The sequence below is a fragment of the Legionella jordanis genome (assembly GCF_900637635.1).
GTDB lineage: Bacteria > Pseudomonadota > Gammaproteobacteria > Legionellales > Legionellaceae > Tatlockia > Tatlockia jordanis.
Genome location: NZ_LR134383.1, coordinates 738529 through 853871, shown reverse-complemented (window position 1 = coordinate 853871; position 115343 = coordinate 738529). Strand labels below are relative to the sequence as shown.

Below are 115343 nucleotides of genomic sequence, written 5' to 3'. Positions count from 1 at the left end.
TTCTTCCGCATGACAAAATGGACAATGCATGATTAACGATATACCGGAAATTCTTCGCAAAGCTTTAACACTTGAGCTTTGACGTGAGCAATAGTATTTTCATTGTGCAAGTCATCCAGAATATCAGCTATCCATTGACTTAATGTGCTTACCTCTTGTTCTTTAAACCCGCGAGTGGTTACCGCGGGTGTACCCAAACGCAGGCCACTGGTTACAAATGGTGATTTAGGATCATTCGGTACAGTGTTTTTATTCACCGTGATATTAGCTTGTCCCAAGGCTGCATCCGCCTCTTTACCCGTAATGTTTTTACTGATTAAATTAACCAGCAACAAGTGATTCTCAGTACCTCCCGAGACAATGGGGTAGCCACGACTTTTTAAAGTTTCCGCCATCACTTTTGCATTCAGCAGCACTTGCTTTTGATATTGTTTAAATTCAGGTTGCAACGCTTCGGCAAAAGCAACTGCTTTGGCGGCAATCACATGCATTAAAGGACCGCCCTGGAACCCCGGAAATACAGTTGAATTTAATTTTTTTTCAATCTCTTCATTCGCACGCGCCATAATCAATCCACCGCGCGGACCTCTCAAAGTTTTATGGGTAGTAGTGGTAACAACATCGGCATAGGAAATAGGCGAGGGATAAAGGTCAACAGCAATCAAACCTGCGACATGGGCAATGTCCGCCATAAGATAGGCGCCCACCCGATCAGCAATGGTCCTAAATCGTCCCCAATCAAGTATCTGTGAATACGCTGAGAAACCAGCAATAATCATTTTGGGCTGATGTTTTAATGCCAACGCTTCAAGAGCATCATAATCAATCAATCCGGTTTCAACATCCACTCCATACTCAATGGCCTGATACAATTTACCAGAAAAATTAACCTTTGAACCATGGGTCAAGTGACCGCCATGTGGCAATGACATGCCCAAAATGACGTCACCTGGCTGGAGCAAAGCCATCATAACTGCGGCATTTGCTTGCGAACCTGAATGAGGTTGAACATTGACATAATCGGCACCAAACAATTTCTTTGCCCGCTCAATTGCCAAGGTTTCTGCTACATCAACGTATTGGCAACCGCCATAATAGCGTTTACCAGGATAACCTTCGGCATATTTATTGGTGAGTACAGAACCTTGTGCTTCCAACACTCGAGGGCTCGCATAATTTTCAGAAGCAATTAATTCAATATGCTCTTCTTGACGCTTGCGTTCGTCTTGAATAGCTTGCCAAAGCTCTTCATCAAAACCCGCAATCCTGTAGCTTTCATCAAACATTGGCGATCCTTAAGTGATGGATAATGGCACTATTATAGTACTGCTCTTGAGAAGCTGTCATGCTAAGCTTCCCCCCAAAATCAATTACTTCCATTCCCAGGTTTGTACACATTCGTTTGGAAAAAAATACATTAAATACAAGCAATGGTTACTTGATAATAAGGTCATTTCGAATGCGTTTTACCCCTTCTACACGACTTGCAATAGCTGCCGCCCTTTGCCGGGTCAGAGCATTGTTCACAAAACCACTTAACTGCACTACCCCTTTGAAGGTATTAACCTTAATGGCAAATCCTTTGGCGCCCAATTTGTCGATTAATTCCGCCTTCACTTTGGCAGTTACCGCGGAGCTATCGAGGTATTGGCCAGTACTTTCACTAGTTGGTCCAGCCGCACAAGCAACGATTCCTGAAATCAAAACGAGAATGACTATGTTTTTAAATATCCTTAGCATAATGTCCCCCCAAATTTGAAATTGGAAAGATAGCACACTGTGGGTATCTAGTCATGACCATGGACATTAGGTGCATAATAGTCTTTGTGACCATGAACCGAAGAGTTTTGGCCTTGTTCGTGACCATGTACTTGAATTTCCGCGCGATTATCACCTCGTCTGTGTGTCCTTACATCTGGTTGATTTTGATGCCTGCGCTCATTACCCCTATTGTGGCCATGGTTGCGGTTTCTTGGCGCCGCTTTTTGTTTGCGTGCAACGGTTTGCCCATATGCCACCGTATCAGCTTGACTATAATGATGGTGCGTATTGGACTGAGAACCATAATAGGAATCGTCATAAGGAATGTCACCACGAGGATTGCCGCGATAACCATAACCATAAGGCGTTTCCACTTGCGCACGAGGAGCAGGACGATAATAGGGATCCCCATAGTAGCCATTTTCTACAGCACAAGACGCTAAAACTGGAAATAATAGGGACAGAACAAAAAGGCGTTTCATATAAACCTCAAAAACAATGCAGATAAAAGAAAGGCACGAATTGATCGTGCCTTGACAGAAACATGACTGAATTACTTCGAAGTGATTTCAACTTTGGTTTGTTTCAAATAGGGAACAATGCGTACAGTGCTGTTAGTGTAAGTGTAACCAGCGTATACACGGTAACCGCTGTAAGTATCAATCCAAAGATTCATACCGGCATGGCAGTATCCATAGTAGAATAAATCAATGTAATGAGGAGCTTCGTAACTGTAAATGCTAAATGGGTTAAGAGTAGTGCCGTCATCGAAAACACCATAAACTCTTACGTCATCAAAACTGCTATTAATAATTTCAATCTCGCAATAACCAGGCAGTTTCGCTTTATCAGTAGGTTTGGCTGCTGCAGCATTAGCCTCAGCCTTATTTGCTTGAGGATGAAAATGATGGTTATCAGCAAAGGCAGAAGTTAACAGGCCAAAACAACAAACGAAAAGCAATGACTTAAGTTTCATTTATGAACCCCTAAATAATAGTGGAGCCCAGATGGTAACAAAGGGTTGTATTTAGTCAATAGGTTTTTTTTGTGTCCATAAAAAATATTTACTCAAAGCAATCTGATTCTTGTTCATTCGTTAAATACAAAATCAATGTCCAAATTTCGGCGGCAAAGACGTTTTTGATTCACTACAATACTTAGAAAGTAGTCATAGAGGTCGATGATGTTAAGCGAAGCCTGTAAAAAGGAGTATTATCAAGCTATGCTGGCAAAGGATAGTAGCTATAATGGCATTTTCTACGTTGGCGTCATCACCACTCATGTTTTCTGTCTTCCCAGCTGTCCAGCCAGAAAGCCAAAGTTTGGACATTGCGAATTCTTTACCACGGCTCAACAAGCCCTACTCGCTTCTTTTCGACCTTGCAAACGCTGCCAGCCCCTGTCTTCGCCAAACCAAACCTCAAAACTGGTTCAAACACTGGTGCAAGCGGTTGAACAAAACCCGGAGAAGCGTTGGAAAAATAGCGATCTGGAAGCCTTATCATGCAATGCCGCCACAGCGCGGCGGCAATTTAAAAAACGATTTGGGATGACCTTCATTGAATATGCCCGCGCAAGGCGCATAGGTCTTGCTGTTAAAAAAATACGCGCGGGTGACAGCATCATCGAAACCCAAATTGCCACAGGATATGAGTCTGGAAGTGGCTTTCGCGACGCGTTCAGCCGAATTATGGGAGCCGCTCCAAGCAAACCTCATCAACTGCAACTACTGAAAGCGTCCTGGTTGGATAGTCCCTTAGGGCCGATGATTGCAATTGCCAGTGATGAAGCACTCTATTTGTTGGAATTTATCGATCGCAGAGGCTTGGAACTTGAAGTTGAGCGCTTAAGAAGGAAAACCCATTGCGCCATCGTTCCCGGCAAAAATTCAGTCATTGAAGCCATTGAAATGGAGCTTAAGGATTATTTTGCAGGCCATTTGAGCACGTTTCAAACCCCTTTAAAACTCACAGGAACAGTCTTCCAATGCCAGGTTTGGCAAACCTTAATGAAAATACCCCTCGGCGAAACCCGCTCCTACGCAGAGCTTGCGCAATTGCTTTGTAAGCCTACGGCTTACCGTGCTGTTGCCCAAGCCAACGGAGCCAATCAAATTGCCATTGTCATACCCTGCCATCGGGTGATAAACAGCAACAACTCCTTAGGCGGTTACGGAGGGGGGATTGCCAGAAAGAAATGGCTCCTGGAGCATGAAGGGAAATCCTGTTTACCCTCAATAAATATTCAGCCGTGAGTGCAGTCTCTCTATATGTGAAATTCAGCTGGCGTTTAGAGAATAACACAACGCGAAGCGGAAGCTGGTTCTACTTTAATGACCTCATCTTTCTCATCTCCTGGGCTATTTTCTTTTCTAGCCATGGGGTTACTGAAGGCTTCATTGCTCAAAACACTGCCTTCCTGGGGGTATTCTTCAGGGGCATGCAGATTCTGTAATTTTGTTTGCACATCGCCAGGTAGCTCTTGAGTGGGTAGTTTATGTTTTTTAACGGCAAAAAGAGATAAATTGAGTAGGGATGCAACCGAGAATTCTGTATGAAATGGACTGAACTGCTCTTTAGTCCAAGGCGCAAATGTTTCGCCATCGGGTAAACTGGGTGGCACAAAATGTACATCCTGGGCCTTTAAGTATTCAAAATACAAGGTTGTGGTATGGGGAACACAAGGACTTAGATATAAAGGACTCTGAGCGGCGCGTTTAATGACGGACATTGCTACTTTTAAGCCATCATCAAGGGGCAAAGGACTCATGGCTTTGAACATTTTATCATAGTCAGCAAACCAATAATTTCTTTCTTTCATAAATCGGTTATACAAAGTCTCGCCGATCTTATCCGGGGCAATATTTTTATACTCCATAATTTGTATGCTCGTTGCCATGTTGATGGCCCCTACCATAATTTCTGCAAGGCTAATATGCGGATATTTTTCAATTTCTTCTAATAGGGATATGGCCGCAGTCAAAGCTTGGGAATTCACTTCGCGGCCATGTTTGGCGGTTCTAATATCTTTGTAGAGAGCTCGAATCAACTGAACTTCAAATGAGTTTTCTGAATTGGATAAGTGCATGAAATATTATCTATTTACTGACTTCAGAATGATGTTATCTGCATTAAACCCTATAGTCAAAAGCAATGAATGAGCCTTAGCCACTCATTAGATGGCTTGCAACTACATTTGAGCTCCTGAGCAGTTTAACTGACCGATCTGTTCATTTGATTGGATTGCGTTTTTGCATATTTGCTTTGCTGGAAGTCTTCCGTCACTGTTTTATAAGCCATACCAGCAGAGGTTTTTTCCGCCAGCTTGGATTTTTCAGCTATTTTTTCCAGGTCACCTTGGGTCAGAAAAATTAAATTTTTATTCTTTCCTTGTGGAGTTTTCATTTGCCCTGGGAACGTATGGCTGGTGATTCCCTGTTCAGCCAGTTTCCTTGCAAACTCACTGGCTTCTCTTGCAGATTTAAATTCTATTTTTAACGCATGCGCATCATGTTTGATGGCTGCCGTGGATTTTCCGATGTTGTCAACGACAGACATTCTACTTTCAACGGCTAAATTACCCATAACGCTTTTGACTGCATAACCAGTTAGAAGATGTGCCGCCTCCATTTTGCTTTTATTATCGGATGAGGCGGAAAGGTAATAATCAATCAGGGAGTGCCCGTTATCTGCGACAGGAATTTGCTGTTTCTTCAAGGCGTCGCGCAAACCTTGAAATCCGGCAGTTGCAACAGAAACAGGAACCGTTTTGAAAGTGAGTGGATTGTTTGCACCAAAGCTTATTGGATTTGCGGACTGCCTCGTGCTGTGCATTTTTTGACTCAGTTGATCTATTCGGTTAGAGGGGGCCTGATTGAATCCTGTAGATGACGTCATGGGGGTCATTTGAACCGTACCGTTTAATGCTGCTCTTCTCACCAGCGATCCGCCCAAATCTGAGGTGTCAGTTCTTAGATAATAGGGATCAATCCCTCTGGCTTGCGCAGCCTTTGCCCGAGTGTTTATTAATGTATTCTGAAAGCCGTTTTGAAACTGCCTTTTGGCTTGGTCATAAGAAGACTGGCTCGATGGGTTACTGGTGATTGATTTGAGTGAGGGCGTTCGGTCTGCCGTGCTAATTTGCTTATTCGCAACCATATTAGCAAATGCAGTTTGTGTATTTCCTAGTATATTGGTCCCCTTACCGTCTGGCCCCGTACCCCAATTCGTTTCGACATGGTCTGCTGTACTGGTGTCTTCAATAATAACCGCAGCGCCCTTGCCGTCATTAAAACTTTTTCCTAACTCAATTGACTTATTGATGGAATCTCTAAAGGAGGAGGATTGGGCGTATTTGGTTGCATTAATTTGCATCTGCACCGCGACTTTGTCGCGATCCCATTCTGCCGATGGCTTGTTGTCCTTAAATGAATAGCGAAGATCACTCGGAGGAAGTTTTTTATTTTCTTTTAATATGTCGGAAGGTCGAGGAGTATTCTCCCATTTATCGCGGTATTTTACTTTGGCTTCAGGGGTGAGCTTTTGAAAATGGAGATAATGCTCCGAGGTCTGAAAATGCACATTACCTACATCGGGGTCATTAAAATCATAGCCATTGCCATTATTGTCATCGAAGTTGCTGAGTGCAAAATTTTCTTTCCCTCTCGAATAGCCTGACACGCAAGTATTCTCTCTATCCTGCTGGGGATTACCATTGTTTAAATGCAATTGACCACCCATCGTCGCACCTTATTGAACAGTCTGATTGGTTAATTATAATCCATATAGATTAAAATTAAATTATTTGAATCATTAGATTAATATTATTTAGCCATCCCTCTTAATCCCGCATCATTAATGATGACCAATGGAAGCTGCACCCTACTGGCATTATTCAAATGATGTTGGTTTTTTCCTGAGTTCTTTAATTCTTCCTTGCTTTGATTTTTCTGCCAGTATTTTTTGCTGGGCTCGTCTTGAACGCCTTTTCTTTTGCCGTTTTAATTTTTCGGCTCGTTGCTGTTCTCTGGTTTTTTCGTCAGTAAGGAGGGTTTGCAATTTTTCACACAATCTTCTTCTTGCAAAATACCGGTTTTCTTCTCGGCTACGCGAGTCCTGGCATTTGATTTCGATACCAGAAGGCACATGCTTTAAATATACGGTTGAAGCGGTCTTATGAAGGTTCTGCCCCCCTTTTCCACTTCCTAAAATGAATTTTTCAACGAGATTAGTTTCGCTGATGTGAAGCTTGGCCATCCACTCCAGCAATTTATCCATTTTTTCTTTATTAATCATAAGGCTGCCTGCGTATACATTCGTTAGAGGTTTTGAAAGCACAGCATAACAGCAACCAACCAATCAGTGACTATTTAGAATAGCCACTGTTGAATTATTGTGACCTTTAAAAGTGGAAAGTGTTCTTATCCAATTTTAAAATTGCTTTGTACTCTCTCTTCAACCAACTCCCTTGCTGCTGCCACTGAACCAGAGACACTGAGGTTAGACCAGGGCTCAATCGGTAAAATTCGATTGACCAGTTTTTTAAATGCATCACCGACTTTGGTCGCTGTGCTTGCGGTGAATTTATTGCCGCTTAGCCGGTGTTTAGCTATGTGTCTCAAGTCGCCCATAATTTCGCGCGCAAAGTTAAAATTTTCACAATCTTCTTTGCTGGCTTGGGCAATTTTGTCTTTTAAGGCATACAAATTTTTGGGGCTCTTTAGCTCTTTGGGATCACAACTCATCTGTGCGCTCCCTAAGGACTTCATGATTGCCTTTTGTTCTGCTGGACCGGCTTTTTGAGCCCGATCTTCAAGCATAAGAATAATATCATCTATCAATTGCGCAGCATTTTTAATGATCTGTGGCACTGCAGGAATTTGTAAAATTTCTTTGTCGTAAGTGGCCAGCATCTGAGCAAATTGGGCAGGCTTAAGTCTCTGGCTGGGACTCTGTTTAGTCATTTTTTGAATCATTTCAGTTAAAATTTTAACCTGCTTTGAGCTTAACTGCGGACATGATTGGGCTAAAGACTTCTCCAGGTTTTCATTGGGGCGCAACCGCACGATTTGAGTTTCCTGATTATCGACAATCAGTTGTTCTCTTTTTACCTGGTTTAATCCTTCAGCGACGGTAATCCCCACAGAATAAATGTCGGAAACCGGGTTAGTGGCTACCCCCGTAAAGAGCTCAATGGCTGAATAAAGTGGAGTTCCGCAACTTTCTTCCGCGTTGTCACCGTCCAGGCTTGCAAAACCATAATCAACTGCCCTTACAGTTAAATCTTTATTAATGATGAAGTTGGCAGGTTTGATGTCCCCATGAATGATACCGAGCTTATGTAAACGCTGCATTTCGCTAAAAATGCCTCGCATGATGATTAAAAATTCCTGTGAACTGTATTTTTTCTTTTGAATGAGTTTTTTCAAATCCTTGCCAGGATAGAATTCATTAACCATATAAGCCTTTTTCCGATCAGGATTTTTTTTGCTGTCTGCAAAAAAAAGAGCTTTGGTATAACCCGCATGGGCACCAACTTTAGCCTCTTTCTTAATGGAAGCTTCAATTTCTTTACTGTCGCTTGCCTTGGTATCAATTTTTTGAATTTTAATCGCCTTTAGTGTGCCTGTTTTGACATTCTTTGCTTTAACCACTTTACCCCAGGCACCCTTACCCAGCTTATGGAGAACTTCATAGGACTTTAATTCTTGTTGATCTTGAAAAGAGATTGTAGTTTTCGAAGAATGTTTGGCTTGTTTACTACTCTTCTTATCCAGTTGCTCTGTATTTGATGGTTTGCTGGCTGTGCCCATAACTACGTCTTTTTTTAATTCAATTAGTACTGGCCAACAATCATGCCAGCCAAACCTTAAAGTTTTATTAAGAAATTTTAAACTGATGAAATTTTCGCGCTTAACTCATTGTGATTAGTCCTAACTAACTAGGCTTTGCATTTCTCTGCTAATGTGATAATAAATTGATAGATATTAAGAATTTACAAGGACTGTTATGACGGATTTTTTTGACCGCGTCAAACAAGGATTGAAACGGTTTTCAACTTCAGGCTCTACATCTTGTCACCGCAAGACGGAGAGAAGCAATGCAGTCACTGAAATAGTTGGACAAAGCCTTGGAAACATCAATCCCACAGCCGTTATCCCGACAAAATTGGCGCAAGGCCTTATATCAGGTTATGGTTTATTTGCAAAAGACACAGGGGGCAAAGAAAAAATAATTCACTGCATGCAAGCCTCTTTATCATTCTCTTATTTAGGAGTGGCGATTGCATTATTTTTTCAAAGTGGAGAATGTGAGGACTTAAGCGATAATCTTTGCAAAAGCTTGTTCTTATTGGACCTCTTGTATAAAGGCACCTTATTGGTAGGCTGGATACCTAGCGAGTTCTTAAAAGCAAGCCCTGAAGAGCCCCAAGACAATCCCGTTCCAGTATAATCGATTAAAACAAATGCAGCTTCAGGGATTATGGCAACTCCCAAGGAACTCTCCTTAATGAAATGTCACAGGTTTAAACTTTTTGTAATTCTCTTTTCTAAGTTTTGCATTGCATCCTTATCCTTCTTAAGGGAAAATTCTTCCGCTTAAGGCTACAGGACTTAAGATTGGAATAATTAGACAATAGGGAGAGTAAATGCTTACATTAAGAAAAACTGCACTGGCTATACTGAATTTTCAATGCAGTTTAGCACTGGCTGGTGCAATGGGTGATGTCAATGTCATGCCCGCTCATCAGGTTTATCTGGGCTTGGAAGGAGGCTATTCCATCTCAACCCAAACCCATCTACAACCAGTATATACTTACCCACGATCTACCCGCTTAGTATTTATCTCTCCAGTAAATTCCGATTGGACTCGCGATATTGGCTCAACCGGTTTGGGAGGGGCTTTCCTGGGTTACCAATGGAACCCCAATGTCAGTTTCCAATTCAGCTATGATTATCGCAAGGGTTATGACTGGAATATTCCTGCTGCAGAAGAACCTTCAATAACCGATACTATTTATGACCGCTATGAAGGCGGCGACATTACTATCCAAACTTTTTTATTTGATTTAATACTAAAGCCAAATGTCGATTGGGGAGGGTTCATTCCTTATATTAAAGGAGGAATAGGGGCTGCTCATAACAAAATTACTGGGATACAAAACATTGGCATTCCGATTTTTGGCGCACCATTAACAGTGAATCTCCTGGTGGATGGCAATTCAAGCACCAACTTCGCATGGGATGCGGGAGTTGGAGCCAATTATACCTTCGATCATTTCGGTGTCGGCTTGGGTTATCGGTTTGTCGATGCTGGAAAATTAAAAACGTCCAGTACAGTTACTGACGCAATAACTGGACTTAGGACGACAATTAGCCCACTGGAAGCCAAACACATCTTCTTGCATGAGCTGACAGCATCCATTTTTTATTCCTTCGATTTCATTTAATTAATCCTTTTGATGAATTCACTTTAACTGGCAGCATGGAATATACCCATGCTGCTCAAAACAAAAAAATTTCACTAAATCCTTTAGCAATGACTGGTGCAAAAGCACAGGCCCATGCCCCCTCATTTAAATGATGTAAATCTGTACAAATAAAGCTAAGATCAGCTTCTTTTGGATCTGAATAAATCCAACCTTTTTATTATTTGCGCACATTGCAGTTTTGCTCGTATTAAGGAAATACCTATGAACAAAGAATTGATTCAAGCCTTGGTTTTTTCAAAACATGATGAAAAAAAAATTATTAAAAAACTTTGCAAATGGTTTAAATCAAAACCCTCATTAATCGATGAGACTTATGTGCTGGATAGAACGGTTTTTCATCTTTTGGTATTAAAAGGTAAATTTAAAGCATTAAAGGCGCTCTTGGACTATCCAGAATGGCAGCGAAAGGGGCTACAACTGGATAGAAATGGTTGTAGTTTATTGCATTATGCAGCCAGGTATAACCTTGAATCCTCATCAAGCCTTAGTGTTTTGATGGGCATTTTTCCTGAACTGGTGAACCTGCAAAATAAAGCAGGCAATACGGCATTGCACGAGGCGGTTCTTGCAAAAAATCTCTTGGCTATAAAAGCCTTATTGGCAGACAGCGAGGTAGACCGCTCTTTGCAAAATGAAGCTGGGTTTACCGCTTTTATGCTTACTGCAGATGACCTGGAGTTAAAACGACCCTTTTTATACATTGATCTGTCATTGCTAAAATCTTTAAATCTTCGCTCTCAGAAAAATACCGTGAATGTAGGGGAAGAATTTAAATATTTGTTTCCTTTAATGTCCTCCAGAAGCTCCAACTATTCTCCTTCGGCTTCTCTGGAAACGAGCCCTTCTACCTCGAGATTATCTGAGCCCACCTCATCGGTTTTGTCCTTTCATCCTGTGCAAAATGAACAAAATATTGGTCAAACCCCCATTAAGAATCAAACATTGTGGCAAGCAGTTATCGAAGCCTACAAAACAGACCGGAATTCCGAGCATTATTTTCATTTACAAAAAGAATTTAATGCGTTTTGCAGTCGGTTCCTCTTAGCGGATTCTTTTGATCTAGAGCACGAGCAAGATGAGGACACCCGCTTTGCAGCAAAACAAGTGATTCATAACGCCCTGAATGAGTTATACCCGCTGGTAGATGAACATTATTCCAAAAGCCAGAATGAAATCTATAGCCTGCTTAAATTATTCATCCAAATACTTATTAATCATGCGCCCACTGCTGAGGATGAAGCCAAGGCTTTTCCAGAGTGTTTACCGCAATCATCAACTGATTTGAAACTGATGACTGAACTTTGGGATTTAACGGTTTGCCAAGCGAATCTGGACTCAAGCCGCGAGTCACAGATAAAAACTTTAAATGAAATTACTTTGGGATTGTTAAGCGCTTATCCTTTGACTCGAATTTTAATTTGCATAAGGGTCATGTTTCCCCACTTTGATTTCTCCCAAAAATTAATGGGCAATTTTATTGCCCTTCAAGCTTTGATTTACTCCGGAATTAACTTGCCCCATCTTAAGCCGCTGGTGGCTACGCATTTGCGACTGTTATGCAAAAAAAACGTCGACCCTGAAATTGGGCTTGCTAATTTAGGCGAACAATTGAACCAACTGTTGCACAAAGCTCTGGAACTAAGTTCACTCTGTGACAGCAATCTGTTGTATCAAAATTATTGCCTTCTTAGTGAAAAAATTAATCAACCTTCTTTAAGGCAAACGAACCAATCATTTGATGAATTGGTAGCCTGCGCGCTTAAACGACCGAGACAAGAGCGAAGAACGGAAGTGTTAATCCTTGCTCATGAATTGCGCATGCTAACCCGTCAATTTTATCAGGATGTTACAATTCATGAATTTGATAATTGCAGTTGGCTAAAAGACAGTCGAAACGAACGCTCCCCCCATATTGTCCAATTTACTGCTTACTTTAATAAACTAAGTTCGTATTTTACAGAAAAGCTGCTGTCCCAAACTGCAGACAACATGCAAAATGCACTGCAATTTTTATTGGATCTGGCTCAAGCATTGTGCCCTTTAGGTGAAGAAACCTATCCCGATTTAAATCATTTAATGTTGATATATAGTGTTTTAAATAATATTAATATTTCCAGAATGACTCGATATTTTGAAGAATTGCCTACCAAAGATAAAAAAATCATTGCCGAAATTGATCAAATACTGAGCCAAGAAAAGAATAAAAAATATTTAAGATATGTATACAATAAACATCGCACAGCCCTGCCCTTTTTAGGCTCATTGCTCACCGACATCTCTTTTGCTCATGAAGGGAATGACAACTCTTTAATTCGAAAAGAAACAGTGGGCAGTATTTTAAAGAAAATTTTAGAACTAAAGGTTTTGCTTAACTTCGAAGTCATTCATTTTGAAAGCAATTTACCGGAGTATTTAGCTGCATACTTGGCACCTTCAGAGGAAGAGTTATATTATTGCTCATTACAACATCAACCCAAGATTTCAGACGTCATTGATTTCGATCAGTTAGCAGATAACCTGGAGTCTTTCCTTGAGCGACTCAATAATAATTATCTGTCTCACAATCTCCTGCCACCTTCTATTTTTGAAAAAAAATCTTATACCCCCGGCCATTTTCTGGATGCATTGATTAACTACCTGCACCATCAATCTAAAAAGAACCCTTCTAATTTTCCTGCAAGGCACCAAGAAGACTTGCAGAGGGTCATGCATAAAATTATTCAAGTTAATAATGAATTTTATTATCCGAAAAATCTTTCCAATAAGCTGAACCCTATATTTTATGAATTTAAATTAGGTCAACTTCATTCAGAAGATGCTTTCACAATTCCAACCGATGCAGAACCCTCTGCTAAAAAGGAAACGAAAAGACACCGCAGAAGTAAAAGCCTCTTAACGGCTAATTCTATATTTAAACCTGAACAGACTGATATTAGGGAGGGAGCTAAAGATTTAGCCCCCAATAACGCTGCAAAATAGCATTAAATGCCCGGTTTGAAATCCCTATTTGCAAGTTCAGGCGTGCACCCTTATTTGAACCAAACAAGGTAAAGGGCGGCACTGTTACTGCTTCGTGCTTCATATCAGGAGGAGTTAGCGAGGCAATCGCTTCAAGTAAATGATGCAAAATTTCAGGTGCAGGTTTGGCAATATCCATTGCTACACGAACATGACCTATTCCTTCCCCTGATCCACTGACCTCTTCTGTTTTTCCCGTTTGAAGATCTACCTTGATGTATTTTTCTTCAATTTTGGCAATCTGAGGCTCTAGAGCGACCATCGCTGCAAAAGGATCCCAAAGATAATACACATCAAAAAAATTAATTTCAGGATGTTCTTTCTCAAAAGCAATTTTTAAAGCCTTTATTAAATTGTAAGCGAGTGAAACTGCCGTTTTGCCATTTCTTTCGGCTAAATCGCCCAATTCATTGTAGAATTGTTCAGTCACCTGAATGTGCTTAGTAACATCCAGTGGCACCATGGTGAGAGGAACTCCAGAGGCAATTACGTTTTTAGCTGCTGCCGTATCGGCAAAAATATTCCATTCACCGAGTTTATTTGGAATGTGAGGATCGAGATCCTGTATATTTCCCAATGTATGAACCGCCCCCCCATCATAACAATTTCAATGTGTTTCTTGTCTTGTGGGTATTGCTCAAACAGCCTTGCCAAATCCGTTAAAGGCCCGGTTGAAATAATCAGAACCGGTTCTTCACTTTTAGAAATAATTTCATGAAAAGCTTCAACGGCATTGGCACAGCGATGAGTGTTTGTACTTTGGCCAAGACCAATTAGAGTGGGTAAATCATCAATGAATTCTCGAATGTAAGCTGGAAAATTTTGCCCATGCTCCGCTTGTATTCTTTTATCCTCCCCCTGTCCCAGAAGTAAATCACGGAGATTTAACGTTTGACAAATTGCAGCCACATTTCTAAGCCCGCATCGGGCATCAACTTCGCCCGTTCCTGCTGTAATGACGCCGGATAAATTGACATGGCCTTTGCGAAGCATGGCTGTAATGAAGCACAAGGCAATGTAATCATCTGAGGAACCATCTTGGTATAAAATGACGTTTTTCATTCCGATCCTATTGGGTTTATTGTTTCGGCTTTGGATATAATTGTCGTAAGCAAACGGAGGTTTTCTGTTTTCAAAGGCGAATTGCCAGCCACATTACTTAAATCTCCCGTCCCTTAAGAGGGTTGAACTATAAAAGATTGATTTAAGTTATTCAATCAATAAGGTGTTGATTCTAAACATCAGCCCCAAACAGTAAAAACCAACTCATCCATGTTTTTTAAGCAATACACAACATCGGGTTAAATCCACTTGTTAGTGCAAGCGGGATAAGGCTTCTAACACCTTCCCGCTGCAAGCATTTATTATTTACGGCCTTTTCCATGTCCCCCATGTTGCCCAATCCCCTGCTTGCCATGCTTACCAAATCCTTTTAAACCATCATGGCCCCAGCCAACCTTTTTTCCTTTTGACCAGCCATAAGGTACTTTGCCTTTTAGGCCCTTGGGCATTCCATGATTTTGTAAACCTGGAGGCATATTGTAAGCTAAGGATTGATGCTGCAGAGCAAACAAATGTCCTGCTGAGGCATGTGCTGAAAACGTGAAGACCAAATTGAAAACGGCTATTAATCAGCCTGCCTTATTTAAGTATAACTCAGCTATGACGCTGTTCCTGAAAACCGAGGAGTAGACCTGGTGACGATTGTTTAATTCAAAAACAAATTAGTTCATTGCTGTACTCCTGACACGAATAAATCTTTATAGCTGATGCATTTATGCTATAGTAATGCCGCCAAAGTAATCTGCTTATCGCTTTAGAGGACTGAACATGAAAAAACGCATGACTATCATGATAATTGCTCTGGTGGTTGTATTCGGAGGTATTATTGCGTTTAACCTGTTCAAAAGTTTCATGATTAAACGTTTTTTTGCCAGCTATGAGCCTCCTGCTGTCTCTGTTTCATCCGTAACCGCAATTAAGAAAAACTGGGAACCTCGCATCGCTGCTGTAGGAAATTTTGTAGCAATGAATGGTGTTGATGTTGGTTCTGAAGCTTCAGGCAAAGTGGTGAATATCCATTTTGAATCGGGCCAATACCTAGAAAAAGGCCAGCCACTAATCGATATCGATGACAGTGTTGATCAAGCAACGCTAAAATTTAACAAAGCCGACCTTACCCTACGTGAGCTCAATTACAAACGTCAAGCCGATTTGTTTAAACGTGGTGCCACTTCAAGTTCAAGCGTGGATGAAGCGACTGCGAATTTAGCGCAAGCTCAAGCCAATGTTGAGAAAACCGAGGCGGAAATACAGCATAAACACATTACCGCTCCCTTCTCAGGAAAAGTTGGAATTCGCCAAGTGAGTTTGGGGCAGTACATTACCCCAGGGCAAACTTCCATTGTGACTCTGCAGTCAATGGATCCGCTCTTTCTCGAGTTTTACTTACCCGAACAGATGCTGCAGCGCCTGCATATGAATCAGGAAATCCAATTTACAGTAGAAGAATTTCCTAATGCTACGTTTAAAGGGAAGATAACCGCTCTGAATGCCAAGGTTGATCCCAATACCCATAACATTTGGGTGCAAGCCACCGTACCGAATTGTCCGGCTCCAGCTAACAACCCCAAGACATTGAATTTTGTCTCCACCCAATCGCAAAGCGTAGAAAGAAAATTAATCGCTTGCGACAGCAACTCAAATCAAAAAAACCATGTAACGCAATTTGCGTTCATACCGGGAATGTTTGCCTCCATCTCCATTGAGCAACCTGCTATTCCGGATGTTATTGTGCTCCCTTCAACAGCCATTTCTTACAGCCTCTATGGCAATTCCGTTTTTGTCATCGAAAAAGATAAAAATGGTAAAAAAGATAAGGATGGCAAAGATATTTTAAGAGCCAGGCGCGTGTTCGTAAGCACAGGTGATCAGGAGGGGAATTATACTGTTGTCCTTAGCGGCATCAAGGAAGGTCAACAAGTTGCCAGCTCTGGTGAATTGAAGCTGCAAAACGGCACACGCGTCGTCATCAACAATAGTGTTGAACTTAAAGACATCGCTGATCCAGATAAACTCGGTCAATAGCATACTCATTGACAATTTGCAGAAGCATGGCTTCTCGTAGTTAGCAGCCCATGTCAACAGACATTGGCTGTGGTTTTTTAGTTTTACCAGGATAATCATGAAATTTACAGACATTTTCATCAAGCGTCCGGTTCTTGCCTCAGTAATCAGCCTATTGATTTTCCTGTTTGGGTTGAACTCGATTTTAACCATGCAAATCAGACAATATCCTAAAATGGATAATACCGTGATTACCATTACTACGGCTTATCCAGGCGCTGATGCCAATTTAATCGCCGGTTTTATTACCACACCACTTGAAGCTGCTGTTGCGAGCTCGGAGGGGATTGATTACATGACCTCAACGAGCAACCAGGGACTTAGTACAATTACCTTGACCATCAAACTCAATTTCGATCCTCAAGTCGCATTCACCGATGTCATGAGCAAAGTGCAGCAAACATTGAATCAATTGCCTCCGGAGGCTCAGCAACCCGTCATAGTCAAGAGTTCAGACACATCAACACCGCTCATGTACATTAGCCTTGACAGCTCTCAAATGAGCCCGCAACAAATTACCGATTATGCTATCCGCGTTGTACAACCCCAGCTGCAAACGGTTGATGGAGTGGCTAAGGCTGAAATTTTAGGCGGCGCCACCTATTCCATGCGTATCTTTCTTGATCCCATCAAAATGGCGGCAATGAATGTCTCACCGTCCGATGTATCAACAGTGTTGGCGCGCAACAACTTTTTAACTGCTGCGGGAAGTACAAAGGGTGAATACGTGGCTCTTAACATGACTGCGAAAACGGATTTAAACAATGTTGAGGAATTTAATAAATTAATTGTTCGCTCGAACAAAAGCGCAATCATCCGCTTACAAGACATTGCCAAAGTTGAATTAGGCTCACAAGATTACAACACTTCTGTCCGTTTCGATGGGAAGAAAGCAGTCTTTATTGCCATTACCCCTACACCCACCGCAAACCCATTAACAGTCATTAATGACGCCCGTAAAATCATGCCCTCCATTCAGCGGCAATTTCCACCTTCTTTGACAGGCACGATTGTTTATGATGCCACCGATTTCATTCGCGCCTCCATTCATGAAGTATTACAAACCATTCTAGAAGCGGCCCTGATTGTTATTGTGGTTATTTTCCTATTTTTAGGCTCCATTCGTTCCGTTTTAATCCCCGTGGTTACCATTCCCCTGTCATTAATTGGTGTTTGCACATTTATGCTCTTTTTGGGTTATTCCATTAACCTGCTCACTTTATTGGCATTTGTCTTGGCCATTGGTTTAGTCGTTGATGATGCCATCGTTGTCGTCGAAAACGTCCATAGGCATATTGAGGAAGGCAATACGCCATTGCAAGGGGCTCTCATTGGTGCCCGCGAAATTGCTACTCCCATTATTGCCATGACCATTACCCTGGCTGCAGTGTACGCACCAATTGGATTCATGGGGGGTTTAACAGGCGCTTTATTTAAGGAATTTGCTTTTACCCTAGCCAGTGCTGTCGTTATTTCAGGAATCATTGCCCTCACCTTAAGTCCAATGATGTGCTCAAAATTACTAACCGCTGACATCAGCAGTGGCCGTTTCGTCCATTATTTGGATCAAAAATTCAACGGTTTGAAATTGCGTTATCAACGCATGTTGCACAGTTTGCTGGATACCCGTCCTATCATTTTGCTCATGGCTATGGTGATCCTTTTAATACTCCCTTATTTGTATAGTACTACTCCTAAGGAAACGGCACCTGAGGAAGATCAGGGATTCTTCTTCGTTGTGGGAACAGCACCACAATATGCGACCATTAATTACATCGAAGCATTCACCAAGCCATTTGATGCCATTTATAAAAGTTTTCCGGAAACCGACCATTATTTTACTGTGAACATGGCAGCCCCTGTTTCAGGAATGGTATTAAAACCCTGGGATAAGCGCAGTAAGAGTCAATTTGCACTGAAAGAGCCTCTGCAGCAAAAGTTGGATGAAGTCGCCGGGCTTAAATCTTTCGCCGTGATTCCTCCTCCTTTACCAGGTGGCGGTAGTGGTACACCCATTCAATTTGTAATCAAAACCACGAATGATTTCCAAACTTTATTCGATGTGTCTAACAAGTTGTTGGATAAGGCTCAAAAAAGCGGATTATTCATCTACTTGGATAACAGCCTTAAGTTCAATCAACCTGAAGTGGATTTTTCCATCAATCGTTCAAAAGCTTCCGATATGGGGCTTGATATGCAAGCCATCGGTAGTAGCTTAACCAGCGCCTTATCCGGTAATTACATTAATTACTTCAATTTACAGGGTCGAAGCTATCAAGTTATCCCGCAATTAGACCGGCGATTTCGCTTAAATCCTTCTCAATTAGGAAGCATTTATTTGCGAACGGCAGAAGGCACAATGGTTCCTTTATCGACTGTAGTCAATGCAAAAGAAAAAGTTCAACCCAATGCCTTGAGCCACTTCCAACAATTGAACTCAGCCACGATTCAGGGGGTCATGATGCCTGGCACTACTTTAGGTCAGGGCTTGGATTTCCTTAAAGAACAGGCGCAGGATGTTTTGCCAAAAGGCTTCTCTATTGATTACGGCGGCCAATCCCGGCAATTTATTCAAGAGGGCAGTGCCCTAATTTTGGCTTTCTTTATGGCCATTATTGTTATTTTTCTAGTTCTTTCAGCTCAATATGAAAGCTTTAGGGATCCTTTAATTATCCTAATTAGTGTCCCTATGTCTATTTGTGGCGCTTTAATACCCTTAAATTTGGGTGCTGCAAGCATCAACATCTACACTCAGGTAGGATTAATTACACTGATAGGATTAATCAGCAAGCACGGTATCTTAATTGTGGACTTCGCCAATCAATTGCAGCGTGAAAAAAATTTAGACCGCAGAGCAGCGGTGGAAGAAGCAGCCGGCATTCGTTTACGCCCTATTCTGATGACTACCGCCGCCATGGTATTTGGGGTCATCCCTCTGCTGATAGCAAGCGGCGCCGGTGCCGTAAGTCGCTTTGATATCGGCCTTGTCATAGCCATGGGATTATTAATTGGTACAGGATTTACACTGTTTGTTGTACCAACCATGTATACTTACCTGGCCGCTGATCACCGACATGATGATGACATTGAACAGCAGGCGGTTATGAAGGAAATTACTCCGCAGCCAAAGATGTAGGCTGCTGAGTGGCCTGCGAGCAATGTTCCATGGCAAGCGGTGATTTCGTTCATCAGAATGTGATAAAATTCGCAAATTTATTTGTACAGGTTTAAACATGGAAAAGACTTACTCCCCGCATGCGATTGAGCAAGCATGTTATGAAAATTGGGAAAGCCACAATTACTTTGTACCACATGGCGATGGTAGAAGTTATTGCATCATGCTGCCACCTCCGAATGTTACCGGCAGTTTGCACATGGGACACGGATTTCAAAACACCCTGATGGATGCTTTAATCCGCTATCACCGAATGCGCGGCGACAAAACCCTTTGGCAGCCTGGCACTGACCACGCAGGGATATCCACCCAACTCGTTGTCGAACGACAGCTTGAAGCCGAAGGCATGTCCCGCCGAGAAATGTCTCGTGAGCAATTTCTGGAACGGGTTTGGCGCTGGAAAGAGGAATCAGGAAATCAAATCACCAAGCAAATGCGGCGCATTGGCTCCTCTGTGGACTGGTCACGTGAACGCTTTACCATGGATGAGGGTTTATCCGCCGCGGTACAAAAAGTATTTGTTCAGCTTTATGATGAAGGTCTAATCTATCGTGGTACCCGCTTAGTCAATTGGGATCCAAAATTGGGTACAGCCGTATCCGATTTAGAGGTTATTTCAGAGGAAGAAGATGGCTTCTTATGGCACATCCGCTATCCTTTGATGGACTCCGATGAATTCCTGGTGGTTGCCACTACCAGGCCTGAAACCATGTTAGGGGATACAGCCGTTGCCGTCCATCCCGAAGACGCCCGCTACAAACACCTTATCGGCAAGCAAATCCGTTTACCACTGACTGATCGCATCATTCCCATTATTGCTGATGAATACGTTGAACAAGAATTTGGAAGCGGTTGTGTCAAAATAACTCCGGCACATGATTTTAATGATCATGAAATCGGCAAAAGACATAAGCTGCCCTTGATCAACATCTTGACCAAAAAAGCCACGATTAACAAAAATGCACCGGTTAACTATCAAGGCATGGATCGGTTCGTTGCCCGCGAGCAGATCATTCAAGATTTGGAAAATGCCGGTTTGCTGGTAAAGACAGAACCCCATAAGTTAAAAGTTCCTCGTGGCGAGAAATCCGGCGTAATCATTGAACCTCTACTGACTGATCAGTGGTATGTCAAAATTAAATCTCTGGCGGAACCGGCCATTGAAGTGGTCAGAAAGGGAGAAATACGTTTTATCCCAGAAAATTGGACAAAAACCTATTACCAATGGATGGAGAATATTGAAGATTGGTGCATTAGCCGTCAACTCTGGTGGGGACATCGGATACCAGCCTGGTACGATAGCCATGGCCATGTCTATGTTGGCTACAGTGAAAATGATGTGCGGTTTAAATACAAGCTGGATGATTCTGTAACTCTAAAGCAAGATGAAGATGTCCTCGATACCTGGTTTTCTTCTTCATTATGGCCTTTTTCTACTCTGGGATGGCCAGAAAAAACGCCGGAATTTGAGCAATTCTACCCCACATCCGTTCTCGTAACTGGATTTGATATTATTTTCTTTTGGGTTGCCCGCATGATCATGATGGGCCTTAAGTTTACAGGTAAGGTTCCATTTAAGGATGTGTTTATCACAGGACTGATTCGCGATAGCGAAGGTCAAAAGATGTCTAAATCCAAAGGCAATGTGCTTGATCCCATCGACATCATTGATGGCATTGATCTTGAAAGCCTGGTTGCCAAACGAACGTCCAACCTGATGTTGAACTCAGTGCGCAACAAGATTGCAAAGGCAACGCGCAAGGAGTTTCCAGAAGGCATCGCTGCCTTTGGAAGTGATGCTCTACGATTTACCTTCTGCTCCCTGGCGTCAACGGGTAGAAATGTGCGTTTCGACATGGGCCGTGTTGAAGGCTATCGCAATTTTTGCAATAAATTGTGGAATGCCTCTCGTTATGTTTTGCAAAACACCGACGAAGAGCAAGTTGATTTTGGTGATGGTGCTTTTCAATACAGCCCAGCCGATCAATGGATACTATCTAAATTACAGCGAGCGATAGAACAAGTTCATCATTATTTTGAGACTTATCGTTTTGATTTATTGGCGAATACTCTCTATGAATTCGTATGGCATGAGTACTGCGATTGGTATCTGGAATTATCAAAATCTGTGCTCTACGATAATCAGGCATTAGGTTCAATGAAGAGAGGGACTCGCCGTACCTTAATTCATGTGCTGGATCAAATTCTAAAACTTCTACATCCAATTATACCTTTCATTACCGAAGAAATTTGGCAACGGACTAGTAAACTAACCAGCATGAATGGTGAAACCATTATGCTTAGTGCCTATCCTGAGGTAAATCGAGAGTTTATTAACCCTGAAGTTGAAGAAGAAATATCCTGGCTCAAAACCGTAATTCAATCCGTGCGCACCATCCGCAGTGAAATGACTATTTCTCCAGCCAAGCTTATTCCGCTTTACTTAAAGAACGCGAATGAAACCATCAAAGCCCGTGTCGAGAAATATCGCAGTACTTTGCTGTCTTTAAGCAAATTAACTCATATCCATTGCATGGAAGAAGCGGATACCACCCCCGTATCTGCCACTGCGGTGGTAGGTGATCTTGAACTGCTCATACCTATGGCAGGTTTAATCGACAAGGAAGCGGAATTATCGCGATTAAGCAAAGAGTTAGCCAAGCTGGATAAAGACATTTCTCTCGCAGAAAACAAGCTTGGTAATGCTAAGTTTATAGATAATGCTCCAGCGGAAATTATCGCCAAGGAACAAGACAAGCTTGCACAAGCCAAAATTGCTAAAGACAAGTTGCTGGAGCATAAAAAAACGGTTGAATCCCTCTAGTTTTCCTTAAGGAAGCAAGGCTTTAAACCTTGCTTTCGCTCAATCCAATCCTTTGTGAATAAATCTTTTAAGTAAGTTGGAAATTTCAATAATCCTCATTTCCTTCATTCAGCCTAGTCTTCTGCTTAGGCAGCCATCATCCTTTGATACACAGCGACGTGGGCCGCAATGCGGCCCTCAGCAATTAATTTAAGCTCTTTTGGCAAACGCGATTACCTATCCAGATAGCCAGGGATAGAGTGGAAATTACGGCAAGCAGGATGCCATAGGGGGTCCAACCTTGACCAACAAGGTTAAGTGCATCGGGAGTTTGCAAAATTGAAAATGGAATAGCCAGTATTACATCAATTAAAGCCGAGCCGGCAACTAAACCACAAGCGATGAGGACGCCACGTTGTTTGCGATGGATTTTTTCCTCTTCATCCAAACGACGTTTATTTAGTCGCCATTGCACAACTAAAGCAATCATTCCTCCCAAAAATAATGGGAATGAAGAAGCCAATGGCAAATACATCCCTATTGCAATGCCAAGAATTGATAGTTTAATCACGCGTTCTAACTGGAATAAGCGATTGCAGAGAATAATCAACAAAATGATTGCCGCACCAAAAAACATCATCATCCATGGCAGTGTATTGCGAAATACTGCCTCGGTGATTGCGGCCATCAAAGCGGCTGTAGGAGCAGGTAGTGATTGACTTGGATCCATTCCCTCATGAGGCATAACGCCTGCTATGCCGTAAACATCAAATAAAATCTGCATGACCGGAGGGATTACTAAAGAGGAAATGACCACTCCAAGTAAAAGCATGACTTGTTGTTTCCAGGGTGTTGCTCCAACGAGTTGTCCCACTTTCAAATCTTGAGTATTATCATTGGCAATAGCCGCAATACCAGTGACCACTGAACCAATAACGATGGTAATGGCTTCAGCTGCCCTAATTTGGCCATTGCTGAGGGGCAAAGGGAAAAAATGGTTCATCGCGGTCAACAACACCCAAGCCGCAAATAACATGCCTGCAATAACTACAGAACTTCCCGGGCTTGCAGTCACACCGACCATTCCCGAAAAATAAGCAGTAATCACAGAAAACAGAAAACCTATAATCAACACATATAAAACGCCACCGAAAACAACGCTGGGCGCAAAATCACCATCAAAACCCACTTCTTCCAAGGGGAAAATAAATTGGAAAAACAAGAAAAGAACTGCAGCCATGATTAAAACAGCGATCAGAATAAAAGGCATGGGTATGTCTTTATCTGTTCGCGGAAGTTGCTTTTCTGAATGGCTCTTTGCCATAAAGGCAGAAAAGGATAGGCTCATGCTTTTCAATAATGGTCTTACTAACTTAAGAAAAGTCCAGGTACCAGCAAACAGCATTGCCCCTATACCCAAATAACGCATTTCGCTGTTCCAAAGGAAGACAGATGCCTGATCGGGGCTGTATTGCTCAATAAATTGAGGATAAAACTGGCTGACAATGGGCATGGCAATCAACCAGGAAATGATGGCACCAAGGAAAATACTGATTGCCATCTCATGACCCACTAAATAGCCAGCTCCAATCATGGTCGCAGAAAAACCAATTCCAAAACCAAACAGCGATCGTTTAAATGTAAACCAATAGCTCCAACTGTTGGCAACGACCTTAAAACCAGTTTGCAAAAGCTCGAGAAAAGCCCCCACGGCTCCACCAAGAAAGATGTCGCGAATACCAGCTTTCTCGGCTGATGATTTTAAAACCTCGGCAATGGCTTTTCCTTCGGGGAATCTTAAAATCGGTTCATTGACCAAAACCCTCCTTAAAGGGATGGAAAATAAAACACCAAGAATTCCTCCAATTGCTGCAATAAAAAAATTAGTTAGGTAATCAAAGCCATCCCAATAGCGAATGATGACCAGCGCAGGGATGGTATAAACAATACCACCCGCAACCGCTTCACCCGCTGATGCGGCTGTTTGCACTGCATTGTTTTCAAGAATGGTAGCGTTTTTAAAAAAACGTAAAACCCCCATTGAAATAATGGCCGCAGGAATAGAAGCTGACGTCAAAATACCCAGTTTTAAAGCCAGATAGGCATTGGATAAAGCCAATAAAACAGTAAGAATGACGGCTAAAATGATACTGCGAACCGTTAATTCGGCGATTTTTTTATCCGCACTGATAAAAGGAGCGGTTTCGTTCATGCATTACCCCACACCAATTTGGCTATTTCGGGGCGTAAAAGATGTATCAACGTGGGTTTTGCAATTTCAATTTCTTGTGGGCCATATACGTAAGCAGCAACTTGATAGGTGTCAAAAACAATGGTTAAACCCTTTTCAGTGAAATACCAGTTTCGGTAGTTGTCTTCTTTGGGGCTGGTGCCACTGATGATCCAATTGTCATCCGATATTTTTTTCTTAATGAGCTCAGCCCGACTCAAAGTTGAGATTTTTTTCAAGTAGTTACTGTCTGACTTGAACAAGTCGGACAAACTGATTTCTTGGCCATTAAGGAAATTAAAAGTTTTAACGCTGTTATTTGGATGTGCCGCTCCGCGGTGATTGACTGAAACAGTAAACAACAAGCTCACTGCAGTTTTGGTTTGAAATTTAATTTTATAATCAACATAAAGACTGTTTTTCCCAGGAGCATTAACATCCTCGTTTGCATCGGGATTGGCGTCGGCCTGTTGTGTTTCATTGATGAATTTCTTCACCGTCTCATCGATTGTTTCATTCGCAAAACCTTGCGGGTACTTAAGATCGAGATCAAACGTGTTTGTTTCTTTTTTCACCGCAACAGTTTTGGGTTCGTTTGCCCAAACTGTAGAAAAGAAACAGCTAAAAATTACAATCGCAGCCAATATATTTTTTTGCATTCTGTTGCTCCTAATGTTTTATTGACTTAACCATTCACCAGCAATCATACTGCTGTGCTCAATTTGATGACCAAAATAATAACAAAGTGCAGAACTATCAGTGACTGACCAGCGAACCAAATCCGCCGCCTTCCCTACGGCAATTTCGCCAATTTGACCGGCCAATCCGAGAGCCCTGGCTGCTTGATAAGTAACAGCAGACCAGGCTTCAGCTATTCCAAGATTAAACAGTTGACAAGCCATATTCATCATTAGAGGTAAAGACGTCGTGGGCGATGAACCTGGGTTGGCATCCGTTGCAATGGCAATACCCACGGATTTTTCTCTTAGCAATTCAATCGGAGGCTTGCGATTTTCTTTTAAAAAATAAAAAGCCCCAGGTAGAAGAACTGCCACAGTACCACTTTGAGCCATTTCAGCAGCACCTTCGGCATCCAGGAACTCCAGGTGATCGCAAGACAATGCTGAATAGCGTGCCGCCAATTTGCTTGCACCCAAATTGGAGAGTTGCTCAGCATGACATTTGATGGCTAAAGAACAATCCTGGGCTTTTTGAAAAATTTGTTCCGTTTGCGACAGATTAAAGGCAATCGACTCACAAAACACATCCACTGCATCAGCCAGGCCTGAGTCAGCAATAGCAGGAATTAGTTCCGCGCATAAAAAATTGACATAGGATTGGGCATCAGTTTGAAACTCAGGTGGCACGCAATGGGCGCCGAGAAAAGTCGTACAAACACGAAGGCCACTTAAACTACCCAACTCCTTTGCCGCCCTAAGCATTTTGATTTCATTTTTTAAATCCAGACCATAGCCCGACTTAATTTCTACTGTCGTGACACCCTGAGCCCGCATGGCCAAAATCCTCGGCAAGGATTGCTCAATCAGTTCTCCTAAAGAAGCAGCGCGTGTTTGCTTGACTGTCGATAAGATTCCACCACCTGATTGCGCAATCTCAGCATAAGTTTTGCCTTCCAGGCGCAACCTGAATTCATGGGCGCGGTCGCCAGCATAGACTAAATGGGTATGACAATCGATAAGTCCAGGTGTAACCAGCTCATTCTCACATTCATGAATAGCCGTTGCATGTTGTATGTATTCCTGGGGCAAGTCCATCATAGGGCCACACCAGGCAATTAAACCATTAGCGATAGCAATGGCCTGTTGAGGGAGTTCTTCACCTTGGGCGCTTAAGGTTTTCGCATTCAATAAGAGACGGTCGCAAGCTTGCATCCTTACTCCAACTCTGGAACTTGATGAGGCTCAACAAGCCAAGAGTTATGGTGGCTTTTATCGTAAATGTCCCACTCTTGCGAGATGAATTGCTCTTTGCTCACATCAAGCAGCAGCCAGCTTAAAAATAAAGCCACTGTTTCGGTTGAGATGAGGCGCTTTTCTGATTTTAAGGTTAGAAAGAACTCCCGCTTTTCCTCATCCATAAAGCGGGCTTGACGAATGATCTCTTGCATGTCCGTGTCAATAATACCGGGCATAACACTCGCAAAGGCAGTTGTTCGGCTTTCCATTTGCCAACAACGGGTTAACATCGACAAAGCCGCTTTGGAAACGCAATATGCTGACCAGCCTGTAATAGGAAAGTAAGCTGCTCCTGAACCAATATGCAAGACGCGGCCATGCTTTAATTTATCAAGCAGTAATTGACTTAAAAATAACGGGGCATTGAGATTGGTATCCAGGGTGTGTTGCCATGAATGTTCATCAACGGTTGCCATAGGCGCAATGGGTTCAATAGTTGCAGCATTATGAATTAATCCCGCGAAAGAAATAATATTTTGTAACTCGGCTGCTACACTTGCTCTCCCTTCATGGGTAGCCACATCCGCACAGAGAAAGGCAATCAAGGGTGAGAAGGCCGCTGTTTCAATTAAAGGTTCTTTTCGACGGCCCACAATTAAAACCTTTTTTCCGCGCTCAGCCAAAGCCCTAGCCAGCGCACGACCAATTCCAGTTCCGCCACCAGTAATTACAAACACAGTATTCTCCTAGTTGTGAAAGAGTATACGAACCGACTTTCTCACTTTAGCCTGCGACTAATTGAGTGAATGCTCATGCAACAGACAAAGATAAGTGCGGCTCGATAATAGCAGACATTCCAATGAATTGGCAGAAATTTAGATAAAGAACTGTCGTTTTGACTGAAAATTAGCTATCGCTTAAGTGAACTTGTTTTTTGTTGTTATAAGTTCTGAATGCAGGCCTTCATTGTAATGTAGTCAGAGAATTGTGATGCCTCATGCAACTCCGTCTAAACAAGTATTAGACATCAAAATCTGCAAGTTAAATCATCAACAGCACAGAAGTAAAAACCAGTGCATGCCATGCAGAAGAAGAGTCTGAGCAAATAACAATTTTAATTTCAAAAAATTTTAGCTTTGCAAATTAATTTGCCTTAATTAACGTTCGAAATCTGAAATCATAAACCTCTGTTTTTTTTGCACTTATTTCTATAAACTTTCTTTTCTTAATTTTCTTGGATACTATCCAATAGGACAAAGCATGTTAAAGGATGTTCAAGGGTATCTTCCACCAGATGCTTCTCTTTGGCGAGGACGCAAAGACAGCTTGCCCGGAGAACGTTTTTTTCAAAGAGTCAACTTGATTAACCTTCAATCGCAATCATTAGCAACCAATCAGCAAGGTATTGCATTTCTCGGATTCTGCAGTGATGAAGGCATCAGGCGAAATGAAGGACGTCCTGGAGCCAAAGAGGGGCCGATGAGTATTCGAGAGCAGTTGGCCAAGTTGCCCTGCCACAAGAGTAAAAATCTGATTGATATAGGCAATATAGTTTGCCAGGGTGAAGAATTGGAGTTAGCCCAGAGTGAATTTGCACAGTTAATTCAATATGCAAAATCATCAGGATATAAAACGATTGCCTTCGGTGGTGGCCATGAAATAGCCTGGGCTCATTATTTAGGTTTAACAGCCAATTATCCCAAATTGGCGATCATCAATTTTGATGCCCATTTTGATTTAAGGCCACTGAAGGATAATCAAGCAACTTCAGGCACTCCTTTTCTGCAAATAGCACAATATTGCCGTCAAAATCAGTTGCCATTCAACTATTGTTGCCTGGGTATACAACCTGTGGGTAATACTGAGAGCCTATTTAAAATCGCCGATGAACTGGATGTCACTTACTTAACCGCTGAACAGATCAATACAAAAAGCTTAGCCTGGCAAATTGCATTTCTTGATGACTTTTTGCTAAGTCACGATTATATTTATTTGACGATTTGCATGGATGTATTTGCTGAATGCTTTGCCCCTGCTGTAAGTGCGCCACAAGCTTTAGGCATGACACCCTGGCAAGCATTAACTTTATTGAAATACATCTTACAAACTGGCAAAGTTGTAAGTTTTGATGTGGCTGAACTCTCACCTCCACTGGATCAGAATCATAAAACAGCACGATTGGCTGCAAATCTGGTGGCAGAATTATTGGATTACTACTAATGCAAGGAGTATTGCAATGAACAAATCCATGCTATATGCAGGATTACTAGTTTTTTCAAGCGCTAACACCAACGCTGCAATGGATACTGTGAATCTCAGCCATGAGATATTGGCTTCCTCTGCACAAGCAGGAAGTTTAAATTTAGCCAGCAATGATTTGCAGCCTAAACAAGTACTTGCAGCACAAGGCGCTGCACCAAACAATACTCAAGGCACTCAAACAACGGGCTCACAAACAGTGACTACCCAAACTCAAGCACCCGCGCAAGCGACTTCTACACAAACAGGCACACAGACCACCACGACCACTCAAGGCACTGCCATTCAAAACAGCTCAGCACCAGCAACCACAGTAACAACCACCCCGCAGGTTGTTCCCGCTCAAACGCAACAAACGACAACCATTACCACTCAACCTGCTACCACAACCATTACCACCCAGCCTGCAACAGTACCGGTACCCACGGCAAAAACCTCAATATCCATTCAGAAAATCAATGCTCCTAAAATGGATTGCAATTATCACATCCCTGCTGAAACGACTCATGTGGATAAATCCATCGTGCTGCAATGGGCAGGGAATGCTGCTGCGCAATCTTTTGACTTTGATAATACCACAATGGATTCCCAATTGGCTGCTTTAAAGCCTTGTTATACGGATTTGGGCTGGCAAGGTTTTAATGATGCTTTGCAAAAGTCAGGAAATTTGGATGCCATTAAAAATCAAAAGTTAATGGTAAGCAGTATGGTCAGTGGCCCTTTACAAATTACCGAGGTAAAAGAGAACCAGTGGAAGGTCAATGTTCCTTTGCAGGTTGTTTATCAAAATGACCAACAAAAACTAACCCAATCTCTCATGGTTAATTTATTAATTGGCAGAAAAGTTTCTGGAGATTTAGGTATCATGCAAATGATCGCCGTTCCACGAAAACCTCTTGAGCAAACAGTACCCGGGACATCCAGCACTACGGTTACCGTTCCTGCATCCACGACACAACCATAAATTCAAGTGCTGGCATTGATGTCGCCATGCCAGCATTTGTTTAACGACTGAATCATTATGCGTTATACATCTACTTTAGTTTTTAGTTTCATCAGTCTGACTGCGCAAGCCAACGTTTTGCAATATTTTGCTGGAATCAGCTATAGCAATCCGGCAGAATTATTTAAAGTTAAAAAAAATGAATTCTGGATCGGGGGAACTGGTTTTTATGCAGATATTCAGTTCTCAGGCAGTGTTTTAAACTTTAACAGTTTTCAGTACGACAGTGGCGTAAGTGCCTCTAGACGATTTAGCCTCTTACCCTATGGCCGCATTGCAAATCGCATTAATGACAAATTGGTTCTTGGCGTGGACGTCACCCAACCTTTTCATTCTAATTTGATTTGGGGAAGACATGAAGTTACTCGCTATGCATCAACCGAAACATTGATGACTGACACCGATGTTAGCCCACGCTTTGCTTACAGCATTATCCCACAACTGACTGTGGGTGCAGGATTAAACTTTAACTTTTTAAAAGATAATGAAACCAACTGGGCACTGCCTATCAATCAAACGCAGTATGATACGCTCATTAATCGCAGCTCAAGCATGGGCATTGGTTGGGACGCCGGAGCTTACTACATCATCAATAAAAGCAATTTTTTGGGTATAACACGTTACTCCTCCATCAAACAAAGAACAAGAGGAGAAAGCCTTTTCAATGGCAATGTGAATAATAACCTTAGTTTTACTTTTAATTTTCCTCCGACAACCGTGTTAAATTACGTGCATATGTTTAACCAAAAATGGCTGGCCAGCGGGCAAATATTTGCCACTGAGTGGGCCATTAATCAGTTTGCCAGAATAAACAACACAGCAGCTCCCCCACCATTTGGGCCAAATTTTGTTTTTACGATGCATTATGGTACTTCTTGGGCCTATTCAGCGGCAGTTCGGCATCAATACAGTGAACATTTAGGCTTGACTTTAATTGGTCTTATTGACGATGGTCCTGAGCGCGATCGCCTACGAACGATTAATTTTCCATCAGACACGCAGTATTTTTTGGCCTTGGCAGCCGATTATCATCTAAGTAAAATGACTACGGTGGAATTGTTGTATGGGCATGTGATTTCCAATACAAATATTAATAATTTCTTACCCCTTAATGGCCGAGACATGCCGTTTACCACGGGTAAAGTAAAAATTAATGCAGATGTATGGGATTTGAAATTTAAGCTGCAAATGTAAAAAATCACCCAACTTGTTACTGCTGTAATTTGAATGGAAGAATTTACCGTGAGTTAATGAACGGTATTTTGCCCTTTTTCGAGTAGGATTGGCGGCTTTTCACGAGTGTTAAGTTCTAATTTTTTCATCCAGCCATGAATATTGGCAATTAATATTTCTCGATTATAAGCGTAATCATGACCCGCGCCAGGTAATTGTCGAGCGAGATAGGCAATTTTTTTGCAATGTTTTTTACGATGCACGGCCTGATCCAGCACAGGATTGTAATCCCACTGCCCAGTGATATCGAATAAAGGGAAAGGTATTTTATTAATAAATTCTGCGTCTGTTGTTCTTTGCTCATCAAAAGCGGATAGGAGTATCATACCATTGGGTTGTTTGGATTGAGGCTTTGAGAAATAATCAACAGCATTTTGCAGCTTAGAACCGTAGTGTATGACTATAACCCTATCGTTGTTTTTCTGTAATGCGGAAAGTGTGGCAACTAATTGTTCAATCCAGGAAACAGTCTGTATTTGCAAACTGCTTTTTAGTACGGCTACTGACCACCCGAGAGTGGTTAAATTTTCGCCTAATTCGTCAATAAATTCCGAGCCTTGCGTTTTTTCCTCAGAATTGACAATAACGACGGCACCTCTTTGCCTCTTGCCTTTAAAAACCATATAAGGTACTGCGATTTTTTGCTGCTTGGCCAAAATGTCTAAACTGGCTGCAGCAACTTCGGCGAAATTCAAAAAAAATAACAAGCCAAAACCCAACAAAAAACGCATAGCAAACCTCCATACACATTATGAGGTTTGCTATATTAAGCAATTTCCCTGCCCAAAGTACTAGAAGCGCTTAGGATGAAAATTCGACGCCTTCTGCATCCAGGAAACTTCGTGCTCGGTCTGCCATAATTTGGTGAGCTGGTCCTGTTGGATGCACTGGATCAAAAAATAAATAACCTTGGCATACGTCTGAACCTTCTTTTGGACTAATTTGAGCAGCCATTCTTAACACCGTCTTGCTGGAAGGTTTATCAACCATGATCTCATAGCAAGTGTCTTTGATATTATTAAAACCAAACTGCTCGGGTGAACTGATGAGATCGTTCACTATGCCATTAACATCATAGTAAAGCCACTGGACTTCCGGATAGGCTTCTCGCAAGGACTTGATGCTTGCTTCCAGATACTGATTATGCTTTTGAGTTATGGATGTTAATATTTCTTCTGAATCAAACGCCGAGGCAATCGGAGTTTTGCCTAAATCAGGCATATTAACGATTAAGATATGCTTTGCACCGGCATCAGCCAAACGCTTCAGGCCGTGAGATATCCCTTCCTTCACCTGATTCAAAGCTTCTTCAGTATCATCTGGGATTCCCAGATAATTATTAGCACCAATCCAAATTATAAAGAGACTATTTTCATCTGCTTTATCGTTGTGGGCTAAGAAATAAGTATCAATTTCTTTTTTTAAAGTGAAGAGCGTATCATCTTCCGGATCTTCAGAAACGCCCGCTCCACCAAAAGCATAATCCGATAGATGCTCTTTAATAGCGCCAGGGAAATAAGCCTCGGTCAGCCGCTCTACCCAAACAGGCCCATTGGTAAATCGGCCTTCATAATATGGGGGTGACTGAGGCAATTTTTTATGCATATGCTCATAAAGATTGCCATTGTCTGATAAGCTATCGCCAAAAACAACGATTTGATTCAAGGGTTTAGCAACTGCAAATCCAGCAAAAAGCAGGATAAAGCAAGTTAATAGGGTTCTCATTTTTCACCTAATTGTTTGATTTTGAATAGAAAAATTCCCAAATTATATAGGGAAACAATTCAAGGATCAATTTTTTCCATACTCAGTGGGAATCTTAAAATCCAAATTAGGGTTATTGAACACTCTAATAGTCTGAAAAGACTTATAAAATTTTTTTACCAATGCCCAAATAATTTTTGAACAACATTTACTCTTAGCACAACTTACTCTGTGATAATCTCTGTGAAAAGCATTATACTTTAGTCTTTAACGTCGTGAGAGCTGTTTCAATGGAACTGAAAATTGAACATACCCCTTTTAAAGCTTTATTTAAACCGCTGGATTTAGGTTTTACGCAACTCAAAAATCGCCTGCTTATGGGCTCAATGCACACGGGATTGGAAGAAGACAAAAAGGATTTATCGCGTTTGGCTGCTTTTTACAAGGAGCGGGCTTTAGGTGGTGCCGGCCTAATTGTAACCGGGGGTTTTGCACCTAATCGTGCCGGACGACTAGCGCCTTTTGCAGCAAAATTGACCAACAGCAAAGAACAGCAGCGTCACGAATTAATCACCCAAACGGTTCATGATTCAGGTGGAAAAATAGCCTTGCAGATTCTGCATGCCGGACGTTATGGATATCATCCCTTTGTCGTGGCTCCCACTGCCCTGAAATCACCAATAAGCCCGTTTACACCGTGGACAATGTCGAAAGCACGAATAATCAAAACCATCAAACATTTCGCCCGCTGTGCTCGTTTGGCTCAAACTGCGGGTTATGATGGCGTAGAAATCATGGGAAGTGAGGGTTATCTGATTAACCAATTCATCGTTGCCCACACCAACCATCGACAAGATGAATGGGGAGGTAGTTTCAGCAACCGCATGCGCTTTCCTGTCGAAGTGGTCCGCAGTGTACGTGAAGCCGTAGGGTCCAAGTTCATCATTATTTACCGTCTTTCAATGCTGGATTTAATTGAAAAGGGAAGCAGCTGGGAAGAAGTGGTTCAATTGGCAAAAGCAATTGAGGAAGCGGGTGCAACTTTAATTAATACCGGGATAGGTTGGCATGAGGCAAGAATTCCTACCATAGCGACTATGGTGCCAACAGCAGCTTTCACTGCAATTACGAAAAAACTCAAACCGGAAATTTCAATTCCAGTGATTACCTCCAATCGCATTAATACCGTTGAGCTGGCCAATGCATTATTAGATGAAGGGGTTGCAGATATGGTTTCAATGGCCAGACCTTTTTTAGCCGATCCTTTTCTGCCGCAAAAAGCCGAGGCTGGAAACAGCAAAGGAATAAACGTTTGCATTGCTTGCAATCAAGCCTGTCTCGATCGGGTTTTTGTCAACAAGGCAGCATCCTGTCTTGTCAATCCTAGGGCTTGTAACGAGACCGAATTGGTTTATGAAGCGGTATTACATCCCAAAAACATTGCTGTCGTGGGTGCAGGCCCTGCTGGTTTGGCTTTTGCAGCGGTTGCAGCGGAACGTGGGCATAAAGTCACAATGTTTGAAAAAAACGAACAATTGGGTGGCCAATTCAATTTAGCAAAAAGTATTCCTGGTAAAGAAGATTTTCAACATACGATTGCATATTTTCATCACCAATTGACTCAATTCCAGGTGGACATTCGTTTGAATTGCCAAGCTAATCCAGAGCTTCTGAAAGATTATGATGAAATCATTTTGGCAACAGGAATTTTGCCTCGTGTTCCTGATATCGATGGCATTAATCACCCAAAAGTGATGAGTTATATTGATTTGATTCAGGGGAAAAAAGCTCCGGGGGATCGGGTTGCAGTAATTGGTGCGGGGGGAATTGGTTTTGATGTTGCAGAATGGCTCACTCACCCGCAAGACGGCCAAAATAATTCCTTTTATGAGGAGTGGGGAATTGATTTAAACATGGAACATCGAGGGGGTTTAAAGCCTGCAAAAATGTCACCCAGCAAACGCCAAGTTTATTTACTGCAGCGAAAGAATGAAAAACATGGCAAGAGGCTTGGAAAAACAACGGGCTGGATTCACCGCTTGAGTTTAAAACATAAAAATGTCCGAATGATTGGCGGTGTTCAATACGAGCGTATCGATGATGCCGGTTTACACATCCTGATAAATGATAAAAAAGAAACCATTCATGTGGACTCCGTCATTGTTTGTGCCGGCCAGATTGAATTGCGCGATCTCTATGATTCTTTAAAAGAAGCTGGAAAATCCGTACATTTAATTGGCGGGGCTTTCAAAGCCATGGAATTGGACGCACGCCACGCCATTGATCAAGCCTGCCGTCTGGCCGCATTGCTATGAGCTCAATTGCCGTAATCATTAATCCCATATCAGGAGGCGGCCGAGGAAAAAAAATTTGGAATATCTTACTCCCCGGTCTTCGTGCCCTGTTTGAACGCATCGATTATCGTATGTGCAATAAAGTCGATGATATGGTCCAGCTGACTCGAATTCTTTTGCAAAATAACCCAGATTATTTTTTAATCATTGGTGGTGACGGCAGTTTGAGTCAGGCAGTTAACGGTTTATACAGTCAAGATCAGTTGCTCAGTCCAAAGACCACTTATGCCTATTTTAATTCCGGTTGTGGTGGTGATTTTGCCAGCCAATTTCCTCCCCAGAAAGTTACGGAGTTTTTGGACCGCTTAGTGCATAAAAAGACTGTAGAGACCAACATTGGCAAAATTACATTCTCAAACAAGAGAATTCGCTACTTTATTAACATTGCCAGCTGCGGCTTGTCCGCTCATGTGGTTGAGCAATCATCCCACAGCAAATGGCTAAAAAAATTAGGCGGTCCAATTAACTATTTTGTTAACGCCTTACTAGGCCTTTTAACCTACAAACTCACTCCGGTAAAAATCCAGCTCGATGATAACGAGCCTTTTGAGAGCAACATCTTTTTAATCGCCATTTGCAACGGCCAATATTTTGGTGGTGGTATGCACGTCTCCCCCACAGCAAAATTCAATGATGATCTTTTAGACGTAGTCATTTTTCAAAATTTCACACGATTATCTGCCATGATTAAATTGCGAAAGGTTTACTCAGGCAGGCATTTATTGGAAAAGAAAGTTCACTACGTTCAAGCAAAAAAAATCAAGGTCACCGCTATGAACAACTTCAACCTGGCCGTTGAGGCCGATGGGGAATTGATTGGGCGTCTAACCGCATCATTTGCATTGCTTCCTGAAAAGCTAAAATTAGTTGTCTAAATTTTCTTATTGTTGTGGCATTTACTTTGGCCAACACCAATTCATCTGATGCTATTATTAGTTTAGATGCTTGCCATTGATAAGGCCTTGATGTCCTGGTCTGGAATGATAAATGAAAAAGATTCTGGCTGCCTTTTTATTATCTTGCGTTTCAATGTATATTTTTGCTGCTGCAGAAAATATATACAACGGTTTTAATGCGTCAGAAGCTAATGCACAACTGAACACAATTCAAACTCAACTGACGAAAAAAAAGCTCACTTATGAACAGTTATACAATTCCGTGCAATTGCTTCAGAGTTTACAAAAAGATGCTATTTCCTGCATACAAAATGGAAAGGAAAAATTACAGCAAATTGATGAGCTGGTTAATAATCGAGAAATTACCTCCATCCTATTAAAGGAACAAGACATTCGCTATCGGCATTTAATGGCAGACCGAGTTAAGTATGTCAAGGCTATGACTGAATGCATTCTCTTTAATTACCACGCTGCGCAAACTCTAAGTGATATCGATGCGACCATGGCAAAAACAAGAGTATCCACTTTACTGGCACGTTCTGCACCAGTGTGGCGTGAATTTAATCCAAAGATTTTTTTTAACTTGCACCTAAATAAGCAAACTCTTTTTCGTGTCAGCGGCATAGGGCATTTGCATGAGGTAGACCTTCTTCTCCTTGCCGGTATTTTATTAACCGGATTCCTATTGAATTTCGTATTTTGTTTTATAATTCTTCCAAAAATTAAACATAAAATTCCACAGTTATATCACTCTTTAAAAAACAGTGAACTGTCGCTGATCCTGGCTCTGGCCTTAGCTGATCTTTACCTGCATAAATTACTGGCAGCAATTCAACCCACACCCACACTGTTATTATTTTTTAATGCTTGTTTTGTCTATGCAGCAGTGGCTTCCCTTCTAAAATTCTTTTTATATCTCAAAATCCAATTTTCAAACTTCTCCACCTCATTCATCAATACCATCTACCTGCGTAGCATGCTTTTCGCAACCATTCTCTGGATAGGGTATTGCGGGACTCTTCTGATTCGGCAGCAGTGGGTTATTCCGCAGTTATTGAACATACGCTTTATTGTGTTCATTACCCTCATAAGTCTGTCCTTTGGTTGGCTAATGTGGCTTATTTTTAAATTTCCACTTTTTGAATCAAAAGCTCATTGGGTAAAACCAATTAAAACTCTGCTCATTTTTCTTTTCATGTTCATGATTGTCATGGCATGGTTGGGGTACAGTAATTTTGCCATGTACTTCATTCCTAATGTGATTTTAACTCTTTTGATTTTCTTTGTGCTATGGAAAATAACTTTGGCTCTTGGAAGATTGTTTCATTATTTGAATGATCCAGGGCGCCCTGCTTCTGAGAAATTCCACGCTTGGCTGGGACTTAAACCCACGCAAATGCTTTCCGAAGTTTTTGTTATCCGCCTTCTGTTAAACTTTGCTGTTTTCGTATTGTCGATTTTTTTCTTATTAAAGATTTGGGGGGTTTCTCAATACAACATCGATATACTCAGAAACTTTTATTTACATGGTGGCTCCGTCTATGGAATATACATTACTCCGGTAAATATTGTACGTGCAGCAATGTTGTTCTGCGTTTTTATCATGCTCGGTCGTGCTTTATCAACCTATGTGGCCGGGCGAAGTGCTTTTAAGAAGGAGAAATATCGACAAGACAATATTGCAACATTAATTAATTATGTTGTTTTTACCATTTCTCTTCTCATTGCGTTATTTATCGCAGGTGCGAATTTTACCAGCCTTACCGTCATCGCCGGAGCATTATCCATCGGAATTGGTTTTGGTTTGCAATACATTGCCAGTGATTTGGTAAGCGGCATCCTCTTATTGCTCCATAGACCCGTTGTGCCCGGCGATCGGGTTGAAATTGAAAACAACGAAGGGTATATCAAAAAGATTCGCTTATTATCCACCCAGATTAGGACTTTGCATCACGCCGATGTCATTATTCCAAACTCAAATTTGGTCAATAAATCAGTAACCAACTACACCTACCGCGAAAATAAAATTTCTCGTTTAAAAAGCCAAATTATTTTAGACAGCAATAGCGATTTAGAACTTGCGAAAACCATTCTCTTGAACGTGGTGAAAAATAATAAAAAAGTTATCCAGGAAGCCCCTTATGAACCACGGGTGCTTTTTGAACTTCGCCCCTCTCCTGATAGGCTTCATGTCTTAATTGACTTGCTGTACTACGTAAAAAATGTGGCTTACAAACAATCCGTCTCAAGCGAGATAAATTTCGAAATTTTAAAAGCTTTAAAAGAAAATAACCTTTGTCCTGGGCAGAATTCTCATTAATACTCGAGTGCCCAGCAACTCATCATTTGTGTTTCCATTGGATGGAGTAAAGATCATGACGCCTGTCTTTTAGATTTAAAACTGTTCCTTGGTTCCGAACGATCTCAAGATTGTGCATGCTTAAATCAGCGAAACACACCATCTCCACATTAGGCGTTGTATCGGCCGCAATGCCATCGCGAGAAAAAGGAAAATCACAAGGCGTAAAAATGCTGCTTTGAGCATATTGAATAGCCATGTTATCCACGCCGGGCAAGTTTCCGACGTTGCCAGCCATTACCACATAACATTGATTTTCAATGGCTCTTGCCTGAGCACAATAACGAACTCGCATGTAACTTTGTCGCTCATCGGTACAGAATGGCACAAATAAAATCTTAGCGCCCTGGTTTACTGCATGGCGGGCGAGTTCTGGAAATTCGCAGTCATAGCAAATTAAAACGGCAATGGGCCCGCAATCTGTCATAATGGTTGTAAGCTCGTTTCCACCATGGATGTTCCACCAGTAACGTTCATTAGGAGTGGGATGAATTTTATACTGTTCATGCACTTGTCCATCCCGCAAGAAAATATACCCTATGTTATAGATCAAACCATCCACTTTAGTAGGATGACTGCCTCCAATGATGTTGATGTTGTATTTTACTGAGAGACCGGACATGAGCTTTAGAAAGGGCTCAGTAAATTCAGTCAGTTGTAAAATGGATTGATCTGGGCTTACATGATTGCCTTCAATGGAAGACAGCAATTGCATAGTGAATAATTCCGGGAATAAAACAAAATCGGCGTAGTAATCAGCAACCACGTCAACAAAATACTCAACGTGCTGGGCAAACTCTTCGAAGGACTTCACCCGTCGTTGCATGTATTGCACGACGCTTAAACGCACTTTATCGACCGCTTGCTGCGGCGGTGTTTTCCCTGATTGTTCATTGATCATGGCAAGTGGGGTATACCAGACTAAATGTGCGGCATAACCCATCGATTCTTTATCAAAGGACAAATAATTAGGCAGGACCGCAATCACTTGAAAATCATTGCGCAACTGGAAAGACAATACAGGGTCCTTCACTTCCTTGTTGATGACCGCATTAACATAATCATTAACATTGGGGTATTTCTTATGTTGCTTATGGTAACGGGGAATTCGCCCGGCAAAAACAATACCCTTTAACCCTTCTGCCAGACATAGTTTTTTGCGGGCGCTGTACAATCGATTTCCAATGCGAAGGCCACGGTATTCCGGGTGGACACAGACTTCCATACCATAGAGAAAATCACCATCGGGATCGTGCCGGGAAGCATAGCCTCCTCCCGTAATTTCATTCCAGGTATGAGGTTTTAAGGCAATGTCACCACTGATTTTAAATGTGGCGCAATAACCTACGATTTCGTCTTCATATTCGACAACAAATTGACCTTGTGGGAAATGATAGATATGACCGCGAAGAGCATCCGGACTGTAGGTCTCCATGTTTGGATAAGCTCTCGCTACTAAAGCCCGAATTTTTGGAATATCAGTTATTTTGGCATTTCGAACGACAACGATAGGTTTTTTATTGACGTGCTTGGTCATGAGTTATCATCTAATCCCTGAACGATAAAATATATTTATAAATTAATTATATCCAAGCTATGAGATTTTTCATGGTTACATGAAATTCCCCCACTGTGCTTTGCTATCACACTCATCAGCACCTCTCCGCTGGAATGCTCGAAACAACATTTTTTGATTCACGTGAAGACCATTTTAAGAACGAAAGAAAGCCTATGAATCGATTGAACCTGTAGTATTTTTTATCTACGCTATAGTGATTGAAGATAACGCATTGCTTCGCCGGCTATTACAGAGGCAGACATTAAATCATCAATGTCCATGCTTGTTGCTAAGAGAACCCGGTGAAAAGCCTGGAGCCATTTAGATATTCAAAAAAACTATCTTCCCATTGAATGTCATTATATAATTTTCAGTTTTTTTGAATGCTTTGAAAATTTTGCTTAATCACAATGACCAACTAGATGTTTTTTCTTCAAAATTTTGCATTTTTTTTGTTTGGACTCTGACCCGTTCAACCTGTTTTTTAATGAACTAAAAATATAATTCGTGCATCAGGCTGCTTATTTTGTTATAATACTGTTCAATTTTTACATTAGTTAGCCCATCGGAATTTTAGGATTTATTGGATTTTATATGACACAAGAATTAACAAACTTTTCTGCCCTTAATTTATCGGATGCCTTGCTCAAGGCTCTTGAGGACATGAAGTTTAAAACACCATCGCCCGTGCAAGCACAAACCATTCCCCTTCTCCTGCAAGGGCGTGATGTTATTGCACAAGCTCAAACTGGCACAGGTAAAACAGCTGCCTTTGCTTTACCCATTTTGCAACGCTTGCAACCGAATTCTCAACATACCCAAGCTTTGATTCTCGCACCCACGCGTGAACTGGCGATCCAGGTGGCCGAACAATTCGAGCTGTTGAGTGCCCACCAAAAGGTTAGTGTTTCCGTTTTATGCGGAGGTCAAGAATATCGACGCCAGTTAAAACAATTGCGCGAAGGTGCCCAAATTGTAGTCGGTACACCAGGGCGAATCCTGGACCACATTGATAGAGGAACCCTGCAACTTGGACATCTCAAGACGTTCGTGCTCGATGAAGCCGATGAAATGTTGCGCATGGGCTTTATTGAAGACGTTGAAACGATTCTTTCAAAGCTGCCTAAAGAAAAACAGATTGCCTTATTTTCTGCAACGATGCCTTATCGCATACGTCAGATTGCAGAAAGTTATTTAAATAATCCTGCTTCCGTTGAAATCCGTATGGAAACGGCCACGGTGAAAGCCATTGAGCAACGTTTTCTATTCGCTTCTGCAGCACAAAAATCAGACGCTTTACTACGTGTCTTAGCCGTGGAAGATTATCAGGCAGTGATTGTGTTTGTTCGCACCAAAAGCAGTACTGAAGAAGTAGCCGCAGTCTTGCAACAGCAAGGACACCGGGCCATGGCCATCCATGGTGACATCAGTCAGGCTTTGCGTGAAAAAATTATTGCTCAATTCAGACAAGGAACAATGGACATATTAGTTGCTACGGATGTGGCTGCTCGCGGTCTTGATGTCGAACGAGTCACTCATGTGATTAATTATGATGTGCCTCATGACAATGAAACCTATGTCCATCGTATTGGCCGCACAGGCCGTGCTGGACGTAGCGGGGTGACGATATTGTTCGTGACGCCAAAGGAATCACGTGTTTTAAACAGCATTGAACGCCATACCCGTCAAAGAATTGAAAAAATTGCCGTACCGAATGATCATGCGATCCACACGGCAAGACAGCAGCGTTTCATGGCAAATATTAAAGCACGATTGCAGCATGAAAATTTGCCGAGCTATCAACACATCATCGAAGAGTTTCTTAAAGAAAATGAAGCCTCTCCAGTTGAAGTGGCTGCAGCTCTTGCTCTGTTGCTCAATCAAGATAAGCCCTGGAAACAGGAATTACCCAAGGCTCCCCGGGCACCCAAGGAATTCCGTGGTGAAGAAAAGAGCAGTAAAGCCTTTAGCCGCAGCAGTAATCGTGGAGAAAAAAGTAAAAGACAATTTCGCGATGACTACCCTCAAGAATTATTTCGCCTTGATGTAGGTCGCGTCCACGGGGTTAAACCCGGCAATATTGTGGGTGCAATCGCCAATGAGGCTGGACTGGAAAGTCGTTATATAACCGGTCTTAAGATCCATGAAGATCATTCCACTGTGCGTCTTCCTCAAAACATGCCCAAAGAAGTATTTAAAGATTTAAATCGTGCTTGGGTTTGTGGCCGGCAATTAAAGATCACCTCCCTTGGCACAGCCTGATTAAGGTGATTTTTTAGACAAAGACCATGCCACTGTCGTTATGACGGCAGTGGCAGCCAAGCCGCCAAATAAAACATAGGGATTGTTGAAATATGTCGCCTCATTCTTTAATGTTTCTAACTCCCTCCTGATTTTATCCTTCATTTCCCCCAGGGGCTTTATTACATCGATGCTGCTAATCAAGCCAGGTAGTAATTGATTTTTGATATTGTCCGTTATTTCCTGAATCAATCTAAGCTTTGATTCATCCGTTGTAAAAAACTCCAATGTGGTTTGTCGCAAAGCTTCAGCAATTGCTGCGCTCAACTGGGCTGCATCTTCGGCTTTCCAATTCTGTAAGCCAAACGTAAAACGGCAAAGATAGCGCTCATGATGTTCATCGTTCTGTTGAAACCCCTTCCGGGCCTGCTCCAATTCATTGTCATTATCCAGAAGTTTTAGTAAGTGATTCAAAAAAAAGCATTTGAATTGTTTGTGAAGAGACATGGCAAAAATCCTTTTTTTGAATGACGGTTAACAAACTATTTCCTCGCATTGAGCGTATCACTCACATAGCGGCCTACCAACTGTGCCATGATAATGGCCAAATAGGCTTGGCCGGTAAAAGATTCTATCCAGGCCAATGTCCTTGCAATTGGAGTTTTAGGGACAATGTCGCCAAAACCTGTGGTGGTTAATGTGGTAAATGAGTAATAAATAACCAAGTAGTCCTGCCCTGTTTCCAGCCCGGAAAAAGCAAAGGGATTTATAAAATTAAGGAGGGAATATAAATAGGCAAATGACAAGCCAATGAACAAATAGGCAGACAATGAACCAAATAAAGTGGTAATGTCGATGGTTTTATCAGAAAACGTGTACCGTAAGCAAACAGCAGCCATTAACAGGAAGTAAAATGTGGTAAAAAAAGCCTTAATCGGACCAGTCATGGGATGGGCTAATAAAATTGATAATAAGATAGACAGCAGCTCCGCAGTTGATAGGACAATCAAAAGAATCAGAAATCGCCTGGCACCTTTACCGATAAGCACTAAACTGAAAGCAATAAGAGCAAATAAAACTAAATCACCCAATCCCCAAAATCCAAATTGTGCATCCAGAGCTTTGGTAATGCAAAATAAGATGACCACCGCAAACAGGAATAAAAAACGTAATTGTTCAATTAATCGAAAAAGAGCGGCCATATCATTCTGCAATCTTTAGCATTTAATTAATATATCTGTTATTTGATAAAAAAGGCTAGAGCGGGACTTAGGGAATAATTTTTGGCGAGGATAAATAAAAAGACTCTCTCTCCCTACTTGAAAAAAAGCAGGAACAACAAGTTAAATTGGATGGTATTGTTTTTCTGGCATCATCAATAATTTGATTTAATTCTATTTTGGTGGAGGTTCCCCCCAATAAACCACGAATGAAACGAACAATCCACAACGTACTCCGCAATTGGCGAATGAATTGTAATTCGGGTCTTGGCGGCTGGGTTTTTGTACCATTCAATGCAATTTTGAGTTTCTCAAGATCCATCCTTAGTTGTTCGTCTGGTTCCCTTTTGGCCAAAAAAGCTCGCATGCAAAAGACGGATATCTCTTTTTGCATTTTGAGGCTGAAGCAATGGTCTTCCCCGAGAGATTGAAATACTTTAATCAGTTCTTCTGCGTCTTTGGCTTTGCTTGCACGATTTAAATAATCAGTTGGAAAACGATAGGACCCTAAATTAGCCTGCGGATAATCTCGTTTAAACTGACGGTATGTTGTTGTCTTATCTACCCCATGATTTAAAAGATCATTGATAATAAAAAAAGGATTTTTACGAGGATCTCGCTCGTGTTTGCCCTTATTTGCTAATGCCATGCGCGCAGCATGAAGGGCTAAATCAATGGGTTTCTCGCCTTCAGAATTAACTGCATTAGCGAATTCTTTAAAGTATGTCCAGGTTTGATCATAGCGATAATCGCCTAAACGAATGGCAGCATGTAAGGGAGTATCATCATTCTTAAATTCACTTTGACAAAGGTCACTGTATTGGTTCATCTGCTCAAGCAGCTCCTGGCCAATAATATCTCTTTCGGCTTCCTTGACCTCATGAAGGATTTCATCTATTAGTGTTTTTCGCTCAAATTGGGTCAATTGAGTAAGGTATTCTCTAAAAGAGGATATTGAAAAAAGCACGGCTTTTAAGCGAGAAACGCGAGCAATACTTGCTTGCGTCATAAGAGCAATCTGAGCTCTTTCAAGCGCATCTTCTCTATCCAGAACCTGTCCAAGTCGAGACTCAATGAGAGCAGACTGGATGAGCACATGTTTATACCACGCCCGCCACTTTGCTTTTTTAAATTCTTCATTGTTAGCGAGTTCGCAAAAAGCAATAATGTCATCCGTATTATTATATACCTTACTATCACTAGGATTAACCACATAGCGTTTGCTTGTAGGCCAGTAATGATTTTTGGAATCTTCAAGTTTGGGAAAGTGAACCAAATCCCTAGTGCTGATTTTAAAAGCGTTTTCACCATGGCGCCAATTCACAACTCTTGACTCATAATGAGACATGATGCTGTCAGACATGCTTAAATCATGATCGATTTTGAAAAAAACGACCGTTTTAATACCCTGTCGCTCAACAATATAAAATCCCAAATTCCCCTTATGCAAATCATCTTCTTCCAAGCTGTAAGAAGAGCATAAGACACTGGCCAACGGGTCCATATCAAACACCAATTCATTTTTTTCTTGCGCCATTTTATAGAGTTGGGCAAAAAAGCCAGGAGGAAATTGATTTAAGAAATAGATGGGGATGTCTTCAGCGGTCCTGCTGTAGTCAGAGTCAAACGTTAAATTTGAGTGTTCGTATTGAATAGAGCAGAAAGGATTGGTAAACCCTTCCTTTTCAGCAGCCGAGTAGCAAAAGGCTGTCGACAACAAACCAATGATATGCCCATTTTTTTTTACCAGGCTGTATTTAGGCGTTAGGTTAGGCATGATAAAAAGCCTTTGCAACTCGCTTAAACTGACCTCAAAAAGAGACAAATGCGCTTTGTTGTGTTTATTTAATTTAAAATAGACTACACGTCCCGATGAACGGAGTTTTGCCAGTAAAATAGTATGACCACTTCCATTTAGGGCATGATCAATAATTAGATCTGATTCTTTATAAAATTCAGTCATAATAATTAAAATACAAACTTAATGCGCATTATTTTAACTTATTGAGCGGGTTCGTCAACTTTGCTGAATTAAGGTTGTCATTTGGCCGTTCATGCAAATGCTTGGCTAATGGCTAATATCTTTAAAGAAGAATAGATGATTTTAGGCTAAAATTAAAACAACAACTCCTGCAAACTCTCAGGCTGCTGGATTGTAACGATGCAATAGGAGTACTGGTATGAGCCAAGAAGATCAAGCCCTCACCCTTTCAAACCCACGCTTACTATCTGCGGTTTATTTCCTTTTGCTATCAGTCATTCTGACCTGCATTATTGATGTGCTGTTTTACTTCCTTGGTGCGGAGCAATTTCTACCGCTTTTTAAAGCCATTGTATTGGCGGTGATTATTGCGGCTTGTTTTGGTGCCTTGTTTGGCGAAAAAATTGTCCATAGCCCCAAACCTTACGGACACAGAGTATTCTTGTGGGGATTCTTAATGGTCATAGCAGCCCTCCCTTTTTATGATTTAGGCTATCTGCTTTTAGCCAATGATGGAACCAGTCAAAGCTTCTGGCATGGCAAACCTCAGGAGAGTTTACAGATTTATCTGTTTGTTCTCGCCTATAGCTTCATCATTGCAGGATTTTGGTTGGCCATTGCGGCGGGTCTTGCTGCAATGTATTTGCGCGGGCGTTTGGTTTACGACATACTACGTTCAAAATACCGAAGGCATATAAAGTCGGCGGAAATGGGCACCCTGGATCAAAACCATCGTAAACGTCATCACAGGGTAAGAATAATTCATTAATTGAACTGATCATGACTGCGGAAACTCAAAAACAACGTCCCATTAGCCCCAGAACAGTGAGTGCTGTATTTTTTGCTATGTTTGCCTTACTGTTTTTATTATTTACCAAATACACTTTATTGTCCTTAAAAGACGCGGCTTTAATCCCGCTGTTGTCTTCGTTGCTGTTTTCTTTGATCCTCGGTCTGGTCTTGGGGGCTTTATTTGGAAAAGCATTATCGAAAAAAGGCAGCTGGCTTCGGTTTTTTTCCTGGGGCTTGCTGATGGCCTGTCTGGCTTTGATTATTTTAAGCTGCGTGGTTTTCGCGAATTTTCTGCTGACGCCTTCTTCCCAGCAATTTCATTTTCAGCATTGGCAGGATTATCTCATTTTTTGGGGAGCAATCCTTGTAACACTGGCCTTAACTATTGGAACCTGGCTTTTGCCATTGACCGGCCTTGCCGCACTCTACTTTAACAAACATTTTTGGCCTGGCTTAATTGCCGTTGAAGAACAAAACCAGCAAAAGGGCGATGGCGATACCTCCCATGAATAAAAAAGAGCTATTGGCTTTTATGCATCAAGGGGCCATTGTAATCACTCCAAACAATCGTTTAAGCAATGCTTTGCTGAATGATTACATCAGGCAATTCCCTAATCCTGTGCAAGCCAAGCCCATTTGTTTGCCCTACTCTGCATTTTTACAAAATCTGTATAAAGAGCAGGGTTACAACAGCCTTAGACCACAACCTGTGCTGTTAACACCCGGTCAATCTCGTTACCTCTGGCGCAAAATTCTTTCCAAGGATCGACCGGTCAATGAAGGGTTATTGAATGCTATTGAGGAAGCTTGGACGCGCTGTCATTATTGGCTGATTGATATAAACAATCCTGCCTTTTCCTATAACTCACAAACGCTGCAATTCCAACGCTGGGCGCAAGGATTTTCTGAAGAACTACACAGTATTGATGCCATTACTGCAGCTCAATTAGCTCATGCTCTTTGCTCCAACAACTTGTCTTTCTTTAAAGAAAATCTCTTCATTTGGGCGTGTTTTGACGATTACACGCCACAGCAGAGACAATTGCAGGAATATTTAAAAGACAGGCACAATTTAAACCACTTGCATTTTGATCTTACACAACAGGATGGTGAAACTTATCAATATGCAGCCAATAATGATGAGGATGAGCAGCAACAGCTTTTTTCTTGGCTAAAAACGCGATTGCAACAAGGGGATACTCGCATTGCAGTGGTTGTACCTGATTTGGAAAAACATTACTCAAATCTGCAAAGGGCACTCAAACAACATTTTTCAGCAGATCAATTTAACATTTCCTTGGGTAAACCCTTAGCATCTTACCCTTTAATTGCACACGCTTTAATTTGGCTTGAGCTCGATGGAAAACAACTTGATGTTCAACAAGCCAGAACTTTGCTTCACTCCCCCTATCTTTCAGCTTCCTGGTCTGAGCTATTAGAGCGTTCTCAGTTTCTAGAAACCGCTTTTATTATGACCGAAATGCGATTTAATCAGGAAACTTTCATACAAGAGCTTAGAAATCAAGCTCCGAAATTGGCAGGATTACTCAGCTCAATTAAGAATTATCCTGCCGAGGCGAGTATAGAGGGTTGGATTCAACTATTTCATGAGCGCTTACACACTTTGGGATTTCCTGGGGAAATCGAATTGAATTCTGAAGTGTACCAATGTTATCAACGTTTTTTAAAACTGTTTGACGATTTTAAAGAATTAGCACTGATCTCGCCGGTCTTAACGACAGAGGAAGCATTAGCGGCCATACGAGAATTGGCTGAGCTTAATATTTTTCAAACCAAGTCTGCTCCTGCGCCCATTCAAATCCTGGGGCTTCTTGAAGCGGCCGGCAGCAACTTTGACAGTCTATGGTTTATGGGGCTTACGGATCAATGTTTGCCAAAGAGCCTAAAGCCCTCAGCGTTTATTCCTGTCGCCTGGCAAAGAGAACGATGCATGCCACTCGCAAATCAGGCTAAAGAATTTGGCTTGGCAGAAAAAAGTATTGCTCGCTTTCAAAGTGCAAGCCCCTTTACGGTTTTTAGCTACGCAAAATTGAGCGGTGATACACCCAATATGGCAAGTCCATTAATTAGGGATTTGGCTTATTTTACCCCCTTGGCTCAGGATTCAAAGGCACCAATTGAGGACCATCTTGAAGCAGTTACAGAATCCTATTTATTGCCGTTTGAAGGACATTTAACAGGGGGAGCAAGCATTTTAGCCAATCAGGCCAAATGTCCCTTTCGCGCCTTTGCAGCTCATCGTCTCTACAGCAAAGGCGGCATGGAGCCTGCAATGGGACCAAACTCAATGGAGCGAGGGCAATTTATCCATAAGGTGATGGAAATTATATGGCAACAGTTGCGAAATCAAAACAATCTCCTAAGAATTAAGGAATCTGAATTAAATCAGCTAATCGAATCAGCCATAAGCAGAGCTTTGGAAACCATCGCTGAACAAAGGAATCTTTCTTTCCCGCCACTGATGCAGGATGTGGAAAGGGAACGACTTAGGCGTTTGGCGGCCTCCTGCCTCAACTGGGAAAAAATGCGGCCGCCTTTTGAAGTTGAAGCACTTGAGAAATCATTCGAAATCCAAATTGCTGGTTTGGATTTATCGCTACGGGTCGATCGATTGGATAAACTGGAAAATGGGAAAAAATGGATCATTGACTATAAAACCAGCATTCCTGTTAAATTACCCTGGCGGGAAGAGCGGCCTTGTGAACCACAATTGCTGCTATATGCCTTGTTGGATGAAGCCATTGAGAGTCTTTTATTTGCTCAGCTAAAATCAGGACAATTTGAGGTTAAAGGGATTGGTGATGAAGAAAATAAGGCGCTTGGTATTTCAAGTTCGGACGAAACCTGGGTTAATATTCGCGAACACTGGCAAAATCAATTGAATGAACTAGCTCAGGAATTTATCCGCGGCTATTGCCCACCACGACCAAGCCAAACCAGTATATGTCAACAATGTGATTATCAAAATTTATGCCGCATGACGGAAGAAGTTGAAGACATACAAGGATAGATAGAATGAAGATATTGATTGCCGGAGCCTCTGGTTTCATCGGTTCTGAATTGGTAAAACACTTAGTCGCAACACAACAAATTACAGTTATTGGTCGCTCAAAGGCAAAACTGCAAAAACAGTTTGGTAATACAGTGGAATCCGTCACCTGGCAAAATTTAACTACTTTAGATGCAAAAAGCTTTGATGCCGTTATTAATCTTAGTGGATATAACATTGGAGCTTCTCGCTGGGCAAAACCAATAAAACAACTCATCATTGATTCCCGTGTTGATACAACCCAGCAATTAATCGATTGGCTCATAAAACAGCAAGCTAAGCCCCGTTTCTTTTGCGCTAATGCATTATCTATTTATGGTGTGCAGGACAACAGCAATCCAATGATCCACGATGAAATCAGCCCTGTTAATTTAGATCATCCTGAGAATTTCCTGCACGAAGTTTCTGTAAAATGGCAACGTGCTTTAAACCCTGGCATTGAATACGGGATGAAAGTCATCATGCTTCGTTTTGCCGTGGTATTAAAACGCGATCAAGGTATGCTGAAAAAATTGCTTCCCAGTTTTAAACTGGGCTTGGGAAGTGTTTTAGGAGATGGGAAGCAAACCATTTCCTGGGTTCATTTTTCGGATCTCGTTTCTGCCATTGAATTTTTATTGCTTCGCCCTGAACTTACTGGCCCCTTTAATATCGTCGCCCCGCAATTGGTGAGCCAGAAAGAGTTTGCAAACAACCTGGCCAAATGCCTACATCGTCCTCGCTGGTTAAAAACCCCAAGCTTCCTTATACGGTTCCTTTTTGGTGAAATGGGAGAATTTCTGCTCTTAAAAGGTCAGCGGGCTCAGCCTAGGAGATTAACCGAAGCTGGTTTCTGCTTTCGTTATCCAGAGTTAAAAATGGCTTTGGAACAGGAGCTTTGCACGGATAAAGTTGAATGACTTTGCCAGTCATCCAACTTCATAAGGGTATTGTATTAGAGTTTATGAGTCTCAAAGTAGGATAAATCTATCTCTTCAATCTCTGACGAATGCAAACTCAAAGAGTTACCCGTAAATATTTCCTCAGGATTGAAGTTCGGATATTCAATTGATAATTTTGAGAGTATTTGCCGCCATTCTTCATCATTAACAATTGGATAATCATCTGAGTGTTCGTCCATTTGCTGTAAACTATCTTTAGCCCCACCAGGACTAGGCTGTTGAGAGTTCAGGTTTGACTTTAAGGAAAACATGGCATTATTAATGATTTCCTGCATGTCGGCCGCTTGAAATATATCAGCAAATTCTTGCAAGTCGGTGATTGCTTCTTCTTGTGTTTCTTTCAAGTACTGTAAAGCATTCTGTGGGTCTTTAAATGCATGCATGTGGGCAGAAATATGGTTGACTATTGAGAATACTGCTTCCACATATTGGCTGAGCAAATCCTTATTTAAACTCTTTGTTTCAAAAAATCCGGGTTTACTTTTAGCAATTAGTTTTTGATAAGCAGGAACTACATTTTCATCCCAGTAACAGTTGTATTTTGTCTTTACCTGTTCAAATTTCATATTCACCCCCATCATTGTGCTGCTTTGTGGACGAATTTTAAACAAAAATCATTAAGAGAACATTAATATGGCCTTTGTACTGGTAAATTCTTTAGGCTTTTGCTAAAACGAAGAATTATGCACGGCTAAAATCAAAGGCTAGAGTTTCGGAAATTCTGCTTAAGCCAAGAGCCAGGGTTATGAGTCGATCAAGGCCCAAAGCAACGCCGCTGCAAGCAGGTAGGCCTTGTTCCAATGCATTAAGCAAATAATTATCCACCTTGGGAAGTTCGAGGTTTTTAGCCGCACGAAGAGCGATATCCACGTTAAAGCGTTCAGCCTGGGCTTTTGCATCAGTCAATTCGTGAAAGCCGTTGGCCAGCTCTATGCCCTTATAATACACTTCAAACCGTTCGGCGTACCCTTGATTTACTTTTGCCAACGCAGACTGAGAGGGCGGAAAATTATATAACGCGACCGGTGCCTTTTCTTTTGCCAATGCCATTTCCACAACATGGCTCATTAGTAAAAATAAATACTGATCCCGATCTTCTTCGTAAGGATCAAGCACATTCTCCAAATGATAAGATTGAAGCGACGCCTTTAATTCAGCAATCGAAGCGCAAAAAGGGTCTAAATTACAAATTTGTAAAAAGGCTTCCCGATAAGTCATTTTCAACATGGGCGGGACTTGCAAAATTTCTTGCAATAACTCGTCGACTTCATTCATCAATACATGGTGGTCAATATCTAATTGATACCACTCCAACATGGTGAATTCAGGATTGTGCCATCTCCCCAGCTCGTCATCACGAAATACACGGGCCAGTTGGAAAATAGGGCCACTGCCAGCCGCCAAAAGACGTTTCATGTGATACTCAGGCGAAGTCTGTAGACAATAGGGTTCACCTCTGAAATGGGCCTTTATGTTTGAGAGATAGACATCGGTAATACCATAATGAGCCATTATGGGAGTCTCTACTTCCAAATAGTTTCGCTTCTGGAAAAAATGCCGGACTTGGGAAATCAGTGTTGCACGTTTTCTTAAAACCTGAAATGAGGCGGATGGTCGCCAATCCTGTTCTGTCATCAGTAGAAAATACCTAATTCAAGTCGCGCTGCTTCGGTCATTCGCTCTTGGGTCCAGGGTGGATCCCACACCAATTCTACGGTGCAGTCATTGACACCTTCTACTTGATTGACGGTTTGCTCAACGGTTCCCGGGAAAGTTTGAGCCACGGGACAGCCAGGGGTGGTCAGCGTCATTTGCAAATGGACATTATGCTCTTCATCAACAGCAATGTCGTAAATTAAACCCAAATCATAAATGTTAACTGGAATTTCCGGATCAAATACCGTCTTCAAAGCAGCGACTATTTTCTCCTTTAATGCTTCAGTATTGTCTTTCTTGCGAAAACCTAACATCCTTTACTCCGTACTAATCACAGCCTGGCTCTGATTGAGTGCAGCCTCTAAGGTATGCCAAGCCAATGTGGCACACTTCACGCGAGCTGGATAAGCTTTAACCCCGGCCAAGACAGACAATTTATCCAGGGAGGCTACCTCTTCTTCATGGGTGACCATGGCATGAAACCGCTGGAACAATTCATGGGCTTCTTCAATTGTTTTACCTTTCAGTGCTTCCGTCATCAAAGAGGCTGAAGCTTGAGAAATTGCACATCCTGAGCCAACAAAACTTACGTCACAAATTTCCTGGCCTTGCAATTTCAGGTACAGAGCAAGCTTATCGCCACATAAAGGATTAAAGCCTTGAGCCATGGCTGTCGCATCCGACATCGGATGGTGATTACGTGGATTGCGATTATGGTCAATGATGATTTCCTGATAAAGCTCACGCAAATCCATAGTCATGCAAATACCTCTTTAACTTTGTGTAAAGCCCGCACGCAACGGTCAATCTCTTCCTCTGTATTATAGAAAGATAAAGAGATGCGGGAGGTCGCCGCCACACCTAAAAAATCCATCAGCGGCATTGCGCAATGGTGGCCGCTGCGAATGGCAATCCCCGCACTGTCTAAAATGGTTCCGATATCATGGGCATGAATCTTCCCGTGCACAAAAGAGACAATAGGGACCTTATGTTTCGCCGTGCCAACGATGTTAAACCCCTTAACTGATTGCACAGCTGCTGTCGCATAATCTAATAGATGCGCTTCATACGCTGCAATCGCTTCCATGTCCAAAGACCATAGGTAATCGATGGCTGCCCCAAGTCCAATTGCTCCGGCAATGTTAGGGGTTCCAGCTTCAAATTTATAAGGCAGAGGAGCATACTCCGTGGCTTCCAAAGTGACGTAGTTGATCATTTCACCGCCGCCTTGATAAGGAGCCATATCATTTAATAATTGTTCTTTACCCCATAAAACGCCAATTCCTGTGGGCCCATACATTTTGTGGCCAGAGAACGCATAGAAATCACAACCCAGAGCCTGCACATCGATAGGTAAATGGGCAGTAGCTTGTGCCCCATCAAGCAAAACCAATGCCCCATGTGCATGAGCCATCTCAATCATTTTCTTGACAGGATTAATGGTCCCTAAGGCATTAGAAACATAATTTATCGCCACAAATTTTGTATTTTCATTGAGTTTGCGCTCAAATTCATCCAAAAGAACTTCGCCCTCAATGGAAATAGGCGCAACCTGCAAGCGGGCGCCGGTTTTTTTACAAACCATCTGCCAGGGAACAATATTGGCATGATGTTCCATGTGCGTGATTAGAATTTCTTCGCCCGGCAAAATCCTTGAGGCCACAAAACTTTGGGCTACGAGATTAATGCCTTCGGTGGTACCCCGCACAAAAATGCATTCACGTGCCGCAGGGGCATTAATGAAACGTTGAATCTTATTTCGAACACCTTCAAATTTTTGGGTGGCGCGGACGCTAAGAGCATGAACAGCCCGATGCACATTGGCATTGTCCTGCTCATAATAATTTTTAATAGCATCAATCACTGTCTGCGGTTTTTGCGTCGTTGCGGCATTATCCAGATAAGTTAATGGATATTCATTAACCGCCTGCGCAAGCACCGGAAAATCCTTGCGGATGTTTTTAATGTCCAATGTTTCAAATGCTGTTGCTAAACTCATACGGTTACCTCAGCTGCCTATGCAGCAGTGCTCTCATCCACTCGGCTAATTTTGGATGTGAAATCATTTGAATATTTTCTTCAGTAAAGGCCTGGATCAAATATTGGCTCGCCTCCTCGCGATTGATTCCACGAGTGGCAAGGTAAAATAAGGCTTCTTCATCAAGCTGTCCTACTGTAGCCCCATGCGTACACACCACATCATCCGCGAAAATTTCGAGCTGTGGTTTACTATCAATTTCCGCATGGTTTGACAGCAATAAGTTTTTATTCTGCTGTCTGGCTTCACTATGCTGTGCCTGTTTAGCCACTATCACTTTACCATTGAATACTGCGCGAGAGCGGCCGGTTAAAATACCCTTGTAATCTTGTTCACTGCGGCAATTGGGCACTAGATGATGCACCGCAGTGTGATGATCAATATGTTGGCCTTCTGAAGGTGCATAAATACCATTCATTAAGGCTTGAGCCTTTTCATCAGCCAAGTCGATGCGGATGTCACTGCGAACCAATTTGCCGCCAATGCTTAAGGAGTGACTGTGAAACTGACTGTTCTTCGCTTGAAATACAGAGGTTTGGCCTATGTGATAACTGCTTTTTGCTTCACGCTGGATCTTGTAATGCACTAATTTCGCATTGCTGCCAGTAAAAATCTCAGTCACAGTGTTGGTGAAATAGTTGCATCCTTCAATCCCGTGATAATCCTCAATGACAGTCGCCTCACTCCCTTCTTCAAGAACAATTAAATATCGGCAATGGCTTGCTTGTTCCTGATCCTGCCAATGGGATAGTACAATGGGTTCATCAATAATAATTCCACTTGGCACATACAGTACAACCCCGGTATTCAGCAAAGCAGTATTTAAGGCATGGAAACCGTGTTCATACTTTAATAATCGGTCAAAATAAGGTTGAAGCTTCTCGGAGTGTTCCTCCAAGGCCTGGAATAAGGGTTGAATAACCACACCCGCAGGCAGGTTGGTTTTAGCCTCTTCCAGGCCCAAAACCGTGCCATTTTGAATGCTGATGAAGTGGCCAACCGCTATATCTGATGCTACAGCGGATTCAGATGGCCTCTCTTGGGGTTTGTCATAGGTTTTCTTAAGGAGAGAATCAACAAGGGTATACTTCCAATCCTCATTATGACGATTTGGGAATCCCAGCCGACAGAGCTCTTGTAACCCCTTCTCCTGCAATGTTGCGACCCAAGGGATATGAGAGAAAGCAGCTTTGGCTTGTTTTTGGTAAAAATCAAGAACCTCACTCATGCTTGTATCGTCTCCTCAAGCCAACTGTAACCTTTTTCTTCCAGTTCATGCGCCAACGATTTATCGCCTGATTTAATAATGCGGCCATTGGCCAAAACGTGAATAAAATCAGGTTCGATGTAACTTAACAGCCGCTGATAATGCGTGACCAGAATAATGGCTCGCTCGGGTGAACGCATGGCATTAACTCCTTGAGAAATAATTCTCAAGGCATCTATATCCAATCCTGAATCAGTTTCATCCAGAATTGCCAACTTGGGTTCCAGGGCCATCAATTGCAAAATTTCGTTGCGTTTTTTCTCACCACCGGAAAAGCCCTCGTTAATGCTGCGGTACAAGAAGCTTTCATCCATATCCAATAAACGACATTTCTCGCGAATGAAGCTTAAAAATTCCATCGCATCCAGAGTGGGCTTTCCCTGTCCTTTGCGAATGGCATTAACTGAAGCCTTGAGGAAGTTAATGTTCGTCACTCCCGGTATTTCCACTGGATACTGGAAGGATAAAAACACTCCTGCCTGGGCCCGCTCTGCAGGTGACAAAGGGAGCAAGTTCTTATTGAAATACTGGACTTCACCGCCAGTTACTTCATAGCTAGGATGACCGGCAAGAACCTTAGACAGAGTACTTTTGCCAGAGCCATTAGGACCCATGATGGCATGGACTTCGCCAGCTTTAACGTTTAAATTAATGCCTTTTAAAATAGGCTGTGCATTGATAGCAACATTCAAATCTTTAATTGTTAACATAACTTAACCTACTGCCCCTTCAAGACTAATACCCAGTAACTTTGTGGCTTCCACGGCAAATTCCATGGGTAATTCTTTCAATACTTGTTTACAAAAGCCATTGACGATCATGGACACGGCGTCTTCCGTATCAATACCTCGTTGTTGACAATAAAATAACTGCTCTTCGCTAATTTTTGAGGTTGTAGCCTCATGTTCCACCTGTGCCGTTGGGTTTTTTACTTCAATATAGGGGAAGGTATGAGCTGAACACTCACTACCCATGAGCATGGAGTCGCACTGGGTATAGTTTCTGGCATTGGTGGCGGTAGGCGCAATTTTGACCAAACCCCGGTAAGCATTATGAGCACGACCTGCACTAATTCCTTTAGAAATAATGGTCGAGCGAGTATTCTTACCCAAATGAATCATTTTGGTCCCCGTGTCTGCCTGCTGTAAATTATTGGTTAAAGCCACGGAATAGAACTCACCTACTGAGTCATCACCTTGAAGAATCACGCTTGGATACTTCCAGGTTATGGCTGAACCGGTTTCGATTTGGGTCCAGGAAATTTTTGAACGTTTTCCTCGACAAGCCCCCCGCTTGGTCACGAAGTTATAAATCCCACCGCGTCCTTCCTTATCGCCGGGATACCAGTTTTGCACTGTAGAATACTTAATTTGTGCGCCATCCAGGGCAATTAACTCCACCACAGCTGCGTGCAATTGATTTTCATCCCGCATGGGTGCCGTGCAACCCTCGAGATAAGATACATAACTGTCCTGATCGGCAATAATCAAAGTTCTTTCAAATTGCCCAGTTGATGCCGCATTAATGCGGAAATAGGTGGACAGCTCCATTGGGCAGCGAACCCCTTTGGGAATATAGACGAAGGATCCATCACTAAAAACGGCGGAGTTAAGGGCTGCATAAAAATTATCGCGATAAGGCACCACAGAACCTAAGTATTGTCGCACCAAATCTGCATGTTTATGCACTGCCTCGGATAAAGGACAAAAAATAACACCGACCTCTGCCAATTTGGCTTTGAATGTGGTTGCCACAGAGACACTATCGAATACAGCATCAACCGCAACCCCTGCGAGCATTTCCTGTTCCCTTAAAGGAATTCCGAGTTTTTCATAAGTTCGCAGCAATTCAGGGTCTACTTCATCCAGACTTTTTGGTCCTTCTTTTTTGTTTTTAGGCGCTGAGTAATAGGAAATCGCCTGGAAATCAACGGCCGGGTAATGAACGCTAGACCATTCTGGCTCTGACATGGTTTGCCAATGTCGGAAGGCCTGTAAGCGCCACTCCAGTAGAAACTCAGGTTCCCCTTTGATTTTAGACAAACGCCTGATAATGTCCTCATTCAAACCAGGTTCAAAGGTGTCCACTTCGATGTCGGTTACAAAACCATGTTGATATTCCCTTTCAAGCAGGGAATTGATTTGTTCATTGCTTTTAGCCATGACTAACTCCACTTGCCAACTGTCGAATGCGATCGATTTCGACCGCTTGCAGAGTTGGCTTTGCTAGAACTTCCAGACTGACACTATCCAGTGCTGCTTCTATTGCCTGACTGATTAAACGCCAATTTCCCTTGACATGACACACGCCCTGCAAAGAGCACTCGCTATGCTGTAAGCTGCATTCGGTCAATCCACGCTGCTCCTCCAGAGCATAAATGATTTGAGACACTGAAATGTCGGCAGCTGAACGTTGCAAACGGTAACCACCGGTCACACCACGAACGGAATTGAGTAAACCTGCAGCGGTTAAACGTTTTAGAATTTTGCTGACGGTGGGCACAGACAAATGAGTATGTAAGGCAATATCGCGAGCATTGCACAATGTTTCTGAATGCTTCGCCAAATAAACCATAACAACTGTTCCATAATCAGCCAATTTGCTGATGCGCAGCATAGCACCCTCATCACAAATAATCTAGTACCAAATAAGTCTTATTTACTTTGTTAATATAGTACTAAATTGGTTCTATTTAAAGCAAAGGAAGGATAATACTCTATTTTGAAAAGATTAGGAAGAATAAGGCGATTGTTCACTTTATTGAATAAAGATTAGAAATCAGATTTGAATCTTTACCCTCTACTGCACGCATAGTCTATTTTTTAATCTTTTAGTATTTGCACGGGAGGAATGGCGCTGAACACCATTTAGGCTTAACTTGTTGATGGATGAACCTCCTCTATTTTTTTATTTGAACGTGTAATTGGCCATCAGGACCAATCCAAGCCCTTTTCATAACTTCCGTATTGAATGCAATACCCACATCCCCCTGGGGATTAAGGGCAATCACACCCATTTCTCCACCACAATCTTTGTTGCGCACATGAATGACATTCTGACAAGCTTCCTGAATACCCATATTATGCATTTCACACATCACAGAAATGCTATGGCCAATCACTCGGGTTATCAGGAATTCCCCCTCTCCAGTTCCTGACACCGCACAAGTATTATTATTTGCATAACAGCCAGCGCCAATATGGCAGCTATCACCGACACGCCCTGGGAGGCAATTGCTTGTCCCCCCCGTAGAGGTAGCAGCTGCCAGATTTCCAAAATGATCAAGAGCAACTGCCCCCACCGTGCCATAAATTTTTTTCAGCAGAATGTCTTCATAACTTTCATCACGAAGCTCTTCGAATTCGTCATATTTGTGTTCAGCTATGAAATAGGCAGGAGGCTTTAAGGTTAAGTTATGGCGTTTAGCGAATTCCAGGGCTCCATAACCCGACAATAGTACATGATTGGTTTTTTCCATGATGAGACGCGCTAAACTTATCGGATTTTTGACCAAGCGCACCATCGAAACTGCACCTGCATCAAACTTGCGACCATCCATTATGGAAGCATCCATTTCAACTTCCCCATCGCAATTGAGTGAAGAGCCTCGACCCGCATTAAACATCGGGTTATCTTCAAGAATTTTCACTGCTTCTTCCACTGCATCGACAGCGCTGCCATTGCTTTGCAAAACCCCATAACCGGCACGAGCTGCATCAGCCAAACCTTGCTCTGCTTCTTTCATATGAGCTTTTAAAAATGGCGTATTAGGTCCTGCCCCACCGTGTACTGCAATTGCAATTGTCATTTGTTTAATCCGTCAGTGATGCCAAAAATTATTTCGTCTTATAGCTGGAGGACATAGCAGGATTGGCCAGTTCTCGGGTAGCAATCGAAAAATGGCAGCCTTTAACCAGAAGATGAACCCTTAAATTTTCAACAAAAACAGCCTCTCCCTCTTTCACTTGCGTGATGTTGGTTTGTCCAATGTCTCTGCCATCTATGATGACCACCATGCCTGAGCCGCGACATTCTGCATCACTTCCATCTTTGATGATTAAAGCAGTGTCTTCACCCAAACCGATACCCAATTGTTCGGGATTCATAATAATTGCATGAGCCAAACGTCCAAACCGCCCGCGTTTAATGAAATGAGTATCAATGATGCATGTAGTTAAAAAACCCAATCCAGATGAAGTCGCTAAATTACGATAGAGCAAAGCTTCTGTTAATCCGCCACTGGTGATCATTACGGAGGACATTACCATGGCTCCAGCGCTGGTACCTGCTACAATAAATTCACTGTCGCAAAGATACCTCTCTTTGATGATTTCGACGACCGGAGTCCCGCCAAGAATGGTGGCAAGCCGAAATTGATCTCCTCCAGTCAGAAAGATAGCACCAGCCTCTTGAACGCGCGTTAAATAACTTTTCTGCCTGGCTTCTGAGCGCTCCTGGATATGAAGGAAACCAATGTGCGGATAACCAAGCTCAAGAAAAACTTTTTGATAAGTTTTTTTAACCTCCTCAGGGAATTCTGAGCCAGTGGTGATGAGTTCTATCTTTTTCTTTCTCGAGCTGGGGAGTAGCTCATTTAGAATTTCATAGCGAGAAAATTCTTTTTTCTGCTCCATAATATCGGGAGGCTGATCAACTTTATCTTCAGCCCCCCCAATAATCAGTAATTTTCCTTTAGGCTTTGCCATCGCAACTCTCATTACATTATAAACTCTTCCTCGAATTTCCGTTTTTCTTCCAATATAAATTCGGCTGCATCAAACACATCATCCACTGCATAAAAAATAAAACTGTCCGGAGAAGCGCTTGATATGGCGTGACGAACTGCTGAGAACTCTTCGGAGATGACCATTACTTTTCGCTTTAACTGGGCTGATTCAATTCCCTCCCGCAGCAATCTGGTTGTTTCTTCGTTGCTCCTGCCCCGATCGTCTTTATTATGGCGAATAATAATGTCATCAAAAATTTGAGCCGCCCAATAACCTAAACGCCTAATGTCTTCATCCCTTCTATCTCCAGATGCAGCAATGATGCCAATTTTATACTTGCTAGGGATGGAGGTTAAAAATTTACTTAGCTCAACATAAGCATCTTCATTATGAGCATAGTCAACCATGACTTGAAAATCACCAAAGTTAATGATGTTCATTCTTCCAGGCGTGTTTTCAAAACAGGGCTGAAATTCATACAAACTCTGCTGGATCAGCTTAGCAGAAAAGCCGCTAATTACTCCGGCAAGAACAGCAGGAAGGATGTTTTTAATCATCAAAACAGCGGTACCATTAAAACTCAGCGGAATCTCGTTTAATTGTGCCAATTCAAGTTTTTCTTGTTCACGTTGTACCACAATCACATTATCTGCCACATAGGCCGCCAGCCCACCCGATAAGCAATGATCCTTAATGCGCTGAGTTTCCTCCAGTGCAAATAACGCAACCTGGCAGTCTAAATCCTCTTTAAGCCCGTAAACGCGTTCATCATCCGCATTCAAAATGGCATAACCTTCTTTCTTTGTACTGTAAGCTACAACTGCCTTAACACGCGTTAGCTCCTCAAGGCTATGGATATCTTCCAACCCCAGATGATCGGCACTAATGTTTGTAATAATGCTGATATCGCACTGGTCAAACCCCAATCCAGATCTTAAGATGCCACCTCGTGCACATTCCAGGACAGCAAAATCTACGGAAGGATCCTGCAAGATTGCAGCAGCGCTCAATGGCCCGCTGCAATCGCCACGGTATACCAAGTTACCATTTAAATAAATTCCCTCAGTGGTGCTGAAACCAACAGAATGTTTGGCTTTTTGGGCCAGATAGGCAATCAAACGCACTACTGTGGTTTTGCCATTTGTTCCTGTTACTGCAGTAATTGGAATTCTGGCCGAGCTTCCTCGAGGGTAGAGCATATCAATAAAGGGAATGGCAACATTTCTTGCTAAACCTTCGCTGGGTGCCAAATGCATCCTTAAACCTGGCCCAGCATTTACTTCGATGATCGCACCGTTTCCATTTGCAAGAGGACGTCTTATGTTTTTACAAATGATATCAATGCCACAGACGTCAAGACCAATCAAACGAGCAACGCGTTGGGCCAGAGCCTTGTTATCAGGGTGAACTATATCAGTAACATCAGTCGCCGTACCACCCGAGCTTAAATTGGCGGTATGTTTAAGATATAAAATTTTCCCGCCGGGCAGCACAGTCTCAAGACTTAAATCATGTTCAGCCAAAATGGAGAGGGTATCTTCATCTACTTTTATGGCAGTTAACAAATTCTCATGAGCCTTGCCCCTTTTTGGATCACAATTTGCCTTATCTATTAGCTCTTGAATGCTGCATATGCCATCTCCCACAACGAATGCAGGCGTTCTCTTGGCAACAGCAACCACTTCGTTATTAATCACAAGAAACCGGTAATCATCTCCCTGAATAAATCTTTCTACGATGACTTCATCCGCTACTTCTTTCGCTAAATTAAAAGCGTGCAATGCCTTTTCTTTACTAAAAATATTAGTGGTGACGGCTCGTCCATGGTTGCCATTGATAGGTTTTATTGTGAGAGGGAAATGAAGTTTATCAACAGCCACATGCAATTCAGACAATGAGCGGACGGTTTGCCATTCTGGAACAGGAATAAAAGAGCGAAACAGTAAATTTTTGGTCATCTCTTTATTCGCAGCCAGGTCAACCCCAATTGCAGAGGTATTTTCAGAAACACTGGCCCAAATTCGTTTTTGCTTACATCCCTGGCCAAAAATAATTAACGAACTCTCCGGTAAGCGTGTGTATGGGATTTTTCTTTTTTTTGCTTCATCCAAAAGAGCTTGTGTACTTGGTCCTAGTTGCTCTTTTTCAAACAACCGTTTTAATTCAGCAAGGTCTTCTTCCAACAAATGGTAATCTTTTCCTTCAGCCAAACACCTTGCAATGTTAACTGCAGCATAACCTGCATAAACTCCAGCCTCTTCAATGTCATAACTAAAAATAACATGGTAGACGCCATGCTCATGAGCACCATAAGTCCTGCCAAAACCACAATCCATGCCGGCCAAATTCTGCAGCTCGAGGGCAATATGTTCAATCACATGCCCCAACCAGGTTCCCTCTTCAATCCTCTTAAACAAACCGCCTTCACAACCGATTGAACAGGTATGGCTGTAGAGACTGGGGATTAATTGACTAAGCTTTTCTTTAAATTCAGGTAAAAGGTTTGTAGGAAGATCCTCATACTTTTCCAAATCCAATTTAAGCACAATCAGTTTTTGGCGATAATTTGACCAATAATTAGGGCCTCTTAGGATTTTAATATTTAAAATATTCACTTAATCATTCCTTTGATTATCGTAATTTTTAGGAGCAAATATGAAGATAGCAACATAGCCCGTTTAAGTAAATAAAATCAGAGAGTTCCTCTAAGTCTGCTTCTCCAAATCCATTTCTTTTTTATTAAATGCCAAGGTAATCATAAGGAATACAAAATAGATAATGCCCACGAATGCACATAAAAGGCCAAAAAGAATATTATTGTGGGTGCCGTAAAGATAATTAGCGACTTCAATCCCCAATGCTTGAATGATCATCCCCATCATGGTCATAAATGCCGAAGTTGTGCCTTTACCTACCGTGGTTGAGAAAAGAATTAAGCGGTTCAGGGGAGCTGTTGCTACCCCTAAACCAAAGAAATAGACAATTAATCCTGGCATTAACCACAGATAACTTCCGCCTAACAGCAATGGCATTAAAGCCGTCAATAGGAGACTTAACAACGAAATTATTGAACCAGTTAAAAGGATTCTCTTCAGTGATCCGCGATAGGTTAGTCTTTGTAAAAACCAGTTGCCTGCAATGCTTGCGCCAAAAAGAGGCATTTGCCATAAGCCATATTCTATAACGGTCAAGTTGGCATCTTTAATTAGAATAACGGGAGCTAAAGCGATCCAGGCAATACAAGGAAGCCCCAAAAAGCCTACCCCTACCGAGCCAAAACATACCGAAGGATTTAAAAATAAGTGTCTGTAGTTTTTCGCTACAATTCGCGGAGAGAGCGAAATGGCTTTGATTTCCTCGCCATCCGTTTTAGTTTGCCCGACGGGTTCAGGCATAAAACGATACAGCCCCCATAAGGCTATAACAGCAAAAAAACCGATGATAATGAAAATAAACCGCCAGCTGTAATAATGGACGAAAACCGCTCCGAGCAATGGCCCGATTAAAGGAGCGAGGATGGCCGCATTAGCCATGATTGCAATCAATCGAACAGCATCCATTTCAGCAAAGATTTCCTGCAAAGTGGCGTAACCAATGACTGCAATGAAGCACAACCCCATTCCTTGAAAGAAACGAGCAACTAAAAATTGTTCAATAGAGGTGGAGCAAGCAATCAACAACGTGCAAACAAAGAAAAAAGTGGCACCAAAGATCATCACCGGGCGCCGTCCATAACGATCTGAAATGGGGCCCAGGAATAATTGTAAACTGGCACCCCCGAGGATATAGGCCGTTAACGAACTGGCAATGGCGGTCTCAGGACCGTGGAAGGAACTTACCACTTTCACCATGCCAGGCATGATCATGTCGTTGGCAATATAAGTTAAAAATTCATACATCACTAAGAAGCCAGCGTAAATTAAGGCTTGCCTGCGACTGATATTAATTAAGGGTTGTGGCATGATGATGTTCTCTTAAACGGCAAATTTACCGCAGATTATTTTTTCGTTCCAGACAGCTAATGCCCTATTAATAAACGATCTGTCGAGAGACATTGTCGTTTGCAGAAAACTCGTTTACTCACTCACTTAGTATAAATTTTTTCATTAACGATCAGTTCTTGTTTACTTTATTTATTTACCAGTTTATTTGCTCAAATGCAATACATGAACAAACTGAGCAATTGACTGTCAATAAATTTAAGTTATAATTCGGCCTTTCAGACGATTGGATTGACGATGAAAGGAACTATGAGATCTATAACTCGAACCTTAGTTGCTATTACCTGGTTAGCGTGTTTTGCCTTTCCTTCTTACTCCGAACCCGGTAATTTAAGTGTATTAAAATCAGAGATTAAGCAATATCATGATTCTGGTTCATACCAAAAAGAATTGGAGCGAGTTTTATACCAGGCGCAGGATTATATTCTCAAACAAGCAGAAATCAATCAAAAACAGAAAAATCCTAAAAAATTGGCCATCGTTCTCGATATTGATGAAACCAGCATCAGCAACTACAACAGCATCATTCACAGAGATTTCGGTGCTGATCTCAACCAAATACACAAAGACATATTAGAAGCCAATGCTCCGGTCATTGCACCTACTCTCGCCTTATATAAAGCAGCTATGGAACATAATGTAGCCATCTTTTTTGTCACCGGTCGCCACCTGTCTGAATTGAAAGCAACCCGTTTAAATTTATTGCGTGCAGGCTTTAAAAATTGGGCTGGTTTGTACTTAAGACCCGATACATACCGTGATTCATCCATCGTTCCCTTTAAAACAAAGGCTCGTGAATCCATCACGAAACAAGGCTATACCATTGTGGCCTCCATTGGTGATCAGCAAAGTGATCTAAAGGGTGGCTATATGCAAAAAGGCTTCAAATTACCAAATCCTTTCTACCATCTTCCTTAATGTCTCCTGCTGCTTAAGAACTGCTCTGAAGGGGCCTCCTGGCCCTCTCCCAAGCTTAATTTAATCCTGAATTAAATAAAAAAATACCTCTTAAAATAGACTGTTATTCATTACTCGCTATTTGAACATTAACCTTCTATAACTATCTTATGCAGGAGCGGTTGAAATTCAGCCAGTTATTGATTTTAGACTTCAATTAGACAATGTATGACTAAAAATGAGTTAATGGAAAAAGTAAAGCTAACGTTTAATCTACCGGTTAAAAGGGAGCTTCTTATCTTACATCACGAAGAACTTCAAAGGTTTTATGTGAAAGGGCATTTAACCAAGGACAGTTTTATTTCTTTAAATACCCTGATTGTAAGAGTGCTCCAGCAACATTTTACCATTGAGCAGATTGAATACGTCTATCAAAGCAAATTTTTGGATAAGTATTTTTTGGACTTAAGCGACCAAATGAGACTTTGGCTGCAATTTCCCGAAGACGATTTCTTCCTCTGTCATGGATGGTTAGCATTGCTTTGCAGTTTAAGGTTAAAAGCCAATTACAAATTACATTTTTCGGAAGAAATCAATTTCATTAGCCCCTGTTACAGCCTGCATACCCTGTCCTACTTTTTTGATTTTATTTCTCCCTATCTCGATGCGGGTCAAAATCAAATTTTGGGGGGGTTTGAATTTTCTGATCCACGTAAGAAGAGGGTTATTATGTTTAAGGATGGCTTAATCCATCACATAGACTGTACTTTGCAGAATATTTTGCTTACAAGGTAAGCACTATTGCTTGAGCGTAGACAAAATTAGGAAGGCAGAATAGCCATTGCAGGATCGAATGGCTATTCAATGATTCGTTAAATATTAATATTCAACTGATACAATTTCGTACTCAACGGTGCCACCAGGCGTTTGCACAACGACAGTCTCATCAACGTTCCTGCCGATTAATGCCCGACCAATCGGTGAGCTGTATGAAATCTTATTAAGTTTAATGTCCGCTTCGTCTTCGCCCACTATTTGATAGCGAATCTCCTGATCCGTTTCCAGATGACAAACGTGGACTACAGCACCGAAAACGACTTTTCCATTATTCGGTAACTTACTGATGTCAACAATTTGGGCATTTGAGAGTTTGGCCTCGATTTCTTTGATGCGCCCTTCGTTAAAACTCTGCTGTTCACGAGCGGCATGGTATTCAGCATTTTCCTTGAGATCACCGTGTTTGCGGGCAGTCGCTATCGCTTCGATGATTCGAGGTCTCTCAACAGTTTTTAATCGCTGTAATTCTTTTTGTAGTGCTTCTGCACCTTGAAGCGTCATTGGATGCTTTTGCATATCCACCTCTAATGTAAATCCTGTAATCGAGTCACGGTTTCCCGATCTTCATATTTCATAGCCAAACACGCAGCTTCAGCGCCAGATAACGTCGTAGTATAGCTAACCTTATGCTGCAATGCATTCCGTCTTATCGCAAACGAATCTGCGATGGCTTGTTTACCTTCGGTCGTATTAACAATGAAATCTATTTCATTATTTTTAATGAAATCTACCACATGCGGGCGCCCTTCAGCCACCTTAAATACACGTCGGCAATCAATGCCAGCCGCTTGCAACACCAAAGCCGTCCCTCTTGTTGCGATGATTTCAAAACCTAATTCAATAAGCCGCTTAGCAATTTCTCCGATGCGGGCTTTATCTGCATCACGCACAGACACGAAAGCTCGTCTGCGTTTAACAATATTGCTGCCCGCCCCAAGCTGGGCTTTAGCATAAGCTTGTCCAAAGCGTCTCGCAATACCCATCACTTCACCAGTCGATTTCATCTCAGGGCCCAAGATGGAATCCACGCCGGAAAATTTAATGAAGGGGAAAACGGGTAATTTAATGGAGTAAAAAGCAGGCATGGGATAATTTAAGGATAAACCTTGTTCTTTAAGGCTCTGACCTACTTTACAGCGGGCGGCTATCTTCGCTAGGGGAAGTCCTGTGGCCTTCGAAACGAAAGGAACTGTGCGTGAAGCTCGAGGGTTTACTTCAAGCACATAAATGTCATCAGCCTGAATGGCAAATTGGGCATTTATTAAACCCACTACCCCCAGTTTCAGTGACAGTTGACGAATTTGTTCTATAAGATCTTGCTGCACGACAACACTTAAACTAAAAGGTGGCAAAGTGCAGGCGGAATCCCCTGAATGAACACCAGCTTGCTCGATGTGCTCCATAATCCCGCCTATTAAAACCTCTTTGCCATCACAGACCGCATCAATATCCACTTCAATGGCATCATTAAGGAACTTATCCAATAAAACGGGTGAATCGTTTGAAACAGCAACGGCATGAGACAGGTAGTGGCGCAAATCTTCTTCTTGGTAAACCACTTCCATGGCTCGCCCACCCAATACATAAGAAGGGCGTACCACCAGCGGATAACCAATGCGTTTGGCCAATTCAATGGCTTCTTCCTCACTGCGGACGGTTCCATTCGCAGGCTGATGCAATTTCAATTCCGTCACGAGCTTTTGAAAACGCTCCCGGTCTTCGGCTTTATCAATGGCATCGGGTGAAGTTCCAATGATTTTTACCCCGTTTGCTTCCAGGGCACGTGCTAATTTTAATGGTGTTTGGCCACCATAATGCACAATAACCCCTTCGGGTTGTTCCACATCAACGATGGCTAAAACATCCTCAAGGGTAACCGATTCAAAATACAGGCGATCCGATGTATCAAAATCAGTTGAAACAGTTTCTGGATTGCAATTGACCATTATGGTTTGATAACCCGCTTCCCTGAGTGCCAGGGCTGCATGAACACAGCAATAATCAAACTCAATCCCCTGCCCTATCCGGTTAGGTCCCCCACCCAGGATCATAATTTTTTTCTTATCCTGGTCTGGATTCGCTTCACAAAAATCGGCGTAACAGGAATACATATAGGCAGTAGTGCTGGGAAATTCCCCAGCGCATGAATCAATTCGTTTATAAACCGGTTTGACATCTAATTCCTGGCGGTGAGCTCTCAATTGCTCCTCAGTGATGTAAAGAAGTCGTGCTAGATAGGCATCTGAAAAGCCACGGCGTTTCAATTGATGCATGAGCGTTTTATTTATTTCACTTAAAGATTTTCCAATAATGCTGTTTTCCAGGAGGACCAATTCTTGTATTTGCATGAGAAACCAGGGGTCTATCTTACTTTCCTGATGTATTTCCTGCAGGGATAAATCATGGCGGAATGCATCAGCGATATACCAAAGCCTATCGGGTGTGGGCTCTCTCAAATGGCCTCGTAAACTGGTAATATTCTCTCCTTTAAATAAAGGCTCCAAGCCACTTCGCCCAATTTCCAATCCTCGAATAGCTTTTTGCAAGGACTCCTGGAAATTGGAACCAATGGCCATCACTTCCCCTACGGATTTCATTTGCGTGGTTAACGTGTTTGGAGTTTGTGGGAATTTATCAAAGTTAAAACGAGGAATCTTGGTAACAACATAATCAATGCTGGGTTCAAAAGACGCGGGAGTTTTGCCGCCTGTAATTTCGTTTTTAAGTTCGTCTAGGGTATAGCCAACTGCCAATTTCGCTGCAATTTTAGCAATGGGAAAACCGGTTGCCTTGGAAGCCAGGGCAGAACTTCTTGAGACGCGGGGATTCATTTCAACAATGAGCATTCTGCCATCTTCAGGATTTACTGCGAATTGAACGTTGGAACCTCCGGTATCTACTCCTACTGCTCGCAACACTTTAATCGCGGCATCACGCATGCGCTGGAATTCCTTATCGGTTAATGTTTGGGCTGGAGCGACGGTAATGGAATCCCCTGTATGGACCCCCATGGGGTCAAAATTTTCAATGGTGCAGACGATAATGCAGTTATCGTTTTTGTCCCGCACAACCTCCATTTCATATTCTTTCCAGCCAAGAACCGATTTTTCAATGAGCAATTCATGAGTGGGCGACAATTGCAGACCACGTGTGCAAATTTCTTCGAATTCTTCCCGGTTATAAGCTATTCCACCGCCACTTCCCCCCATGGTGAAAGAAGGACGTATGATCGCTGGGAAACCCACCTGCGCTTGCACTTGAAACGCTTCTTCCAAACTATGGGCAATCGCTGAACGCGGCATCTCAAGACCAATGTTTTTCATTAGCTGACGAAATTTATCTCGGTCTTCGGCTTTATCAATGGCTTCCCGTGTTGCGCCAATCATTTCCACGGAATATTGGGCAAGGACTCCTTCTCGCACTAAATCCAAAGCACAATTTAATGCGGTTTGACCGCCCATGGTGGGGAGCAGCGCGTCTGGCCTTTCCTTCTCAATAATTTTGGCCACTTCCCGCCATTGAACAGGTTCAATGTAGGTCGCGTCTGCAAGCTCAGGGTCAGTCATGATGGTGGCAGGATTGGAATTCACCAAAATAACTCGATAGCCTTCTTCTTTAAGAGCTCTAACGGCCTGCGTTCCCGAGTAATCAAATTCACAAGCCTGGCCAATAACAATAGGGCCCGCACCGAGAATCAAAATGGATTGTATATCAGTTCGTTTTGGCATAGTGATTTCGAAAAAGAAAAAAGTGGCCTATTTTACCGAGTTTTGCCTAAAGATTATACCCACCAGATTTAAATTAATCTTAAATAAGCTTTTTGCAACAGAGTTAACAGATACTCAAGAGGTCTTTTTTTAAGTGTAGCTCGTGATAAACCATCCACAACCTCCTAAAACAAGGGCTATTCATCGTTTTGCAAACGATGATTCGAGGCGGACAACATACTGGAGCTCTTTCGGCATTGATGAAGACGACTTATGCAATCTGGATCATTGCCATTGACATGTGCGGGTGATGTAAACTGGACTTAGGAAGCCGTGCGATAATTATGATGCAATTTCATCCACAATTCGCCAAGCACTTCGTGCATCGCAATGCTCAAATAGTACAAATTATAGGGATTTGGCACTACCATTTTCGCCCAACGCTCATCATTCCAGAAAAAGCTGTAATCCGTGGGAGCAGGAATCGGGTTTAAACCCTGCGCTTGGCAAAGAGCCAATGAGCGCTTCATGTGGATGGCCGAAGTCACCAAATAAAACGGTTCATTCCTTACAATGGCTTTAATTTCTTTCGCTTCATCCGCCGTATTGATGGATTTAGTCTCAAGTCTAATATTCTGTGCTGGAATGGAAAACCAGGAAGCAATTTCAGCAAGGCGTCTGGATTCAGGAACATCAAAACCATAGCCCCCTCCGGATAACAACAGCTTAGCTTGTGGTAATTGCCGATACAAGCGAACGCCCTCCAAAAGTCGTTTGATGCTGGCGCAATTGAGCATGCTGTTGACCGGTTTGTTCTTTACTTCGGCTGACCCGCCACTAAAAACAACAACCCAATGAATACTTGGATTGGCTTGCACAATTGCCGGATAACGCTCCTCCAGTTGCAGGGTTAAAGCCCGTGGCAGCCAGCCTGTGCTGAATATTAAAAACAGCAGCAGCACCCCGGTAAACCCCCATCGAATCCTTCGCTTATTACCACAATGCCAAAGCAAGAGCAGGCATAATGCAAACAACAACAAACAAAGGAAATAAGGATTTAAAAGCGTCTCTAACACATGGCGAATAACAGCCATCAACGTACCCTTCTCATTAAATACAAACCTAACAAAGCAAATATGCAGGTGGGACCTATGGCACCCACTTCCGCAGGCCATTGCAACACTTGACTAATCGGACCAAAAAAACGATTGACAATATGAAATCCAAAGCCGACCGTAGCACCTATCAAGATTTTTGATCCCATGGTGGATGAGCGCAGCGGCCCGAAAATAAAGGGTATGGCGAGCATCATCATAACCGCTGTTGTGATTGGCTGGATCAGTCGCTGCCAATAGGCCAATTGATAGTTTAGAGCACTTTGATGATTCTCTTTTTGAGCGCGAAGATATTGACGCAGGTCATGTAAATTCATCTCATCCGGCTCATTGCTGCTTCCACGAAGAACCCCGGGCTTTACTGAAACATCCCAAACCATCTCAGGAAGTTTGCGTGTGATTGTTTTATCATCATCAAGAGCCGTTTCGGCAACATCAAACGCTTTCCAATGATCTTCAGCGAAAACAATTCGGCCAATTTCTCGCGTCAATCGCATGCGGTGATTGGAATCAAAACGGAACTGATGAACATTTTGCAGCACCCCATTGGGCAATACGGTATCGATGGCTACGAAATCATTATTATTACGCAGCCAAACCCCATAGGCCGTTCGCAAGGTTTGACCACCATTAATGGCTTGCATTTTTTCATCATTGCCCCAGCGCGCCAGTTTGGGAACAATGGTTTCACCGACTATGGTTACCAATACGATCAGCAAAAAAGCAATTTTTAATACGGCCAGGGTAACTTGACTAATCGACATTCCTGCGGCACGCATTACAATCAACTCTCGATTATTAGCAAGCACCCCAAGACCAATCAAACAACCCAGTAAACTGGCCAACGGGAAAAAGAGATAGACTTGATAGGGCATCTGCAATAGCACATAAAAAGCCGTTTGCAAAATGCCAAAATCGCCCTTACCCATATCATCCAATTCATTTATAAAAAGAATAAAAATTTGCAGCCCTATCAGCAGCAGACTGACGAGGGCAATGGATGCAAGAACGGTTTTGGCAATGTAGCGATCCAAAAGCTTCATGATAATTTTACCCGATTGCGCCAAATCAAAAACAGTCCAAGAAGAACGACTGACAAATGAAGCCACCAAACTCCAACCCATAACGGTATTTTGCCGGCAATAATCCAGTCGCGAGTCACAAACATGAAATTGGCATAAATGATGTAAATCACAATTGCTGGCAAAAGTTTGGCAAATTTGCCCGAGCGGGGATTCACACGACTTAAGGGAACTGCAAGCAAGGTTAGGACAAACACCATAATGGGCACGGACAAACGCCATTGCAGCTCGGCTGCCTTGCGCAAATTTGGATTAGCAAAGGGCAGAAGTTTGGCCGTGGGTGAGGTACGGATATCTCTATCTCTTAAGGTCAACGTGGGATGGGGAAGCCGAACTTTATATTGTTCAAACTGCGCCACCTGGAAATTGGCTTGTCCCGGCAATCCTTCGTATTCATTGCCTTGTTGTAGAACCACATAATCTTCTAAGGTCTTATGATCCGTTTCAGCAAAGGCATGATCAGACCACAAAATACTCCATTGCAGTTTGTTGTCCTTAATTTGCTTGCGTGCCAAAAAGATATTTTGCGCTTTCTTATGGTTGCGTGACATTGACTCAACATAGAACACTTGTTTGTCAGAAACTTGGCGAAACCGTCCTGGAATAATGGTTTGAATCAAGGTCTTCACTCCCGAAGTACGCAATAATTTAGCTCGTTCTGTGGCTATTAGGGGGTTGACCCACAATACAATCACCATCACCACAATGCTCACCATTGCAGCCATAATGAAGCTGTGCCGGTATAATTGGGATGGGCCATAACCGCAAGCCTGCAACACAGTCATTTCACTTTCAGCATACAAGCGACCGTAAGCAATAAGTAAAGCCACATAAAAACCAAGCGGCAACAAAAAACCCATAAGATTCGGCAACTCAAGCATCATCAATTTCATAATGATCATGCCAGGAATATGACCCGCTGCCGCACGATTGATGTATTGCACAAATTGGTTGCTCATAAATATGAGCAATAAAATAGCCGTTAACGCGATTAACGTTGTGAAAACTTCTTTGGCTAAGTAACGAAAAATTAACACGGCTTATCTCAATGGCTGGTTGGAGCTTTTAGCATGCATCAAATCCGAATGAAAACCTATTTTAAACCCTTTTCCTTGTTTTGTCCTTTGAAGCCTTATAGTAGAATCAAGCAAAGGCATTCTGGCTAGGCCCAGAAATTAACTCATGGTTTTTACTGAACATAGGAAGTAAAAATGAATTATGGATTGGTCGAAAATCCTACACTAAAAGCTAGCGACTGTCTAATTTTAGGTGTTTTTAAGGACCTGGCGTTCGAAGATTGGTTAAAAAATCTTGATAAAAAACATCATGGTTTAATCACTCGTTTGTTTTCACATCTAAAAGAAAATGGAGATTCGATTTGGCAGGGGGATGTCGACGGCCAAAGCTTGATGCTGATTAATTGCGGAAAATCCTCAGACTTTGATCTGAGCTCCTTACGCAAGCGGCTTTCCGCAGCACTGGATGCCGTAATCAAACAACGTTTGAAGTCCATTACCATTGGTCTACCACAAGTTGCGACCCTTACGGCTGACAGGCAACTGGAACACATGATTTTGCATGCGGATGCGCAACTCTATCAGCTGCTGACCTTTAAAACAGATAAAAAACCTTATCCTTTGGAATCCATTGAATTTTACTTGCCAGGGGCCGACGCAAAAACCATTGCTACCGCCAAAGCAATTGCGTCAGGCATAGAATGCGCCCGCACCTTGGCCAATTTGCCAGCCAACATCTGCACCCCCACTTATCTTGCAGATCAAGCCACGGAATTGGCGCAAACACATCACCTCATTACCACAAAAATCATGGGGCCAGAAGACATGCTTGCGATGGGAATGGGAGGCATTCTGGGTGTCGCTCAGGGCAGTCAACAGGAACCTCGTTTGATCGAAATCAGCTATTGCGGGAATGGTGATTCTGCTCCCGTGGTTTTAGTCGGCAAGGGCATCACCTTTGATTCAGGGGGATTGTCCATTAAACCCGCTATGGGCATGGAAGAAATGAAATACGACATGTCGGGGGCTGCCAGCGTTTTTGGTTGTATAAAAGCTTGTGCCCTGATGAATCTACCCATTAACGTGACCGGTTTAATTGCTTCTTCAGAAAATTTGCCCAGTGGCTCAGCAATTAAACCTGGAGACATCATCACCTCCATGTCAGGACAAACCATTGAGGTATTAAATACGGATGCAGAAGGAAGACTGGTTCTGGCCGACGCCTTGACTTATGCTGAGCAACTGGATCCCGCTTTTGTACTTGATATTGCTACTTTAACTGGAGCAATGGTTATTGCACTTGGCTACGTCACTACAGGATTTATGACCCAGGATGATGAATTGGCGGACAAAATTCTTGCCGCAGCCAAGGAAGCAGATGATAAAACCTGGCGTATGCCCTTAGATGATGAATACCAAGAGGCTTTAGAAAGCCCTTTGGCCGACATGATTAATGCTTCTTTTGATCGAGCCGCAGGGGCCATTACGGCTGCTTGTTTCCTATCAAGGTACACAAAGAAATATCGGTGGGCACATCTGGATATAGCTGGTACTGCTTGGATATCTGGAAAAAAACGCAATGCCACAGGTCGTCCAGTTCCTTTACTTATTCAGTTGCTACGTCATGTTGCCTCGAATTGATTTTTATCTTTTAAAAGACAGCGAGGAACAATCCCCATGGCTCCTCGCTTGCCGTTTGCTTGAAAAAGCCTATTTGCGCAATCATCGGGTTTTTGTTTTTTGCAGCAACCAGGAAGATGCCTATCGGCTTGATGAGCTTCTTTGGACTTTTAAGGACAACAGCTTTATTCCACATAATTTACAAGGTGAAGGCCCTGAGCCTCCCCCTCCGATTCAAATTGGCTATCAGGGAGAACCCCGAGGGTTTAATGACATTTTGCTTAATTTAAGCCATGAAATCCCAACCTTCTATGGCCGCTTCCGCAGAATTATGGAAATCGTCAGCAATAATGAAGCCGCTAAGGCAGTAAGCCGAAACCACTATCGCGAATACCGCATGAAACAATGTGAAATTCACACCCATGAAATTGTCCTAACTCCACAATCTTAAGACATCAGAGTTAGCTGACTAAATAGCAACACATGAGATTTGAATTTCATTGTAATTTTTCATCCAAAATGCGCCTGTGGCTCATGAATTCCAATATGGATTAAGAGCAGTTGAGGTCTATGGCTAAATTCCCCATTTGACCTCAACAATGATTTCAAAAAATTTAGGCATAATTTTAAACGAGCGTTATTGAGACCCGTATTTTCCTGCCAGATAATGGGCTACGGCACGCAATCCCATTGCTTCTCCACCTTCCGGTTTGCCAGGTTTCGAAGACAGGTTCCAAGCCATAATGTCAAAATGCAACCAACCGAGTGGAGCATTAAGAAACCGTTGTAAAAACAAAGCAGCAGTAATTGCTCCCGCATAGGGCGAGGCGCTGCAATTTACTAAATCCGCAACACTGGATTCCAGCATGCTTTCATAACCTGAGAAAAGCGGCAGCCGCCAAATGGGATCATCACAATACTTGGCTGAATCCATTATGGCTTGGGCCAATGCATCGTCGTTACAAAACAAAGCCGCAATTTCAGTTCCTACCGCCGCTCTTGCTGAGCCGGTTAGTGTTGCGAAATCAATCAATAAATCAGGTTTTTCCTCACAAGCCTTAACGATGGCATCAGCTAAAATGAGTCGTCCTTCAGCATCGGTATTATCCACTTCAACGGTTAGGCCATTGCGCATGGTTAAAATATCTCCAGGGCGAAAGGCTTCAGGACCAATGGCATTTTCGACTGCAGGAATTAAAACCTGCAGTCGAAGGTTTAAATTTTTCTTCATAATCCATTTCGCCAAAGCAATGGCATGAGCCGCCCCGCCCATATCTTTTTTCATCAAACGCATCCCCTGGGCCGGTTTGATGTCCAAGCCGCCACTGTCAAAGCATACTCCCTTCCCTATAATGCTGACTTTTGGATTGTTCTCATTCCCCCAGGTTAAACTGAGCAACCTTGGTGATTTGGCTGATGCACATCCTACCGCGTAAATAGCCGGAAAATTATGTTGCAGTAATTCTTTCCCCACCCATTGCTGAAATTGGCCGTTATGTTGCTCGGCCAAATCTTCAAGAACCAGGGCCAATTCTTCTGGACCTAAATCATTGGTGGGTAAGTTAATTAAGTTTCGCACCAGAAAAACTGCCTCAATGTCAATCGAAACATCGGCTAATTGTTCTTCGCGAACCACTAAACGTCTTGGATTGATGTCTTGCTTCTTATATTTGCCGAATCGATATTGTGCCAAGGCCCAATTGGTCAGTGCGGTTGGCGTTAAATGTTCCTGAGCTATGTAACTGCCCGGAATCAGACGGGTTGCTGCATAAGCAATAGCCTGCTCTGCATTTTGCTTCCCGGTTCCCACATAAGCTTTGCTGGCTGAACCATCCGCTTCTGTTACGATGCAAACATCGCCTAACTTAGCTTTAAATTGCTGTAAGGCAAAGGCTTTTTGCTCGCGCTCGTTAAATTGCTCCAAACCCTCCTCCCACTGGGTCTGCCTGATGAAAATTAAAGGGAGGGAATTTCCTTGTGAGGTTTGGAAAAACAGATTTGCCTCCATAATTACTCCTTCATATGACCACGGAATTGGGCTGGATGCATGCCCACCAGTCTTAACGTGATAATGTAAATCAAAACTGCTGCAACCACATGCCCGAGCAAAAGGGATAGCCGCCCTGCTGCCGTCAATGCTAACCAGACCTGCGGTTCACCCGCTACAAAAAATAAATAAGCCGCTACAGCTGCATTAGCCAACAACAGTTGGATGATAAATTTTGACCAGCCGGCTGAAGGCCGATAGATACCTCGCTTGATCAATAAAGCCAGCATAATGCCTGAATTCACATAGCCAGCAAGCGCCGAAGCCAAAGCCAGCCCCGCGTGAGCTAAAGGCCAAACTAATAACGCGCAAAGAATGCTATTAACAAGCATCGCAAAAGCACCAATTTTAACCGGCGTATGAATATCCTGCCTGGCATAAAACCCCGAGGCCAATACTTTGACCAGCATGAATGCTGGTACACCTGATCCTAAGGCAATCAGGCTTTTTTGGGTTTGCAATAAATCATTAGCGGTGAATTTCCCATAAGCAAAACAACCTGCAATCAGCGGCATGGCAAACATTGCAAGCCCTATCCCCGCAGGGATGCCAATGAGCAGAATCAGGCGCAAACCCCAATCGAGTGCATGGGAATACTTTTCGGTGTTCTGCTCTGCATGACGACGTGCGAGGTGAGGCAAGATAACGGTGGCAATGGCAACCCCGAACACGCCTAAAGGGAAATCCGTTAAACGATCGGTGTAATACAACCAGGTGACGCTACCCACTTTCAAAAACGAGGCGAAAATTGAGTCCACCATTAAATTCAATTGAGCAATGGAAACACCAAACAGGGCTGGGACCATTAATTTTAAAACACGTCTGACCCCCGGGTCATTCCAGACCAGTTTTGGCTTCACCAGTAATTTACGGTGGTAGAGAAAAGGAATTTGGAACAGGAATTGCACAATACCTGCAATCAAAACACCCCAGGCCAATGCAACCACAGGTTGAGCCATGTGCGGGGATAAATAGACCGCGGCCCAAATCATAGAAATATTTAACAGTACCGGAGTAAACGATGGGACACCAAAATATCCATAGGTGTTAAGCACTGCTCCGGCCATAGCGGTTAATGATACCAACATTAAAAAGGGAAAGGTTAAACGCAGCATCTCTGTTGCTAACAGCGAACGGGCACTGTCCTCTCCAAATCCTGGAGCAAAAAGCCAGGTAATAACTGGTGCCCCCAGAACGCCTAATAAAGTTACCAAAGACAGCACCGCACCCAATTGTCCTGCAATGTGTGCTATGAATTCCCGCACCTCACTAAAGCTACCCTTTTGTTGATATTCAGCTAAAACAGGCACGAAGGCTTGTGAAAATGCCCCCTCTGCAAACAAACGGCGCATAAAATTGGGGATTCGAAAGGCGACGTAGAAAGCATCCATTCCCGCCTGTGCTCCAAACAGCTGGGCAATAATCATGTCGCGCGCAAAGCCGACTAGCCGAGAGATTAGGGTCATCATCGAGACTAAAGAAGTCGAGCGCAATAAAGTTTGTCGTTTAGGTATCATCGTTTCAGTTGCAGACATGATCCGAATAAATTCAAAGGCAATGAGGTTATGATATACCCGATGCTCTCAATATGCGAAATTAAGTTTTACTGATTTTAAGGGGTTTATTTTAATTCAGCTGTGGTTCCACTAAATTATCGGCAATTCATATGCAATTCTTCAAGATTAAGCTATAATTTTGCATCTTAAGACATAAGAATAAAGCCTTTTATGGCTTAGTCTGTGTTGACAAATTCTGACGCATTGTGCATGATCGTCGTCTTTTTGCAAAATCTGAAATGAGTGGAGATTTTTAAGTGGCAAACATTAAATCAGCAATCAAGCGTGCCCGTCAAAACATCAAATTGCGTAAGCATAATGCCAGTGCGCGTTCTATGTATCGCACTTACGTTAAAAACGTAATCAAAGCCGTTGAGGCTGGTGATCTGGAAGCTGCTCGTACTGCCTACGCCAAAGCACAACCCATTATTGACAAGGCTGCTAGCAAGGGCTTGATTCACAAAAATAAAGCTGCCCGTTTAAAGAGCCGTCTTTGTGCCCGCGTTAAGGCTATGGCTGCTTAATTTTTTTTTCATCGCTCTAGCAGTTCTGAATACCGGACCGAATTAATTCGGTCCGTTTTTTTTATATTTATTTCTGTCGCTCGGAATAAATTTCATGCCCCTAAGCATTCTAAAACAATGGATTGAAGAAGAAAGACAAGCGGGAGCACCAAACCCTCAGCAAGCTGTTTTAGCCACCATTGGCCAAAATAATATTCCTCATAGTCGTGTTGTAGCCATACGGGAAATTTCAAATCAGGATCTGTTATTTTTCACCCAAAGCTCTACAAGAAAAGTTATTGAGCTGAGGAAAAACCCTCATATTTCTTTAAATTTCTGGTTTGAACTTAAACAAAGACAAGTGATTATTGAAGGACAAGTCGCTCCTTTGAGTGAGCAAGAAAACCAATCCTATTGGTTCAGTTACCCCAAGGAAGCACAAGTTAGATTTCTAGCTTACGCCCCCACTTCAAGCCAAGTTATTCCCTCAAAACAAATTTTGGAGCAAAGAAAAAAACTTTTTGCGAGGCAATTTACCGAACAGCCAGTGCCATTTACCCCCTTGTACATTGGCTATCGCATCATTCCCTCCACTTTAAGATTTTACGCTTATCGTCAGGATGAGCTCTCCGACGTGTGGGAATTTAATTATCAAAATCAGGGATGGAAAAAAGACATCCTGTCCCCCTGAAATAGAAAACGCCGTACCAGGACATTTCTAATGACTATACTCAAGCCCCCGGGTTGTGTTCCTGGACACATTGTGATCAGTGTAGAACAAACAAAAAATGAGTAATAAGGGCACGATAATATCCATCCAAAACCATGAGCCGGCATTGCCAATGCTGTGATTGTCATGAATCAACATCTGTGCCACATGGCCCAAGGCATTGCCCCACAACCAACAGCTGCTGCCTATCACCATTGCCAAGCGAAAACCAAAACTGGCTTTAAAAGCCAAAATTGCCGTTATCCCAAAGGCCAAATTCGCCATTGCCACCTCAAACTGAAAAGGACTGGTTTTCCAGCCAATTTGGTGAGCAGTCATTGCAGGGAAGAAAGCATGCATACCAAAGGCGTAGATGGAAGTAAACCCCAGTGCCAACAAGCTGAGCCATCGGAAACAAATTTCAGCAAACGAGGGATGTTTTGCCAACAGCAGATTGATCATGATTAACAATATAGCCAAGATCAGCATCATCAGGCCAAAATTACTAAAGAAATAAGTGACTGTATCCATTGTATTTGCCCCGAGCAGTCCTTGAGTTTCGGAATTACAATAGAATGCAAAAGAATGGTTAAAATTGCAATGAAGGAACACCTGCCAAAAAGGCAGGTGTTAGTGAGCCATTACTCAGCTGCTGAACTCAGGTTAACTGGTGCAGTAGGCAGGCCTTCCTGATTTAACTGCTCGAACGCTCGCTTTGCTGGAATGTATTGCGGGAATTGATTCATAATTTGATTCAAAATCATGCGCGACATAATTTCATTGCCGCCATTCCATTCACTTAGAGCATCAAAATACATTAGATTTGCAGATTGCCTTGCCAGTGTAGGTGTTTGATTCAACACAACAGGTTCAATAAAACTTAAACGGTCCTGTTGTTGGGCATCGAGCCATTGCAGTGTTTTACGGGCCAGGAGACTGCCATTAGCACTTGCTTGTGCCAATAAACGCTTGCCCTCATCAACTTTCGGTTGGCCATTAATGCCTTCTAATTGCAGCAGAGCCAATTGATATTGGGCATAAGCATTATTATTGGCAGCCAATCCAGTATAGATTTCAGCTGCCTTTTGATTGTCTTTAATAACGCCCAAGCCATATTGATACATACGTGCAAGAGCGAGCTTGGCTTTATCATTGCCCTTTTCAGCCGATTGTTGATAATAATTCACCGCGTCGGCAAAATCGAGTTTGGTTCCTACGCCGGTTTCGGATAACAACCCTAATTGATAAAGAGCCGTGCTGTCCCCAAGTGCCGCTGCCTTTTTATACCAGTGCAAGGCTTGTTGCTCCTCACGATTTCCAGCAAAGCCATTGAAATATATCTCCCCAAGTTGAGACATTGCTTGTTTAAGACCTGCATCAGCAGCCTGATTAAAGAGAGTTTTAGCTTTTGTATAATCTACTGACATGCCTTTGCCATCTTCATAGATTAAGCCTAAGTTGAATTGGCCGGCCTTATTATTCTTTTCAGCTGCTAGTTGATAGTTTTCGGAAGCACGCTGGTAATCATCATCAACCGTTTCATAAATAAACCCCAAGGCTACTGCAGAGCGAGGATAATTGCTTTTGGAAGCTGAATACCATTTCTTCGCTTGCTCATAGTCAGGGGCATTGCCAATCCGTCCTAATTGATGCATGCGAGCCAATAGGAATTGCGCAGTAGGTTGACCTTGCTCAGCAGCTGCCGTATACCATCTCGCGGCAAGCTCAGGATTTTGTTCGGTACCCAGACCCTGGTCATAGAGATATGCCAATTTCAGTTGAGCTTCCTTATCACCCTTATCTGCAAAATACTGATAAATATCTCTGGCTTGTTGCATGTTTTTGGGATCACTGCCTGAAGCGAGGTAGTAATCTGCAAGAAGTAAACCAGCTGTGCTGTTGCCAAGTTGTCGAGCCTTATCTAGTTCAGGCAGAAAATCCTCAGCATGTTCCTGCTTTAATACCGCCAAATTTAGATTGGCATAGGAGAACCCAGCATCGGCGGCTTGTTGCAGTAACGCTTTCCCTCGTTCCAAATCCTTGCTCACACCTGAACCTTCAGCATAATAAGTACCCAGGATAAAGGAGTTAACAGGGTTGAGGCCGGCCTGTTGGTACCAGTATAGTGATTCTGCATCATTGGCTGCTACAGCAATGCCACGCTCATACATGATCCCTAAGAGCAAGGCCGCATAGCTGTTGCCTTTTTTCGCCTCTTGTTTAGCCACTTCGAAGGCATGGGCCTGTTTTTTAGGATCTTGATCCATGGCATTGTAGAAAGCCAGAGGTAAATTGGCCTCCGCTACCCCTTCCTGAACTGCGCCCGCATACAACCGTTTAATCAATTTGGCACGATTGGTTTTGGCAGCGACGCTTAAACCGCTGTTTTTTTGTTTAACCAAATACTCAGCCAATCGGTATTGCGCAGGACCAAAATGGTTGGATGATGCCAAATAATACATCGACACAGCTCGCTGGGGATCCGGTTGAATAACTAGGTTACCCGCTGGATCCTTAAACCCTTTCTCGTAAATATTGGCCAAGGCATATTGTGCATGGACGTTACCTTTAAACGCCGCATCGGTTAGCCAGCTTATTCCCTTGTAGTAATCAACGGGCGTAGTCTTTCCTTCCAAATAAAGGAGACCTAAATTGTATTCAGCCCTGACGTCTTGTTGCATGGCTGCCAATTCGTAATAAGTAATGGCTTGAGGAATATTTTTAGCCACTGCAATGCCATAGTCATAAAGTTGGCCGAGCTGAAATTGGGCGGCAGATTCGCCAAGAATGGCTCGTCCATATAATTCACTCAAAACGGCTTGCATATTGGATTGATATAGCCAGCCCCTGGTTAATTGATCGAGATAATTAAAGGGTTGCGGATCATCAGAAAAAGCATAGGGTAGATTTTGCTGAGCTACAGAATAGTTTTCTGGATGAGCCACCGCAAGGGATGAAGTAAGTTGAAGCGCTTCCATCTGTGGATCCAGGGAATAACGTTGTTGGAAGAAGGAGTTGGCGCTATCTTGATTGAGTGCGGATGCAATCATGTCAAAATACTCACTGATGGCAATTTCCTTTGGCTGCATCATTGCAAATTTGGGATTATAAAGTTCTCCACGACTGACTGTTTCCATGAGCGGAGCAACATTATAATTGTTCTCCTTTAATGCCCTTGGATTTTTCCAGGCGTTGTAAATACCGCCTAAACGAAAACCGTCGATATTAAAATTGCTTATCTTGCCATTGCTAAGCCATTGAGATACTTCGATTGCGGGCTTTGTTTTTGCCTTAAAGGCCGCAGTCTCCTTCGCTTTTTGTTGCCATTGTGCCGCCAGCGCTGGATCAGCTGAAACCCCGTTACCCGATTGATACATGCCAGCCAGGATAGTTTGAGCCTCTGCAGAGCCATTGCGTGCGGCCTGCAATACCCACATAAATGCGGTTTTTGGATTATATAATTTATTCTTGCTGTCGAGGTACAAATTAGCCAGAGCCATTTCGGCTTCGGTATCATTAGCGGCAGCAGCTTTGGTATACCAATCCTTGGCCGCATCAAAATCATTTTTAGCAACCGCCAATTCCCCTAGTTTACGTAGGGCAGGAATATAGCCCTGGGCTACTGCCTGATTGATGAGTGCATTGGCTTTTACTTCATCCTTAGGCAGCAATTTACCCGTCAGATGTAATTCAGCCATTTTCAGTTGAGCTTTTGGATTGCCCTGCTCAACCGCTTTGTTTAACCAAATCAGACCTAATTTTTTATTGGCTGCATTGCGGGCATCCAGGAAATATTCAGCGATGGTATATTGGGCAATGGCGTTTCCGCGTTTGGCGGCATCAATGTAATATTTTCTCGCGGCATCCGCATTTACTTTGGTGCCAAACCCAAATAAATTCGCGGCTGCACAATACAATTGCGCGTTTAAATCACCTGCTGCGGCGGCTTTTTTAAACCAATATAAAGCTTTTTCTGGATCTTTTGCATCAATTAAATGATAACGTGCCAGCAACAGCTGTGCCTCCAAAACTCCTTTTTCACCCGCTTGCTCAAAATATCGAAGCGCCATCGCATTATTTTTTAGTTCTCCATAACCGTACAATCGCATGCGGCCTAAATAATAATTGGCAATAGGGTCTTTCTCTGCTTCTTTAGCAAGAGTCTGGGCAGCTAGAGGATAGTTACCCTGACGATAAGCCTCAAGACCATTCACTGCATAAACGGATTGGCTTCCAGTGGCTGCAACCAAACAAAACCATGGTACGAATGATTTCATGGTAATTCCCCTTCTCTCTTATGTTACCGCATAACAGCGGCTTATCGCGCAGAATTTTTGTTCATGCATCACATACCTGGAATAACACCGTAATGCACCACATCCCTTATTGCGCCATTTTTATCATTACTATTGACGATCCAAAAATTGCCGCGATTGTTTAAGCCATAACGTACATTGGTGTACTCACAGACTTTTAAACTTTCCGCGCAATCCACGATTTTTCCATATGGATTTTTTGCTTCTGGCACCGTGCAAATGAATTTAACTTTCTTTTCTGTGGTTGATAACCCAGCCCACTGACGAGCATTAATGCTGTGATTTAAATATAAACTCCGAGAACTTTCACCATCACGCATTTGAAATAAATTAACCGGTTGATTTAAGGCATTGAATATAAAATACAACGACTGCCTTTTCCCTGCCATACTCGGCAATAAATGCAGTGTTTTTAAATCGAACTGATAACCCGTGTCGTAACAACCGATGGGATTTTTCATATTATCTGCTTCTTTTACTGCCTGCGGATCTTTGTCTGCAGTTGATTTTTTTGCCTCAGCAGCTCCCATTACAACACATAAGGCAGATAGCAAAAGAAGGCTCTTTTTTAGTTGAGTTTTTGTTTTCATTGCTTTTTCTCACTCTGTGCGATAAGGGGTCGAACAATAACTTTCGTTCCTAAGGTCTGCGTTTTATCATTAGATAAATCAATAAATTCATGATTCATCCACTTTGCATCTTCGGTGAACATCCTCACACAACCGTGGCTGGCCCGATAGCCTGGAATGTCTTGCGCACCATGGAGGGCAAACCCTTTATGAAAGTACATGCAATAAGGCATTTTGGCTCCGCCTTTACCGACAGGGAAGACATTAGAGCGGCATTTTTCATTTTCCTTGCTGAAAAAATGAAAGATTCCTGTCATGGTTCTGCAGGTTTTGCTGCTATGGTCTGAACACACGTCGCTACCCGATGAGATTGGCCCCCATTTCACCAAATGGCCTTGCACATCATAAGCAGCCCAGGCTAATTTATCCTGGTCGACAATCACTTGTTTTTCGCCCGGCTCTATTTTTAAAGGAAAAGGTGAGAAATCCAACATGGTTTTATTCGCCATATTTTTAGGTACGGCTATCTCTTTTCCTGCCCACAGGTGATTGTAGGTTCGATTGAGCCTTTGAACGATGTCTCGCTGTTGCGGATCAGGAAAAAGGGACTCCCAGGTCTGACCGCTGCTCACCTTGATGCATTCGTATTGCGGGTATCCACAAAGTCCGGTACCATAGTAAGTATTTGCATGGATTGCCAAGGCCGGCGTACTGAGTGCAATCACTTGTAGTAGTTTCTTCATTGTGATTCCCCTGCTCTTTTGATTTAATTATGCTTATGCAAAAATCGTGCTTAAAATACAAACGCCTTTTCTAAAGTTTTATTTCGGTCATTCCCTCAGAAAGTTTAGAAATAAAACTGACATTCTTATAGAAGCTGAATTAAATTTTTGCAGGTCTTGCAATTTCTTATTACTCTTAAATAAGGAGAGCAAATAGGATTTAACAATGCAATGGATGGACTTAACCCGCAGAAATATTGGAAAATGGATAGGCCAATTCGGGCTTGACCCTCAGGAAACACCCTATCAAATCATTGCTGACCTTCCCGGAGCCAGGATTCGCAAATATCACAGCCGTGTGTCTGATGCGGGCTTAAATCTTTTAATTATTCCAGCACCATTTAAACGCCCTTACATCTGGGATTTAATCCCCAGAGTCAGTGTCGTGCAGCAGCTTTTAAGTATTGGCCTGAAGCTGTATTTACTGGAATGGACTATTCCAACGGAAAGGGAAGAAAATTATGGCTTGCTGGAGTATGTCCATTATTTGCCGCTTGAAGCCATGGAAGTCATTGAAGCCGACAGCGGCCGAACAGAACCAAGAATACTGGCTGGGCACTCCTTAGGTGGAACTTTTGCTGCTATTTTTGCAACGCTATTTCCAGAACTCGTTTCAGAATTGATTCTGGTTGATTCACCTTTGGTTTTTGGGAAACATGGCGGCCCTATTGCGAAAGCCGCAGCCGCTATTCCCGATTTGGAGATGATTAGACCTCTTACAAGCCCATCAGTTTCCGGATCTTTCATCAATTGGCTAAGCCTCAACGCTTCACCTGAAGTCTTTCAAATGCAGCGTGTTATGGATTGGGTAGCCAGCTGCCTTGACCCACTCGCTTTGGAAATACACAGCAAAGTGGGAAGATGGACTTATGATGAATTGCCACTGCCCTGGCCGTTGTTTAAAGAAACAGTTGAACAGTTATTCCGTCAGGATCGCTTTTTGAAAGGAACTTTAAAAATTGGCAAAGGCCAAACCGGCATCAGCCATTTGCACACTGCAACTTTAGCCATAGTGAACCCCCCTGGACTTATTGTTCCTCCAGATTCAACAATCCAGGGACTTCATGTCGCCCACAATGCATCTGCAGAAATTTTGACTTATATGAGTGATAACGGTCCCATGTTTCAGCATTTAGGGCCTTTAGTCTCTCCCATTGCCCATCAACAACTTTGGCCAAAAATCTTAAATTGGATTAAAAAGCGACATCCGGAGAGCTATAGAAATTTATACGACTAATTTAGACATTAGCTAGACCTATTGATGAAAATGCTCATAAATTCTTCTTGCCAATGCTTCATTAATGCCATTTACCTTGGCAATTTCCTCAATAGGGGCACGGGCCAACTCACGCAATCCGCCAAAGCGGCGTAATAGTGCCTGCCGTCTTTTGGGGCCAACGCCTTCTATGGTTTCCAGCGAAGAATCCAGACTGCTGCTTTGCCGTTTTTTACGATGAGAAGTGATTGCAAAGCGGTGGGCCTCGTCGCGAATGTGCTGCAGTAAATGCAGTGCTGGTGAATCAGCAGGCAAACTTAACTCTCGGTCTTCACTCGATAAAATAAGACGCTCCCAACCTGCTTTCCGTTCTGGCCCCTTGGCTATGCCAAGTAGAGTTACTGAAAAAATTCCCAATTGCTCAAAAATGCGCTTTGCGACCGCAACTTGCCCTTTACCGCCATCAATAATCAGAACATCCGGCAAATTTTGCTCTTGTAACAGTTTCTTGAAGCGCCGGGTAAGGGCTTGCTCCATGGCGGCGTAATCATCACCGGGGGTAATGCCATGAATGTTAAAACGTCGATAATCACTTTTTTTGGGGCCTTCACTGTCAAAAACCACACAAGAAGCAACCGTTGCTTCCCCTTGGGTATGGCTTATATCAAAGCATTCCATTCGGTCAATGGCTTGCTGGCGTTGTAAAAATTGCCCTAAGGCATCATACCGTTTTTTCATGGTGGCCGAGGAAGCTATATGGTCGGCCACGGATAGATTTAAATTATTAAGAGCAAAATCCATCCACCGAGCTTTTACGCCTCTTGGTTTTGTTTGGATTTGACACCGTTTACCACGCAATTCACTCAACATCGTTTCCAGAGCTTTCAGATCATCAATGGCCTGATTGCTTAAAATAAGTTCTGGGATTCTTTGTGGCGTATCAATATAGTAAAAGGCAATAAACGCTTCAAAAACCTGCTGCCATAAATCGTTCTCAGCTTGTTCATCTTCAACAAACTCTCGCTGAGGTACCGTAGGGAAGAAGCTGTTGCTTGCCAGAACACGCCCATCTCGAATAGTGACACATTGTATGCAAGCAAACCCAGGTTGCGCTTCGATGGCAATCACATCCGCATCCCCCCTGAGTTGAACCACCCCTTGCTGCTCCTGGATTAAACGCAAACTCTTGATTTGATCCCGCAGGCTGGCTGCTTCTTCAAAGGCAAGATGCGATACGGCTTGCTCCATCCTTTTTTCCAAATCATCGAGGATAAGTTGCGATTTCCCTTGCAGGAAACGTCTTGCATCCATAAGCGCCTGTTTGTATTCCTCAGCAGAAATGTAACCTGTACAAGGCGCGCCGCAACGTTTAATTTGATATTGCAAGCAAGGACGTGAGCGGGCATTAAAATAGCTGTCTCGACAATTCCTGATCTTAAAAACTTTCTGAATGGTACTTAATGTATCGCGAACCGCTGCAACGCTGGGAAATGGCCCATAGAACTCCCCTTTTTGGGGCTTTTTCTTACTTCGATAAAGCTCCATTCGAGGAAATTCATGGCCAGTGACATGAATATAGGGGTAGGATTTGTCGTCTCTTAGCAATACATTGTATTTTGGGCGCAGCGCTTTGATTAAATTACTCTCCAGCAGTAACGCTTCAGTCTCACTACGAGTAATGCTGACTTCAATATCAGCGATTTGACTGACTAAAGAACGGGTTTTGCCCCCTGTATTTTGCTTATTAAAATAGCTGCTAACCCGCTTCTTTAAGTCGCGTGCCTTACCCACATAAAGAACTGTCCCTTCGTTATCGAGCATGCGATAAACACCAGGATCATTACTTAAATTAGCAAGAAAGGTCGTCAAATCTGAGGAATTCATAACTAGTATTCAATAAAATTTATTCGCAACATCATGCAATGTAATTCTAGCGAAAAGCAAAAGGGTTTGGGTGAGGTTTTCGCAAGAGAGTCAGGATTGGTTAATGTTCATCATGCAAGGCATCATTGGGTTGTTCAATCACTCGATGTTTCATAGCCAGAAACGTCAACTCCACATCATTTTTAATACCCAATTTTTCAAACATGCGGTAACGATAGCCATTGATGGTTTTGGAGCTCAAGAATAAACGATCAGCAATATCCTGTACTGTCATACCACTGGTGATCATCAGCATCACTTGCATTTCCCGTTCAGATAGGGAATCAAACGGTGAGTCTTGCGTGGCTTCCAAACTGTTAATAGCCATTTTTTGCGCGATTTCGGCACTTAAATATTTCTCACCTCTTGCCACTTTGCGAATGGCTGCGGCCATTTCTTCAGCGCCGGATTCTTTGGTTAGATAACCCATTGCCCCTAATTGCAGGACACGCGTCGGCATTGGCTCAGCACAGACAGCCGTAACGGCAATCACTTTAACCAGAGGATTGGTTTTCTTAAGACGCCTTGTCACCTCCCAACCATCTATCCCTGGCATTTTCATATCCAGCAGTACCACATCAGGTTTATGGGATTTGACTAACGTTAAAGCTTGTTCGCCACTTTCAGCGTCTGCTACCACCTCAACATCTGGCATATCTTCCAATAATCGTCGAATACCCATTCTGACTAGGGCATGGTCATCAACAATTAGAACTTTTATCAAGCGATGCTCCTTGACCTGCAGCCAATGAACACAAAACATGCATCGATATTAGCAAGACTAATCGGGCATTACAATTGCGCTGATTGTTGCTCAGTGAACGGTTATCCCTGTTCAGTTGCTAAACATCCCCACACATAGTCTGCTCCTTTATGAAAGCGAGATTTGTGTCTTTCAATAGTATAGTCCATTGCTCACTGACAAAGTAAAGCCCGTTTGATAATCCTGTCTTGATTAGCAGGCCAGGATGTGGATGCTTGGGTTATTTTTATCGATGGGGAAGAATGGCGGATATTCACCCAATTCTTTAGCCCGATCCATTAATGCTGTTATATCGGACTCCACAAAATTGTAAAGCTCTTGATAGTTGTCAATAACAAAATAAACGGGCTGCAGCATGTCAATGCGATAAGGAGTGCGGAAAGCAACCACAGGGTCAAACAAAACCCGCATGGCCGCATCACTCTCAACGCTGTAAGGGGTTTCGCTGATGGAAGATAAAATACCGCCACCGTAGGCACGCAGTCCTTTATCGGTTTTGATTAAACCAAACTCAACGGTAAACCAAAACAGACGTTGTAAAAGAGGCCAGGCTTCTTGAGGCAAACTGAGCACTCGACGGGCATAATTACAGACAAAATCCGCATATACTGGATCGGTTAGCATAGGGCAATGGCCAAAAAGCTCATGAAAAATATCTGGCTCTTGCACGTAGTCTAATTCTTCCATGCAGCGAATGAAGGTAGCAGCTGGAAAACGACGTTCAGCCAGCAGTTGAAAGAATTCCTGAGCCGAAATTAAAGCTGCAACCGGAGCCACTTGCCAACCGGTTAAGGCAAAAAGGCGCTGACTGACTTCTGGCAACTGTGGAATTTCAGAAGAAGACAGTCCAAGGCTGTCCAAACCCTTTAGAAACTCATCGCAAGCTCTTCCTTGCACAATTTTAATTTGCCGTTCATAGAGCACTTGCCAAACTGAATGCTCTTCTCTGGAATAGTTAACCCGACCCTGTTCATCCGGTTTGTGAGAAACGTAGCGGCTGACAAATTCCATAGGAGCTCCTAGATGCTATTCACTGTGATCTGGATCACTTAAATTATAGCGCTTTGCTTTTAAGTGCAATCTTTTTTGATGATTTGATATTAATTCACTCATTCGCGGGGGATTTTAAAATATCGGCTATCGGGATAAAGGTTTCGGTACCTTTGGTGACAAGTCGTTGCGAGCCTTTCCAGGCATGTCCATATACAATTTCATAGGTTAACGGGTATTTTCCAGCCTCAGTCCTTAAACTTTCATAAGACTGCTCAAATTTTTCCCAGGAGTGTTTTCCGGTTAAACCTTCGTTTCGCTGTTGATTGATGTTGCGTACCCCTTGTGCTTTTAAATTTGCCAGTAACTGCTTCAGAGTCGAATAATGGACTGAAAGAAGCTCCATATCGACAACTGGATCCAGAAAACGCTCTCTTAACAAGCAATCACCTAGATCATGCATATCTAAAAATTCGTTCGTATGGGCGTAGGCATCGGCCTGTTTCCAGGCGATTTTAAGTTCTTTGAAAGTATCAGGGCCAAGAGTAGAAAACATTAAGCAACCCTGATTATTCATCACCCGATTCAATTCGCGAATGAGCAGCTCCAAGGGCTGTCCCCAATGAATGACTTGATTTGCAAAAATCAGATCAAACGTCCCTGTCGCAAAAGGAAGCTGCATCATGTCAGCATTGACCAATGGCCATTGATTTAGCCAGCCTTGTTTTCTTTTAGCCTCTTTCAGCATGACAGAAGCCAGATCAAGGCCAATAATTTCTGCCTTTGGGTATCGTTTCTTCAGCTGGCGACTAAAAAGACCCGTCCCGCAACCCAAATCAAGTACATAGCGTGGAGCAATTTTTAGATATTGTAAGCGGTCGAATAGACGTTGGCCAACTTCATTTTGTATTTTGGCCGCTTGTTCATATTCTTGCGCATGCTTATTAAAGGTGTTGCAAATTTCAACTGTGGTCTTCATCATAAGACAGGAAGGAACTTCAGGAACCAAGCCTCGTGCGTAAAATGACCAGTATACCACAAAAGCTGCGTTTACCTTCAGTTTGTGTCGTTTGCCAGCAATATCATCGCAACTCCTGTGCCGTATGTCAGATTTGCCTGGGATTATTTTCCAGATTAACCCAAGCCTGCCGCTACTGCGCTTTTCCCTTACCAGACGATAATTTTCCAATTTGCGGAACTTGCAGCAAAATCAAACCGCATTTTGATGCTGCTTTTATCGCCTATCGTTTTGAAGAACCTTTACGCACCTTGTTACATGACTACAAATACAATTCTGCTCTCTTCCTTCGCAAAGTGTTAGCGAAGCTGATGCTTGATGCCTTACCCGATAGCGGATTAAATAGCGAGTGTTTGATCCCTGTTCCTTTGCATTCTCAACGATTAAAGGACAGGGGTTTTAATCAATCGGCTGAGCTTTGTAAATTGCTGTCTAGACACACAGGGATTCCCTATCATTTAAATTTATGCAGGAAAATCAGGCCAACAGAAGCGCAAATGACGTTAAATATTAGAAAAAGACAAAAGAATTTAACCAATGCCTTTGCCGTGGAAGCGCGCAATTACAAGCATATTACTCTGGTTGACGATTTGCTTACTACCGGCAACACGGTTCAACAGATTAGTAAGCTGTTTAAAGAACAAGGGGTGGAACACATTGACGTATGGTGTTGTGCGCGTGCTGTTAAAGACTGACCTATTGAAAATACCGTTTGGCATCATTCAACAAGAGCTGAATCATAACGATAACAAACACAATGGCGAATAATTGTTGCAATAGGATTTCCATTTCCTTAGACACGGGTTTCCCCCGAATTTTCTCGATAAGAGCATAAACAATGGAACCACCATCCAGTCCGGGAATTGGAAAAAGATTAATCACAGCTACGGCCAATCCCAAGGTACCAATAAAATTTAGGAATACGGCCAATCCTTGCAAAAAGGATTGGGCAGAAATGCTTAACAATCCGATTGGCCCGAGAAGTAATGCAAACGGTAACACACCGGTCAATAATAACTTGATCATTACCAGAAAAAAAACAAGTAATTGCCAGACTTTCTTTAACGCATGAAGAATGGCTAAGCCCGGGTTTTCTCGTCTAAATTCATAGCCGGCCCATTTCGCAGGCAAAGGCTTTATACCCAGGCTGGTTAATAAATAGCGGTTTTGGGGTAGATAACGCCAGCTGCTTAAATCCATTTTTGCATAACGCATGCTACCACGTTTATCTTTTACAGAAATCCCCACCTCTTTCTGCCCAAGCGACATGATAATTGCCATCCCGGCCTCCTGCCAGGAGCTCACTGAATGACCATCGAATTGAAGTACAACATCCCCGGATTGAAGGCCTGCCTGAGCAGCAATGCTATTGGGGGCAACCTCTTGCACGATGGGGGGAACTTGACGAAACCCTAAAGTAAACATCAAACTAAAAGCCAAAATACTGCACAATAAATTAGCCAAAGCACCCGACACAAGGATAACACAGCGAATCCATATGGGCTTTTTATCAAAGCAATACGGCCACTGCTCCTCGGGCACAGGCTGAATGCGTGTGTTTAATAGCAAAACATAGCCGCCCAAAGGCCAAATACCCCACCCCCATTCAATGCCTGACTGGCTTCGCCAGCGCATTAGAGGTTTACCAAAACCAATGAAAATGCGTTGAATTTTAACGGAGAAAACTCGCGCTGCCAGGGCATGACCTGCTTCATGAATGCCAACCACCAAAATTAACGTAAGCAGAATTGCCAACAAGCCCCATAGCATTCACTACTCTCCATTCAACGCGTATTGTCAACCACCAATTGTAAAATAGGCTGGCCTTTTTTCCCATTCAATTCATAACCACTGCGATAGACCTCAAAGGTTCTAAAGGCCTGAGAAGTCTCACTGTCAACCAATTCCACATCATCGCCACGAGCATCGACTAAAGTCACGCTAAGGTGCATTTCTCGAAATTGGCTTATTTGGTAACGATCCTTAAATAGCTTGAGAACCGTTAACAAGCTTTCAGCTGCTTCTTCACTATTATGAAGGCCTCGAAAAATAATCTCCACGACAGTTCCCTATCAGGTCATTTCCTGAGCAAAATGCCTTAAACTTGTTAGCGGCTAAAATTCAAACTACTTGAGGTTTGGTGGGTTGAAAAATCATCCAAGGTTCGCTTCTCCATGGTCAATCAAAGGAGATTGGATTAATCTCAAGGACAAAAGTCTACAAATTATGCGGCTAATAGTTTACAATTCTCAGATTATTTTGCTGCTATTTGAAATCTATGGTCTTTGTTGCTTGTGGACTGAATCATAAGACTGCACCATTAACTGTGCGTGAAAAAATTGCATTGCCTTTGCCTATGCAAGAATCATTGCTGCAAAACTTAGTCAGTCTTCCGGCTGTTAATGAAGCCGCCATGCTGTCCACCTGCAATCGCACTGAAATTTATTGTGAAACAGATAACCCTGAATACCTGGTACCTTGGCTGGCCGAGCAGCATCAATTAGAAACTGAAAGCCTCTCCCCCTATTTATATCTTCATCCTGGCCATCATGGAATTCGCCATACCCTAAGAGTAGCCAGTGGGCTTGACTCCATGATGCTAGGTGAGCCACAAATTTTGGGACAGATGAAGCAAGCTTACCAACACGCTTGCCGCATTGGTACTGTTAAAAGCAGTCTCCGTTCTGTTTTTCAATATGTTTTTAGGGCAAGTAAACGAATACGCACCCGCAGCGGCATTGGCAATAATCCTGTGTCCATTGCCTACGCTGCAGTACAACTCGTAGGGGCTTTATTTCCTGATTACAGCAAGCTAAGAGTATTCATCATAGGTTCTGGAGAAACGGCGAGCCTGGTTGCTAAATACTTACATAAGCAAGGTGTAACACGCTTTCTGGTAGCCAGTCGTACCAAGGAGCATGCCAAACAACTGGCTGCAGTATTTGATGGGGAAGCACTAACGATTGCTGACATTCCTCAATATCTTTCCGAAGCCGATGTGATTATTTCGGCCACTGCCTGTCCCCTGCCATTCATCAACAAAAATCTGGTGGAACATGCCCTGGCGAAACGCCAAGGGCAAGACATGTTTTTCCTGGATTTGGCCGTACCTAGAGACATCGAAGCGAATGTTGCTGAATTGGACCATGTCCATCTTTACAACATCGATGATCTACAAAATAAAATAGAAAAAGGAATGGATGAACGACGAGAGGCAGCCCTTGAAGCTGAACAATTGGTTGATAGCGAGCTGGATAATTTCATGCGTTGGCACCGCTCCTTACGTGCAAAAAATTTGATTTGCAACTATCGAGATTACATGCAAAGTTTGGCACAAACAGAATTACAGCGCGCCCAGGCGAAATTATCAGCTGGCCATGACCAAAATCGAGTATTGCAGGAACTTTGTGATCGTCTTGTAAATAAGTTGACGCATCATCCAACCGTAGGCTTAAAGCAAGTTGCCTCAGAAGGCCATGAGGAATTGCTTGATTTGGCAAAATATTTATTTAATCCTTCCATGAACCCAATTTCAATATGAAAAAATCCCTTGAACTTAAGCTTGAACAGATGTTTGAGCGTTTTCAGGAAGTTGGTCGCTTGCTTTCTGAAGCATCGGTCATTGCTGATCACAATCAATTTAAAAATTTATCCAAAGAGTATGCTCATCTCGAGCCTATTGCCAATTGCTACAACAACTATTTGCAAGCCCGAGAGAATTTAAATTCCCTCGAGGAATTGCTACGCGGAGAAGATAAAGAATTGGCTGCCATGGCTGAGGATGAGATCGATGCAGCCCGTGGCAAACTCAATGAATTGGAAGATGAGTTACAGTTGCATCTTATTCCCAAAGATCCAGAGGATAATTGCAACGTCTATCTAGAAATACGAGCTGGTACCGGTGGCGATGAAGCCGCCATTTTTGCTGGCGATTTATTTCGGATGTATCACCGCTATGCAGAAAATCAGGGTTGGCAAATGGAGATTATTAGCGCCAATCATGGAGAGCATGGCGGGTATAAAGAAATCATTGCCCTCATTAACGGTCAGTCGGTGTATTCGCAATTAAAATTCGAATCGGGAGCCCACCGGGTGCAGCGGGTTCCTGAAACGGAATCCCAAGGCCGCGTACACACGTCAGCCTGCACTGTAGCAGTTTTACCCGAAGTAGAAGAAATCAATGACATTGAAATCAGTGCCGATGAACTACGAATTGACACCTATCGTTCCTCAGGCGCAGGGGGACAGCACGTTAATAAAACCGATTCTGCCATTCGCATTACCCATTTACCAACGGGTATTGTGGTGGAGTGCCAGGATGAACGCTCGCAACATAAAAACCGGGCCAAGGCCATGGCTCTTCTTAAAACCAGATTGTTAGATGCTGAACAAAGTAAACAACGGCAACAACAAGCCGAAACGCGCAAGTCTTTGGTAGGCACAGGCGATCGTTCCGAACGAATTCGAACCTATAATTTCCCTCAAGGTCGTTTGACGGATCACCGCATTAATTTAACCCTCTACCAACTGACGGATATCATGGAGGGTCATTTATCCCCGGTTATTGATGCCCTGCAGCGTGAATATCAAGCAGAATTGCTGGCAGAGCTGGGTCAACACGATGCGGATTAAAGAGGCTTTGTCTCAAGCGAGAAAGCAACTTGAAGAGTATAGCGACAGTGCACGCTTGGATTCAGAAGTTTTGCTCGCTCATATTTTGCAGAAAAATCGCAGTTTTCTTTATGCCTACTCAGACAGTGAGCTCAGCCAAGCTCAATGGCAAACTTATCAAAGATTCATTCATCAACGGCAACAAGGTATGCCAGTGGCCTATCTTACAGGCATACGAGAGTTTTGGTCTTTACCACTTAAAGTAAGCGAGGACACACTCATACCACGGCCCGAAACCGAACTGGTGGTGGAGTTAACTTTGGCTTTATTGGCTGATAAAACCCATGCCGAAATTCTGGATTTAGGAACAGGTAGCGGTGCCATTGCCTTAGCCTGCGCCCATGAACGACCCAAATGGCATATTATTGCTTGCGATTGCAGCTTGGCCGCTATTCAAGTTGCTGAAGAAAATGCTTCCAGATTGAATTTAAACAACATCAGTTTTTACCATTCCAATTGGTTTGAAAACATTCCAGCCGAACCCGTTTTTGATGCCATTGTCGCAAATCCACCCTACATTGCAGCTCACGATCCTCATTTAGCTCAGGGCGATGTGCGATATGAGCCCAAACTTGCCTTAGTGAGCGAGGAAGAAGGGCTTTATGCATTAAAACATATTATTAAACATAGTATTGCTAGGCTTAAGCCTGGCGGGCTATTATTAGTAGAGCATGGCTTTGATCAAAAATCTGCAGTAACGTCTATGCTTAAGGATTATGGGTACACTCAGATTCAATGTTGGCAGGACAACCAGGCTAATGATCGTGTTAGTGGCGGCAAACGGGAATAAGTAGTTGATGGCCAGCATGATTTTTGATATACCTAGCGCTTTTCGATCACAAGCCATGAGGGCTTGCTGATAGGATGCAACTGCAGGAGGCGAAATGCCAGAACAAATAATTGATTCAACCAATGAGAGTAGACGAAACGTGAAAAATGACGCCGTAAGCAGCATGGGAATCGCCCCCTATCAAGAAGTCGATGGCGAAGAATACATGAATGAGAAGCAACTAGCTCATATTGAAAAGATATTGCTTGCCTGGCGCCAATCATTGATGGAAGAAGTAGACAGAACCGTCACTCATATGAAAGATGAGGCAGCCAATTTTCCTGATCCGTCGGACAGAGCCAGTCAGGAAGAAGAATTTAGCCTGGAGTTAAGAACAAGAGATCGTGAAAGAAAATTAATTAAAAAAATTGAAGATGCTCTTGAACGTTTAAGAGATGATGACTTTGGTTATTGCGAAGCCTGTGGTATTGAAATTGGTTTACGTCGACTCGAAGCCCGCCCAACTGCCACCTTGTGTATTGATTGCAAGACCTTATCTGAAATCAAAGAACGCCAAAATCAAGGCGGCTAGTAGCGGCAGATGCCCGAATAGACCGCTATGCGGCATTCGGGTTTTCTAGGATCAAGCCTGTTGCAAAACGGCATCTATTTTTTCGAGGTATTGAACTACCGTCCCCTTGTTGGATTCCAATACCTGCGTTGCATTTCTCACCAAAATTTCTCGTCGTTCTTTGTCGTTGTGTAAACTCAAAATTCTATCCACCAGTTCTTGCGGGTTAGCCACCAACTCAATCGCTCCAGCCGTCTGCAAGTCACGGCATATGGTTTTAAAATTATGAACATGCGGGCCATTTAATACAGGAACCTTCATGGCAATGGGCTCTAAAACATTATGCCCCCCAACAGGGACAAGGCTTCCCCCGACAAAAGCATAATCACTGATTTGATAAAATCCTAATAACTCTCCCAGAGAATCTAAAACCACAACCTCATTGTTTTCGCTTAAACCATTTGGTTGAGAACGCAAGCCTGTATTAAATCCCATGCTCAAGCACAATTGGTACACTTTTTGAAACCGCTCCGGGTGACGTGGGGCAATTAAAAGCACTACATCTTTAATTTGGCTTTGCAAAGCCCTTAATTCCGATAAAATTTGCTGTTCTTCATTGTCGTGCGTGCTGGCAATTAAGATGACAACGCGCTCTTTCCCCCATTTGTTTTTTAACTCGACGAACGTTTCAGAGTTTATATTTTGCGTTTGCAAATCAAATTTCATATTGCCGACAACTTGGACAATTTCCGACGGGGCTCCCAAAGCAGTAAAACGTTTCGCATCATCTGCGGCTTGCGCCAAAATGTGGTTAAATTGCTTAAGAAGGGGTCCAAATAAAAATTTAGCCTTTTTATAACCCTGGTAGGATCGTTCTGAAAGGCGGGCATTCACTAAAAACAATGGAATTTTGGCTCGGCGGGCATAATAAGTCAGATTTGGCCACAGTTCGGTTTCAACGAAAATGGCTACTTTGGGTTTCACTCGACTGTAAAATCGTTTAACCACCCAAGGCAGATCATAGGGGACATACCGATGGGTAAGCCGTTCGCCGAAGCGTTGTCTCACCCGTTCAGCCCCTGTGGGTGTCATCGTTGTAATTAGCACGCTGTAATTTTTACTGAGCAGACTATCCACAAGCGGTGTCACGGCGATTACTTCTCCCAGGGAAACCGCATGGACCCAAATCTCAATAGGTTTGGTCGGTCTTTGATCCAGCAAGAACCGCTCTGAAATTCGCTCACGATATGCCGGTAGTTTCCTTCCCTTCCACCAAAGTCTGAGTAGTAAATAAGGCGTTAGAAGGTACAATAAAAACGAATATATTGGTCGCATAGCACACCCAGCTCAAAAAGAGCAAGTATATAGTGATTTTTCGAGTTTAGGGGAAAATTTTGGTTAAATTAATTATTTTATGATTACTCCGCTTCGTTCATTTATAAAGCAAACACTTAAGTTTTTCAGAAAAGACAACAATCATTGCTAAAATAAAGTTAAGCTGCGCACATTTTATCTTCTAGACGTATAATTAGGTTTAGAATGGAAGAATTCGTTAACTACACACTGGAAATTCAACTGAATGACTTTGCGTGATTTCTTTACTCACTATCATTGGTGGGGCAAAATTTTAGGCGGTTTTTTTGGCTATTTGATTGATGGTGCAGCCGGGGCATTGTTTGGCATTCTCATCGGCAACTTTTTTGACCGAGGTATTATTGAACATTTTAATCGTCCGCATTGGCATTATTACCAAGAAAGACGAGAGGCCGTGCAAAAAACGTTTTTTGAAGCTACGTTTGCGGTCATGGGTTACATTGCCAAAGCAGATGGCCGCGTCTCTGAGGAAGAAATTCATCTTGCTACAAGCCTTATGGATGAAATGCGTTTAAATCGCGAACAAAAAACTCTGGCGAAGCACTTTTTTAATCAAGGAAAATCAACACAATTTGATTTAGCTGAAGTGTTAACAAGATTGGATGAATTTTGCTGGGATAACCCAGAACTTTTAAAATTATTTATGGACATCCAGTACCGCGCAGTTAAGGTGGATTTATCTGAGGCTAAGTTGCAAGCGCTTGATGTGGTTCTTCGACGTTTGGGCTTTGCCCCTATCCGTAAACAATACCGTTTCTATGAAGATTTTGGTTATCATTCTTCCTCTTCTCAGTCCAATCACTCCTCATCCTCTTCAAGACAGCAACACGCCTATCAAACTGCAACTGGCAGCCTGGCACACGCTTACGCGCTTCTCGAGATAGATAATAATGCTAACAAGCAGGAAGTAACACGCGCCTACCGCCGTTTAATCAGTCGTAATCATCCAGATAAGTTAATCGCCAAAGGTCTTCCCGAGCAAATGATTAAAATGGCAAACGATAAAACCCAAAAAATCCGCAAGGCCTATGAGCAAATTTGCGCCAGTCGAGGTTGGTAGATTCAAATCTATTATTCTGCACCCGTGTAAAAATTTCCCTAAGGCAGCTGAAATTTAGCTGTCTAGTCCATAAGTTTTTAGTGCCTGTAATCCTCCAATAGTTATGTTCAATTCGCTGCTGCAAATAAATATTGTGAACTTTTTCAATCATTAATATGTAGGTCCAATATGCGGCTAAAATTTTCTGGCTATACTCCATAAGAGTTGCTTTTTCGGAGTTAGTATGCCATCTGAATTACTGTCCATTCCCAAGGCCATTCATGCTGTTTGGCTTGGCAAACTTCCTCCGACTGAAGTACTCGATAATATGCAGCATTGGAAGCAAACCAACCCTACTTTTTCTGTAAAACTTTGGATCGATTCAGCCACCTATAGTGAAGAAGAAAAGACAAAAGAATTGCCCAAATTATTGCAATGGGCTAAAAAAAACCAAATTATTATTTGTGACTTGTCGCTAGCTGCCCATGAGAGTAAAGACAATCTGCTCGGTAAAAATGAACTTTATTCATCCATGCCTGGAAAGCAATTTTACGATGACGAACTGACAGGCCAATATCGTAATTTGGCTGCCGCTTCTGATCTCTTACGAGTGGAGATTTTACAGGAAGAAGGTGGTATATATATCGATGCAAAAGACATGCTGCCTGGAAATCCCATACTCGAACATTTTAAATTAAGCTATGGCTTTGCCTATCATGATTGTGGATATGGTAAATTAAACAATGACTTGATGGCTAGCATCCCTCATGGAACGATTATTTCTGAGTACCGCAAGCAAATTATAGAAAACTATAAAAACCTTTATCAAAATCCTCAATTATTGCAAGCCCACCGCAATAAAAACCTCCGAAGCCCTAAATTTTATACAGGAGCCGACCCCCGATTCATTAGCACTTTAAGAACATCTGGCCCTGGTTTATTAAGTGCACTTATAGAGCAGCTGATGCACTTTGTGGTGCCCATCCCTGAAGCAAAGATGCCAATTTATGACGTGAATGAATCCTTTTTACATATGCCCAAGGAATTGTTTAATATTCCTGAACATGGCAGTGATGTGAGCTGGAATGATTTCAATCTGTCCTATGACATGATAAAGCCCTACTTGTTCAACTATTTATGTGAATATTGGTCGACGAAGATGGACGAAGCAATGGCGATGGTGGATCAAAGCATAGCAAAATCGAACAAAGGAGGATTAAGTTTTTTAACCAATTACTTTTATCGTCCTAATCTTGAGCTTCATGATTGTAAAAATATGCTGCAGATTATCAAAAATCGTTTGGACACGCTTCCCCGTGCACTGTCTCCTGAAGATTTTTACCGTGCCTGTTCGAGCAATCTTGAGGAACAATCCATGGGACAGTTTGAAGATATTCTTCCTGGTTTTTGGGAGCAATTCCACTATTCTTTCTCATCGTTTGATGCAAGATTTTCCCTCTGCCAAAAAGAAATACTGGATAAGGATTTTCACCAAGCCGTATTGCATGTCAGTGTTGTCGGGGTTGATCCCGGCTGGAAAGATTTTGTTGCTTTGTTCGTAGGATTAAAAGAGAAACCGGATGACATCAGTCATTTAAGGGGAATGGTTGAACAAATTGCTGCTAAGAATCTTAGTTCATTCCGACAAATATGAATAATCCGTGGACAAGCCGCGGATTATTCAATTGAATGTCTAATCAAGAAACTTTTTCTTCATCCGCATAGGGAAGAATAGTAACCTGCGTACCCAAAGTTAAGAAATTGTCGTATAACCATTTTGCAGCACTGGGCAGGACTCTTACACAGCCGTGACTGGTGTTGGCGTAAGGAACTTCATAAGCCGCATGCACTGTATACCCTTGAAAGAAATAAGTGCAGTATGGCATTTTTGCACCACCGGTTGTTTCCACTGGGAACTCGCCAGATTTGCAATCAGCTCCTCTTCGATTATAGACACGGAATCTACCGGTTACGGTTCGGCAAGACTGATTTTGATTTTCATCGCAAACGTCCTTGCCACCTGAGGCACTTCCGGTCATAAGCCGGTTGCCATCGGCATCATAAGCCGCCCAGGCGTAAGCTTTTGGGTCAAAAATGAATTGTTTTTGACCCGTTGCTGGTGCTTTTTCAGGGAAATAATCACGGCCGCGTTTGTCTTGCGTGTAATGCATGGTTTTATGAACCACGCCTACATCATCCGTGATGTAGCAAGATTCATCACAATATTGCATACAACCTGAAAGCCCCAGACTTAATAAGCCAGCCCACAACAACTTGTTCATGCTGAATCGTTCTCTCTATTAGTTATTAAAATTATTAAAATTGCCTAGGATACCCTATCAGAATTACTAAATCCCTAGTTCAGGCAAAAAAATTTAATTGTAAGCCGCGACTTCACAATGGTTAAAATTTTGCCTTCATAATGGCTGTTCGTCAAATGATTATGCTTGCAAACGGCGATATTTGATTCTTGCAGGTCTTTCCGCTTCATCACCTAAACGACGTTTTCTGTCAGCTTCATAATCACTGTAGTTCCCTTCAATGAAAACCACTTGCGAGTCTCCTTCAAACGCCATTAAATGCGTGCAAATTCGATCTAGAAACCAGCGATCATGCGATATAACCACAGCACAGCCTGGGAAATTTAAAATGGCTTCTTCCAAAGCTCGCAAAGTTTCAACGTCCAAGTCATTACTTGGTTCATCAAGAAGGATAACGTTTGCGCCTCGTTTTAATAATTTGGCTAAATGGACGCGATTGCGCTCACCACCGGAGAGTTGCGACATTTTCTTTTGTTGATCAGCCCCTTTAAAGTTGAAACGGCCGACGTAAGCACGAGAAGGCATTTGGAAAGAACCAACTTGCATGATGTCATGGCCATCGGATATTTCTTCCCAAACGCTTTTGTTGTCGTCCAACTCATCCCTTAACTGATCGACATAAGCAAGGTTTACCGTATCTCCAATGCGGATCTCTCCACCATCGGGATTCTCCTGCCCTGTCAACATTTTAAGAAAAGTGGATTTACCGGCACCGTTAGGACCGATGATGCCCAGTATGCCTCCCTTGGGTAATTTGAAACTTAAATTATCAATCAGGAGTCGATCACCATAAGCTTTGCGAAGATTGTTCGCTTCAACCACCAAATCTCCAAGCCGCTCACCAGGTGGAATATACAGCTCATTGGTTTCATTTCGTTTTTGGAATTCCTTGGAATTCATTTCTTCAAAACGGGCCAATCTGGCCTTATTTTTCGCATGGCGGCCTTTGGGTGAAGTACGAACCCACTCCAATTCAGCCTTAATTGCCCGTTGATGAGAAGCTTGTTGCTTTTCCTCCATTGCCAAACGAGCTTCTTTCTGCTCAAGCCAGGATGTGTAATTTCCTTTATAAGGAATGCCCTCACCCCTATCCAACTCTAAAATCCACTCAGCCGCATTGTCCAGGAAGTAGCGATCATGGGTGATGGCTACTACGGTTCCAGGAAATTCTTCAAGATAACGTTCAAGCCAGGCCACACTCTCAGCATCCAAATGGTTGGTAGGCTCATCCAGCAACAACATATCTGGACTGGAGAGTAATAAACGACACAAGGCTACACGCCGACGTTCACCCCCTGAGAGTTGACTAATCTTAGCCTCCCAATCGGGCAGACGTAGAGCTTCTGCTGCGACATCCAGACGCCTGTCCAAATCCCAACCGCCACAAGCTTCAATTTCATTCTGCAACTCGCCTTGTTTGGCCAACAAGTCATTCATTTCATCATCGCTCATTGGCTCGGCAAAACGCATGCTGATTTCATCAAACTGGGTTAGTTTACTTTTAATATCGGCAACACCTTCTTCAACAATTTCCCGCACGGTTTTGTTTGCATCAAGTTCAGGCTCTTGCGCCAAATAGCCAATTTTAATGCCGGGTTGAGGCCTGGCTTCGCCTTCAAACTGTTGGTCAACCCCTGCCATAATTCGCAATAACGTGGATTTACCAGAACCATTGAGTCCTAACACGCCAATTTTGGCTCCTGGAAAAAAACTCAAAGAGATGTCTTTTAAAATAAAGCGTTGGTTATCCACCACTTTACTCACCCGATTCATAGTAAAAATATATTGCGACATAGAATTGCTCCTTTTTTAAAGCAGGGCAAAGTTAAACCAAACCTTGAATTTTAACAAGGATGAATGCTACCAATTCTTTTGGATGAGCAAACGGCTCACCCAAATATTAAGACCAATTCAAAATGACTTTTCCAGATTGGCCCGAAGCCATAATTTGAAAAGCATTCTGATAATCTTCCACTGGAAAATGATGCGTAATCACTGGCTTGATGTTTAATCCGCTTTGCAACATGGCAATCATTTTATACCAGGTTTCAAACATTTCCCGACCATATATCCCCTTAATCACCAATCCTTTAAAGATCACCTGATTCCAGTCAATGGCGGTTTCTTGCGGTGGGATACCGAGCATTGCAACATGTCCGCCATGATTCATGGATTTCATCAATTCATTTAAAGCCATGGGATTGCCCGACATCTCCAATCCGATATCAAATCCCTCAGTCATGCCAAGCTCATGCATGACATCTTTAATGGACTGGTATTTAACATTAACCGCGCGGGTGGCTCCCATTTGGCGAGCCAAATCAAGACGGTAATCATTCACATCGGTAATTACAACATGACGTGCACCAATATGCTTGGCAATGGCGACAGCCATAATTCCGATGGGGCCAGCGCCCGTGATTAAAACATCTTCCCCGACCATATCAAAAGCTAATGCGCAATGGGTGGCATTGCCCAGAGGATCCAAAATCGAGGCTTGCTCACCGGTGATGTTATCTGGCAAAACCAATACGTTTGTAGCGGGCAAGGAGAGGTATTCAGCGAAACAACCCGGACGATTAACACCGACACCCAGAGTATTACGGCAAAGGTGCCGTTTACCAGCGCGGCAATTGCGGCACATTCCACAAGTAATATGGCCTTCGCCGGAAACTCTTTGCCCAACCTGTAAACCTTTTACTTCCCGACCAATTTCAACAATTTCACCATAAAACTCATGTCCTACTGTCATGGGAACAGGAATAGTGGCCTGGGCCCATTCATCCCAGGAATAAATATGAATATCCGTTCCGCAAATAGCAGTTTGATGAATTTTAATAAGCACGTCATTCACACCGTACTCCGGCATTGGAACATCTTCCATCCAAATACCAGGTTCAGGCTTTGCTTTTACCAATGATTTCATGTGTATTCCTCTGAAAAAATTATTTGAGCTGCTCCACTTGGACTAAGAAATAACGCCAAGTTCTCGGCCAACCTTGGCAAAAGCTTCCAAAGCTTTATCTAGATGCTCCACTTCATGAGCCGCTGACATTTGTGTACGTATCCTTGCTTTTCCTTTGGGAACAACAGGGTAGGAAAATCCAACTACATAAATCCCTTCTTCCAACAATCGGCCAGCCATTTTACCGGCAAGGACTGCATCACCCAGCATTACCGGAATAATTGGATGCTCGCCTGGAACCAACTCAAAGCCCAGCTTAGTCATATGATTACGAAAATATTCGCTGTTTCTTTTAAGTTTCTGTGCCAATTCATTGCTGCTTTCGAGCAAGTTTAGTACAGCTATTGAACTTTGAGCGATCATTGGGGCCAAAGTATTGGAAAAAAGATAGGGACGTGAGCGTTGACGCAACCACTCCACAATAACGGCGTTAGCGGCAGTATAACCCCCCGAAGCTCCGCCAAGTGCTTTGCCCAAGGTGCCTGTAAGAATATCTATTTTATCCGCAACACCACAATATTCAGGTGTTCCGCGCCCATGTTCACCCATGAAGCCAACGGCATGCGAGTCATCCACCATAACCAGGGCGTCGTAGCGCTCAGCCAGTTCACAAATGGCGGGCAAATTGGCAATTATGCCATCCATGGAAAACACACCATCTGTAGCAATCAGACGAAATCGTGCCCCTTTTGCGGCCTTTAGTTGCTCTTCCAAATCTTTCATATCATTGTTGGCATAGCGATAGCGTGCGGCTTTGCACAAGCGAACCCCATCAATAATGCTGGCATGGTTTAAAGCATCACTAATAATGGCATCCTCAGGACCGAGCAAGGTTTCAAATAAACCGGTATTGGCATCAAAGCAAGAGGAGTAAAGAATGCTGTCTTCCATACCCAGAAAATTACTCAATTTTCTTTCCAGCTCTTTATGAGGCGTTTGAGTGCCGCAAATGAAACGAACAGAAGCCATCCCATAGCCATATTTTTGCAATGCTTTTTGCCCTTCGGCTATGAGCGTAGGGTTATTGGCCAGGCCTAAATAGTTGTTCGCGCATAAATTGATTACTTCATGATTTTTAACAGTTACCGCTGCCTGTTGTTGGCTGGTGATCATTCTTTCTTCTTTATATAATCCCTCTCGCTTGAGTGAATCTAATTCAGATTGCAGGAATTCGGTAAATTGTTCTAGCACAGTAATCTCCTTAATCGCCTTCAAATAGCAGGCGGCGATGATAACAAATTTTAGACAACACCACTATGAATTCACTCTCTTTTTTGGTTTTGTTTAAAAGTATCTGTTGAAAATGGGAGTTTCATGCCTTAAGTAATCGCACCTTTTACCAATTCTTGCTAAAATCAGCGCAACGATTTAACCTAGACATTCAAAGTGATGGTGATTTTTAAATGACAAGTCAAAACGCACGCATTAACATGGTGAAACAACAGCTTCGCACCGGCGATGTCTTGGATGAAACCATACTTGCTCTCTACGATGAGGTACCACGTCACGAATTTGTTCCAAGCGGAATGCAGCACTTTGCCTATTCAGACATGCAAATTCCCCTTAGCCATGATCAAAGGATGATGACTCCTCTTGAAGAAGGAATATTGTTGCAGGCATTAAAAATCAAGAAACATGAAACAGTTCTTGAAATAGGTACTGGCACTGGCTTTTTAACCGCCCTGTTAAGCAAGTTGGCAAAAAAAGTCATTAGTATCGATTACTATCCCGATTTCACCAATTACGCGAGACGAAAGCTGCACGAACATCATTGCAACAATGTGGAATTAATAACAGGCGATGCTTGCCGCGGCTGGATGGACAAAGCACCTTATGATGTGATGGTATTCACCGGTTCCCTCGAACAAATTACCGAGACCCATCGCTTGCAACTTTTGCCCGGAGGACGATTGTTTTCAGTGGTTGGGAGAGAGCCTGCCATGCAGGGGCAACTCCATACTTTGAATTACGACGGCAATTGGCACGCAAGGGATCTTTTTGAAACCAATCTTCCCCCTTTGATTAATAAAATGAAACCGAAGGAATTTGTTTTCTAGGACAAGTTCGATATGAGAAAAACGCTTTTTTGCTTAACGTTAACTGTTGCCATCTCTTCAGGGTCTTACGCTACTGATCTAATGGATATTTATCAACAGGCGCTTGATAATGATCCAGTTTTTAAGCAGGCTTACAGCACCTATATGTCCAATACGGAAGCTATTCCACAAGCCCGCTCTGCTTTGTTCCCCCAACTGTTGGTTACCTCACAAGCTTCAAGAAATATTGAAAATGTCAAAGCAGGAGGAGCATCAGTCGAAGCAACTTATAACAGCAATCAATGGCAAGTAACCACTTCACAAGCTGTTTTTAATTATCAAGCCTGGGCTCAAGTTCAACAAGCCAAAGCATCGGTTAAAGCTGCGCAGGCTACCTTCAATGATGCCGCCCAAAATTTAATTTTACGAACGGCACAAGCCTATTTTGATGTCTTGCTTGCCCGAGATACATTGAATTTTGCCGAAGCAAAACGCCGTGCAAACAAACGACAATTTGAGCAAGCGGAACAGCGCTTTAAAGTAGGTCTGGATGCCATTACTTCGGTGTATGAGGCAAAAGCAGCCTATGACCAGTCGGTTGCTGAGGTCATTTCGGCACGAAATAATCAAATCAATCGCAATGAGGACTTGCGCAGGCTAACCAATCATACCTATGAATATTTATCGCCCTTAAGGGGTAGTAGAATTCCGTTGATTAAGCCCGAACCCGATAATGTGGATGAATGGGTAAATACAGGCTTACAACAAAATTACAGCCTCTTTTCGGCCAAATATAATTTGCAAGCTGCTCGTGAAAACATCAGGGCTCAGGCTGCAGGGTCTTGGCCTACGTTTGAAATTCAAGGCAATGCCTTACAGATTCATAATCAATCCTCAGGAACTTCCTTTTTTATCCCAAGCAGACAAACTACCGCCAATGTCGCTCTGGCTATGACTTTCCCAGCTTTCCAGGGAGGATTGGTGCAATCGCAAACGCGTCAAGCCCAGTTTGATTTCCAAACCTCAAGCGAACAATTGGAACAAACTTACCGGAATGTGGTGGTGAATAGCCGTATTGCCTTTAATACCATCATTGACGGCATTAGCAAGGTTAAAGCCGACAGGCAAACCATTATTTCGCAACAAAATTCTTTAGAAAGTACTGAGGCACAGTTTCAGGTAGGAACCCGCACCATGGTGGATGTTGTTAATGCTCAGCAAAGATTATTTGAAGCGCAAGAACAACTTGCCAGAGACCAATATAATTTAATTAACGCCCTGTTAAATTTAAAATATATGGCTGGAACTTTAAACGTCAACGACCTGGAAGAAATTAATTCCTGGTTAGAAACCACAAGAATTAGCGATTTTCCACCACCTAAACGCGTGGTCAAAAAAGTCATTATTGTTAAACCTCAAGGTAAAGCCGTGATGAATGCGGCAATAACAAAATAACTGAACCCGCGCAAATTCTTTTAGCTCTTTTAATAAATGGCAGTCAGGAAAATCTCACTGCCAACTTACAACTTGCGAATCAACCTAGATTGACGGGCCATCACTTAGCGTTGATGCTTGAAAGCTTTCTTTTATCTGTTCACAAAGATTAAATAGAAAATTAATGTAATCAAATACTATCCCTGAGCTTTCTACTCTTTGAATTTTCCACTCCTTCTTTATATCCTGACTAAGGTGGCCAGCAATGATTAACACACTCAGCGATTCTATTGCCTTATGTTTGATGAAGTAGTCAGGATTAGCGGCCAAATCAACCAGGACTGCCAGGGAATCCATTTGAACATCGGGTGAAGCTTTGTGAAAAAGAACCAGCGCAGTATCCATGCAGGCCATTGTGGTTTCATTCTTTAAACCTCTATTTATTAGCTGTTCAAGCTTCCTCATACAACAATCAATCTGGTCACGGCTTAGATGATTACTCAATCCATAAATAACTTGCAGGACGGATTTTGTGTTTGGGCAAGACTCCTCATCAAGAGTTTTCATGGCCATATCAAAAATGCCTTGATGGGCTTCTGCTGGCATCTGGGGCATGTACAGTTTGCTCACTTCTGCGATGGGGAAGTCCTGATTTTCACCGCCATCCACTAACATTTTTAGAATTGCATCCTGAATAATTTGCAATATCTCAGGTTTTAATTGAGGTTTTACAGCAATGAAAAAATTCATTAACAAACCAGACTCGCTGCTATTCCAATTTACATGGGTGATCTTTGTAACTGCATCAGTGATTTGGGAAGATTCCAACACACCAGCCAAGGCAGTTAACATAGAAATTGCCAGTTCAAGAGATATTCCGCTTCCTAGAAGATACATTGCATGAGAAAAGAAATCATGAATTTGCTGTTTACTTAAATACTTAGCCAATTGATTCAAAGCATTAAAGGCAGCTTCACGTATCCCTGCATGGCTGTTTTGAACGATTAAATCTTCAATGGTTTTAATAATTTGCAGTCTTTTTTGCTGGGTCAGGAATTTTGCTGACAGACATAGCACCTCCAAACACAATTGTATCTGTTTCAACTCCTGCTGATCAGGGGAGTTATGTTTTACATTAGCATTCAGCAATTCAACAAGGATATGAACTATATCGTCGAATTCTGGTAAAGAGCTAAGGGAGTTTATACTTGGTTTAACAAAATCCTCAAGGAGTGAATTACGCGTTTTTATTATTCGATGTTGATAACAATTCTCAATTATTTTAAAAAGCTTTTGCCTTTGCTCTTCATTCAGCCTCGGCGTTAAAGCAGCCAAGGTTTTGAAAGAGGCTAATTGCATTGGGCTGGCATTGTTAATTGCAAATTTATACACAAAAGAAAATGCAATATCCAATTCAGAATGAGCAAGTTGCTCAACTACTTTTTCTAACAAGAGCAGACAGCGTCTAGATTGGGGGACAGTCGGCGCATCCTGCTTCAGTGTGTCCAGAGCAACTTCTTTGCATTCATTAATATTGGATGCAAAGAATTGTTGAATCATTCTGCTCGCAAATGGATGAGTATGCATGGGATAACACAATCCAACCCTCAGCATCTCTTGTCGTGTTTGTAATGGCAGCCGAATTTTTATTTGTTTTAAAATGTCCCAAGCTTTATCGCTTATAGCCAAATTCTCTTCAGCAAGCCATTCAGTCAACAGGTGTTCGATTTCATAGGCATCTTTAGGATGAGCTAACCGCGACAGATTGGCTAAGCAGTCCAAAGCGGTTAATTGATTCTCTTGATTGCCTTCATTATTGTTAAAATAGGACAGACAACGCTGAATCAACTCACCCACTGTCTGTAGAGAAATTCCTGCTTTTTTCGCCAGCACTGCCAGACCACTGCAGCGGGCCAGGGAGTTCCAGGAAGGCCTGCTGATTGCATCCCAGATGATTGCCTCATCTTGTGGGAATCCTAACTGAATACCTTGCGAAGCCCAACCCTTTAATAATGCAACCTGGGAGTCTCGTGCTTGCTCATCGTCTTTTTGAAATAAAGCTTTTAATGCTGCGGCACGATGAATGCTACTTACTTTGAAAATAGTTTGGACGAGCTCGTGAGCAGACAAATTAGAATAGATTTGTACTAGAATAGACGATGGAACATTACTGAAAAATTGATTCATAAGACACCTGGCTAACTTAAAAACTTTATTGACAAAATGTAGGCAATTTGTAGTTTCTCATTGCTGTTGTACTGTTTAAATGGGTAACTCTACCCACAAAAATATTTTGCTCCTTGTCCTCGCCTTGATTATTCGAATCCTTATTAATAACCATTTGAATAACGGATTGAGCATGTCATTATAAGTGCTGGTCATTTCAGGAGGAAATAAGTGAGCATTCAGGAATTACTCAAACAATTGCAAGCTCTGATAGAACATCAGGATTGGGGCAAAGAAGTCAATTTTAATGGACTTAGAGCTTTTAGCCGTAGTCTCGTCTTTTTTCATAACCCCTCTTATGCACTGGAATACAGTCAACTTAGTGAGGAAGAATCCTTAAGCCCGAAGGGAATTACTGCCATCAACCGCCTTTTAAAGAGCAATGCAGCACCCGAATTAAAAGTCGCTCAGATAAAGAAAAAATTAATGGAACTTGGTTATGATGGCCAACAAGGTAATAAAGGCTGGGTAAGAACAGAAAAAACGCATCAAGCGTACTGCTCAATGGCTAAAGCGATTATGGATTTTGAGAAGAACAAACTGGTTGTTAAGGACAATTTAACCCATGCTTACCTTTAAAAGAAAGCACTCACGCGAAACTTGCCTATTACACATAGGCAATTGCCTAAATTTTGCGATAAACTTGCCAATTTATCTAACCAATAGGTTGTAACGATGTCCCTGGCTCCTTCTGCTATCGAAAAGAAATTATTGCATTATACGGGTAAAGCAATTGCTGATTTTAATATGATTCAACGCGGCGATAAGGTTATGGTATGCCTATCCGGAGGGAAGGATTCCTTCAGCCTGCTAACCCTTCTCCATACCTTACGTCGCCGCTCAAATAATAAATTCGAACTATTTGCTTTTACTCTTGATCAAGCCCAACCAGGCTGGAACGACAGTCAACTTCGAGCTTGGCTTAATGACAGGAACATTCCTTTTGAAATCCTTACACGAGATACTTATAGCATTGTAAAAGAAAAAATTCCTGAGGGTAAAACTTATTGCTCCCTGTGTTCCAGACTCCGTCGTGGAATCATTTATCGCTACGCCGAAGAGAACGGTTTCACAAAAATTGCATTGGGACACCATCGGGATGATCTAATCCGTACCTTACTCATGTCCATTTTATACAATGGTGATGTGCGCTCTATGCCGCCTAAGCTTTTGAGTGACAATAAAAAACACATTGTCATCCGTCCGCTTTGCTATGTCCAGGAGAAAGACATAATTCAGTTCGCTAAAGAACAAGCTTATCCGATTATTCCTTGTAATCTCTGCGGATCTCAGGAAAATCTGATGCGCAAGCGTGTAGCTAAATTAATTGATCAATTGGCGGAAGAAAACCCAAAAGTTCCAAGTAATATTTTACACGCCTTGCAAAGTATCAAACCCAGCCAGCTTATGGATCAAAATCTCTGGCAATTCAGAAACCTGGAGCAGGAGTTGATAAATCCCGTACTTAGTACCGCTGAAGCAATCTTGCTGGAAGAAGATTTGGAACCCATTGATGAATCCTGATTTTTGAAAAATATGGAAATATCTGCAATGCTGTAAAAGAGGTTTACATAAAAGTAAAGATAATTAACTTTTGTGTAAAGAATCAGGTTCACAATATAAACAAACTGCGTTAGTATAGGATAACTAAACTCAGGCGTAGAATATTATGGAAGCAGCATCGAGAAATTTACGTAAATTTCGGGTTTATAAAAATCGGTTTTTCAAACAGGATTTTATTGCCGCCATTGTTGTTTTTCTGGTGGCAATTCCTCTTTGCCTAGGCATTGCCCTGGCCTCTGGAGCCCCATTATTTTCAGGAATTTTAAGCGGAATCATTGGAGGGATAGTAGTAGGGGGTTTAAGCGGTTCCCATGTGAGCATAAGTGGACCCGCTGCAGGCATGGCAGCTGTGGTCTTGGCAGCAATCAGCCAACTGGGTGATTTTAACAGCTTTTTGTTGGCGCTTACATTGGCGGGACTTTTACAAATCCTCATCGGTAGTTTCAAAGCCGGCTTCATTGCCGAATACGTACCCTCCAATGTGGTACAAGGTTTATTATGCGCCATTGGTCTATTGCTCATTATCAAACAATTGCCCTTGGCATTTACCTTATCTGCTGATTTAACTGAGTGGGTGTGACCTCGCATTAATGTAAGAATATTTCTGAGCACTCTCTTTATATGGTCAATTTAAAATCACATGGCTCTTTTTGTTTTCAATTAATTCATGTATAATTCATTTTTAAATTATCCCAAGTGAATAGAATTAAGGTGAAAGTATGCAATCCAAATCCGAGACTTTTAATGAATTACCACCAGAACTTAAAATTGAAACCGCTCAAAATTTATCCAACCGTGATTTAGTAAACTTAGCTCAGACATCAAAATATCATTTGGCTTTGTTTAAACCGGTGATTGATGTTCGTAAATTATTGCATCATGTGACCCGCGGGGAACATGATGCGGTTAAAGCGATGTTAAAGCAGGACATAAATTTAATGTTTAAACGGGGCAAAGTGACCGATTGTTCTGGGCGAGAATTTGAGAACATAAGTGGCTTTGAATACGCACTGTGGGCTCTGGATAAACACATGTGGGCAGCAATGATTGCGTGCATCCCTCAGGATGAAGAAGGCAAAAAGGTATTTGCACGATTGTATGCTCAATACAACAAAGTGAACACGGAGGGAGTCACTTATAGGCTTAATGGAAAAACAATCACTGAACAGCATTTTGATTTCGAAAATACCATCATTAAAGAACTGCAAACGCAAGTAGATTCAATCAACGCGCCAGGAGCTAAAAATTGGGAAGACATAGATAATCAGTGGCGAGAAGGTGTAGGTAGTGCCGAAAATCTTTTTCCTATGCATGTTGTCTATGAGTACTGCTCTAATGAACCTTTTTATCCTGTGCCGAAATTTACCTCGCAGCCTAAATCATCAAAGCAGTTTTATAATTGGATAACTAAAAAGGATGAAAATTGGTTTAGTGTTGATTCTAAGTTGTCGGTTGATTTTGCTATATATAAGGGGCGGTGGGGGGTGCCTGCCGGCGGCCGCTGGGGGCGTGGTGTGCTAGACGATTTGGATGCCATGACGGCATTATGTAAAGTAAGAACAAACGATTTTATCGATCTCAAATCGCAACTTGAAGACCAGATGACGCTAGATAATCATCACCAAGTGTCTCAGATTTGACCGAATTGACATCATGTCGATTAAGCAGTTCGGCGGCGTAAGCCGCCACATGCTTATCCCAGCATGAGTCCAAAAACCATAAAAGCAAGTCCTGGTATAACCAGTGTGCTGCTGTTCTCACCCACCACAGACACCATCGATGCAAGTAACTGATGATGCGCCGGGGAGAAACCCCATCTTTGACCATCCAGTTAACTTGCTCGCGCGCTTTGCGCAATGTTCTTGCATGAGGAACAATGTGTGTTTGCAAAAGAGGCTGCTTTTCGGGTTGCCAAATTGTCTCTACCCCCCCCCGATTTGGATTGATTTTGTTCAACTTGCTCCGTGTTAGGAACGTTTACAACAGCCTGTGTCATTGTGGTGTTATCCAAAGGTTGCGTCTTTGGATATTGGATGCCTAAAAAATGGAAGCCTTTATCAATTGACCCAATACGCGTTTTTTTACCGGACAAGCGTAGGCGCCTTTCCTGTAATACTTGCATTAGACGCTGTTTACAGCGATTGAGACTGCGCTTGGTTTGGCACAGGATAAGAATGTCATCCTGATACCGAAAGTAAGCCACATCCATTTCATTGAATGCGTCATCGAGTGGTTTTAAATAAAGGCCACTAAAAAATTGGGATAAAGGGCCGCGTAACGCAATGCCTGTATCTGGATTCTTATAACCTCTTGGTGTTTCAATTGGATTGACTATAATGCGTTCCAACATCAAATTCAGTTTAGGATCATGGTAATGTGCCTGAATATCCTTGACTAATTGATGATGTGAAATAGATTTATAATACGATTTAATATCCGCGCGAATAAGGTACTTTGGCCTCATCTCTTCAAGAACTTTTTTCACTTGCTCCGTTGCATACTTTACCCCGCTTGGACCATGAAGGTGATAACAATTAGGGTTCATGACAAAAGGAAATGTGGGTTTTAATTGGTGCAGCAAAACATGTTGCAGGATACGGTCGGAAAGATGGAGTTGGTCAATCATTTCCTCTGGAAAATAACAACGCTTAAGAAATCGTGGTGTATAACTGCCATCGATTAGGGCATGAACTCCTTCAACTAGCCAATCATCTAATTCTCGTGCTAAAAAATGAATATCATGGTTATGGTGGGCGTGATGTTTTTGTTTATGGATCTTGGCAAACAGTTTCCGGCCTATATCCAGCATTGAAATCAGATCCCAGCGTTTCATACTTTATTTCTATCCTTGCTTCATCCAGGAATCCATTTATCTGTTTTTATTAATGGAACACCCAATAACGAGTCCTCCAACTTGACTGCTAAACCAGGTATTATATTATCGCCATTTTAAAACGGATTTGTAGTAATTGATATGGCTGAAGTGATTGCTGTAAATGGTGATGAATTAGTGTTGCAAGTACGGGTTAAACTTGATGGCTCCATGCTGAATATGGAGGAGGCCATTCAATCCGCAGTCAATGAAGTGGGGAGTCTTGCAACAGCAGAGGCATTAAAGCGGTTTGATACCACTGGGGCACCTATTCAAATAGGCAATGTTCGGATGACAAGCAAGGGGAAAGTCCGAAAATGTTATGAGACACCTTATGGTGCTGTTCATTTGGAGCGTTACGTTTATCAAACCTCATCTGGAGGAAAAACCTACTGTCCTTTAGATGAACGAGCACGAACTCTTATCAGTTCAACGCCACGCTTTGCTAAACAAGTTTCTAGTAAATACTCACAACTCAGTGCACAAGAGGTCATGGATGATTTTAAAACCAATCATGGCCGTCCAGTAGCCCGTTCTTTTCTACAAAATATTGTGGATGTGGTGGGCTCAATTGCTCAAGCTGTGGAAGCAGACTGGATGTATGAAACGCCTAAAATTGATGACGTCGTTAGCACGGTATCTGTGAGTCTTGATGGTACTTGTGTGCTCATGGTCAATGAAGGTTGGCGAGAAGCCATGACAGGAACAATTACTTTGTATAATAAGATTGGAGAACGATTGCATACTATTTATTTAGGGGCAGCGCCAGAATATGGCAAGGCGAACTTTTTGGAGCGTCTTGAGCGAGAGGTGTACCGCATTAAATTGCAATACCCTAACGCAACCTATGTGGGTATTGCTGATGGTGCACGAGTGAATTGGGATTTTTTAGAGAGCCATACCCAATATCAAGTGCTCGATTTTTTTCATGCAACTGAATATCTTGCACAAGCTTCTCATGCCATGCATCCAATCGATACTTCACTGCGGAAAATTTGGCTCGATTTAGCCTGTCAC

The 115343-nt window shown here is 42.5% G+C and carries 95 protein-coding genes and 2 pseudogenes (2 of these 97 only partly in view); 39 read left to right on the top strand and 58 right to left on the bottom strand.

Going from position 1 to position 115343, the window contains the following annotated elements; translation table 11 throughout:
* The 5 genes from nrdR to EL203_RS03995 form a co-directional block, all read right to left on the bottom strand.
* A protein-coding gene (gene nrdR / locus EL203_RS04015) for a transcriptional regulator NrdR (RefSeq protein WP_058470403.1) crosses the window boundary here: on the bottom strand, window positions 1–30 show its 5' end (the start). Its footprint begins 432 nt before the window's first position; only the first 30 of its 462 coding nucleotides appear in the window; it begins with the start codon at window positions 28–30; its stop codon lies off the left edge, out of view.
* A gap of 2 nt (window positions 31–32) precedes the next feature.
* Window positions 33–1286: a serine hydroxymethyltransferase gene (gene glyA, locus EL203_RS04010; RefSeq protein WP_058470404.1), complete on the bottom strand. Its 1254-nt coding sequence runs from the start codon at window positions 1284–1286 to the stop codon at window positions 33–35.
* A gap of 148 nt (window positions 1287–1434) precedes the next feature.
* Window positions 1435–1740 carry a BON domain-containing protein gene (locus tag EL203_RS04005; protein ID WP_058470405.1) on the bottom strand — a complete coding sequence of 102 codons (306 nt, stop codon included), beginning with the start codon at window positions 1738–1740 and terminating at the stop codon, window positions 1435–1437.
* Between the two features lie 47 nt (window positions 1741–1787).
* Window positions 1788–2243, bottom strand: coding sequence for a hypothetical protein (locus EL203_RS04000; protein WP_058470406.1), 456 nt, complete (start codon window positions 2241–2243; stop codon window positions 1788–1790).
* Window positions 2244–2314: 71 nt separating this feature from the next.
* Window positions 2315–2737 carry a hypothetical protein gene (locus tag EL203_RS03995; RefSeq protein WP_058470407.1) on the bottom strand — a complete coding sequence of 141 codons (423 nt, stop codon included), beginning with the start codon at window positions 2735–2737 and terminating at the stop codon, window positions 2315–2317.
* A gap of 207 nt (window positions 2738–2944) precedes the next feature.
* Between EL203_RS03995 and EL203_RS03990 the strand changes: the two genes are divergently transcribed.
* Window positions 2945–4015: a bifunctional transcriptional activator/DNA repair enzyme AdaA gene (locus tag EL203_RS03990; protein ID WP_058470408.1), complete on the top strand. Its 1071-nt coding sequence runs from the start codon at window positions 2945–2947 to the stop codon at window positions 4013–4015.
* 35 nt (window positions 4016–4050) lie between these two features.
* Here EL203_RS03990 and EL203_RS03985 read toward each other — a convergent pair whose 3' ends face one another.
* From EL203_RS03985 to EL203_RS03970, 4 genes are all read right to left on the bottom strand, one after another.
* Window positions 4051–4848 carry a hypothetical protein gene (locus tag EL203_RS03985; protein ID WP_058470409.1) on the bottom strand — a complete coding sequence of 266 codons (798 nt, stop codon included), beginning with the start codon at window positions 4846–4848 and terminating at the stop codon, window positions 4051–4053.
* 125 nt (window positions 4849–4973) lie between these two features.
* Window positions 4974–6500, bottom strand: coding sequence for an NADAR family protein (locus EL203_RS03980; protein ID WP_058470410.1), 1527 nt, complete (start codon window positions 6498–6500; stop codon window positions 4974–4976).
* A gap of 150 nt (window positions 6501–6650) precedes the next feature.
* The gene (locus EL203_RS03975; RefSeq protein ID WP_058470411.1) at window positions 6651–7055 is read right to left on the bottom strand and encodes a peptide chain release factor family protein; all 405 of its coding nucleotides are present in this window, start codon (window positions 7053–7055) and stop codon (window positions 6651–6653) included.
* Window positions 7056–7180: 125 nt separating this feature from the next.
* Complete coding sequence (locus EL203_RS03970; protein WP_058470412.1) at window positions 7181–8572, bottom strand: protein kinase domain-containing protein; 1392 nt, start codon at window positions 8570–8572, stop codon at window positions 7181–7183.
* Window positions 8573–8768: 196 nt separating this feature from the next.
* Here EL203_RS03970 and EL203_RS03965 point away from each other — a divergent pair, with 196 nt between their 5' ends.
* The 3 genes from EL203_RS03965 (at window position 8769) to EL203_RS03955 (ending at window position 13230) form a co-directional block, all read left to right on the top strand.
* The gene (locus tag EL203_RS03965) at window positions 8769–9212 is read left to right on the top strand and encodes a hypothetical protein (protein ID WP_058470413.1); all 444 of its coding nucleotides are present in this window, start codon (window positions 8769–8771) and stop codon (window positions 9210–9212) included.
* Window positions 9213–9408: 196 nt separating this feature from the next.
* Window positions 9409–10209, top strand: a complete 801-nt coding sequence (locus EL203_RS03960) for an outer membrane protein (RefSeq protein WP_058470414.1) — start codon at window positions 9409–9411, stop codon at window positions 10207–10209.
* Window positions 10210–10452: 243 nt separating this feature from the next.
* A complete protein-coding gene (locus tag EL203_RS03955; RefSeq protein ID WP_058470415.1) occupies window positions 10453–13230 on the top strand; it encodes a RasGEF domain-containing protein in 2778 nt (925 codons plus the stop codon).
* On the opposite strand, the pseudogene EL203_RS14555 reads toward EL203_RS03955, so the two are convergent.
* Window positions 13196–14262 (bottom strand): annotated as a pseudogene (locus tag EL203_RS14555) (nucleoside hydrolase). The gene EL203_RS03955 and the pseudogene EL203_RS14555 sit on opposite strands and share 35 nt — an antisense overlap.
* Before the next feature lie 371 nt (window positions 14263–14633).
* Complete coding sequence (locus EL203_RS03940) at window positions 14634–14843, bottom strand: hypothetical protein (RefSeq protein WP_064108336.1); 210 nt, start codon at window positions 14841–14843, stop codon at window positions 14634–14636.
* Between the two features lie 256 nt (window positions 14844–15099).
* Here EL203_RS03940 and EL203_RS03935 point away from each other — a divergent pair, with 256 nt between their 5' ends.
* The 3 genes from EL203_RS03935 to EL203_RS03925 all read left to right on the top strand — a co-directional run bounded on the left by EL203_RS03935 (window position 15100) and on the right by EL203_RS03925 (window position 22394).
* Entirely contained in the window at window positions 15100–16356 is a 1257-nt protein-coding gene (locus tag EL203_RS03935) for an efflux RND transporter periplasmic adaptor subunit (RefSeq protein ID WP_058470418.1), read from the top strand.
* A 97-nt stretch (window positions 16357–16453) separates the two neighbouring features.
* A complete protein-coding gene (locus EL203_RS03930) occupies window positions 16454–19531 on the top strand; it encodes an efflux RND transporter permease subunit (protein WP_058470419.1) in 3078 nt (1025 codons plus the stop codon).
* A 97-nt stretch (window positions 19532–19628) separates the two neighbouring features.
* On the top strand, window positions 19629–22394 hold the full coding sequence (locus tag EL203_RS03925; protein WP_058470420.1) for a valine--tRNA ligase: 2766 nt from the start codon (window positions 19629–19631) through the stop codon (window positions 22392–22394).
* 184 nt (window positions 22395–22578) lie between these two features.
* Here EL203_RS03925 and EL203_RS03920 read toward each other — a convergent pair whose 3' ends face one another.
* From EL203_RS03920 to EL203_RS03905, 4 genes are read right to left on the bottom strand one after another with little or no spacing between them, the layout of a single operon-like run.
* Window positions 22579–24585 (bottom strand): OPT family oligopeptide transporter, encoded by a 2007-nt coding sequence (locus EL203_RS03920; protein WP_058470421.1) that lies wholly within the window; start codon window positions 24583–24585, stop codon window positions 22579–22581.
* The gene (locus tag EL203_RS03915; RefSeq protein WP_058470422.1) at window positions 24582–25262 is read right to left on the bottom strand and encodes a DUF3298 and DUF4163 domain-containing protein; all 681 of its coding nucleotides are present in this window, start codon (window positions 25260–25262) and stop codon (window positions 24582–24584) included. Before EL203_RS03915 ends, EL203_RS03920 begins: the two co-directional genes overlap by 4 nt.
* 18 nt (window positions 25263–25280) lie before the next feature.
* Complete coding sequence (gene hutI / locus EL203_RS03910; RefSeq protein ID WP_058470423.1) at window positions 25281–26495, bottom strand: imidazolonepropionase; 1215 nt, start codon at window positions 26493–26495, stop codon at window positions 25281–25283.
* 2 nt (window positions 26496–26497) lie between these two features.
* Window positions 26498–27256 carry an SDR family NAD(P)-dependent oxidoreductase gene (locus EL203_RS03905; RefSeq protein WP_058470424.1) on the bottom strand — a complete coding sequence of 253 codons (759 nt, stop codon included), beginning with the start codon at window positions 27254–27256 and terminating at the stop codon, window positions 26498–26500.
* A 523-nt stretch (window positions 27257–27779) separates the two neighbouring features.
* On the opposite strand from EL203_RS03905, the gene hutG reads away from it, so the two are divergent.
* From hutG to EL203_RS03890, 3 genes are read left to right on the top strand one after another with little or no spacing between them, the layout of a single operon-like run.
* Window positions 27780–28739, top strand: a complete 960-nt coding sequence (gene hutG / locus EL203_RS03900) for a formimidoylglutamase (protein ID WP_058470425.1) — start codon at window positions 27780–27782, stop codon at window positions 28737–28739.
* 16 nt (window positions 28740–28755) lie between these two features.
* Window positions 28756–29742 carry a DotI/IcmL family type IV secretion protein gene (locus EL203_RS14550; protein ID WP_232004016.1) on the top strand — a complete coding sequence of 329 codons (987 nt, stop codon included), beginning with the start codon at window positions 28756–28758 and terminating at the stop codon, window positions 29740–29742.
* A 57-nt stretch (window positions 29743–29799) separates the two neighbouring features.
* Complete coding sequence (locus EL203_RS03890; protein ID WP_058470426.1) at window positions 29800–30975, top strand: OmpP1/FadL family transporter; 1176 nt, start codon at window positions 29800–29802, stop codon at window positions 30973–30975.
* Window positions 30976–31028: 53 nt separating this feature from the next.
* Here the strand turns inward: EL203_RS03890 and EL203_RS03885 are convergent, their stop codons facing one another.
* Window positions 31029–31745, bottom strand: coding sequence for a hypothetical protein (locus EL203_RS03885; protein WP_058470427.1), 717 nt, complete (start codon window positions 31743–31745; stop codon window positions 31029–31031).
* Window positions 31746–31815: 70 nt separating this feature from the next.
* On the bottom strand, window positions 31816–32739 hold the full coding sequence (plaA, locus tag EL203_RS03880; RefSeq protein ID WP_058470428.1) for a GDSL family lysophospholipase PlaA: 924 nt from the start codon (window positions 32737–32739) through the stop codon (window positions 31816–31818).
* Window positions 32740–33008: 269 nt separating this feature from the next.
* On the opposite strand from plaA, the gene EL203_RS03875 reads away from it, so the two are divergent.
* The 3 genes from EL203_RS03875 (at window position 33009) to EL203_RS03865 (ending at window position 38288) form a co-directional block, all read left to right on the top strand.
* Window positions 33009–35033 (top strand): NADPH-dependent 2,4-dienoyl-CoA reductase, encoded by a 2025-nt coding sequence (locus tag EL203_RS03875; protein WP_058470429.1) that lies wholly within the window; start codon window positions 33009–33011, stop codon window positions 35031–35033.
* A complete protein-coding gene (locus EL203_RS03870) occupies window positions 35030–35947 on the top strand; it encodes a diacylglycerol/lipid kinase family protein (RefSeq protein WP_058470430.1) in 918 nt (305 codons plus the stop codon). The genes EL203_RS03875 and EL203_RS03870 overlap by 4 nt, the downstream gene beginning before the upstream one ends.
* A 112-nt stretch (window positions 35948–36059) precedes the next feature.
* Window positions 36060–38288, top strand: coding sequence for a mechanosensitive ion channel family protein (locus EL203_RS03865; RefSeq protein ID WP_058470431.1), 2229 nt, complete (start codon window positions 36060–36062; stop codon window positions 38286–38288).
* Between the two features lie 22 nt (window positions 38289–38310).
* On the opposite strand, the gene EL203_RS03860 is transcribed toward EL203_RS03865, so the two are convergent.
* Window positions 38311–39864 (bottom strand): carbon-nitrogen hydrolase family protein, encoded by a 1554-nt coding sequence (locus tag EL203_RS03860; protein WP_058470432.1) that lies wholly within the window; start codon window positions 39862–39864, stop codon window positions 38311–38313.
* A gap of 615 nt (window positions 39865–40479) precedes the next feature.
* Between EL203_RS03860 and EL203_RS03855 the strand changes: the two genes are divergently transcribed.
* Complete coding sequence (locus tag EL203_RS03855; protein WP_058470433.1) at window positions 40480–42147, top strand: DEAD/DEAH box helicase; 1668 nt, start codon at window positions 40480–40482, stop codon at window positions 42145–42147.
* On the opposite strand, the gene EL203_RS03850 is transcribed toward EL203_RS03855, so the two are convergent.
* The 3 genes from EL203_RS03850 to ankK all read right to left on the bottom strand — a co-directional run bounded on the left by EL203_RS03850 (window position 42148) and on the right by ankK (window position 45309).
* The gene (locus EL203_RS03850; RefSeq protein WP_058470434.1) at window positions 42148–42633 is read right to left on the bottom strand and encodes a hypothetical protein; all 486 of its coding nucleotides are present in this window, start codon (window positions 42631–42633) and stop codon (window positions 42148–42150) included. It abuts the gene before it with no gap.
* 35 nt (window positions 42634–42668) lie between these two features.
* Window positions 42669–43328, bottom strand: coding sequence for an ion channel (locus tag EL203_RS03845; protein ID WP_058470435.1), 660 nt, complete (start codon window positions 43326–43328; stop codon window positions 42669–42671).
* Window positions 43329–43395: 67 nt separating this feature from the next.
* On the bottom strand, window positions 43396–45309 hold the full coding sequence (gene ankK, locus EL203_RS03840; RefSeq protein WP_058470436.1) for a Dot/Icm T4SS effector AnkK/LegA5: 1914 nt from the start codon (window positions 45307–45309) through the stop codon (window positions 43396–43398).
* Between the two features lie 217 nt (window positions 45310–45526).
* Between ankK and EL203_RS03835 the strand changes: the two genes are divergently transcribed.
* Genes EL203_RS03835 through EL203_RS03820 form a run of 4 tightly spaced genes read left to right on the top strand, consistent with a single transcriptional unit; the run spans window position 45527 to window position 50088 of the window.
* Window positions 45527–46096, top strand: a complete 570-nt coding sequence (locus EL203_RS03835) for a hypothetical protein (protein WP_058470437.1) — start codon at window positions 45527–45529, stop codon at window positions 46094–46096.
* Between the two features lie 11 nt (window positions 46097–46107).
* Window positions 46108–46632, top strand: a complete 525-nt coding sequence (locus tag EL203_RS03830) for a hypothetical protein (protein ID WP_058470438.1) — start codon at window positions 46108–46110, stop codon at window positions 46630–46632.
* Window positions 46625–49150, top strand: a complete 2526-nt coding sequence (locus EL203_RS03825; RefSeq protein WP_058470439.1) for a PD-(D/E)XK nuclease family protein — start codon at window positions 46625–46627, stop codon at window positions 49148–49150. Before EL203_RS03830 ends, EL203_RS03825 begins: the two co-directional genes overlap by 8 nt.
* A gap of 5 nt (window positions 49151–49155) precedes the next feature.
* Entirely contained in the window at window positions 49156–50088 is a 933-nt protein-coding gene (locus EL203_RS03820) for a TIGR01777 family oxidoreductase (protein ID WP_058470440.1), read from the top strand.
* A 35-nt stretch (window positions 50089–50123) separates the two neighbouring features.
* On the opposite strand, the gene EL203_RS03815 is transcribed toward EL203_RS03820, so the two are convergent.
* From EL203_RS03815 to EL203_RS03755, 13 genes are all read right to left on the bottom strand, one after another.
* A complete protein-coding gene (locus EL203_RS03815) occupies window positions 50124–50696 on the bottom strand; it encodes a hypothetical protein (RefSeq protein WP_126320087.1) in 573 nt (190 codons plus the stop codon).
* Between the two features lie 115 nt (window positions 50697–50811).
* Window positions 50812–51765, bottom strand: coding sequence for an elongation factor P--(R)-beta-lysine ligase (gene epmA, locus EL203_RS03810; protein ID WP_058470442.1), 954 nt, complete (start codon window positions 51763–51765; stop codon window positions 50812–50814).
* Window positions 51765–52100 (bottom strand): SUF system Fe-S cluster assembly protein, encoded by a 336-nt coding sequence (locus EL203_RS03805; protein ID WP_058470443.1) that lies wholly within the window; start codon window positions 52098–52100, stop codon window positions 51765–51767. Before EL203_RS03805 ends, epmA begins: the two co-directional genes overlap by 1 nt.
* Before the next feature lie 3 nt (window positions 52101–52103).
* On the bottom strand, window positions 52104–52547 hold the full coding sequence (sufU, locus tag EL203_RS03800; protein WP_058470444.1) for a Fe-S cluster assembly sulfur transfer protein SufU: 444 nt from the start codon (window positions 52545–52547) through the stop codon (window positions 52104–52106).
* Window positions 52544–53785 (bottom strand): cysteine desulfurase, encoded by a 1242-nt coding sequence (locus EL203_RS03795; protein ID WP_058470445.1) that lies wholly within the window; start codon window positions 53783–53785, stop codon window positions 52544–52546. Before EL203_RS03795 ends, sufU begins: the two co-directional genes overlap by 4 nt.
* A gap of 4 nt (window positions 53786–53789) precedes the next feature.
* Window positions 53790–55052 (bottom strand): Fe-S cluster assembly protein SufD, encoded by a 1263-nt coding sequence (gene sufD / locus EL203_RS03790; RefSeq protein WP_058470446.1) that lies wholly within the window; start codon window positions 55050–55052, stop codon window positions 53790–53792.
* Window positions 55049–55801: a Fe-S cluster assembly ATPase SufC gene (gene sufC, locus EL203_RS03785; RefSeq protein ID WP_058470447.1), complete on the bottom strand. Its 753-nt coding sequence runs from the start codon at window positions 55799–55801 to the stop codon at window positions 55049–55051. The genes sufD and sufC overlap by 4 nt, the downstream gene beginning before the upstream one ends.
* A 3-nt stretch (window positions 55802–55804) precedes the next feature.
* Window positions 55805–57253: a Fe-S cluster assembly protein SufB gene (sufB, locus tag EL203_RS03780; RefSeq protein ID WP_058470448.1), complete on the bottom strand. Its 1449-nt coding sequence runs from the start codon at window positions 57251–57253 to the stop codon at window positions 55805–55807.
* Entirely contained in the window at window positions 57246–57707 is a 462-nt protein-coding gene (locus EL203_RS03775) for an SUF system Fe-S cluster assembly regulator (protein WP_058470449.1), read from the bottom strand. The genes sufB and EL203_RS03775 overlap by 8 nt, the downstream gene beginning before the upstream one ends.
* Window positions 57708–57990: 283 nt before the next feature.
* A complete protein-coding gene (locus EL203_RS03770) occupies window positions 57991–58899 on the bottom strand; it encodes an isoaspartyl peptidase/L-asparaginase family protein (RefSeq protein ID WP_058470450.1) in 909 nt (302 codons plus the stop codon).
* Window positions 58900–58927: 28 nt separating this feature from the next.
* Window positions 58928–59797, bottom strand: a complete 870-nt coding sequence (locus EL203_RS03765) for a cyanophycinase (protein WP_058470451.1) — start codon at window positions 59795–59797, stop codon at window positions 58928–58930.
* An 11-nt stretch (window positions 59798–59808) separates the two neighbouring features.
* Window positions 59809–62433, bottom strand: a complete 2625-nt coding sequence (cphA, locus tag EL203_RS03760) for a cyanophycin synthetase (protein ID WP_058470452.1) — start codon at window positions 62431–62433, stop codon at window positions 59809–59811.
* A gap of 90 nt (window positions 62434–62523) precedes the next feature.
* A complete protein-coding gene (locus EL203_RS03755; RefSeq protein WP_058470453.1) occupies window positions 62524–63780 on the bottom strand; it encodes an MFS transporter in 1257 nt (418 codons plus the stop codon).
* A gap of 276 nt (window positions 63781–64056) precedes the next feature.
* Here EL203_RS03755 and EL203_RS03750 point away from each other — a divergent pair, with 276 nt between their 5' ends.
* Window positions 64057–64737 (top strand): HAD family acid phosphatase, encoded by a 681-nt coding sequence (locus EL203_RS03750; RefSeq protein WP_375232619.1) that lies wholly within the window; start codon window positions 64057–64059, stop codon window positions 64735–64737.
* Between the two features lie 207 nt (window positions 64738–64944).
* Window positions 64945–65511 (top strand): hypothetical protein, encoded by a 567-nt coding sequence (locus EL203_RS03745; protein ID WP_122256272.1) that lies wholly within the window; start codon window positions 64945–64947, stop codon window positions 65509–65511.
* Window positions 65512–65595: 84 nt separating this feature from the next.
* Here the strand turns inward: EL203_RS03745 and greA are convergent, their stop codons facing one another.
* The 5 genes from greA to lptF form a co-directional block, all read right to left on the bottom strand.
* Window positions 65596–66069, bottom strand: a complete 474-nt coding sequence (greA, locus tag EL203_RS03740) for a transcription elongation factor GreA (RefSeq protein ID WP_058472167.1) — start codon at window positions 66067–66069, stop codon at window positions 65596–65598.
* Between the two features lie 8 nt (window positions 66070–66077).
* A complete protein-coding gene (gene carB / locus EL203_RS03735; RefSeq protein WP_058470456.1) occupies window positions 66078–69281 on the bottom strand; it encodes a carbamoyl-phosphate synthase large subunit in 3204 nt (1067 codons plus the stop codon).
* 302 nt (window positions 69282–69583) lie between these two features.
* On the bottom strand, window positions 69584–70354 hold the full coding sequence (locus EL203_RS03730; RefSeq protein WP_058470457.1) for a YdcF family protein: 771 nt from the start codon (window positions 70352–70354) through the stop codon (window positions 69584–69586).
* The gene (gene lptG / locus EL203_RS03725) at window positions 70354–71424 is read right to left on the bottom strand and encodes an LPS export ABC transporter permease LptG (protein WP_058472168.1); all 1071 of its coding nucleotides are present in this window, start codon (window positions 71422–71424) and stop codon (window positions 70354–70356) included. The genes EL203_RS03730 and lptG overlap by 1 nt, the downstream gene beginning before the upstream one ends.
* Window positions 71415–72494: an LPS export ABC transporter permease LptF gene (gene lptF, locus EL203_RS03720; protein ID WP_058470458.1), complete on the bottom strand. Its 1080-nt coding sequence runs from the start codon at window positions 72492–72494 to the stop codon at window positions 71415–71417. Before lptF ends, lptG begins: the two co-directional genes overlap by 10 nt.
* A gap of 174 nt (window positions 72495–72668) precedes the next feature.
* Here lptF and EL203_RS03715 point away from each other — a divergent pair, with 174 nt between their 5' ends.
* Window positions 72669–74114 carry a leucyl aminopeptidase gene (locus EL203_RS03715; RefSeq protein WP_058470459.1) on the top strand — a complete coding sequence of 482 codons (1446 nt, stop codon included), beginning with the start codon at window positions 72669–72671 and terminating at the stop codon, window positions 74112–74114.
* Complete coding sequence (locus tag EL203_RS03710; RefSeq protein ID WP_058470460.1) at window positions 74098–74544, top strand: DNA polymerase III subunit chi; 447 nt, start codon at window positions 74098–74100, stop codon at window positions 74542–74544. Before EL203_RS03715 ends, EL203_RS03710 begins: the two co-directional genes overlap by 17 nt.
* A 186-nt stretch (window positions 74545–74730) precedes the next feature.
* Here the strand turns inward: EL203_RS03710 and EL203_RS03705 are convergent, their stop codons facing one another.
* Entirely contained in the window at window positions 74731–76101 is a 1371-nt protein-coding gene (locus EL203_RS03705; protein WP_058470461.1) for a leucyl aminopeptidase family protein, read from the bottom strand.
* Between the two features lie 2 nt (window positions 76102–76103).
* A complete protein-coding gene (gene murJ / locus EL203_RS03700; protein WP_058470462.1) occupies window positions 76104–77675 on the bottom strand; it encodes a murein biosynthesis integral membrane protein MurJ in 1572 nt (523 codons plus the stop codon).
* A gap of 278 nt (window positions 77676–77953) precedes the next feature.
* Between murJ and rpsT the strand changes: the two genes are divergently transcribed.
* Complete coding sequence (gene rpsT, locus EL203_RS03695; protein ID WP_058470463.1) at window positions 77954–78220, top strand: 30S ribosomal protein S20; 267 nt, start codon at window positions 77954–77956, stop codon at window positions 78218–78220.
* Window positions 78221–78314: 94 nt separating this feature from the next.
* The gene (locus EL203_RS03690; protein WP_058470464.1) at window positions 78315–78890 is read left to right on the top strand and encodes a pyridoxine/pyridoxamine 5'-phosphate oxidase; all 576 of its coding nucleotides are present in this window, start codon (window positions 78315–78317) and stop codon (window positions 78888–78890) included.
* Between the two features lie 27 nt (window positions 78891–78917).
* Here the strand turns inward: EL203_RS03690 and EL203_RS03685 are convergent, their stop codons facing one another.
* The 4 genes from EL203_RS03685 to EL203_RS03670 all read right to left on the bottom strand — a co-directional run bounded on the left by EL203_RS03685 (window position 78918) and on the right by EL203_RS03670 (window position 84536).
* Complete coding sequence (locus EL203_RS03685) at window positions 78918–79439, bottom strand: DUF6790 family protein (RefSeq protein WP_058470465.1); 522 nt, start codon at window positions 79437–79439, stop codon at window positions 78918–78920.
* Window positions 79440–79549: 110 nt separating this feature from the next.
* Window positions 79550–83185 (bottom strand): tetratricopeptide repeat protein, encoded by a 3636-nt coding sequence (locus EL203_RS03680; protein WP_058470466.1) that lies wholly within the window; start codon window positions 83183–83185, stop codon window positions 79550–79552.
* A gap of 68 nt (window positions 83186–83253) precedes the next feature.
* The gene (locus tag EL203_RS03675) at window positions 83254–83814 is read right to left on the bottom strand and encodes a hypothetical protein (RefSeq protein WP_058470467.1); all 561 of its coding nucleotides are present in this window, start codon (window positions 83812–83814) and stop codon (window positions 83254–83256) included.
* Entirely contained in the window at window positions 83811–84536 is a 726-nt protein-coding gene (locus tag EL203_RS03670) for a L,D-transpeptidase (protein ID WP_058470468.1), read from the bottom strand. The genes EL203_RS03675 and EL203_RS03670 overlap by 4 nt, the downstream gene beginning before the upstream one ends.
* Window positions 84537–84741: 205 nt before the next feature.
* On the opposite strand from EL203_RS03670, the gene EL203_RS03665 reads away from it, so the two are divergent.
* On the top strand, window positions 84742–85812 hold the full coding sequence (locus tag EL203_RS03665) for an alpha/beta fold hydrolase (RefSeq protein WP_122224911.1): 1071 nt from the start codon (window positions 84742–84744) through the stop codon (window positions 85810–85812).
* An 18-nt stretch (window positions 85813–85830) separates the two neighbouring features.
* Here EL203_RS03665 and uvrC read toward each other — a convergent pair whose 3' ends face one another.
* The 4 genes from uvrC to bioC form a co-directional block, all read right to left on the bottom strand.
* Window positions 85831–87675, bottom strand: coding sequence for an excinuclease ABC subunit UvrC (uvrC, locus tag EL203_RS03660; protein WP_058470469.1), 1845 nt, complete (start codon window positions 87673–87675; stop codon window positions 85831–85833).
* Between the two features lie 100 nt (window positions 87676–87775).
* Entirely contained in the window at window positions 87776–88438 is a 663-nt protein-coding gene (gene letA, locus EL203_RS03655; protein ID WP_058470470.1) for a two-component system response regulator LetA, read from the bottom strand.
* Window positions 88439–88669: 231 nt separating this feature from the next.
* The gene (phhA, locus tag EL203_RS03650) at window positions 88670–89488 is read right to left on the bottom strand and encodes a phenylalanine 4-monooxygenase (RefSeq protein WP_058470471.1); all 819 of its coding nucleotides are present in this window, start codon (window positions 89486–89488) and stop codon (window positions 88670–88672) included.
* Window positions 89489–89582: 94 nt separating this feature from the next.
* A complete protein-coding gene (bioC, locus tag EL203_RS03645) occupies window positions 89583–90446 on the bottom strand; it encodes a malonyl-ACP O-methyltransferase BioC (protein WP_058470472.1) in 864 nt (287 codons plus the stop codon).
* A 44-nt stretch (window positions 90447–90490) separates the two neighbouring features.
* Between bioC and EL203_RS03640 the strand changes: the two genes are divergently transcribed.
* Complete coding sequence (locus tag EL203_RS03640) at window positions 90491–91180, top strand: ComF family protein (protein ID WP_232004057.1); 690 nt, start codon at window positions 90491–90493, stop codon at window positions 91178–91180.
* A gap of 1 nt (window position 91181) precedes the next feature.
* Here the strand turns inward: EL203_RS03640 and EL203_RS03635 are convergent, their stop codons facing one another.
* Window positions 91182–92255, bottom strand: coding sequence for a M50 family metallopeptidase (locus EL203_RS03635; RefSeq protein ID WP_058470473.1), 1074 nt, complete (start codon window positions 92253–92255; stop codon window positions 91182–91184).
* A gap of 14 nt (window positions 92256–92269) precedes the next feature.
* Window positions 92270–92545 (bottom strand): hypothetical protein, encoded by a 276-nt coding sequence (locus EL203_RS03630; RefSeq protein WP_058470474.1) that lies wholly within the window; start codon window positions 92543–92545, stop codon window positions 92270–92272.
* 218 nt (window positions 92546–92763) lie between these two features.
* Here EL203_RS03630 and hemA point away from each other — a divergent pair, with 218 nt between their 5' ends.
* From hemA to dksA, 4 genes are all read left to right on the top strand, one after another.
* The gene (gene hemA / locus EL203_RS03625) at window positions 92764–94026 is read left to right on the top strand and encodes a glutamyl-tRNA reductase (RefSeq protein WP_058470475.1); all 1263 of its coding nucleotides are present in this window, start codon (window positions 92764–92766) and stop codon (window positions 94024–94026) included.
* On the top strand, window positions 94023–95117 hold the full coding sequence (prfA, locus tag EL203_RS03620) for a peptide chain release factor 1 (protein ID WP_058470476.1): 1095 nt from the start codon (window positions 94023–94025) through the stop codon (window positions 95115–95117). Before hemA ends, prfA begins: the two co-directional genes overlap by 4 nt.
* Entirely contained in the window at window positions 95107–95946 is an 840-nt protein-coding gene (gene prmC, locus EL203_RS03615; protein WP_058470477.1) for a peptide chain release factor N(5)-glutamine methyltransferase, read from the top strand. The genes prfA and prmC overlap by 11 nt, the downstream gene beginning before the upstream one ends.
* 94 nt (window positions 95947–96040) lie before the next feature.
* Window positions 96041–96517 (top strand): RNA polymerase-binding protein DksA, encoded by a 477-nt coding sequence (gene dksA, locus EL203_RS03610; RefSeq protein WP_058470478.1) that lies wholly within the window; start codon window positions 96041–96043, stop codon window positions 96515–96517.
* Window positions 96518–96568: 51 nt separating this feature from the next.
* Here the strand turns inward: dksA and waaA are convergent, their stop codons facing one another.
* Window positions 96569–97831, bottom strand: coding sequence for a lipid IV(A) 3-deoxy-D-manno-octulosonic acid transferase (waaA, locus tag EL203_RS03605; RefSeq protein WP_058470479.1), 1263 nt, complete (start codon window positions 97829–97831; stop codon window positions 96569–96571).
* Between the two features lie 244 nt (window positions 97832–98075).
* Between waaA and djlA the strand changes: the two genes are divergently transcribed.
* Together djlA and EL203_RS03595 are read left to right on the top strand one after the other, a co-directional pair.
* Window positions 98076–98930, top strand: a complete 855-nt coding sequence (gene djlA / locus EL203_RS03600) for a co-chaperone DjlA (protein ID WP_058470480.1) — start codon at window positions 98076–98078, stop codon at window positions 98928–98930.
* A 223-nt stretch (window positions 98931–99153) separates the two neighbouring features.
* Window positions 99154–100563, top strand: coding sequence for a TcdA/TcdB catalytic glycosyltransferase domain-containing protein (locus EL203_RS03595; protein WP_058470481.1), 1410 nt, complete (start codon window positions 99154–99156; stop codon window positions 100561–100563).
* A gap of 43 nt (window positions 100564–100606) precedes the next feature.
* Here the strand turns inward: EL203_RS03595 and EL203_RS03590 are convergent, their stop codons facing one another.
* The 4 genes from EL203_RS03590 to EL203_RS03575 all read right to left on the bottom strand — a co-directional run bounded on the left by EL203_RS03590 (window position 100607) and on the right by EL203_RS03575 (window position 105386).
* A complete protein-coding gene (locus EL203_RS03590) occupies window positions 100607–101191 on the bottom strand; it encodes a L,D-transpeptidase (RefSeq protein ID WP_058470482.1) in 585 nt (194 codons plus the stop codon).
* Between the two features lie 159 nt (window positions 101192–101350).
* Window positions 101351–103024 (bottom strand): energy-dependent translational throttle protein EttA, encoded by a 1674-nt coding sequence (ettA, locus tag EL203_RS03585; RefSeq protein WP_058470483.1) that lies wholly within the window; start codon window positions 103022–103024, stop codon window positions 101351–101353.
* 106 nt (window positions 103025–103130) lie between these two features.
* A complete protein-coding gene (tdh, locus tag EL203_RS03580; RefSeq protein ID WP_058470484.1) occupies window positions 103131–104156 on the bottom strand; it encodes an L-threonine 3-dehydrogenase in 1026 nt (341 codons plus the stop codon).
* Between the two features lie 42 nt (window positions 104157–104198).
* Window positions 104199–105386 (bottom strand): glycine C-acetyltransferase, encoded by a 1188-nt coding sequence (locus EL203_RS03575; RefSeq protein WP_058470485.1) that lies wholly within the window; start codon window positions 105384–105386, stop codon window positions 104199–104201.
* A gap of 212 nt (window positions 105387–105598) precedes the next feature.
* Between EL203_RS03575 and EL203_RS03570 the strand changes: the two genes are divergently transcribed.
* Together EL203_RS03570 and EL203_RS03565 are read left to right on the top strand one after the other, a co-directional pair.
* A complete protein-coding gene (locus EL203_RS03570; RefSeq protein WP_058470486.1) occupies window positions 105599–106252 on the top strand; it encodes a protein-L-isoaspartate O-methyltransferase family protein in 654 nt (217 codons plus the stop codon).
* Between the two features lie 12 nt (window positions 106253–106264).
* A complete protein-coding gene (locus tag EL203_RS03565; RefSeq protein ID WP_058470487.1) occupies window positions 106265–107686 on the top strand; it encodes a TolC family outer membrane protein in 1422 nt (473 codons plus the stop codon).
* 84 nt (window positions 107687–107770) lie between these two features.
* Here the strand turns inward: EL203_RS03565 and EL203_RS03560 are convergent, their stop codons facing one another.
* Complete coding sequence (locus EL203_RS03560; RefSeq protein ID WP_058470488.1) at window positions 107771–109852, bottom strand: hypothetical protein; 2082 nt, start codon at window positions 109850–109852, stop codon at window positions 107771–107773.
* 210 nt (window positions 109853–110062) lie between these two features.
* Between EL203_RS03560 and EL203_RS03555 the strand changes: the two genes are divergently transcribed.
* The 4 genes and pseudogenes from EL203_RS03555 (at window position 110063) to EL203_RS03540 (ending at window position 113094) form a co-directional block, all read left to right on the top strand.
* Complete coding sequence (locus EL203_RS03555; protein ID WP_058470489.1) at window positions 110063–110470, top strand: hypothetical protein; 408 nt, start codon at window positions 110063–110065, stop codon at window positions 110468–110470.
* A gap of 96 nt (window positions 110471–110566) precedes the next feature.
* Window positions 110567–111415, top strand: a complete 849-nt coding sequence (gene ttcA, locus EL203_RS03550) for a tRNA 2-thiocytidine(32) synthetase TtcA (RefSeq protein ID WP_058470490.1) — start codon at window positions 110567–110569, stop codon at window positions 111413–111415.
* Between the two features lie 145 nt (window positions 111416–111560).
* A pseudogene (locus tag EL203_RS03545) lies at window positions 111561–112025 on the top strand (SulP family inorganic anion transporter); the annotation flags it as partial.
* A 148-nt stretch (window positions 112026–112173) separates the two neighbouring features.
* Window positions 112174–113094, top strand: coding sequence for a hypothetical protein (locus EL203_RS03540; protein ID WP_058472088.1), 921 nt, complete (start codon window positions 112174–112176; stop codon window positions 113092–113094).
* A gap of 191 nt (window positions 113095–113285) precedes the next feature.
* Here EL203_RS03540 and EL203_RS03530 read toward each other — a convergent pair whose 3' ends face one another.
* Window positions 113286–114287, bottom strand: coding sequence for a reverse transcriptase domain-containing protein (locus EL203_RS03530; protein ID WP_232004012.1), 1002 nt, complete (start codon window positions 114285–114287; stop codon window positions 113286–113288).
* A gap of 141 nt (window positions 114288–114428) precedes the next feature.
* On the opposite strand from EL203_RS03530, the gene EL203_RS03525 reads away from it, so the two are divergent.
* A protein-coding gene (locus EL203_RS03525) for an ISKra4 family transposase (RefSeq protein WP_058472089.1) crosses the window boundary here: on the top strand, window positions 114429–115343 show its 5' portion. It continues 369 nt past the right edge of the window; only the first 915 of its 1284 coding nucleotides appear in the window; its start codon is at window positions 114429–114431; its stop codon lies off the right edge, out of view.

Excerpts from the sequence above, each read along its gene's own strand:
- glyA (WP_058470404.1), bottom strand. The coding sequence starts at position 1,286 with ATGTTTGATGAAAGCTACAGGATTGCGGGTTTTGATGAAGAGCTTTGG.
- EL203_RS04005 (WP_058470405.1), bottom strand. The coding sequence starts at position 1,740 with ATGCTAAGGATATTTAAAAACATAGTCATTCTCGTTTTGATTTCAGGA.
- EL203_RS04000 (WP_058470406.1), bottom strand. The coding sequence starts at position 2,243 with ATGAAACGCCTTTTTGTTCTGTCCCTATTATTTCCAGTTTTAGCGTCT.
- EL203_RS03995 (WP_058470407.1), bottom strand. The coding sequence starts at position 2,737 with ATGAAACTTAAGTCATTGCTTTTCGTTTGTTGTTTTGGCCTGTTAACT.
- EL203_RS03990 (WP_058470408.1), top strand. The coding sequence starts at position 2,945 with ATGTTAAGCGAAGCCTGTAAAAAGGAGTATTATCAAGCTATGCTGGCA.
- EL203_RS03985 (WP_058470409.1), bottom strand. The coding sequence starts at position 4,848 with ATGCACTTATCCAATTCAGAAAACTCATTTGAAGTTCAGTTGATTCGA.
- EL203_RS03980 (WP_058470410.1), bottom strand. The coding sequence starts at position 6,500 with ATGGGTGGTCAATTGCATTTAAACAATGGTAATCCCCAGCAGGATAGA.
- EL203_RS03975 (WP_058470411.1), bottom strand. The coding sequence starts at position 7,055 with ATGATTAATAAAGAAAAAATGGATAAATTGCTGGAGTGGATGGCCAAG.
- EL203_RS03970 (WP_058470412.1), bottom strand. The coding sequence starts at position 8,572 with ATGGGCACAGCCAGCAAACCATCAAATACAGAGCAACTGGATAAGAAG.
- EL203_RS03965 (WP_058470413.1), top strand. The coding sequence starts at position 8,769 with ATGACGGATTTTTTTGACCGCGTCAAACAAGGATTGAAACGGTTTTCA.
- EL203_RS03960 (WP_058470414.1), top strand. The coding sequence starts at position 9,409 with ATGCTTACATTAAGAAAAACTGCACTGGCTATACTGAATTTTCAATGC.
- EL203_RS03955 (WP_058470415.1), top strand. The coding sequence starts at position 10,453 with ATGAACAAAGAATTGATTCAAGCCTTGGTTTTTTCAAAACATGATGAA.
- EL203_RS03935 (WP_058470418.1), top strand. The coding sequence starts at position 15,100 with ATGAAAAAACGCATGACTATCATGATAATTGCTCTGGTGGTTGTATTC.
- EL203_RS03930 (WP_058470419.1), top strand. The coding sequence starts at position 16,454 with ATGAAATTTACAGACATTTTCATCAAGCGTCCGGTTCTTGCCTCAGTA.
- EL203_RS03925 (WP_058470420.1), top strand. The coding sequence starts at position 19,629 with ATGGAAAAGACTTACTCCCCGCATGCGATTGAGCAAGCATGTTATGAA.
- EL203_RS03920 (WP_058470421.1), bottom strand. The coding sequence starts at position 24,585 with ATGAACGAAACCGCTCCTTTTATCAGTGCGGATAAAAAAATCGCCGAA.
- EL203_RS03915 (WP_058470422.1), bottom strand. The coding sequence starts at position 25,262 with ATGCAAAAAAATATATTGGCTGCGATTGTAATTTTTAGCTGTTTCTTT.
- hutI (WP_058470423.1), bottom strand. The coding sequence starts at position 26,495 with ATGCAAGCTTGCGACCGTCTCTTATTGAATGCGAAAACCTTAAGCGCC.
- hutG (WP_058470425.1), top strand. The coding sequence starts at position 27,780 with ATGTTAAAGGATGTTCAAGGGTATCTTCCACCAGATGCTTCTCTTTGG.
- EL203_RS14550 (WP_232004016.1), top strand. The coding sequence starts at position 28,756 with ATGAACAAATCCATGCTATATGCAGGATTACTAGTTTTTTCAAGCGCT.
- EL203_RS03890 (WP_058470426.1), top strand. The coding sequence starts at position 29,800 with ATGCGTTATACATCTACTTTAGTTTTTAGTTTCATCAGTCTGACTGCG.
- EL203_RS03885 (WP_058470427.1), bottom strand. The coding sequence starts at position 31,745 with ATGCGTTTTTTGTTGGGTTTTGGCTTGTTATTTTTTTTGAATTTCGCC.
- plaA (WP_058470428.1), bottom strand. The coding sequence starts at position 32,739 with ATGAGAACCCTATTAACTTGCTTTATCCTGCTTTTTGCTGGATTTGCA.
- EL203_RS03875 (WP_058470429.1), top strand. The coding sequence starts at position 33,009 with ATGGAACTGAAAATTGAACATACCCCTTTTAAAGCTTTATTTAAACCG.
- EL203_RS03870 (WP_058470430.1), top strand. The coding sequence starts at position 35,030 with ATGAGCTCAATTGCCGTAATCATTAATCCCATATCAGGAGGCGGCCGA.
- EL203_RS03865 (WP_058470431.1), top strand. The coding sequence starts at position 36,060 with ATGAAAAAGATTCTGGCTGCCTTTTTATTATCTTGCGTTTCAATGTAT.
- EL203_RS03860 (WP_058470432.1), bottom strand. The coding sequence starts at position 39,864 with ATGACCAAGCACGTCAATAAAAAACCTATCGTTGTCGTTCGAAATGCC.
- EL203_RS03855 (WP_058470433.1), top strand. The coding sequence starts at position 40,480 with ATGACACAAGAATTAACAAACTTTTCTGCCCTTAATTTATCGGATGCC.
- EL203_RS03850 (WP_058470434.1), bottom strand. The coding sequence starts at position 42,633 with ATGTCTCTTCACAAACAATTCAAATGCTTTTTTTTGAATCACTTACTA.
- EL203_RS03845 (WP_058470435.1), bottom strand. The coding sequence starts at position 43,328 with ATGGCCGCTCTTTTTCGATTAATTGAACAATTACGTTTTTTATTCCTG.
- ankK (WP_058470436.1), bottom strand. The coding sequence starts at position 45,309 with ATGACTGAATTTTATAAAGAATCAGATCTAATTATTGATCATGCCCTA.
- EL203_RS03835 (WP_058470437.1), top strand. The coding sequence starts at position 45,527 with ATGAGCCAAGAAGATCAAGCCCTCACCCTTTCAAACCCACGCTTACTA.
- EL203_RS03830 (WP_058470438.1), top strand. The coding sequence starts at position 46,108 with ATGACTGCGGAAACTCAAAAACAACGTCCCATTAGCCCCAGAACAGTG.
- EL203_RS03825 (WP_058470439.1), top strand. The coding sequence starts at position 46,625 with ATGAATAAAAAAGAGCTATTGGCTTTTATGCATCAAGGGGCCATTGTA.
- EL203_RS03820 (WP_058470440.1), top strand. The coding sequence starts at position 49,156 with ATGAAGATATTGATTGCCGGAGCCTCTGGTTTCATCGGTTCTGAATTG.
- EL203_RS03815 (WP_126320087.1), bottom strand. The coding sequence starts at position 50,696 with ATGAAATTTGAACAGGTAAAGACAAAATACAACTGTTACTGGGATGAA.
- epmA (WP_058470442.1), bottom strand. The coding sequence starts at position 51,765 with ATGACAGAACAGGATTGGCGACCATCCGCCTCATTTCAGGTTTTAAGA.
- EL203_RS03805 (WP_058470443.1), bottom strand. The coding sequence starts at position 52,100 with ATGTTAGGTTTTCGCAAGAAAGACAATACTGAAGCATTAAAGGAGAAA.
- sufU (WP_058470444.1), bottom strand. The coding sequence starts at position 52,547 with ATGACTATGGATTTGCGTGAGCTTTATCAGGAAATCATCATTGACCAT.
- EL203_RS03795 (WP_058470445.1), bottom strand. The coding sequence starts at position 53,785 with ATGAGTTTAGCAACAGCATTTGAAACATTGGACATTAAAAACATCCGC.
- sufD (WP_058470446.1), bottom strand. The coding sequence starts at position 55,052 with ATGAGTGAGGTTCTTGATTTTTACCAAAAACAAGCCAAAGCTGCTTTC.
- sufC (WP_058470447.1), bottom strand. The coding sequence starts at position 55,801 with ATGTTAACAATTAAAGATTTGAATGTTGCTATCAATGCACAGCCTATT.
- sufB (WP_058470448.1), bottom strand. The coding sequence starts at position 57,253 with ATGGCTAAAAGCAATGAACAAATCAATTCCCTGCTTGAAAGGGAATAT.
- EL203_RS03775 (WP_058470449.1), bottom strand. The coding sequence starts at position 57,707 with ATGCTGCGCATCAGCAAATTGGCTGATTATGGAACAGTTGTTATGGTT.
- EL203_RS03770 (WP_058470450.1), bottom strand. The coding sequence starts at position 58,899 with ATGACAATTGCAATTGCAGTACACGGTGGGGCAGGACCTAATACGCCA.
- EL203_RS03765 (WP_058470451.1), bottom strand. The coding sequence starts at position 59,797 with ATGGCAAAGCCTAAAGGAAAATTACTGATTATTGGGGGGGCTGAAGAT.
- EL203_RS03755 (WP_058470453.1), bottom strand. The coding sequence starts at position 63,780 with ATGCCACAACCCTTAATTAATATCAGTCGCAGGCAAGCCTTAATTTAC.
- EL203_RS03750 (WP_375232619.1), top strand. The coding sequence starts at position 64,057 with ATGAAAGGAACTATGAGATCTATAACTCGAACCTTAGTTGCTATTACC.
- EL203_RS03745 (WP_122256272.1), top strand. The coding sequence starts at position 64,945 with ATGACTAAAAATGAGTTAATGGAAAAAGTAAAGCTAACGTTTAATCTA.
- greA (WP_058472167.1), bottom strand. The coding sequence starts at position 66,069 with ATGCAAAAGCATCCAATGACGCTTCAAGGTGCAGAAGCACTACAAAAA.
- carB (WP_058470456.1), bottom strand. The coding sequence starts at position 69,281 with ATGCCAAAACGAACTGATATACAATCCATTTTGATTCTCGGTGCGGGC.
- EL203_RS03730 (WP_058470457.1), bottom strand. The coding sequence starts at position 70,354 with ATGGCTGTTATTCGCCATGTGTTAGAGACGCTTTTAAATCCTTATTTC.
- EL203_RS03715 (WP_058470459.1), top strand. The coding sequence starts at position 72,669 with ATGAATTATGGATTGGTCGAAAATCCTACACTAAAAGCTAGCGACTGT.
- EL203_RS03710 (WP_058470460.1), top strand. The coding sequence starts at position 74,098 with ATGTTGCCTCGAATTGATTTTTATCTTTTAAAAGACAGCGAGGAACAA.
- EL203_RS03705 (WP_058470461.1), bottom strand. The coding sequence starts at position 76,101 with ATGGAGGCAAATCTGTTTTTCCAAACCTCACAAGGAAATTCCCTCCCT.
- murJ (WP_058470462.1), bottom strand. The coding sequence starts at position 77,675 with ATGTCTGCAACTGAAACGATGATACCTAAACGACAAACTTTATTGCGC.
- EL203_RS03690 (WP_058470464.1), top strand. The coding sequence starts at position 78,315 with ATGCCCCTAAGCATTCTAAAACAATGGATTGAAGAAGAAAGACAAGCG.
- EL203_RS03685 (WP_058470465.1), bottom strand. The coding sequence starts at position 79,439 with ATGGATACAGTCACTTATTTCTTTAGTAATTTTGGCCTGATGATGCTG.
- EL203_RS03680 (WP_058470466.1), bottom strand. The coding sequence starts at position 83,185 with ATGAAATCATTCGTACCATGGTTTTGTTTGGTTGCAGCCACTGGAAGC.
- EL203_RS03675 (WP_058470467.1), bottom strand. The coding sequence starts at position 83,814 with ATGAAAACAAAAACTCAACTAAAAAAGAGCCTTCTTTTGCTATCTGCC.
- EL203_RS03670 (WP_058470468.1), bottom strand. The coding sequence starts at position 84,536 with ATGAAGAAACTACTACAAGTGATTGCACTCAGTACGCCGGCCTTGGCA.
- EL203_RS03665 (WP_122224911.1), top strand. The coding sequence starts at position 84,742 with ATGCAATGGATGGACTTAACCCGCAGAAATATTGGAAAATGGATAGGC.
- uvrC (WP_058470469.1), bottom strand. The coding sequence starts at position 87,675 with ATGAATTCCTCAGATTTGACGACCTTTCTTGCTAATTTAAGTAATGAT.
- phhA (WP_058470471.1), bottom strand. The coding sequence starts at position 89,488 with ATGGAATTTGTCAGCCGCTACGTTTCTCACAAACCGGATGAACAGGGT.
- bioC (WP_058470472.1), bottom strand. The coding sequence starts at position 90,446 with ATGAAGACCACAGTTGAAATTTGCAACACCTTTAATAAGCATGCGCAA.
- EL203_RS03640 (WP_232004057.1), top strand. The coding sequence starts at position 90,491 with ATGACCAGTATACCACAAAAGCTGCGTTTACCTTCAGTTTGTGTCGTT.
- EL203_RS03635 (WP_058470473.1), bottom strand. The coding sequence starts at position 92,255 with ATGCTATGGGGCTTGTTGGCAATTCTGCTTACGTTAATTTTGGTGGTT.
- hemA (WP_058470475.1), top strand. The coding sequence starts at position 92,764 with ATGGTCTTTGTTGCTTGTGGACTGAATCATAAGACTGCACCATTAACT.
- prfA (WP_058470476.1), top strand. The coding sequence starts at position 94,023 with ATGAAAAAATCCCTTGAACTTAAGCTTGAACAGATGTTTGAGCGTTTT.
- prmC (WP_058470477.1), top strand. The coding sequence starts at position 95,107 with ATGCGGATTAAAGAGGCTTTGTCTCAAGCGAGAAAGCAACTTGAAGAG.
- dksA (WP_058470478.1), top strand. The coding sequence starts at position 96,041 with ATGCCAGAACAAATAATTGATTCAACCAATGAGAGTAGACGAAACGTG.
- waaA (WP_058470479.1), bottom strand. The coding sequence starts at position 97,831 with ATGCGACCAATATATTCGTTTTTATTGTACCTTCTAACGCCTTATTTA.
- djlA (WP_058470480.1), top strand. The coding sequence starts at position 98,076 with ATGACTTTGCGTGATTTCTTTACTCACTATCATTGGTGGGGCAAAATT.
- EL203_RS03595 (WP_058470481.1), top strand. The coding sequence starts at position 99,154 with ATGCCATCTGAATTACTGTCCATTCCCAAGGCCATTCATGCTGTTTGG.
- EL203_RS03590 (WP_058470482.1), bottom strand. The coding sequence starts at position 101,191 with ATGAACAAGTTGTTGTGGGCTGGCTTATTAAGTCTGGGGCTTTCAGGT.
- ettA (WP_058470483.1), bottom strand. The coding sequence starts at position 103,024 with ATGTCGCAATATATTTTTACTATGAATCGGGTGAGTAAAGTGGTGGAT.
- tdh (WP_058470484.1), bottom strand. The coding sequence starts at position 104,156 with ATGAAATCATTGGTAAAAGCAAAGCCTGAACCTGGTATTTGGATGGAA.
- EL203_RS03570 (WP_058470486.1), top strand. The coding sequence starts at position 105,599 with ATGACAAGTCAAAACGCACGCATTAACATGGTGAAACAACAGCTTCGC.
- EL203_RS03565 (WP_058470487.1), top strand. The coding sequence starts at position 106,265 with ATGAGAAAAACGCTTTTTTGCTTAACGTTAACTGTTGCCATCTCTTCA.
- EL203_RS03560 (WP_058470488.1), bottom strand. The coding sequence starts at position 109,852 with ATGAATCAATTTTTCAGTAATGTTCCATCGTCTATTCTAGTACAAATC.
- ttcA (WP_058470490.1), top strand. The coding sequence starts at position 110,567 with ATGTCCCTGGCTCCTTCTGCTATCGAAAAGAAATTATTGCATTATACG.
- EL203_RS03540 (WP_058472088.1), top strand. The coding sequence starts at position 112,174 with ATGCAATCCAAATCCGAGACTTTTAATGAATTACCACCAGAACTTAAA.
- EL203_RS03530 (WP_232004012.1), bottom strand. The coding sequence starts at position 114,287 with ATGAAACGCTGGGATCTGATTTCAATGCTGGATATAGGCCGGAAACTG.